110 protein-coding genes, 1 tRNA gene and 1 pseudogene (2 of these 112 cut by a window edge) are annotated in these 115,343 nt (G+C 34.8%); 46 read left to right on the top strand and 66 right to left on the bottom strand.

Annotated elements, in window-relative coordinates:
- From murC to yfbR, 7 genes are all read left to right on the top strand, one after another.
- Window positions 1-31, top strand: the end of a protein-coding gene (murC, locus tag ACKJXD_RS04995) for a UDP-N-acetylmuramate--L-alanine ligase (protein ID WP_430875701.1). Its footprint begins 1,418 nt before the window's first position; 31 of the gene's 1,449 nt are visible here — the last part of the coding sequence; its start codon lies off the left edge, out of view; the stop codon is at window positions 29-31.
- Window positions 31-939: a D-alanine--D-alanine ligase gene (locus ACKJXD_RS05000; protein ID WP_430875702.1), complete on the top strand. Its 909-nt coding sequence runs from the start codon at window positions 31-33 to the stop codon at window positions 937-939. The genes murC and ACKJXD_RS05000 overlap by 1 nt, the downstream gene beginning before the upstream one ends.
- A gap of 15 nt (window positions 940-954) precedes the next feature.
- The gene (locus tag ACKJXD_RS05005) at window positions 955-1,788 is read left to right on the top strand and encodes an FtsQ-type POTRA domain-containing protein (RefSeq protein WP_220216596.1); all 834 of its coding nucleotides are present in this window, start codon (window positions 955-957) and stop codon (window positions 1,786-1,788) included.
- Window positions 1,789-1,809: 21 nt separating this feature from the next.
- Window positions 1,810-3,063, top strand: coding sequence for a cell division protein FtsA (gene ftsA, locus ACKJXD_RS05010; RefSeq protein ID WP_065558886.1), 1,254 nt, complete (start codon window positions 1,810-1,812; stop codon window positions 3,061-3,063).
- Window positions 3,064-3,144: 81 nt separating this feature from the next.
- Window positions 3,145-4,284 carry a cell division protein FtsZ gene (gene ftsZ / locus ACKJXD_RS05015; RefSeq protein WP_220216597.1) on the top strand — a complete coding sequence of 380 codons (1,140 nt, stop codon included), beginning with the start codon at window positions 3,145-3,147 and terminating at the stop codon, window positions 4,282-4,284.
- Between the two features lie 65 nt (window positions 4,285-4,349).
- Window positions 4,350-5,264, top strand: a complete 915-nt coding sequence (gene lpxC, locus ACKJXD_RS05020; protein WP_220216598.1) for a UDP-3-O-acyl-N-acetylglucosamine deacetylase — start codon at window positions 4,350-4,352, stop codon at window positions 5,262-5,264.
- An 83-nt stretch (window positions 5,265-5,347) separates the two neighbouring features.
- Window positions 5,348-5,941 (top strand): 5'-deoxynucleotidase, encoded by a 594-nt coding sequence (gene yfbR, locus ACKJXD_RS05025; RefSeq protein WP_220216599.1) that lies wholly within the window; start codon window positions 5,348-5,350, stop codon window positions 5,939-5,941.
- A gap of 102 nt (window positions 5,942-6,043) precedes the next feature.
- Here yfbR and ACKJXD_RS05030 read toward each other — a convergent pair whose 3' ends face one another.
- The 19 genes from ACKJXD_RS05030 to ACKJXD_RS05120 form a co-directional block, all read right to left on the bottom strand.
- The gene (locus ACKJXD_RS05030; protein ID WP_430875703.1) at window positions 6,044-7,663 is read right to left on the bottom strand and encodes an ATP-binding protein; all 1,620 of its coding nucleotides are present in this window, start codon (window positions 7,661-7,663) and stop codon (window positions 6,044-6,046) included.
- A gap of 212 nt (window positions 7,664-7,875) precedes the next feature.
- On the bottom strand, window positions 7,876-8,007 hold the full coding sequence (locus tag ACKJXD_RS05035; RefSeq protein ID WP_430875704.1) for a hypothetical protein: 132 nt from the start codon (window positions 8,005-8,007) through the stop codon (window positions 7,876-7,878).
- A 245-nt stretch (window positions 8,008-8,252) separates the two neighbouring features.
- Window positions 8,253-10,697, bottom strand: coding sequence for an autotransporter outer membrane beta-barrel domain-containing protein (locus tag ACKJXD_RS05040; protein WP_430875705.1), 2,445 nt, complete (start codon window positions 10,695-10,697; stop codon window positions 8,253-8,255).
- Window positions 10,698-10,799: 102 nt separating this feature from the next.
- Window positions 10,800-11,684 carry a triphosphoribosyl-dephospho-CoA synthase CitG gene (gene citG / locus ACKJXD_RS05045; protein WP_430875706.1) on the bottom strand — a complete coding sequence of 295 codons (885 nt, stop codon included), beginning with the start codon at window positions 11,682-11,684 and terminating at the stop codon, window positions 10,800-10,802.
- A 125-nt stretch (window positions 11,685-11,809) separates the two neighbouring features.
- Entirely contained in the window at window positions 11,810-14,776 is a 2,967-nt protein-coding gene (locus ACKJXD_RS05050; RefSeq protein ID WP_430875707.1) for a DNA translocase FtsK 4TM domain-containing protein, read from the bottom strand.
- A 102-nt stretch (window positions 14,777-14,878) separates the two neighbouring features.
- A complete protein-coding gene (locus ACKJXD_RS05055; protein ID WP_430875708.1) occupies window positions 14,879-15,400 on the bottom strand; it encodes a gamma carbonic anhydrase family protein in 522 nt (173 codons plus the stop codon).
- On the bottom strand, window positions 15,397-16,644 hold the full coding sequence (locus tag ACKJXD_RS05060) for a Bcr/CflA family multidrug efflux MFS transporter (RefSeq protein WP_430875709.1): 1,248 nt from the start codon (window positions 16,642-16,644) through the stop codon (window positions 15,397-15,399). The genes ACKJXD_RS05055 and ACKJXD_RS05060 overlap by 4 nt, the downstream gene beginning before the upstream one ends.
- Window positions 16,645-16,770: 126 nt before the next feature.
- Window positions 16,771-17,460: a 16S rRNA pseudouridine(516) synthase RsuA gene (gene rsuA / locus ACKJXD_RS05065; protein WP_220216606.1), complete on the bottom strand. Its 690-nt coding sequence runs from the start codon at window positions 17,458-17,460 to the stop codon at window positions 16,771-16,773.
- A gap of 13 nt (window positions 17,461-17,473) precedes the next feature.
- On the bottom strand, window positions 17,474-18,211 hold the full coding sequence (locus tag ACKJXD_RS05070; protein WP_430875710.1) for a class I SAM-dependent methyltransferase: 738 nt from the start codon (window positions 18,209-18,211) through the stop codon (window positions 17,474-17,476).
- A complete protein-coding gene (prlC, locus tag ACKJXD_RS05075; RefSeq protein WP_430875711.1) occupies window positions 18,198-20,225 on the bottom strand; it encodes an oligopeptidase A in 2,028 nt (675 codons plus the stop codon). The genes ACKJXD_RS05070 and prlC overlap by 14 nt, the downstream gene beginning before the upstream one ends.
- Window positions 20,226-20,317: 92 nt before the next feature.
- The gene (locus ACKJXD_RS05080) at window positions 20,318-20,575 is read right to left on the bottom strand and encodes a BolA family protein (protein WP_220216609.1); all 258 of its coding nucleotides are present in this window, start codon (window positions 20,573-20,575) and stop codon (window positions 20,318-20,320) included.
- 85 nt (window positions 20,576-20,660) lie between these two features.
- Window positions 20,661-20,933, bottom strand: a complete 273-nt coding sequence (locus tag ACKJXD_RS05085) for a hypothetical protein (protein WP_220216610.1) — start codon at window positions 20,931-20,933, stop codon at window positions 20,661-20,663.
- Between the two features lie 6 nt (window positions 20,934-20,939).
- Entirely contained in the window at window positions 20,940-21,584 is a 645-nt protein-coding gene (mlaC, locus tag ACKJXD_RS05090) for a phospholipid-binding protein MlaC (RefSeq protein ID WP_220216611.1), read from the bottom strand.
- A gap of 9 nt (window positions 21,585-21,593) precedes the next feature.
- Window positions 21,594-22,178: an outer membrane lipid asymmetry maintenance protein MlaD gene (mlaD, locus tag ACKJXD_RS05095; protein ID WP_294825901.1), complete on the bottom strand. Its 585-nt coding sequence runs from the start codon at window positions 22,176-22,178 to the stop codon at window positions 21,594-21,596.
- Between the two features lie 11 nt (window positions 22,179-22,189).
- Window positions 22,190-22,969 (bottom strand): lipid asymmetry maintenance ABC transporter permease subunit MlaE, encoded by a 780-nt coding sequence (gene mlaE, locus ACKJXD_RS05100; protein ID WP_220216613.1) that lies wholly within the window; start codon window positions 22,967-22,969, stop codon window positions 22,190-22,192.
- Complete coding sequence (gene mlaF / locus ACKJXD_RS05105; RefSeq protein WP_220216614.1) at window positions 22,969-23,784, bottom strand: phospholipid ABC transporter ATP-binding protein MlaF; 816 nt, start codon at window positions 23,782-23,784, stop codon at window positions 22,969-22,971. The genes mlaE and mlaF overlap by 1 nt, the downstream gene beginning before the upstream one ends.
- Before the next feature lie 273 nt (window positions 23,785-24,057).
- Window positions 24,058-24,756, bottom strand: coding sequence for a methionine ABC transporter permease (locus ACKJXD_RS05110; protein WP_220216615.1), 699 nt, complete (start codon window positions 24,754-24,756; stop codon window positions 24,058-24,060).
- Window positions 24,757-25,800: a methionine ABC transporter ATP-binding protein gene (locus ACKJXD_RS05115; protein ID WP_430875712.1), complete on the bottom strand. Its 1,044-nt coding sequence runs from the start codon at window positions 25,798-25,800 to the stop codon at window positions 24,757-24,759.
- 10 nt (window positions 25,801-25,810) lie between these two features.
- Window positions 25,811-26,950, bottom strand: a complete 1,140-nt coding sequence (locus ACKJXD_RS05120; RefSeq protein ID WP_430875713.1) for an amidohydrolase — start codon at window positions 26,948-26,950, stop codon at window positions 25,811-25,813.
- Between the two features lie 182 nt (window positions 26,951-27,132).
- On the opposite strand from ACKJXD_RS05120, the gene ACKJXD_RS05125 reads away from it, so the two are divergent.
- The gene (locus ACKJXD_RS05125) at window positions 27,133-27,981 is read left to right on the top strand and encodes a MetQ/NlpA family ABC transporter substrate-binding protein (RefSeq protein WP_411589905.1); all 849 of its coding nucleotides are present in this window, start codon (window positions 27,133-27,135) and stop codon (window positions 27,979-27,981) included.
- Window positions 27,982-28,014: 33 nt separating this feature from the next.
- Here the strand turns inward: ACKJXD_RS05125 and ACKJXD_RS05130 are convergent, their stop codons facing one another.
- Together ACKJXD_RS05130 and pepN are read right to left on the bottom strand one after the other, a co-directional pair.
- Complete coding sequence (locus tag ACKJXD_RS05130; RefSeq protein WP_430875781.1) at window positions 28,015-28,344, bottom strand: rhodanese-like domain-containing protein; 330 nt, start codon at window positions 28,342-28,344, stop codon at window positions 28,015-28,017.
- Between the two features lie 137 nt (window positions 28,345-28,481).
- Entirely contained in the window at window positions 28,482-31,118 is a 2,637-nt protein-coding gene (gene pepN, locus ACKJXD_RS05135) for an aminopeptidase N (RefSeq protein ID WP_430875714.1), read from the bottom strand.
- Between the two features lie 251 nt (window positions 31,119-31,369).
- On the opposite strand from pepN, the gene pncB reads away from it, so the two are divergent.
- The 6 genes from pncB to mdtH all read left to right on the top strand — a co-directional run bounded on the left by pncB (window position 31,370) and on the right by mdtH (window position 38,843).
- The gene (pncB, locus tag ACKJXD_RS05140) at window positions 31,370-32,563 is read left to right on the top strand and encodes a nicotinate phosphoribosyltransferase (protein ID WP_430875715.1); all 1,194 of its coding nucleotides are present in this window, start codon (window positions 31,370-31,372) and stop codon (window positions 32,561-32,563) included.
- A gap of 163 nt (window positions 32,564-32,726) precedes the next feature.
- Window positions 32,727-34,130, top strand: coding sequence for an asparagine--tRNA ligase (asnS, locus tag ACKJXD_RS05145; RefSeq protein ID WP_430875716.1), 1,404 nt, complete (start codon window positions 32,727-32,729; stop codon window positions 34,128-34,130).
- Window positions 34,131-34,417: 287 nt separating this feature from the next.
- A complete protein-coding gene (locus tag ACKJXD_RS05150; protein WP_430875717.1) occupies window positions 34,418-35,596 on the top strand; it encodes a porin in 1,179 nt (392 codons plus the stop codon).
- A 299-nt stretch (window positions 35,597-35,895) separates the two neighbouring features.
- The gene (locus ACKJXD_RS05155; RefSeq protein ID WP_430875718.1) at window positions 35,896-37,038 is read left to right on the top strand and encodes a porin; all 1,143 of its coding nucleotides are present in this window, start codon (window positions 35,896-35,898) and stop codon (window positions 37,036-37,038) included.
- Between the two features lie 134 nt (window positions 37,039-37,172).
- Window positions 37,173-37,631 (top strand): methylglyoxal synthase, encoded by a 459-nt coding sequence (locus ACKJXD_RS05160; protein ID WP_220216624.1) that lies wholly within the window; start codon window positions 37,173-37,175, stop codon window positions 37,629-37,631.
- Window positions 37,632-38,843 carry a multidrug efflux MFS transporter MdtH gene (gene mdtH / locus ACKJXD_RS05165; protein WP_430875719.1) on the top strand — a complete coding sequence of 404 codons (1,212 nt, stop codon included), beginning with the start codon at window positions 37,632-37,634 and terminating at the stop codon, window positions 38,841-38,843.
- Here the strand turns inward: mdtH and ACKJXD_RS05170 are convergent.
- Together ACKJXD_RS05170 and lpcA are read right to left on the bottom strand one after the other, a co-directional pair.
- A complete protein-coding gene (locus tag ACKJXD_RS05170; RefSeq protein ID WP_430875720.1) occupies window positions 38,821-39,600 on the bottom strand; it encodes a class II glutamine amidotransferase in 780 nt (259 codons plus the stop codon). The two genes, mdtH and ACKJXD_RS05170, sit on opposite strands and share 23 nt — an antisense overlap.
- Window positions 39,601-40,179 (bottom strand): D-sedoheptulose 7-phosphate isomerase, encoded by a 579-nt coding sequence (gene lpcA / locus ACKJXD_RS05175; RefSeq protein WP_430875721.1) that lies wholly within the window; start codon window positions 40,177-40,179, stop codon window positions 39,601-39,603.
- 381 nt (window positions 40,180-40,560) lie between these two features.
- Here lpcA and ribH point away from each other — a divergent pair, with 381 nt between their 5' ends.
- The 12 genes and pseudogenes from ribH (at window position 40,561) to gorA (ending at window position 51,026) form a co-directional block, all read left to right on the top strand.
- The gene (ribH, locus tag ACKJXD_RS05180) at window positions 40,561-41,031 is read left to right on the top strand and encodes a 6,7-dimethyl-8-ribityllumazine synthase (RefSeq protein ID WP_294826468.1); all 471 of its coding nucleotides are present in this window, start codon (window positions 40,561-40,563) and stop codon (window positions 41,029-41,031) included.
- Window positions 41,032-41,035: 4 nt separating this feature from the next.
- The gene (nusB, locus tag ACKJXD_RS05185; RefSeq protein ID WP_065558858.1) at window positions 41,036-41,455 is read left to right on the top strand and encodes a transcription antitermination factor NusB; all 420 of its coding nucleotides are present in this window, start codon (window positions 41,036-41,038) and stop codon (window positions 41,453-41,455) included.
- A 21-nt stretch (window positions 41,456-41,476) separates the two neighbouring features.
- Complete coding sequence (locus ACKJXD_RS05190; protein WP_430875722.1) at window positions 41,477-42,538, top strand: TrmH family RNA methyltransferase; 1,062 nt, start codon at window positions 41,477-41,479, stop codon at window positions 42,536-42,538.
- A gap of 164 nt (window positions 42,539-42,702) precedes the next feature.
- Window positions 42,703-43,638: a multifunctional transcriptional regulator/nicotinamide-nucleotide adenylyltransferase/ribosylnicotinamide kinase NadR gene (nadR, locus tag ACKJXD_RS05195; RefSeq protein WP_220216629.1), complete on the top strand. Its 936-nt coding sequence runs from the start codon at window positions 42,703-42,705 to the stop codon at window positions 43,636-43,638.
- Between the two features lie 61 nt (window positions 43,639-43,699).
- Window positions 43,700-44,476 (top strand): bifunctional demethylmenaquinone methyltransferase/2-methoxy-6-polyprenyl-1,4-benzoquinol methylase UbiE, encoded by a 777-nt coding sequence (ubiE, locus tag ACKJXD_RS05200; protein WP_220216630.1) that lies wholly within the window; start codon window positions 43,700-43,702, stop codon window positions 44,474-44,476.
- A gap of 13 nt (window positions 44,477-44,489) precedes the next feature.
- Entirely contained in the window at window positions 44,490-46,031 is a 1,542-nt protein-coding gene (gene ubiB / locus ACKJXD_RS05205; RefSeq protein ID WP_430875723.1) for a ubiquinone biosynthesis regulatory protein kinase UbiB, read from the top strand.
- Window positions 46,032-46,103: 72 nt separating this feature from the next.
- Window positions 46,104-46,319 (top strand): twin-arginine translocase TatA/TatE family subunit, encoded by a 216-nt coding sequence (gene tatA / locus ACKJXD_RS05210; RefSeq protein WP_430875782.1) that lies wholly within the window; start codon window positions 46,104-46,106, stop codon window positions 46,317-46,319.
- A 3-nt stretch (window positions 46,320-46,322) separates the two neighbouring features.
- Window positions 46,323-46,610: pseudogene (gene tatB, locus ACKJXD_RS05215) on the top strand (Sec-independent protein translocase protein TatB); the annotation flags it as partial.
- Window positions 46,611-46,657: 47 nt separating this feature from the next.
- A complete protein-coding gene (gene tatC / locus ACKJXD_RS05220) occupies window positions 46,658-47,404 on the top strand; it encodes a twin-arginine translocase subunit TatC (protein ID WP_430875724.1) in 747 nt (248 codons plus the stop codon).
- A 54-nt stretch (window positions 47,405-47,458) separates the two neighbouring features.
- Window positions 47,459-48,883: a bifunctional D-glycero-beta-D-manno-heptose-7-phosphate kinase/D-glycero-beta-D-manno-heptose 1-phosphate adenylyltransferase HldE gene (hldE, locus tag ACKJXD_RS05225; protein WP_430875725.1), complete on the top strand. Its 1,425-nt coding sequence runs from the start codon at window positions 47,459-47,461 to the stop codon at window positions 48,881-48,883.
- A 51-nt stretch (window positions 48,884-48,934) separates the two neighbouring features.
- Window positions 48,935-49,387 carry a hypothetical protein gene (locus tag ACKJXD_RS05230; RefSeq protein WP_430875726.1) on the top strand — a complete coding sequence of 151 codons (453 nt, stop codon included), beginning with the start codon at window positions 48,935-48,937 and terminating at the stop codon, window positions 49,385-49,387.
- A 286-nt stretch (window positions 49,388-49,673) separates the two neighbouring features.
- Window positions 49,674-51,026: a glutathione-disulfide reductase gene (gene gorA, locus ACKJXD_RS05235; RefSeq protein WP_430875727.1), complete on the top strand. Its 1,353-nt coding sequence runs from the start codon at window positions 49,674-49,676 to the stop codon at window positions 51,024-51,026.
- A 68-nt stretch (window positions 51,027-51,094) separates the two neighbouring features.
- On the opposite strand, the gene ACKJXD_RS05240 is transcribed toward gorA, so the two are convergent.
- A complete protein-coding gene (locus ACKJXD_RS05240; protein WP_430875728.1) occupies window positions 51,095-52,447 on the bottom strand; it encodes an MFS transporter in 1,353 nt (450 codons plus the stop codon).
- A gap of 831 nt (window positions 52,448-53,278) precedes the next feature.
- Between ACKJXD_RS05240 and ACKJXD_RS05245 the strand changes: the two genes are divergently transcribed.
- A complete protein-coding gene (locus ACKJXD_RS05245) occupies window positions 53,279-53,503 on the top strand; it encodes a hypothetical protein (RefSeq protein ID WP_430875729.1) in 225 nt (74 codons plus the stop codon).
- Window positions 53,504-53,708: 205 nt separating this feature from the next.
- Complete coding sequence (locus ACKJXD_RS05250) at window positions 53,709-54,497, top strand: hypothetical protein (protein WP_294826450.1); 789 nt, start codon at window positions 53,709-53,711, stop codon at window positions 54,495-54,497.
- 464 nt (window positions 54,498-54,961) lie between these two features.
- Here the strand turns inward: ACKJXD_RS05250 and glmS are convergent, their stop codons facing one another.
- Both glmS and glmU read right to left on the bottom strand, forming a co-directional pair.
- Entirely contained in the window at window positions 54,962-56,794 is a 1,833-nt protein-coding gene (gene glmS / locus ACKJXD_RS05255) for a glutamine--fructose-6-phosphate transaminase (isomerizing) (protein WP_430875730.1), read from the bottom strand.
- 13 nt (window positions 56,795-56,807) lie between these two features.
- Entirely contained in the window at window positions 56,808-58,184 is a 1,377-nt protein-coding gene (glmU, locus tag ACKJXD_RS05260; RefSeq protein WP_430875731.1) for a bifunctional UDP-N-acetylglucosamine diphosphorylase/glucosamine-1-phosphate N-acetyltransferase GlmU, read from the bottom strand.
- Between the two features lie 149 nt (window positions 58,185-58,333).
- Here glmU and hemG point away from each other — a divergent pair, with 149 nt between their 5' ends.
- A complete protein-coding gene (hemG, locus tag ACKJXD_RS05265) occupies window positions 58,334-58,864 on the top strand; it encodes a menaquinone-dependent protoporphyrinogen IX dehydrogenase (protein WP_411604145.1) in 531 nt (176 codons plus the stop codon).
- A gap of 155 nt (window positions 58,865-59,019) precedes the next feature.
- Window positions 59,020-60,846 (top strand): translational GTPase TypA, encoded by a 1,827-nt coding sequence (gene typA, locus ACKJXD_RS05270; protein WP_065559098.1) that lies wholly within the window; start codon window positions 59,020-59,022, stop codon window positions 60,844-60,846.
- 62 nt (window positions 60,847-60,908) lie between these two features.
- On the opposite strand, the gene ACKJXD_RS05275 is transcribed toward typA, so the two are convergent.
- Both ACKJXD_RS05275 and ACKJXD_RS05280 read right to left on the bottom strand, forming a co-directional pair.
- Window positions 60,909-61,331 carry an RnfABCDGE type electron transport complex subunit B gene (locus tag ACKJXD_RS05275; protein ID WP_294826443.1) on the bottom strand — a complete coding sequence of 141 codons (423 nt, stop codon included), beginning with the start codon at window positions 61,329-61,331 and terminating at the stop codon, window positions 60,909-60,911.
- A complete protein-coding gene (locus ACKJXD_RS05280; RefSeq protein ID WP_430875732.1) occupies window positions 61,331-63,031 on the bottom strand; it encodes a formate--tetrahydrofolate ligase in 1,701 nt (566 codons plus the stop codon). Before ACKJXD_RS05280 ends, ACKJXD_RS05275 begins: the two co-directional genes overlap by 1 nt.
- Before the next feature lie 152 nt (window positions 63,032-63,183).
- Here ACKJXD_RS05280 and sohB point away from each other — a divergent pair, with 152 nt between their 5' ends.
- Complete coding sequence (gene sohB / locus ACKJXD_RS05285) at window positions 63,184-64,293, top strand: protease SohB (RefSeq protein ID WP_267359114.1); 1,110 nt, start codon at window positions 63,184-63,186, stop codon at window positions 64,291-64,293.
- Window positions 64,294-64,373: 80 nt separating this feature from the next.
- Here sohB and ACKJXD_RS05290 read toward each other — a convergent pair whose 3' ends face one another.
- From ACKJXD_RS05290 to ACKJXD_RS05365, 16 genes are read right to left on the bottom strand one after another with little or no spacing between them, the layout of a single operon-like run.
- On the bottom strand, window positions 64,374-65,600 hold the full coding sequence (locus ACKJXD_RS05290) for a beta-ketoacyl-ACP synthase (RefSeq protein WP_430875733.1): 1,227 nt from the start codon (window positions 65,598-65,600) through the stop codon (window positions 64,374-64,376).
- Window positions 65,597-66,328, bottom strand: coding sequence for a 3-ketoacyl-ACP reductase FabG2 (locus tag ACKJXD_RS05295; protein ID WP_294826436.1), 732 nt, complete (start codon window positions 66,326-66,328; stop codon window positions 65,597-65,599). The genes ACKJXD_RS05290 and ACKJXD_RS05295 overlap by 4 nt, the downstream gene beginning before the upstream one ends.
- 13 nt (window positions 66,329-66,341) lie before the next feature.
- A complete protein-coding gene (locus ACKJXD_RS05300) occupies window positions 66,342-66,812 on the bottom strand; it encodes a 3-hydroxy-fatty acyl-ACP dehydratase (RefSeq protein WP_294826434.1) in 471 nt (156 codons plus the stop codon).
- The gene (locus ACKJXD_RS05305; protein ID WP_294826432.1) at window positions 66,812-67,993 is read right to left on the bottom strand and encodes a beta-ketoacyl-[acyl-carrier-protein] synthase family protein; all 1,182 of its coding nucleotides are present in this window, start codon (window positions 67,991-67,993) and stop codon (window positions 66,812-66,814) included. Before ACKJXD_RS05305 ends, ACKJXD_RS05300 begins: the two co-directional genes overlap by 1 nt.
- Window positions 67,990-68,568, bottom strand: coding sequence for a DUF3261 domain-containing protein (locus tag ACKJXD_RS05310; RefSeq protein ID WP_430875734.1), 579 nt, complete (start codon window positions 68,566-68,568; stop codon window positions 67,990-67,992). Before ACKJXD_RS05310 ends, ACKJXD_RS05305 begins: the two co-directional genes overlap by 4 nt.
- 36 nt (window positions 68,569-68,604) lie before the next feature.
- Window positions 68,605-70,890, bottom strand: a complete 2,286-nt coding sequence (locus tag ACKJXD_RS05315; protein WP_430875735.1) for an MMPL family transporter — start codon at window positions 70,888-70,890, stop codon at window positions 68,605-68,607.
- Window positions 70,891-70,894: 4 nt separating this feature from the next.
- Window positions 70,895-71,500 carry an outer membrane lipoprotein carrier protein LolA gene (locus tag ACKJXD_RS05320; protein ID WP_430875736.1) on the bottom strand — a complete coding sequence of 202 codons (606 nt, stop codon included), beginning with the start codon at window positions 71,498-71,500 and terminating at the stop codon, window positions 70,895-70,897.
- 2 nt (window positions 71,501-71,502) lie between these two features.
- Window positions 71,503-71,919, bottom strand: coding sequence for an acyl-CoA thioesterase (locus ACKJXD_RS05325; protein WP_430875737.1), 417 nt, complete (start codon window positions 71,917-71,919; stop codon window positions 71,503-71,505).
- The gene (locus ACKJXD_RS05330; RefSeq protein ID WP_430875738.1) at window positions 71,909-73,660 is read right to left on the bottom strand and encodes a glycosyltransferase family 2 protein; all 1,752 of its coding nucleotides are present in this window, start codon (window positions 73,658-73,660) and stop codon (window positions 71,909-71,911) included. The genes ACKJXD_RS05325 and ACKJXD_RS05330 overlap by 11 nt, the downstream gene beginning before the upstream one ends.
- Window positions 73,651-74,028: a hydroxymyristoyl-ACP dehydratase gene (locus ACKJXD_RS05335; RefSeq protein WP_430875739.1), complete on the bottom strand. Its 378-nt coding sequence runs from the start codon at window positions 74,026-74,028 to the stop codon at window positions 73,651-73,653. Before ACKJXD_RS05335 ends, ACKJXD_RS05330 begins: the two co-directional genes overlap by 10 nt.
- Complete coding sequence (locus tag ACKJXD_RS05340; RefSeq protein WP_430875740.1) at window positions 74,021-75,406, bottom strand: hypothetical protein; 1,386 nt, start codon at window positions 75,404-75,406, stop codon at window positions 74,021-74,023. The genes ACKJXD_RS05335 and ACKJXD_RS05340 overlap by 8 nt, the downstream gene beginning before the upstream one ends.
- Window positions 75,376-75,939, bottom strand: a complete 564-nt coding sequence (locus ACKJXD_RS05345) for a hypothetical protein (RefSeq protein WP_294826416.1) — start codon at window positions 75,937-75,939, stop codon at window positions 75,376-75,378. Before ACKJXD_RS05345 ends, ACKJXD_RS05340 begins: the two co-directional genes overlap by 31 nt.
- A 12-nt stretch (window positions 75,940-75,951) precedes the next feature.
- Window positions 75,952-76,200, bottom strand: coding sequence for an acyl carrier protein (locus ACKJXD_RS05350; protein WP_430875741.1), 249 nt, complete (start codon window positions 76,198-76,200; stop codon window positions 75,952-75,954).
- A 4-nt stretch (window positions 76,201-76,204) separates the two neighbouring features.
- Window positions 76,205-76,468, bottom strand: a complete 264-nt coding sequence (locus ACKJXD_RS05355; RefSeq protein WP_294826412.1) for a phosphopantetheine-binding protein — start codon at window positions 76,466-76,468, stop codon at window positions 76,205-76,207.
- Between the two features lie 26 nt (window positions 76,469-76,494).
- Window positions 76,495-77,289 carry a lysophospholipid acyltransferase family protein gene (locus tag ACKJXD_RS05360; protein WP_294826410.1) on the bottom strand — a complete coding sequence of 265 codons (795 nt, stop codon included), beginning with the start codon at window positions 77,287-77,289 and terminating at the stop codon, window positions 76,495-76,497.
- Complete coding sequence (locus ACKJXD_RS05365; RefSeq protein ID WP_430875742.1) at window positions 77,271-77,990, bottom strand: beta-ketoacyl synthase chain length factor; 720 nt, start codon at window positions 77,988-77,990, stop codon at window positions 77,271-77,273. Before ACKJXD_RS05365 ends, ACKJXD_RS05360 begins: the two co-directional genes overlap by 19 nt.
- A 151-nt stretch (window positions 77,991-78,141) precedes the next feature.
- On the opposite strand from ACKJXD_RS05365, the gene ACKJXD_RS05370 reads away from it, so the two are divergent.
- From ACKJXD_RS05370 to ACKJXD_RS05385, 4 genes are all read left to right on the top strand, one after another.
- The gene (locus ACKJXD_RS05370; protein ID WP_363317364.1) at window positions 78,142-79,209 is read left to right on the top strand and encodes a methyltransferase; all 1,068 of its coding nucleotides are present in this window, start codon (window positions 78,142-78,144) and stop codon (window positions 79,207-79,209) included.
- A gap of 37 nt (window positions 79,210-79,246) precedes the next feature.
- Window positions 79,247-79,645, top strand: coding sequence for a hypothetical protein (locus ACKJXD_RS05375; protein ID WP_294826405.1), 399 nt, complete (start codon window positions 79,247-79,249; stop codon window positions 79,643-79,645).
- Window positions 79,646-79,956: 311 nt separating this feature from the next.
- The gene (gene aspT, locus ACKJXD_RS05380; RefSeq protein ID WP_294826404.1) at window positions 79,957-81,657 is read left to right on the top strand and encodes an aspartate-alanine antiporter; all 1,701 of its coding nucleotides are present in this window, start codon (window positions 79,957-79,959) and stop codon (window positions 81,655-81,657) included.
- Between the two features lie 29 nt (window positions 81,658-81,686).
- Window positions 81,687-83,282, top strand: a complete 1,596-nt coding sequence (locus ACKJXD_RS05385) for a bifunctional aspartate transaminase/aspartate 4-decarboxylase (protein WP_220216647.1) — start codon at window positions 81,687-81,689, stop codon at window positions 83,280-83,282.
- Between the two features lie 233 nt (window positions 83,283-83,515).
- Here the strand turns inward: ACKJXD_RS05385 and ACKJXD_RS05390 are convergent, their stop codons facing one another.
- Together ACKJXD_RS05390 and ACKJXD_RS05395 are read right to left on the bottom strand one after the other, a co-directional pair.
- Window positions 83,516-84,307: a serine/threonine protein kinase gene (locus tag ACKJXD_RS05390; RefSeq protein ID WP_430875743.1), complete on the bottom strand. Its 792-nt coding sequence runs from the start codon at window positions 84,305-84,307 to the stop codon at window positions 83,516-83,518.
- A 60-nt stretch (window positions 84,308-84,367) separates the two neighbouring features.
- Window positions 84,368-85,582 carry an MFS transporter gene (locus ACKJXD_RS05395; protein WP_430875744.1) on the bottom strand — a complete coding sequence of 405 codons (1,215 nt, stop codon included), beginning with the start codon at window positions 85,580-85,582 and terminating at the stop codon, window positions 84,368-84,370.
- A gap of 804 nt (window positions 85,583-86,386) precedes the next feature.
- Between ACKJXD_RS05395 and ACKJXD_RS05400 the strand changes: the two genes are divergently transcribed.
- Window positions 86,387-87,295 (top strand): LysR family transcriptional regulator, encoded by a 909-nt coding sequence (locus tag ACKJXD_RS05400; protein ID WP_430875745.1) that lies wholly within the window; start codon window positions 86,387-86,389, stop codon window positions 87,293-87,295.
- A gap of 357 nt (window positions 87,296-87,652) precedes the next feature.
- On the opposite strand, the gene ACKJXD_RS05405 is transcribed toward ACKJXD_RS05400, so the two are convergent.
- The 3 genes from ACKJXD_RS05405 to ACKJXD_RS05415 all read right to left on the bottom strand — a co-directional run bounded on the left by ACKJXD_RS05405 (window position 87,653) and on the right by ACKJXD_RS05415 (window position 91,267).
- Window positions 87,653-88,864 carry an MFS transporter gene (locus ACKJXD_RS05405; RefSeq protein WP_430875746.1) on the bottom strand — a complete coding sequence of 404 codons (1,212 nt, stop codon included), beginning with the start codon at window positions 88,862-88,864 and terminating at the stop codon, window positions 87,653-87,655.
- A gap of 196 nt (window positions 88,865-89,060) precedes the next feature.
- The gene (locus ACKJXD_RS05410; protein WP_430875747.1) at window positions 89,061-89,930 is read right to left on the bottom strand and encodes a methylated-DNA--[protein]-cysteine S-methyltransferase; all 870 of its coding nucleotides are present in this window, start codon (window positions 89,928-89,930) and stop codon (window positions 89,061-89,063) included.
- Window positions 89,931-90,727: 797 nt separating this feature from the next.
- Window positions 90,728-91,267, bottom strand: coding sequence for an HPP family protein (locus tag ACKJXD_RS05415; RefSeq protein WP_430875748.1), 540 nt, complete (start codon window positions 91,265-91,267; stop codon window positions 90,728-90,730).
- A 114-nt stretch (window positions 91,268-91,381) separates the two neighbouring features.
- Here ACKJXD_RS05415 and ACKJXD_RS05420 point away from each other — a divergent pair, with 114 nt between their 5' ends.
- The gene (locus tag ACKJXD_RS05420) at window positions 91,382-91,939 is read left to right on the top strand and encodes a TetR/AcrR family transcriptional regulator (protein ID WP_430875749.1); all 558 of its coding nucleotides are present in this window, start codon (window positions 91,382-91,384) and stop codon (window positions 91,937-91,939) included.
- A gap of 212 nt (window positions 91,940-92,151) precedes the next feature.
- Here ACKJXD_RS05420 and ACKJXD_RS05425 read toward each other — a convergent pair.
- Window positions 92,152-92,239: transfer RNA gene (locus ACKJXD_RS05425), tRNA-Ser, on the bottom strand.
- Window positions 92,240-92,430: 191 nt separating this feature from the next.
- On the opposite strand from ACKJXD_RS05425, the gene ACKJXD_RS05430 reads away from it, so the two are divergent.
- The 6 genes from ACKJXD_RS05430 to ACKJXD_RS05455 are packed head-to-tail and all read left to right on the top strand — an operon-like array spanning window position 92,431 to window position 95,943.
- Window positions 92,431-92,748, top strand: coding sequence for a TusE/DsrC/DsvC family sulfur relay protein (locus ACKJXD_RS05430; RefSeq protein WP_220216655.1), 318 nt, complete (start codon window positions 92,431-92,433; stop codon window positions 92,746-92,748).
- A 21-nt stretch (window positions 92,749-92,769) separates the two neighbouring features.
- On the top strand, window positions 92,770-93,063 hold the full coding sequence (ftsB, locus tag ACKJXD_RS05435) for a cell division protein FtsB (protein ID WP_220217273.1): 294 nt from the start codon (window positions 92,770-92,772) through the stop codon (window positions 93,061-93,063).
- An 11-nt stretch (window positions 93,064-93,074) separates the two neighbouring features.
- Window positions 93,075-93,791, top strand: coding sequence for a 2-C-methyl-D-erythritol 4-phosphate cytidylyltransferase (gene ispD, locus ACKJXD_RS05440; protein WP_255556820.1), 717 nt, complete (start codon window positions 93,075-93,077; stop codon window positions 93,789-93,791).
- On the top strand, window positions 93,782-94,258 hold the full coding sequence (gene ispF / locus ACKJXD_RS05445) for a 2-C-methyl-D-erythritol 2,4-cyclodiphosphate synthase (protein WP_220216656.1): 477 nt from the start codon (window positions 93,782-93,784) through the stop codon (window positions 94,256-94,258). Before ispD ends, ispF begins: the two co-directional genes overlap by 10 nt.
- A 30-nt stretch (window positions 94,259-94,288) precedes the next feature.
- A complete protein-coding gene (gene truD, locus ACKJXD_RS05450) occupies window positions 94,289-95,311 on the top strand; it encodes a tRNA pseudouridine(13) synthase TruD (protein WP_430875750.1) in 1,023 nt (340 codons plus the stop codon).
- Between the two features lie 5 nt (window positions 95,312-95,316).
- A complete protein-coding gene (locus tag ACKJXD_RS05455; RefSeq protein ID WP_220216658.1) occupies window positions 95,317-95,943 on the top strand; it encodes a protein-L-isoaspartate(D-aspartate) O-methyltransferase in 627 nt (208 codons plus the stop codon).
- Window positions 95,944-96,115: 172 nt separating this feature from the next.
- Here the strand turns inward: ACKJXD_RS05455 and pnuC are convergent, their stop codons facing one another.
- Together pnuC and nadR (ACKJXD_RS05465) are read right to left on the bottom strand one after the other, a co-directional pair.
- Window positions 96,116-96,811, bottom strand: coding sequence for a nicotinamide riboside transporter PnuC (gene pnuC / locus ACKJXD_RS05460; RefSeq protein WP_220216659.1), 696 nt, complete (start codon window positions 96,809-96,811; stop codon window positions 96,116-96,118).
- Between the two features lie 2 nt (window positions 96,812-96,813).
- Window positions 96,814-98,049, bottom strand: a complete 1,236-nt coding sequence (gene nadR / locus ACKJXD_RS05465) for a multifunctional transcriptional regulator/nicotinamide-nucleotide adenylyltransferase/ribosylnicotinamide kinase NadR (RefSeq protein WP_220216660.1) — start codon at window positions 98,047-98,049, stop codon at window positions 96,814-96,816.
- Between the two features lie 233 nt (window positions 98,050-98,282).
- Between nadR (ACKJXD_RS05465) and ACKJXD_RS05470 the strand changes: the two genes are divergently transcribed.
- Both ACKJXD_RS05470 and recD read left to right on the top strand, forming a co-directional pair.
- A complete protein-coding gene (locus ACKJXD_RS05470; protein WP_430875751.1) occupies window positions 98,283-99,860 on the top strand; it encodes a mucoidy inhibitor MuiA family protein in 1,578 nt (525 codons plus the stop codon).
- A 24-nt stretch (window positions 99,861-99,884) separates the two neighbouring features.
- Complete coding sequence (gene recD, locus ACKJXD_RS05475) at window positions 99,885-101,732, top strand: exodeoxyribonuclease V subunit alpha (protein WP_430875752.1); 1,848 nt, start codon at window positions 99,885-99,887, stop codon at window positions 101,730-101,732.
- Between the two features lie 60 nt (window positions 101,733-101,792).
- Here the strand turns inward: recD and ACKJXD_RS05480 are convergent, their stop codons facing one another.
- From ACKJXD_RS05480 to trxB, 12 genes are all read right to left on the bottom strand, one after another.
- Complete coding sequence (locus ACKJXD_RS05480; protein ID WP_065559141.1) at window positions 101,793-102,518, bottom strand: amino acid ABC transporter ATP-binding protein; 726 nt, start codon at window positions 102,516-102,518, stop codon at window positions 101,793-101,795.
- Window positions 102,515-103,216 carry an ABC transporter permease subunit gene (locus ACKJXD_RS05485; protein ID WP_430875753.1) on the bottom strand — a complete coding sequence of 234 codons (702 nt, stop codon included), beginning with the start codon at window positions 103,214-103,216 and terminating at the stop codon, window positions 102,515-102,517. Before ACKJXD_RS05485 ends, ACKJXD_RS05480 begins: the two co-directional genes overlap by 4 nt.
- 1 nt (window position 103,217) lies before the next feature.
- Window positions 103,218-103,937, bottom strand: a complete 720-nt coding sequence (locus tag ACKJXD_RS05490; protein WP_255556824.1) for an amino acid ABC transporter permease — start codon at window positions 103,935-103,937, stop codon at window positions 103,218-103,220.
- Window positions 103,938-104,103: 166 nt separating this feature from the next.
- Window positions 104,104-105,012 (bottom strand): glutamate/aspartate ABC transporter substrate-binding protein, encoded by a 909-nt coding sequence (locus ACKJXD_RS05495; RefSeq protein ID WP_220216665.1) that lies wholly within the window; start codon window positions 105,010-105,012, stop codon window positions 104,104-104,106.
- 226 nt (window positions 105,013-105,238) lie between these two features.
- Window positions 105,239-106,780, bottom strand: coding sequence for an apolipoprotein N-acyltransferase (lnt, locus tag ACKJXD_RS05500; protein WP_294827202.1), 1,542 nt, complete (start codon window positions 106,778-106,780; stop codon window positions 105,239-105,241).
- The gene (corC, locus tag ACKJXD_RS05505; RefSeq protein WP_220216667.1) at window positions 106,773-107,645 is read right to left on the bottom strand and encodes a CNNM family magnesium/cobalt transport protein CorC; all 873 of its coding nucleotides are present in this window, start codon (window positions 107,643-107,645) and stop codon (window positions 106,773-106,775) included. Before corC ends, lnt begins: the two co-directional genes overlap by 8 nt.
- A 103-nt stretch (window positions 107,646-107,748) precedes the next feature.
- A complete protein-coding gene (ybeY, locus tag ACKJXD_RS05510; RefSeq protein ID WP_430875754.1) occupies window positions 107,749-108,213 on the bottom strand; it encodes an rRNA maturation RNase YbeY in 465 nt (154 codons plus the stop codon).
- A gap of 14 nt (window positions 108,214-108,227) precedes the next feature.
- The gene (rlmH, locus tag ACKJXD_RS05515) at window positions 108,228-108,698 is read right to left on the bottom strand and encodes a 23S rRNA (pseudouridine(1915)-N(3))-methyltransferase RlmH (protein ID WP_430875755.1); all 471 of its coding nucleotides are present in this window, start codon (window positions 108,696-108,698) and stop codon (window positions 108,228-108,230) included.
- A gap of 4 nt (window positions 108,699-108,702) precedes the next feature.
- Entirely contained in the window at window positions 108,703-109,020 is a 318-nt protein-coding gene (gene rsfS, locus ACKJXD_RS05520; RefSeq protein ID WP_220217275.1) for a ribosome silencing factor, read from the bottom strand.
- 178 nt (window positions 109,021-109,198) lie between these two features.
- Window positions 109,199-110,830 (bottom strand): heme ABC transporter ATP-binding protein/permease CydC, encoded by a 1,632-nt coding sequence (gene cydC / locus ACKJXD_RS05525; RefSeq protein ID WP_430875756.1) that lies wholly within the window; start codon window positions 110,828-110,830, stop codon window positions 109,199-109,201.
- Window positions 110,824-112,539 (bottom strand): heme ABC transporter permease/ATP-binding protein CydD, encoded by a 1,716-nt coding sequence (gene cydD / locus ACKJXD_RS05530; RefSeq protein ID WP_430875757.1) that lies wholly within the window; start codon window positions 112,537-112,539, stop codon window positions 110,824-110,826. The genes cydC and cydD overlap by 7 nt, the downstream gene beginning before the upstream one ends.
- A 16-nt stretch (window positions 112,540-112,555) precedes the next feature.
- Entirely contained in the window at window positions 112,556-113,509 is a 954-nt protein-coding gene (gene trxB / locus ACKJXD_RS05535) for a thioredoxin-disulfide reductase (protein ID WP_430875758.1), read from the bottom strand.
- A 397-nt stretch (window positions 113,510-113,906) separates the two neighbouring features.
- Between trxB and ACKJXD_RS05540 the strand changes: the two genes are divergently transcribed.
- Window positions 113,907-114,092, top strand: coding sequence for a hypothetical protein (locus ACKJXD_RS05540; RefSeq protein ID WP_220216673.1), 186 nt, complete (start codon window positions 113,907-113,909; stop codon window positions 114,090-114,092).
- 59 nt (window positions 114,093-114,151) lie between these two features.
- On the opposite strand, the gene ACKJXD_RS05545 is transcribed toward ACKJXD_RS05540, so the two are convergent.
- Window positions 114,152-114,808 carry an NAD(P)H-dependent oxidoreductase gene (locus ACKJXD_RS05545; RefSeq protein WP_430875759.1) on the bottom strand — a complete coding sequence of 219 codons (657 nt, stop codon included), beginning with the start codon at window positions 114,806-114,808 and terminating at the stop codon, window positions 114,152-114,154.
- 8 nt (window positions 114,809-114,816) lie between these two features.
- Window positions 114,817-115,343: the 3' end of an AmpG family muropeptide MFS transporter gene (locus tag ACKJXD_RS05550; RefSeq protein WP_430875760.1), read on the bottom strand. The gene runs 736 nt beyond the window's last position; only the last 527 of its 1,263 coding nucleotides appear in the window; its start codon lies off the right edge, out of view; the stop codon is at window positions 114,817-114,819.

Raw genomic sequence — 115,343 nt, forward strand, 5'->3', positions numbered from 1 at the left:
TGCTCAATTTTTTTCAGGAGAAGGTCTATAATGATTGATAAAGTTGCGGTATTGTATGGTGGAACATCTGCAGAGCGAGAAGTTTCACTTAAATCAGGTCAAGCTGTACAAGCAGGATTATTGGCTAATGGTGTTGATGCCCACCTTATTGATACAAGAGACCATCCTATTACCAACTTAAAAGAAGCGGGATTTACTAAAGCATTCGTGATTCTTCATGGGCGTGGTGGTGAAGATGGTATAACACAAGCAATATTAACTTATCAACAAATTCCTTATACTGGTAGTGATGTTTTATCGTCAGCCCTCACTATGGACAAACTAAAAACTAAATTAGTTTGGAAAGCACTGGGTTTACCTGTAGCAGATTATGTTATGGTCGAAAAGGATCAATCAATCGATATTGATGCCATTGTACAACAGCTTGGACTCCCTTTATTTGTAAAACCAAGTCACGAAGGTTCAAGTGTAGGTATGACGCGCGTTAACCAAGCAAATGAACTTAAAACTGCTCTTGAACATGCTTTTAAGTATGATAATTATGTCATGGTTGAATCGTTTTTATCAGGGCCAGAATTTACTGTCGCCATTGTTGGTGATGAAGTATTACCATCAATTTATATTAAACCTGCAACCAAGTTTTATGATTATGATGCTAAATATCTATCTGATTCAACGCAATATTTTTGCCCGAGTGGTTTATCAGATGAAAAAGAGCAAGAGCTCCGTAAATTAGCACTTGATGCTTATAAGGCGGTTGGATGCCGAGGTTGGGGACGAGTTGATATAATGTTTGATGATAATCAAACCCCCTATTTGTTAGAAGTGAACACTGCGCCTGGAATGACAGATCATAGTTTAGTACCAATGGCAGCGAAACAATACGGTTGGTCATTTAACGATCTTGTTAGTCGAATTTTACATTTAGCAACAATATAACTGGCTATATTATTTATGAAGCAAGTAAGGCAAGCCGCTCACCGACGTGAAGGAAAAAAAAAGAGATACTTGCTTATTTTTCGTAGTACAGAGCAATTAGCTGGTTTTTTGTTCTTTATTATGATTGTTTTCGTTAGTGCATGGATTGTCCAAAGCGTAAAAAATTGGATGGAAGATCCAGAACAGATGGTATTGTCGCAATTAACTTTAAGCGGTGAATATACCTATACGACTGAGGATGATCTTAGAGAAGCAATTTTAGGTTTGGGGTTACCAAATACTTATATTGGTCAAGATGTAAATGATATACAACAAGAAATATTAAGATTTCCATGGGTTAAACAGGTTAGTGTACGTAAGCAGTGGCCTGATAAATTGATAGTATATATAGAAGAGTATAAACCTGAGTTTTATTGGAATGATTTGTTTTTACTCGATAAAGAAGGGAATGTATTTAGTGTTCCGCTAGATCGTATAACGGACTTGAAATTACCAAGGCTTTATGGTCCAGAAGGTAAAGCAAAGTCAGCGTTAGAGATTTATTATAAGTTAGATGAACTTTCAAAAAAATTAGCTAACAATCAATTAGCACTGCATATTAAGTCAGCAATAACTGATGAACGCAATGCATGGCAGTTGATGGTAAAACAGTGTATTGGTGATTTTTGTGAAGAAAATCAAGAAATAAAACTGATGTTGGGTAATGAAAATGTAGAGCAACGTTACCAACAATTTATCAAATTATTTCCTGAAATTCAGTCAAAAACACCGAAAGATGAAAGAATTACAGTCGCTGATTTACGTTATGAAAATGGCATTTCAGTACAAAGAGAAAAAATGACACAGTAGGGAATAAATTAAGGCTGAAATATGAAAGCAACAGAAAAAAAATTGGTGGTTGGACTAGAAGTAGGTACTTCTAAAGTACTCGCTCTTGTCGGTGAGGTTCTGCCCGATGGTATTGTTAATATCATCGGTGTAGGTCATTGCCCATCAAAAGGCGTTGATAAAGGTGGTGTGAACGATCTTGAGTCAGTAGTTAAATCAATCCAACGTGCAATTGACCAAGCTGAATTGATGGCTGATTGCCAGATTTCTTCTGTTTATTTGAGTCTTTCTGGTAAACATATTCGCTGTCAAAATGAAATAGGTATGGTGCCAATAGCTGACGAAGAGGTAACTGCTGAGGATGTCGAAAATGTTGTCCACACCGCGAAATCGGTAAGAATTCTTGATGAGCATCGAATATTACATGTTATTGCACAAGAATATTCGATTGATTTACAAGAAGGGATTAAAAACCCAATAGGATTATCAGGTGTACGAATGAAAGCAAAAGTTCATTTAGTGACCTGTCATAATGATATGGCGAGAAATATCGTAAAAGCTGTTGAGCGTTGTGGATTGAAAGTTGATCAGTTGATTTTTTCTGGTTTAGCTTCAAGTTATGCTGTTTTAACTGATGATGAAAAAGAGTTAGGGGTTTGCGTCATTGATATTGGCGGCGGAACCATGGATGTGACAGTTTATACTGGCGGGGCTTTACGGCATTCGGTTGTCATTCCTTATGCTGGAAATGTTGTGACGAGTGATATCGCTTATGCATTTGGTGCTCCTCCAATGGATGCTGAAAATATCAAAATTCGATATGGGTGTGCTGTTGGTTCACTAATCGGAAAAGATGAAGTTATTGATGTACCGAGTGTTGGTGGTCGACCTTCTCGTTCTTTACAACGGCAGACTCTGGCTGATGTGATTGAACCTCGTTATTCAGAACTATTATCATTGGTACAAAAAGAGTTATTATCATTACAAGATGAATTAAAAAAACAAAATGTAAAATATCAATTAGCTGCAGGTATAGTACTAACTGGTGGTGCAGCACAAATAAAGGGAATGGTGGAATGTGCTGAAAAAGTATTTCAAAATCAAGTCCGTGTTGGACAACCGTTAAATATTTCAGGATTAACTGATTATGTACAAAAGCCTTATTGTTCAACAACAGTAGGATTGTTACATTATGGCAAACAAAGTTTATTAAGTGATGATGGCAAAGATAACCATAAGTCATCATTAAAAGGGATAGCTAAACGATTGACCGGTTGGTTTAAAAAAGAATTTTAGCTAATATATTTCAAGAACTTCGTGGACATTGTTGACGGTTATATGTACAATGTCCCTAGATCGTATATTTGGAGATAAGTTATGTTTGAGCCTATGGTTGCAGATGATGAACCAGCAGCAGTCATTAAAGTTATTGGTGTCGGTGGTGGCGGCGGTAATGCTGTTGAACATATGATTGCTGAGCATATTGAAGGTGTTGAATTTTTTGCGGCAAATACTGATGCGCAAGCATTGAAAAGAATTAAGGTAGGTCAAACTATCCAGATCGGCACGAATGTCACTAAAGGACTTGGTGCAGGGGCTAATCCAGAAGTGGGTAGAAACTCTGCCGAGGAAGATCGTGAAGTCATTCGTAATGCAATTGAAGGAGCCGATATGGTGTTTATCGCTGCAGGAATGGGCGGAGGAACAGGCACCGGAGCTGCTCCAGTTGTTGCTGAAATAGCTAAAGAATTGGGTATTTTGACTGTAGCTGTTGTGACTAAACCTTTTGGATTCGAAGGTAAAAAGCGTATGGCTTTTGCTGAACAAGGTATTGCTGAGTTAGCAAAACATGTTGATTCGCTTATTACTATTCCAAATGATAAGCTATTAAAGGTTTTAGGTCGTGGTGTTAAACTATTAGATGCTTTTGCAGCAGCAAATGGTGTGCTGAAAGGTGCAGTCCAAGGTATTGCTGAGTTAATCACCAAACCAGGTCATATTAATGTGGACTTTGCAGACGTTAGAACAGTGATGTCTGAAATGGGATATGCTATGATGGGCTCTGGTCGTGCAAGTGGTGATAATCGAGCTGAGGAAGCGGCTGAAATGGCTATTTCAAGCCCATTACTTGAAGACATCGATTTATCTGGTGCACGTGGTGTGCTCGTTAATGTAACTGCTGGTTTAGATCTTGGCTTAGAAGAGTTTGAAACGGTTGGTAGTACTGTTAGGGCTTTTGCCTCGGACAATGCTACAGTTGTAGTTGGGACTACTTTTGATCCTGATATGTCAGATGAAATTCGTGTAACTGTTGTTGCAACAGGTATTGGCATGGATAAACGTCCTGAAGCAAAAATAACTAAACCGATTCAACAAAACTCATTATTTAGTCAAAATAATACTTTGGCACAACAAGAAGAAAAACTAGCTAAAGTGGTTAATGAGCAATCTATTTCTCCTCTCGAGGAAAATAAGATTTTAGATATTCCTGCTTTTATTCGTAAACAAGCGAATTAAAAGTGAACTTATTTGATTTTTTATTGTCACAATTCAATAGAAACAAATAAACATAGTAGGTGCTAATGAAACAAAGAACATTAAAAAAGACAATACAGACAACTGGTGTCGGTTTACATACTGGCAAAAAAGTTACTTTGACGTTGCGTCCTGCACCTGAAAATACAGGTGTTATTTATAGACGTACTGATTTGAATCCATATGTGGACTTTCCGGTGGATGCAAAATCAGTTCGTGATACGATGCTCTGTACTTGTTTAGTTAATGAAGATAATGTCCGTATTTCAACGGTAGAACATATTAACTCTGCATTAGCAGGGCTGGGGATCGATAATATTATTATCGAAGTCAATGCTCCGGAAATTCCAATTATGGATGGTAGTGCAAGTCCATTTATTTATTTGTTACTTGATGCCGGTATCATTGAACAAAATGCGCTTAAAAAGTTTTTACGTGTTAAAGAAACAATACGCGTTGAAAATGGTGATAAATGGGCTGAAGTAAGACCATTTAGTGGGTTTCGATTGGACTTCACGATTGATTTCCAACATCCTGCTATTGATAGTAGTTCGCAACGTTATCAGCTCGATTTTTCGTCTGAATCTTTTATTCGTCAAATCAGTCGTGCTAGAACGTTTGGTTTTATGCGTGATATCGAAGCATTACAGTCTAAAGGTTTATGCTTAGGTGGTAGTTTAGATTGTGCTATCGTAGTAGATGATTATAAAGTTCTTAATGAAGATGGATTACGTTTTGAAGATGAGTTTGTTCGTCACAAAATGTTAGATACCATAGGTGACTTATACATGAGCGGTCACAACATGATTGGTGAAGTGGTTTGTTATAAATCAGGACACGCTTTGAATAATCAGTTATTACAAGCTTTATTGGCGAAACAAAGTGCGTGGGAGTACGTCACATTTACTGACGAGCAAACCGTACCGCTTGCTTTAGGAACTCAACAACTTGTTTTAGCATAAAAACTGATTGTTGAATTATATAATCTTTAACGCTTCCATTAATATGGAAGCGTTTTTGTTTTTATAACTAATGAGATGATGATATGAATAAAAGCCATTTTTTTGCTCATCTTTCACGATTAAAATTAATTAATCGTTGGCCGTTAATGCGCAATGTCAGAACAGAAAATGTATCTGAGCATAGTCTTCAAGTCGCTTTTGTTGCACATGCGTTAGCAATCATCAAAAACAAATATTTTAACGGACAAGTTAATCCTGAAAGAATCGCTTTATTAGCTATGTATCATGATGCATCCGAAGTGATTACTGGAGACCTGCCTACACCGACTAAATACTATAATCCTCAAATTACAACAGAATACAAAAAGATTGAAAAAATTGCCCAAAACAAGCTAATTAATATGTTACCGCAAGAGTTACAAGATGATTTTAGACGTCTTATTGATGATGATTTTTATGATGAAACAGAAAAAAATATTGTCAAACAGGCCGATGCGTTATGTGCTTATCTTAAAACGATTGAAGAACTCAGTGCCGGCAATAATGAGTTTAGATTGGCTGAACAGCGTTTGAAAAAGACATTGTCTGAACGAGGAAGTCCTGAAATGGATTATTTTTTAGAAATATTTGTGCCAAGTTTTAGTTTATCGTTGGATGAAATCACGTTAGATAAATAACAAATGTTGAAACCTAATTGGAGTTAACTACAATTAGGTAACTTATGTGTTATTTAATTCTCTTTTCATGAGACATATTTAAAATTTATCAGGTCATTGCTATTATGATATTTCTCGATAGAGGACTGCTAATGGCAGTGATATTTTAAAGCATGTTCCTTTTTTCTTACCAAGATTGAATAACTGAATATTACCGCCAAGTTCATCAACACAAGATAAAACCAAATATAACCCCATACCACGATTATCTCCTTTAGTTGAATAGCCTTTTTGAAAGATATGCTGTACATCTTTTTCAGAAATACCTATCCCGTTATCAATGATTTCAATGTAAAAATAGCCGTTTTGGACAGTAAAATTTATCTCTATTTTTTTATCAGCTAAACTATGAACGGCATCTAAACTATTATCGATCAGATTTCCAAGAATAGTGATTAAATGATGAATGACTAAGTGATTAGAAATAGGGGCGATCATACCATTAATGTTAAAAGTTAAGGCTATGCCTAATTCTTTTATTCGACTCAATTTACTATTAAGAAAGCCAGTAATAATGGGTTCTTTAATGTATTGACTAATCTCGTCTAATTCTGGTTGTTTATTGCCAATAATTTCTTCAAGATAATTGACCAGTTCTTGTTTGTTATCTTGATATGCCAGTCCATAAATTACATGCAATTTATTATTAAATTCATGAGATTGCGAACGTAAAGCATCGGCATCACGATTAATACTTGTTAATTTCTTTGATAATTGGCGTATTTCTGTTATATCACGAAAAGAGGTAATGGCTCCGACTAATTTATTATTTACGTATAATGGAATACGGTTAGTCACAATAACCATACCATTAATATTTTGTTCGCAATCATATTCAGCAATCCCCTTGTTCATAACTTCATTTAAACGTGCATTGGGTATAAGAGTGTTAATGGGTTTGCCGATAATGTTTTCCTTACTCTTATCCATATGTAATATTCTAATGGCTTCATCATTAATTTGTGAAATTAATCCATTTTGGTTAATCACGACTATGCCTTCTTTGACAGTTCTAATAATGGCATTACATTCTTCAAAAAGTTGATCTATTTGGTTGGGTTTTAATCTACATATAAGCATCTTAATATAACGAGACAATAAACAGGCTAAAATCACTGTTAAAGTGAATGACACTAATAAAGATAACCAAACAAGTTGACTTGACTTTAAAGCTAAATAATTCATTTTATGGCGTGTTTGTCCAACCAAAACAATACCAATTTGTTGCTGATTATCGTTGTATATAGGGCTGGATGCTGTGATTGGATCGTCTAATGTTCCTTTAGCAGTGGAAAGATATGATGTTTCTTGTAATGCCTTTTGTTCATTGCCCTCTACAAGCTGCTGTCCTGTTTTGCTTTTGTCTAGGTGTGAATACTGTACACCTTGCATATTGAATATTACGACAAAATCAACTGAAGCAAGTTGGCGAACTTGTTCGGTATAATGTTGAATTGCATGTAAATTGTCTGACGTGGGATTACTGACTTGATTAATGAGATTATGATTAGTTGATACTAATTCGGCAATATCTTTAAATCGTTGAGAAGAAAGATGATAAAACTCTTTGTTTATCATATGGATAGTGTAAACATATTGAACAACCACTGAAAATATAAATGCAGCGCAAATCAAACTGATAAGCTTAGTTTTAAGCGTTAATTGATTAAACATATATTTCATATTTTATTCTTCAGCAATAAAATTGACGATTCAACAATACGAATGCAGGTGAAAAAATCATTCATTAAATACGCGATTAAAAGATTTCATATTCTTTCGATTTAATTAATGATTTTTGGGCTATTGGTTGTATTGTTGACTTATTTATCAACATGTTAGTAAACTTCGATTTAAATGCATTCGGTAAAATAGATTTAACAGCATGGTTATCTTTAGTATTGAATCTTAAATAAACTCTTATCCGTGGATAAAGTGGTATGTAGAAGCTGATTGTCTAAAGCATGACGAAATTTATACTGTCGTTTTGTACTTAATGCCAACGTTTTTTCTTCAAAGATTGTCATAACGCATTCCTTATGTTTGATAATAGTGTTAAGAGCTAAAATCAGAAGAGTAAATAAGTAAATAGCTAATTTTTATTAAAGACATCAGTGATAAATATACGTTTTTTGTCATTAGAAGGTCGTTTACAAATGACACTGAATATTGAGAACGATTAGAAAGATATTATTTAGTATAAAACTAAGGTGATACATTTTACCACCATAGTTTTATATTGCGAACGTTAATACAATTAAATTTGAATTTTTTAAAAATCTATCTTAGCAGCTGCTGTTATATAACGACTATTCTTTTTACTTTGACCAAAGTACTGATAATCAAGATTTAAATTTATCAACTGATATTGATAATTGATTCCAGCCCCTAAATTATATTGATTTTTAGTCCTGTTTGATGAATAGCTACGCATTTTAGATAAACCATTGATACCATTAAGAGTAATATCACTATCAAATTTGTTGCGACTAAAATTAAAAGTATAGCCGGTTTGACCCGTTAAAGTTAATTGACTATCCTTATTTTTGAAGAAAGAATATGTTGTGGTCAAATCAAGTGGCATCAATACTGCAGAATTTGTCGCTTGACCATATTTAACCAAGTTGATTTGATTATAGCTAACATTGTGAGCACTATTTTCGGTATGAATATAAGTTAAACCAATACTTGGAATCATTGCAAATTCTTCGGTATTTTGCCAATGATAGCCAACAGCACCACCAAAATTCCACGTTCTATTATTAAATTTTTCCTTAATAGTATTAAAACTATCGTGAGTTTTTAAATCATTTTTTCCAAAGGAATAACCTGCGAACGTTGATCCCAGTATATTATTAGGAAATTTATAACTGGTGTATAACTGAATTTGATATTGATGGATATCAGAATCATTTGATGAAGCCGCTTTATCCTTATATTTACCAGTGGAATAACCAATGGCACTACCCACTAAAAGATTATCGATAACTTCTTTATCGAACCCGAGCATAAACCCATTAGAAGTGTATTTATATCCAGAAATGCCCTGATTATTATCGGTATTTTCATAATGGTGAGTCAGGTTAACCCATAAATTATTTTCTTCACCTTGGTTTAGATGAAATTGGTGAACTCGTCTATCTAAAATGGCTTTGGTATCATTCAGTGAATTCATTGCGATTTCAGTTAAATGTAAACCATGATTATTATTATAAAGCCCAGCGATATTTTGATTAAAAAATAGTGTCGTTCCTTTTGATTCAATGGCTAAATTACCACGTGCCATATTGCTGAGTATTTGCCAATTTAATTCCCCAGCTTTGGTATTAGTTTTACTTATCATTTCATTATTGTTTGTGTTATACATTGATTCATAAGCGACTTTCACTAAATTATTAGTAAAGCGTTTAGCGACATTTTTTGATGAAGTACCTGATTGTTGATAATAACGTGAGATTTGGCGTTTAGCCGCATTTTTTGCATTTTTTGCATCATCGAAATTGGTGACATTACTCGCATTGACAAATACAAGTTCATTCCCCGATTGCTTAAAGTTCAAGTCCCCATAAATATTTTGAATAAGTGGTTTTAGTTGACCGTTTTGAATAGGGTGGATACTTAATTTATTCTCTGCGGCTAAAACTGTCGCATTTACATCGGTTGTCGTATATTTCAATCCATTTTTGATAAAGTCATCTGTTGCTGAAAATTTGGCATTAGATGAAAGATTGATGTTATCACCGCGTATCACATTGACCTGTTTGGTATCAGAAATACCAAAGCTAACGATACCATCAATATTGAGTTGAGATGTCTTATTGGTTTGATCACTAATTGATAGTGATCCTTTAGACGATTCTATTGTCGCATTTTTACCAACATTTAATTCACCATCTGATGCAAGTTTTATAAAACCATTACCACGGCTTGCACTCAATATGGCTTGATCTACGACATCAAAATTACCACCACGGCTGACATCAACCGTTCCTTCACGCATGACAATCATTTTGCCTGTTTTACCAATTAAAACAGAAGAGCGATTTGAATCCTTATTTGTCGTTTCTAAAACTGTTTTTGCACCAATAATTTCAATGTCTCCCCCTGTTAAATTAAAGGTACGGGTGGTTAGTCTGGCAGGGGCAGAGGCGGTGCCAGCTAGATGATTATCACCACTACGAATATTCGTATCACCGTCAACAATAACCGTTGTTTTTCCTGTAGAATTTGTACCGGTGCGCATAACGTTACCGGCTAAAATCATTAACCCACCTCGTTGTTTATCTGCCCCTAACTCAACATTAATATCACCTGAAACATGAACGTTAATATCGTGCTCTATAGGATCAAAAGGAAAATCCTTGTGTAATCCTAAATATTGGGTGAAGAATTTGGTATCAAATTTACCAATCCACGTGTCATTATAGATTTGAAAATTGCCTTTGATGAACATGTTAATGTCACCTTGTGCATTTGAGGCGGATTCGGTAGCTGTTTTGCCACTAAAACCCAAATGGAAAGATGCATCATCTTTAATCGTTAAACCATTTTCTGCAATAATATTCACAGGTGTAGTGCTGCTATTTGTTAAAAAATAACGTTCATCGATTTGGTTGAAAGGTAAAACGATGTCTGTAGTCACATCATGATTGTAAGCTTGTACATAATTGGCGCTAAAAGCACTGATTACTAATAAAGATATTGATTTCAATTTCATTGTTTTTTTAAATTAATTTAATACTTTGGGGATGAAATAATATATTATTAGTAATGATAATCAATATTATTTTTAATTTTTTTTGATCAATATCATTTTTTGCTAGTATTGAGACAAAAACCAGGTTATTGCAATAAGATCAGCAGAACCACCAGGACTTAAATTACGTTCAATCAACTTATTATCAAGTTGAGTGAATAGCTGAATGCCATCTGGGTGTGTAATGCCACCTTGTAAAATAATCTGCTTAGCTTGTTGTTTGACAAAGTTTAAACCATCAAGCCCACCTCTTGATACCAAATTGGTATCCTGATTATAGGCAAGCAAATACAATAGTGCTTGTAATAGTGAATCTTCTTCACTATAACCATTTTGTTGCATCTGGTTGTAAATAGGGAGCGAGATATTTCTTGCTGTTGCATAACCGGATTCCGCTTCTCCTCGGGCGCCAGATAGGTTGTGTAGTTTAAATAGCTTTTCACCGACTGATTTTATTTGAGGATTTTGTTTAAGCTCATGATCAACAATGCCTTGGCAAATTGTCGACACTTCATTGCTGATACTTTGAATATTGATTTGTCGTTGTTGTTTCGTTAATCTACCAATAGCGCCAAGTAGCAAACCAAAAGCAAAAATCCCACCTTTATGGGTGTTAATTTGATGTGTAGCATGGTACATCGCTTGTTCACACTGTATCCCAATAGGTCTTATATCAGTTAAAAAAAGATGAGGATCTTTATTTGCTGAATCTATTCCATACTGATAGAAGGGTTCAAACCAACATGATATTGCCTCAATACTGGCAATAAAAGTTTGAAAATTCATATCTCGGTGCGCACCGTTATTATTCATATCAACCAGCCCAGGTTTGGGCGATAAGCATATCTCTCTGATTAGAGCTTTAATGGCAAATTGTACTGGTAAAGATTGCTGATCTTTAATCAGTTTTGATTCTATGAATGCCACTTGCTTTGAATAATCGTTCATTATTGATTCATACCTATATGAAATGTCAAACTTGCTTATCTTTTTGAAATTGTTAGAAAAGGTAACTGAATGAATTAAACCGTCACATTACCAATCTATTTGAAAATAGATTGGTAATTAAAGAACTAGTAATCATTATGCGATGATGTAGCAAGTACTTCACGATTTCCATTGTGGCTAGGCGCACTGATTATGCCTTCAACTTCCATTTGCTCCACAATTCTTGCTGCTCGGTTGTAACCAATTCTAAATTTTCGTTGAACGCTTGAAATTGAAGCTCGGCGAGTTTCAACAACAAATTCCACAACCTGATCGAATAGGGGATCCAGCTCTTCGTCCAGACTATCTGAACTACCGCTTTCGCCGTCATCGGTGGCTACGGTGACATTTTCAATGTATTTTGGCGTACCACGTGCTTTCCAATCTTGAACGACCGCATGGACTTCTTCATCACGGACAAACGCACCATGAACACGAATCGGAATTGAACTATTCGGCGCAAGATATAGCATATCCCCCATACCAAGTAACGATTCAGCCCCCATTTGATCCAAAATAGTGCGTGAGTCTATTTTACTCGATACCGTAAAAGCGATACGCGTAGGGATGTTGGCTTTGATTAAACCTGTAATTACATCCACGGATGGACGTTGCGTGGCTAATACAAGGTGAATACCAGCAGCCCGTGCTTTTTGAGCAAGCCTTGCAATCAATTCTTCGACTTTTTTACCCACCGCCATGATAAGATCGGCAAACTCATCAACCATGACGACAATATAAGGTAATTTTTCCAATGTCGGCATATTGAGATCCATACTGTCGGTTGGTTTCCAAAGTGGATCGGGAATCGGTCTACCCATTTCTTCAGCTTGTTTAATTTTTTCATTATAACCAGCAATATTACGTACACCTAAAACTGACATAAGTCGGTAACGCTTTTCCATCTCATTAACACACCAATTAAGGGCGTTAGCGGCGTCTTTCATATCGGTGACGACTTGTGTTAATAGATGCGGGATCCCTTCATAAATTGACAGCTCAAGCATTTTAGGGTCAATCATAATAAAGCGAACATCTTCTGGCGATGATTTATATAAGATGCTTAAAATCATGGCATTGACACCAACGGATTTACCTGACCCTGTGGTACCAGCAACCAATAAATGTGGCATTTTTGCTAAATCGGCAACCACAGATTGCCCTGAGATATCTTTACCTAACACAACCGTAAGTGGCGATTGGGCATTTCTAAATTGTGGGCTGTCTAAAACTTCTCTAAAGTAGACTGTTTGTCGATTTTTATTCGGTAACTCTATGCCAACATAAGGTTTGCCTGGAATGACTTCTACCACACGTACAGATGGCATTGAAAGCGAGCGTGCCAAATCCCGATCTAGCGTAGAAATACGAGCAGCTTTGATACCCGGTGCAAGTTCAATTTCAAAACGAGTAATAACCGGCCCCGGCATATAATCGACAACTTTCGCTTTGACTCGATAGTCAGAAAGGCTTTTTTCGATCAATTCTGACATCGCATTTAAGGCTGCATGATCCACTTCAATGCGTGCTGTTGGTGGTGCAGTAAGTAAGTTTAATGACGGTAGCGGTGTAGTTGGTTTTGGTAGTGGTTTATCATCACGTCTTAATAATGGGTGAATCAAACTTTCTCCATCATCATTTTCTTCCTCTTCGCTGTCACTATCACGCAAAGTTAAAGTGTGTACTTGAGTCTCCTCTAGCCTTACCTCTTCTGGATAAATGTCATCTATAATTGGGTTTTCTTGTTTAAGAATGTCTATATCGACATCTTCAGGTGGTTGTGTTACTTGGTTTTCAACCTCAAAATTATGCTGAGTTTCAACTTTTGTGTTATAAGGTGTATTTATTTCTTTGAAATATGATATTTCTCTCGTTAGTTCATCTTGTGTTGCAACGATTGGACTATCAGGATTAGCTTCGTGCGCATTATGCGTTAAGGTAAATAACGGTTTGCTCGGCGCATCGGTGATCGTGTATTTATCTTCTTCGAAAGGTTCTGTTAATGCAGGCTCTTTAGTGAGTGTGTCTTCACCGACAGTTTGAATTATTTGGTCTTGATTTTGTTGTTCATTGATATTTTTCAAAATCAGTTCCATTCGAGCTAAGATATCACTTTGATTAAGTTCAGTACTACTCTTTTTACCAGATTTTAAGGCGGATGGTTGAGTTTGTTTCGAAGTTGTTTCCAGTGTTTGTAGTAGCTCAGCAGCTGTTTTTATGAGTTGTTCATTATCGTTAGCGGCTAAAGATGCTATCGAACTATCAGTTGTTTTATTAATGGTTGTGCCTGATGTTGGTTCAATATTTTCAATGTTAATATTTGTTTGAAAATCATCCATAGTATCTAATTGACTACTATTTGAATTGATTGACATTGTGATTTGGGGCTCTTGATCGTTAGGTAATTTTTGAGTTCTATGTTCAGTATCTGTTTGATTAAGGTGATTGACACCACGAGACAGTAATAACCATTTCATAGGTGTAAGCAAAAACATAATAAAAGCACCAAGTTTTTCAATTATGTAAAGCCAAGATAGACCCGTTAATAAAGTAACACATGCAAAACAAACAGCAAGAAGAATCAAAGAAAGGCCAAAGTTATTCATCATAGGTAAAAGATTTTCTATGACGATTGAACCAAGATAACCACCAGCTTCAAATTCGCTTGGATCACTAATATTTAATGCAAAAAAACCCGTACTACTAAAAACGAAGGCTAAAATGCCAATTATCCGAAAAGAGATACTGAAATAATTTATTGGTTCGTTAGCACTTCGATAAAAATAACCAACTAACTGTATGCAAATAAATGCAATGATGACAGGTAAACTAAATGCAATATAGCCTAGAAATTGGAACAAAATATCGGATAGATAAGCACCAATCAAACCGCCGAAATTACTGATCGGGTAATGCCAAGCCGTACGTGACCAACCAGGATCCGATGAGTTATAAGTAGATAGTGATAAAAACAAGCAAACAGATAATCCTATTATCGCAAGTAGGATAAGTTCAATTATTATCTGTTTTCCTGTGATTTTTTGCTTTTTCAAACATGTACCTTAAAAATATCGCAGTAAATGGTTGGCATTTTACCATAAATTGCAATATCTCACAGAGTGAATATGTTTAAATCACAATTTATTGGGCTACGATTAATCGATAATATAGAGTGTTTTATTGAATCTTTCGCCATTTTGTACATAATGTTGTGCATTTTCAATATTGGTTGCGATTTCGGCTTCAGTTAATTTACGTACAATTTTAGCTGGTGAGCCAAGAATTAAACAACCTTCTTCATAGGGCAGACTATGGGTAACAAGAGAATTAGCGCCAACTAAACAGTTTTTGGCAATTTTAGCACCATTCAATATGGTACTGCCCATGCCAATTAGAACATTATTTTCAATGATACAACTATGAAGAATAACGTTATGTCCAACGGTGACGTTTTCACCCACGATACACGGAATATTCTTTTCAATATGTATCGTTGAATTATCTTGTATATTGCTATTTTTGCCAATGTGAATAGGAGCGATATCACCTCGTAAAACGGCATTAAACCAAATTGAAACACCTTCTTCTAAAACTACATTGCCAATGATATCCGCCGAATTAGCTATAAAACAGCATTGATGAATTTGTGGTTTTAAATCACCCAATTGATAGATCATTGTTCATTCCTTCTAAAAGATTTTATGCTCAAAAATAAAATGACGGCAGTAAAATTACAAATTACCATTGAACCAACCATAAACCATTCACTCATATTATGATTGACGGTTGCTGTCGTATGATTAGAGACTAAACTAGAAAGGATTACACCAATAGCCCCCGCTACCGCAAATCGAAGTGTGCCAGCCAGCGAAGATGCCGTGCCTGCAATATGAGAATAGAAATCCAACACCACCGCCATACTGTTTCCACCAATCGTTGATATACAACCAATATAACCTGCTACACAGATAACTAAGTAGATAAAGCCTAAATCTGTTATTGTTACCACTGCAAGTGCGATAGCCATGATAAATTGAATTAAAAGCCCAAATTGCATCATTTTGATTGAACCGACACGGCGAACAAAACGGCTATTAATCGTATTCATTATAATCATTACGGTAATATTGAGGGCAAAATAATAACCAAAATGAATCGATTCGACACCATGCAAGTTCATATAGACAAATGGCCCTAAACTAAGAAATGAGAATAATCCAGCACCTGAAAATGCGCCGATCATCATATACGTCAATACTTGTCTATGCCGAAATAACGTTATGAAATTACTGAGAATACGCGTTAAACTAAATTTATCTCGTTTGGATTGACTTAATGTTTCAGGAATAGCCGTAAAAACGAATACCAAACACAACAATGCAATTAACCCAAGGGCAAAAAAATTGGCTTGCCAATTAAACCAATATAGTACAAATCCGCCAATAATCGGCGCAAGTAGCGGAGCGACATTTGAGATTAACATAACAAAAGACATCATTTTAGAAAACTCATCACGATCACGATAAATGTCTTTCATTAATGCATTCACAACGATAGCTGTTGTGGCAGCAGCTATACCATGAAAAAATCGAGCCGTAATCAATTGATGAATGTTGGCCGCAATTCCACAACTTATAGAAGCTAATATGAAAATAATTAACCCAAAAATTAAGACATAACGGCGCCCATAGCTATCAGTTAAAGGACCAAAAATGAGTTGACCAAATGAAAATCCCAATAAATAACAACTAATGGTGAGCTGCACAGTTGCATCAGAAACATGAAAATTTTCGGCGATGGTTGGCATACTTGGTAAGTACATATCTATGGATAGTGGCATTAACATAGATAATAATCCAAGAATAAAAATAAGTGCTTTTTTCGAGATGTTGATCTCTACTGGTTTGTCATAGGGCTGCACGTAGCGATTCCTTCATGGATTGTTTGCTTTCATAAGTTATTAACTTGTCACTCTTTGATAATAATGGCACGTTTAATTTTGCTTGATCATTAAATTCACCAGTTAATGACGGTTTTATATTGGCTATTAACAAAATGATTCAATCTCATCTTCCGTAAGCGGACGATATTCGCCTTCAGGAACATCGAGAATAATATTGCCAATTTGTTTGCGATGCAAGGCAGTAACATGATTGTTTACCGCCGCAAACATCCGTTTAACTTGATGATAACGTCCTTCGCTAATGGCTAACTCCGCATGATATTCATCGATGATTGTGAGTTTAGCGGGTTTTGTCAGTGTTTTTTCACTTTTTAACTGGATACCATTGTGAAATATTTCAATTAAATTATCGGTTAATGGGTGTTCAACCGTCACTTGATAAACTTTTTCGCAATGGTGTTTAGGAGACGTAATGCGATGTGACCACTGACCGTCATCAGTTAATAACACAAGTCCAGTCGTATCAAGATCCAATCGTCCCGCTGCATGAAGTTTTTCAGACATGGGTTCATCAATAAAATAGAGAATTGTTGGATGATCAGGATCATCCGTCGAGCAGACATAGCCTTGAGGTTTATTCAACATAAAGTAGCGGTTTTGTGTGATAGGGATGATTTCATAACCATCGTATTCGACAAGTTGTTCCGGACTAAGTTGATAAGCCCCTGATTTTATGATCTCACCATCGACGGTAACTTTTTTGGCTTTTAATTCCTTATTGACGATTGTACGGCTAATGCCTAAATGGTGAGCGAGAAATTTATCTAATCGCATAATATTAACATTCCTATAGTGCACTGACAGGGGTATATATATCAAATCGGTGATTTTTGGTTTTAATTTCTGCGGTTGGTTTTTCATTGGCTAGAAAAGGTGCAGAATCCGGTCTTTTTACGACAACCCGTTTTTTAGCTAAGCGCCTTGCCGGTTCAAGTAGACTATCAGCATCACTATCACTCCCCACCAATTGTTGAAAAATACGCATTTCTTTTTTGACTAGCGCACTTTTTTGACGATGTGGAAACATCGGGTCAAGGTAGACAACATCTGGTTTTTCTGGATAGGACTCAAGTCCAGTAATACTCGAATGATAGATAAGATGTAAATGCTGCTGTAGCCAACTACCAATATTGGGATCTTGATAGGCACGTTGTAGACCATCGTCTAACAAAGCCGCAACGACAGGATGTCTTTCAAACATGGTGACATGACAACCTACAGCCGCTAATACGAATGCATCACGTCCAAGCCCAGCCGTTGCATCCACGACGGTAGGTAAGTAATCACCTTTTACCCCAACAGCTTTTGCTATCGCTTCACCGCGTCCTCCGCCAAATTGACGGCGATGCGCCATGGCGCCAGAGGTAAAATCAACAGAGATGGCACCTAATTTAGGCTCATCTGTTTTTTGTAACGCTAGCTGATCATGTTGATTAAGTAGGACAAATGGAAGATCTGCATGTGTGGATAACCACTGCTCAGCTAATTGGCTTAGCTGAGCAGAATGAGTACTAGTGGATACCATAGTGACGAAGTAAAGCCTCTAGTTGGGGTTCACGACCTCGGAAGTTTTTGAACAGTGTCATAGGTTCATCGCTTCCACCTTGCGATAAAATATTATCAAGGAAAGCATTTCCCGTTTTCGTATTGAAAATGCCTTCTTCTTCAAAACGAGAAAAGGCGTCAGCAGATAATACTTCAGCCCAAAGGTAACTATAATAACCCGCAGCATAACCTCCAGCAAAGATATGGCTAAAGGCATGAGGGAATCGCCCCCATTCAACAGTTGGTACCACAGCGACTAATTCTCGAACTTGCTTTAATGTTTCTAAAATATCAGGATCTTTTTGACTATGAAGTTTAAAATCAAACAGTCCAAACTCTAACTGACGTAAAATAAATAGCGCTGCTTGATAATTTTTAGCATCTAACATTTTTTCAAGCATTTCAGCAGGTAAAGGTTCACCTGTTTCATAATGTCCAGAAATAAACGCTAATGCTTCGGGTTCCCAGCACCAGTTTTCTAGAAATTGGCTTGGTAATTCAACTGCATCCCATGGCACACCATTGATTCCTGCAACAGAAGAGACATCAATTTCAGTCAGCATATGATGAAGTCCATGTCCAAACTCATGAAATAGCGTTGTGACTTCATTATGTGTGAATAGTGCAGATTTATCGCCAATAGGGCGGTTAAAATTGCAGGTTAAATAAGCAACTGGTTTTTGCACGTGACCATCAGCAAAACGCATACGACCAATACAATCATCCATCCATGCGCCGCCTCGTTTATGTTCACGAGCATATAAGTCAAGGTAAAAGCTACCTTTTAATTCACCATCTGTATTATAAAGGTCATAAAATTTAACTTCAGGATCCCAAACTTCGACCCCTTGTCGTTGTTTTGCCGTAATGCCAAATACACGATGAACAACTTCAAATAGACCATTTATAACAGTTTGCTCTGGGAAATAAGGGCGCAACTCTTCATCATTGATGGTATAAAGATATTGTTTTTGTTTTTCACTGTAATAAGCTATGTCCCAAGGTTTAATATCACTAGCGCCAAAAAATTCGTAAGCATATCGTTTTAAATCGGCGAGTTCTTTTTCGCCTTGCGGTTTTGCCTTACTTGCTAAATCAGTTAAAAATTCGATGACTTGCTGTGTAGATTCAGCCATTTTAGTTGCCAAGGATTTATCAGCATAAGTCTCAAAGCCTAATAAATGTGCTAGCTCATCACGCAATGATAAAATTTGTTTTATTATTTCAGTATTATCCCATTTACCTGCGTTGGGTCCTTGGTCTGATGCTCTTGTATTATAAGCTTGATAAAGCTCAAAACGCAGATCACGATTATCACAGTAAGTCATAATAGGTAAATAACTTGGGATATCAAGGGTGAGTAACCAGCCTTCTTGACCTTTGGCTTTGGCTTGCTCTTTAGCTGCGGCTAATGCACTTTCTGGCATGCCTGAAAGATCATCTAAATTTGTGATTAATTTAGTCCACCCCATGGTCGCATCTAAAACATTATTACTATATTTGGAGGAGAGTTCTGAAAGTTTAGCAACGATTTCACCATAGCGCTTTTGTTTATCTTCAGGTAATCCGATTCCGGATAACTCAAAGTCACGTAATGCGTTATCGATCACCTTTTTTTGCGCTTTAGTTAGTTTGGTATACTCTTCACTTTCTTTAATCTGTTTGTAGGCTTGATAAAGCGGTTTATGTTGTCCAACCCATGTGCTGTATTCTGATAATAATGGCAAACAAGCTTCATAAGCCTCTCTCAGTTGAGGGCTGTTTTTTACAGAATTAAGGTGGCTAACGGGAGACCATGCTCGACTAAATTTTTCATCCATTTCATCGATAGGCTGGATGAGATTATCCCAGGTATATTGACTATTTTTAGTTAATACGGTTTCAATTGTATGACGACAATTTTTTAAAGCCTCTTGTATTGCAGGTAAAACATGTTCAGGCTTAATTTTTGAAAATAAAGGGAGTGGTGCATCTATTAGTAATGGGTTTGTCATTTTGTGATACCTTTGTACAATGATATTGTTGTTTTATTAAATATCAGGTTATGGAAATAGCCATAAATCCATCATTACAATGGATAGGATAACTATAATCCCATTAATTTCCGCTCACGTTGCCATTCTGTTGGAGTATAGGTTTTAATTGATAAAGCATGAATACGATTGTCATTAATAAATTCTGCTAAGGGGGCATAAATTGCTTGTTGCTTTTTTACTCTGCTTAGATCTGCAAATAATTCACCAATAGCAATGACCTGAAAATGACTACCATCATTAGTCATGACATGCACTTCTTCGAGATCGAGTGAACTTTTTAATTTATCTATTATCTGCTGTTTGTCCATTGTTGAAACTCATTTTTTGAATGATTTTGGGGTTGAATATATTAATATTATCTTAGTTTGTCTTTCTGATAAAGATAAGCGTCATTTATTCCTGTATAACTGGTTGTAAATCATAGAGTGCAATTAATGTTTGTAATTGCGGATTAACGCTATCTAGTGTGACGGAATATTTGTTACAGAAATAAACTAATGTGGCAAGTCCCGAAGAGTCAACACGAATAAGTTGTGCCACATCAATTTTTTTTACATCTTTTAATAATGTATTTTGTATTGACCATACATCATTTAAGGAGTGAGCATCAAGCTCACCCTTTAGGTATAATATATCTTGTTGCTTTTCGGTTGTTATTCGCGACATGATTAATTAGCCTTTTGGTTTTTCATTTGGATCAATATTACGTTTGGAAAGATCGTTCAATTGTTTAGTTAATGCATCGATACCATTTTGACGTAAAATTGTTGACCACTCATTTTGCTTAGTCGTGATCATACTTACCCCTTCGGCAATTAAATCGTAAGCTTTCCACTCTCCTGTTACAGAATTTTTTCGCCACTGAAAATCAATACGTAATGGTTGTTGACCTTTATCTGGTTGATTTAATAATACACGAATTGAAATTAATGTTTTTCCAGTAAGATCTTTAGCTTTTTCAACTTGATAAGTTTGACCATTATACATGGATAATGCTTGTGCGAAAGCTTGAACTAAATAGTTTTCAAAAGCATCAAAATAGGCAGTACGTTGAGCAATACTTGCTTCTTTGTAAACGTTACCTAAAATTAGTGCGCCAGCATATTTAACTTGTACATAAGGCAATAGATCTGATCTGACTATATCTTTCAACTTATTTGGATTTGTTTTTATTGTTGATTGTTGTGATTTTATGGTGCTAAAAATTTTATCAGCTGCTACTTTCATTTCGTCATAGGGATTATTTTCAGCAAAGGCTGAAACACTAAATACTAATGCGAATACTAAAAAAATAGTTTGCTTGAATTTGGTTAACATAATGACTCCTTATTTTTCATTTACATCTTGTGAGTTTTGATTCTTTTCCTTATTTGATGAATCACCCATACTATAAAGAAATTGACCTATTAGATCTTCTAATACCATTGCTGGTTTTGTATTACTAACGACAAACCCTTCTTGAAAATAAGGTGGTTTGTTATCTTTATGAGCTGTGGTTGTTGTGGTATCAGTTGCATCTAATGAATCAATATCGAACTCTGTTGATTGATCTAGCCCAAAATTGATATCAATAAATTGTTCCCCTAATAAACCCGAAGTTTTTATTGATAATGAACTAGAACTTGGAATTTTATTATATTGACTATCGATATCCATTGTTACATAAGGTTTATAAACATCGTTTCCTGACGCGTTTAGGCTAATATTGCTTATTCTTCCTATTACTACTCCACCAATTTTAATTGGTGATCTAACTTTTAATCCGCCGATATTATCAAATACGGCATATACTCGATATGAATTGTGGCTGGTAAAAGATGTAGGATCGGTAACGCGAAAACATAAAAAAAGTACCGAGCAAATGACTAGTACCATAAATAATCCAACTGTAATTTCGACTTTACGACTCATGTTTAATGACCTCAATGACTAAACATTAATGCGGTTAAAATAAAATCTAACCCCAAAATAACTAATGATGAATAAACAACTGTGTTAGTAGTTGCTCGACTAATTCCTTCTGATGTTGGTACGCAATCGTAACCATTAAAAAGAGCAATCCAAGTGCTGGCAATTGCAAAGGCAAAACTTTTGACAAAACAGTTGCCTAAATCATGCCACCAGTCAACATTACTTTGAATTGAAGACCAAAAAAATCCAGCATCAATGCCTTTCCAATCTACACCAACTAAAACACCGCCTAAAATACCGACAGCGACAAAAATAGCCGTTAAAAACGGCATAGAAAAAAATCCAGCCCAGAAACGGGGTGCAATAATGCGCCGTAATGGATCGACTGCCATCATTTCCATGCTTGATAGTTGTTCTGTTGCTTTCATCAGACCTATTTCAGCTGTTAAAGCAGAGCCGGCACGTCCAGCAAATAACAATCCGGCAACAACGGGACCAAGCTCACGTAATAAAGCGAGTGCAACCATCATACCTAAACTCGCTTCAGCACCAAAAGTGGTCAAGATAAAATAACCTTGTAAAGCGAGTACCATACCAATAAAAAGTCCGGATACGATAATAATCGTTAAAGATTGTACACCCACAAAGTAAAATTGTTTGACCAGTAACGGGAATTGCTTAGCAAATTGTGGACGACCAATTAGCGCTCCAAATAGCATCATTCCTGAACGACCAATCAGAGCAATAAGGTCAATTAACCATTTTCCCATTTTTTCAAGTAAATTAAACATTATTTTATACCTCGACTTAGGTCTAATTTATAATCATCTGCGGGATAATGAAAAGGTACCGGTCCATCAGCTAAGCCTTCAAGAAATTGTTTTACACGCAAGTCGTCATTTTCGCGTAATTGTTGTGATGTTCCGCCTGCAATAATGTGTTGTTCAGCAACAATATAAGCATAATCGGCAATACTGAGTACTTCATTAACATCATGGCTGACAACAATACAGGTTAATCCAAGCGACTGATTGATTTCTGAGATTAATTTGACAATGACACCCATTGAGATTGGGTCTTGCCCGGCAAAAGGTTCATCAAACATGATTAAATCAGGGTCAAGAGCTATTGCTCTGGCTAAAGCGGCTCGCCTTGCCATACCGCCAGATAATTCTGAAGGCATCATATGAGCTGCTCCACGAAGTCCTACTGATTGTAATTTCATTAATACTAAATTATGTAAAACAGGTTCAGGTAAATCGAGGTGTTCACGAATTGGATAAGCTACATTGTCAAAAACAGAAAGATCGGTAAATAATGCACCAGATTGGAATAGCATACTCATGCGTTTACGCACTTCATAAAGTCTGGAGCGAGACATGCTAGGAATATTTTCACCATCAAAAAAAATTCTACCTGATTGCGGTTTCAATTGACCACCAATCAAGCGTAGTAGTGTGGTTTTACCTATTCCCGACGGTCCCATAATCGCTGTCACTTTGCCTTTTGGAACATTCAAACTCATATTTTTATAAATTGGTCTTGTTCCTCGATAAAATGACATATCGTGAATTTCGACCAAATTTTCTTGTAATGTGTCAGTCACAATGATTCCTACACTACCTTAATTAAAATTAACGTTATTTTACTTGATAATGAAGAATAATGAAATCTATTTAATATATTGTTAATCTTTGAATTATGAGAATAATTAAAATAAAAAGCATTTTTTAATTAAAAATTACTGAATATTAATCGATTAAATTCATAAAAAAAGATGATTGTTTTTAAATAGCACAGCCATTATTTCAAGTTGTTATGATAAATTCAGTTAACATTATATTTTAATTGCATAAAATAAAACATCTAAAAATTGTTTTTATTCATGCCGAGCTTTGCGGGCTAGGAAATTTCCAGTACTTTGTACGCATTGAATGACAATAACCAAAATGATTACACAAATGTAAGTGACAGTGGTATCAAAACGTTGATAACCATATGAAATGGCTAAATCACCAATTCCACCTGCGCCAACCGCACCCGCCATTGCGGTTGCTCCAATTAAACCGATAGTTGCAGTAGTTAAGGTCAAGATCAATGAACTGAAAGCTTCAGGTAATATGAAATACCAAATGATCTGAATTGGTGTTGCTCCCATTGATTCTGCGGCTTCAATAATGCCACTGTTTACTTCCAGTAAAGAATTTTCAACTAGTCGAGCAATATAAGGCGCTACATAAAAAGTTAAAGGCACGATAGCTGCTGTTGTACCAATCGAACTACCAACGATAAATTTAGTAAAAGGGACAATTGCCACTAATAATATTATAAAAGGGAGTGAACGAACTAAGTTTATAATAGGATTGATGATCCGGTATATTCGGTTATTTTCAAGTAATCCTCCTGGGCGAGTTGTCACTAAACAAACACCGAGTGAAATACCAATTAAGGAACCCAATATTAAAGCGAAAAACACCATATAAAATGTTTCGTAGCATGCCTGTAGAAATTGATCTAATGTGACCGTTGTTGATAAATTAGTTTTGAAGTATTCAAGGATATTGGTGAAAAATTGCATTTAGTTTTCCTCCCAGTGGTTTATTTCAGTGACTTGCACGCCATGTTTTCGAAGGAATTGTACAGCTTCTTGGATATTGCTATCGTTACCTTTTAACTGAATAAACATACTGCCTAAAACTGTTTTTTCAATTTCTGACATATGGGCAAATAAAATGTTAACCACAACAATTTGTTTTAAAATAAGCGAATTGATAACGGGTTCTGAGGCTGAACGTCCTAAAAATTCAAGTTTAAATAGTTTAATATTGTCTTTTTTACCTTCTACTTCTAACAAATTTTCAACTACACCCTTTGGAATTTGATTGTTAATAACGGAGTTAACAAAATTTTGAGTTGTTTGATGTTGTGGGTGTCCAAACACATCCAGTACGTTACCATGTTCTATAATTTTGCCTTTTTCCATTACGGCAACCTTATGGCAAATTTGTTCAATAACATGCATTTCGTGAGTGATTAAAACTACCGTTATTTTATATTTTTCATTGATTTTTTTGATTAAATCTAAGATTGCTCGTGTAGTTTGAGGATCAAGTGCCGAAGTCGCCTCATCACAGAGTAAAATATCCGGATCGTTAGCTAATGCTCTTGCTATGCCGATTCGCTGTTTTTGTCCGCCAGACAGCTCTTTAGGATAACTATTTGCTTTATCACTTAATCCAACAAATTCTAATAATTCATTTACTTTTTGTTTAATTGTATGTTTATCTTTTTTGATTAGAATTAAAGGAATAGCAATATTTTCATAAACGGTTTTTGATTCAAGTAAATTAAAGTGCTGAAATATCATGCCGATCTTTCGCCTAACTTGGCGTAAATCAGAACTGGATAGTTGATTTAAAATTTGATTTTGTACGATCACTTGACCTTGTGTCGGTTTTTCAAGGTAATTAATTAAGCGAACTAAAGTGCTTTTGCCTGCACCACTATAACCAATGATGCCAAAAATATCCCCTTTATCAATGGTTAAGTTGATCTTGTCTAAGGCTTGAGTAGTGATGCCGTTTCGCTCATATTGCTTGGATACATTTTCAAATCTAATCATTCTTGCGTCCCTATTTACTTTGTTCTAATTGAATAAGTGCTTGCTTGGCAAGTTTAGCTAAATAGTTTGCAGCAGGTGTTATCATGTCAGGATTAATGTGAAATTTAGGGTGGTGAAGTGCATAAGGGCTTTGAGAACCAAGGTTAATAAATGCGCCCGGTACATGATGTAGATAATGGGCAAAATCTTCACCGCCTAATTGAGGCTGAAAATCAATGATTTCGTAACCTTCTTGTCTTGCAATATTTTTTGCAAGCTCGACCCAATTTTCTACATTTATGATTGAAGGAGGGCCTTCAAACCATTTTAATTCAGCTTTTGCGCCCATTGCAATAGCAATATTTTCAATAATCGAAGCTAGCTGCTGTTTGACTTTAGTTCTTATTTTTGGCGTGAGGGTTCTTACCGTGCCTTCCATTTCAACCTTTTCAGGTATCACGTTCCAAGTATTTCCACCTTCAAATTTAGTAATGCTGACAATTACAGCATCAAGACCACTTACAGAACGACTTGAAATAGTTTGTATGGCGTTTACAATTTGTGCACCAATAACAATAGGATCAATACCCGATTCAGGTCTTGCTGCATGTGCTCCAACACCGGTTATGGTAATTTCAATGCGATCAACATTAGCTGAAAAAGGGCCAGCTCGTGATGCCATTTGATTAATGGTTAAATTAGGGTTGTTGTGTAAACCGAGTATGGCATCTACCCCTTTTAATGCCCCAATTTTAATAAATTGTAGGGCTCCACTAAAGTTTTCTTCTGCAGGTTGGAATAGTAAACGAATGGTACCTGTTAAATCTTTTTCGTGTTCTTTTAAAAGATAAGCCGCTCCCATTAAAATTGATGCATGTACATCATGCCCACAAGCGTGCATAACATTTTTATTTTGGGAACGATAATCACAATTTGTTTGTTCATGGATAGGTAACGCATCAATATCAGCTCGTAAAGCCAGAATAGGTGAGCCTGTTCCAATTTCGGCAATGACCCCCGTTTTAGCACCTAATTCTATTATTTTAATGTTTGCTTTTTCTAAATACGTTTTCAATATTTTAGTCGTTTCGAATTCTTGATTTGAAAGCTCAGGATTTTGATGTAATGTAACAAAAAGCTGATGAATAGTTTGTGCAATGGGCTGATGCATAGTAAATCCAAAAAATGATTATGAGATGTTTTTAACGTTAGCACAGCTTAATTTTTCAACCTAATAATCGTTTTTTATATCTTATTCCAAAAAGTTATAAGATAGAATAACTTGGAATAAATAAACCATTATTTCTGTGCTAGAGTAAAACAAATGTCGATAGCCGATAAAGGGTAACTCAAATGAAAAATGGTTTTATCAAACATAAATTCTTACAACATATTGCTATTGTGGTTTTATTTAGTTCTGCATGTTTAATGAGCGCTTGCGATAATTCCTCAAAACAAGCTAATAATCAAACCAAAAAAGAGATTAGTATGGGGGTATCACCCGGTCCATATAATGATCTTTTTAGAGATGCGGTAAAACCTATTCTTGAATCAGAAGGATATAAAGTTAAATTGGTTAATTTTCCACATTTATTAGAATCAGATGTGGCATTGAGTGAAGGAAGCATTGATTTAACCGTTGCACAGCATACTGCTTATATGAATGTATTTAATGCCCAACGCAAAGCTAATTTAAAGCCAGTTGTGCATGTGCCATCGGTACCCGCGGCGATTTTCTCTAATAAGTATCAATCATTAGATAAGGTTTTTTCAGGGGCTAAAGTGGCGATTCCTCAAGATGCTTCAAATGCTGCACGTTCTTATAATTTACTTGAAAAAGCAGGATGGATTAAATTGAAAGAGAATACGAATCCTATTTTAGCGAGTAAAAATGATATCGCTGAAAATTTAGAGGGCATCGATATTATCGAAATGGATTCGGCGAATATTCCAAGAGTTCTTAATGAGCTTGATTTTGCTGTCATTCCGGGGAGTATAGTTTATTCGGCCAACATTGATTCAAGCAAAGCATTGCTTTTGGAAACCATTGTCCCCGATTTAGAAATTATGGTTGTGGTGAATGAAGGTAATGAAAACAGTCAATGGGCGCAGGATGTCAAACGTATTTATCAATCCCAACAATTTAAGGATTATATGCAAGCCCACAATCAAAATGGTTATTGGGTGATGCCACAAGAGTAAAATTCGAAATGTGCCCGTTGTGAAGGCGGGCATTTAATATCTTGTCATTTGCGTATCAACGGTTAATGCCCAAGCATCAACCCCACCACTAAGATTATAAAGATAATCAGTATCAAAACCATTTTCAGCTAAATAGTTGGCTACATTTAGGCTACGTACTCCGTGGTGACAGTAAAGTACAATGTCGATTTCATCGGGTATTTTATCTAAATAAAGTGGGATAAGATTCATTGGAATATGGATGGAATTTTCAAGGTGGCATATTGCTACTTCATTAGATTCTCGTACATCAAGTAAAAACAGAGGATGTTTCTGATTTAATTTTTCTGCAAGTTCTGTCGGTGTAATAGATTTTATGTTGATCATGATTTCTAATACTGTTAAGTAATGTTAAAAAGTTTGATGTTTTATTTGTGTCTGAATATAAAGCAAAAACATATCAAGTTTCAAATAATTTTAACATCATCCCGTTCGAGGGAAACAGGATGATGTGTTGAGTATTATGCAGCTAAAGCTTTGCTAATTTTTTCATATAAATCTTTTGATAAATGCTCCAGTTTTAATAAGGTTTCAAGTGCTTGACGCATTTGTTGCTGACGTTGTTGGTCATAACGTTTTAATCTTATTAATGGATCGATCAATCTTGCCGCAACCTGCGGATTTTTTTGATTTAATTCCATTAATATTTCGACTAAAAATCGATATCCACTCCCATCAGTTGCATGGAAAGCTACAGGATTATTATTAACAAAAGCACCGATTAAAGCGCGAATCCGATTGGGATTACTGAGCGAAAAGGATCGATGAGTTAAAAGTTTTTTCACCGTTGAAAGTGCATTTTTTTCTGGACTCGATGCATTCAAAGCTAACCACTTATCCATCACTAATCCGTCTTGATGCCATTTATTATCAAAATCGGCTAAAAGTTCTTGATGACAATCAAGCTGAGCTTTAACAGCAACCGTTAATGCAGCGATGGTATCTGTCATATTGTCTGCTTGATAATATTGTTGATGAACCAGATGATTTGCTTGTGATTTCTCATCGGCATGGGCTAAAAGCATCAAACAGGCATTTTTTAATGAGCGCTTAGCAATATCTTCATGTTTAATCAGATAATTTTCAATTTTATTGTGACGGTAAACTGCGGTTAATTCATCATAAAGTGCATTACCAAAACACGTTAATAAAAACAGGCGGACTTGATAGATGGCTATTGGGTCAACGACACTAAATAAATTGGCTAGTTCATTTTCCGAAGGTAAAGTGATGATTTGGGCAATAAGAGAGGGATCTGTTGATTCGGATAATAATATTGCTCTAAATGCATCGATAACTGAATCAGGAAGGCTTAGTTGTCGATTATCTTGATAATTTTTAACATTTGCCCGAATATATTTAATTAATAGCATTTGCGCAGCATCATAACGACTAAAAGCATTGGTTGCATGTTGCATCAAAAAAATCAAATCATTATCTTGATAATCATAGGTCATTTTTACCGGTGCAGAAAAATCACGTAATAATGAAATAATCGGTTTTTCATTCACGTTATCGAAAACAAATTGTTGTTTTGCTTGTGTTAAATTTAAAACGTGATGAATTGGCAGTTGGTTATGCTCAAGTTTAATGATTTCGCCGTTATGTTGATATAATTCAATATCAACAGGTATATGCAAAGCTTTCTTTTCAGCTTGATCTAAGGTTGCAGGCGTGTTTTGTTCGATAGTTAAATAATAGTGTTTGCTTTTTTCATCATAGCTATCTGTAATGGTTAATTCTGGTGTACCTGATTGGTTGTACCATAATTTGAATTGTGTTAAATCAATGCCTGAAGCATCTTGCATAGCAGCGACAAAGTCATCGCAAGTTGCTGCACTTCCGTCATGACGTTCAAAATAGCGTTTCATGCCAGCTTGAAACTTATCTTCGCCTAACAAGGTATGCATCATTCGTATCACTTCAGCCCCTTTTTCGTACACAGTCACCGTATAGAAATTATTCATTTCTATGACTTGATCAGGACGAATAGGATGAGACATCGGACTTGCATCTTCAGCAAATTGGACACTACGCAAGATTTTAACATCATCAATTCGCTTAACGGCTCTAGAGCCCATATCCGCGCTGAACTCTTGATCACGAAAAACCGTCAAACCTTCTTTTAAGCTAAGTTGAAACCAATCACGACAAGTAACACGATTGCCTGTCCAATTATGAAAGTATTCGTGACCAATAACACTTTCGATACCTAAATAATCATCATCAGTGGCCGTTTCTGGTTTGGCAAGAACATATTTTGAGTTGAAAATATTCAGACCTTTGTTTTCCATTGCGCCCATATTAAAAAAGTCAACGGCAACAATCATAAAAATATCTAAGTCATATTCTAATCCAAAACGAGTTTCATCCCAGCGCATAGCATTTTTTAAACTGGTCATTGCCCAATGTGAACGATCTAAATTGCCTTTATCAACATAAATCTCCAGATCAACTTTACGGTTTGAACGAGTTATAAACTGATCTTTAAGAATATCAAAATCTCCAGCAACCAATGCAAACAAGTAGGCGGGTTTAGGAAATGGATCTTGCCATTGTACCCAATGACGACCGTCTGAAAGTTCCCCTTGTGCAATGCGGTTACCATTAGAAAGCAGATATGGGTATTGTTGTTTATTGGCGGTAATACGAGTTGAAAAACGCGCTAAAACATCGGGTCTATCTAAATAGTATGTGATATGACGAAATCCTTCAGCTTCACATTGTGTACAAAGTGCTTCTCCGGAAACATACAATCCTTCTAGTGCAGTGTTATCAATTGGTTTTATTTCATTGACGATGGTTAGTGTAAATTCATCTGATGGAACATTATGAATAATAATGCCTGAGTCGGTAATGTGATAATCCTGCCAAGGCTGTTCATCGATATTGATAGCGATTAATGTTAAGTCTTCTCCATCTAAAACTAAGTCTGAGGCTTTAGCATTTTTTTGTATAATATGGCTTCGAGCCGTGACTGTTGTGATTTGTGCGGATAAGTTAAAATCAAGATCGATATCCGTAATGGTAAAATCGGGTGCTTTATAGTCCAGTCGATACTTTGCAGTTGGTTGTGTTTTGGTATTATTCGTTGTCATAGTTATTGTGCCTTTTATTTTTATAAATAATTAAAATTCGATAAATATTGCATGATTTTCACAACTGCACTTATCGTTATTGATGATGTTTAATTAATTCTTTTGAGTATAGTTAGGTTATATTATTTAATCTGGTTTGTTATTAATATTATAGCCTAATGAAGATAGGTTATTATATATTTAATCTATATCTTCAATATTATTCTGCTATAATCTCTAGAATTTTTTTAGAGTATTAACAATAAAAAGACATGTTACCAGCTATAATTACATCAATCTTAGATACTGATGCTTATAAGTTGCATATGCAGCAAGCCGTTTTTCATCATTACCCAGATATCACCGTCGTTGCGGAGTTTCGTTGTAGAAGTGATGATTTATTAGGTCAATATGCTGATGAAATAAAACATCAAGTCAAATTAATGGAATCATTAACGCTTTCCGATGATGAATTTCAATATCTATCTGGCATCTCCTTTTTTAAATCTGATTATTTAAACTGGCTCAAGAATTGGCGTTTTAATAGTCAATTATTGACGATAACTAATCGAGAAGGAAGACTTGATATAAGAATTGAAGGAAAGTGGCTGGACGTAATTTTATGGGAAGTCCCATTACTGGCAGTTATTAGCGAAATAGCACATAGAGATCGTTCTCCTAATATTGGCGTGTCAGAAGCTATAGCCCAACTCAAAAATAAATTGACAAGATTTAACGAGCAAACTGCAAATATGGATATGTCGGGCTTTAATTTAATGGATTTTGGAACCCGAAGGCGTTACTCATTTGCCGTACAATCTGCTGTTGTCGATTACCTAAAAAACCATTTTGACAATTTTCATAGTACCAGTAACTATTTACTGGCTTATCGACTAGGACTTACTCCTGTTGGTACTCAAGCACATGAATGGTTTCAAGCTCATCAGCGATTAACCCCAACTTTGCAAGATTGCCAAAAAACAGCGCTTAAGATTTGGTTAGAGGAATATCCTCAAGATTTGGGGGTAGCCCTAACAGACTGTATTACCATGGACGCATTTTTGCGTGATTTTGATACTTACTTTGCTAATCACTATCAAGGATTACGCCATGATTCGGGTGATTCGATTGAATGGGGTGAAAAGGCGATTGCTCATTACCAACAATTAGGGATTGATCCTAAAACAAAAATGTTAGTATTTTCCGATAGTTTAACTTTTGACAAAGCGATAAAGATTTATCAACATTTTCATCATCGAGTAAAATTGTCTTTTGGTATCGGGGGCTTTTTGGCGTGTGATATACCGTCTACTGAAGCAAATACCAAAGCCTTAAATATCGTATTGAAATTGACGCAATGCAATAATCAGTCTGTTGCAAAATTGTCAGACAGTCCAGGTAAAACAATATCGCAAGATTTAGCTTTTATTAATGAATTAAAAAGAACGTTTAACGTTAATCATTAAACTTATTTTTATAAAAAACGTGAATCAAATTATAAATGTTTTATTTAAAAATTTAATTTAATGCCAACTGAGACTAAAGTTAGGTAACTAAGTGGCATTTAGAATATACTTGTATTATTTTTAATACTATTTAACTTAATTAATATAGAGATGGATAATTAAAATGAATTCAGTTGCTCCTATTGTTGATGTGTTACAAGGCAAAATTGCTGTTGGTAGCACTATTTCTGTTCAAGGCTGGGTAAGAACGCGCCGTGATTCGAAAGCCGGTATTTCATTTCTAGCTGTTTATGATGGCTCATGCTTTGATCCTATTCAAGCTGTTATAGAAAAAGATCTGCCAAATTATGAACAAGATATTTTACGGTTAACGGCAGGCTGCTCAGTTAAAGTAACGGGTAAAGTTGTTGAATCTCCGGGACAAGGACAAAAATACGAGCTACAAGCAACACAAGTTGAGGTTTATGGCTTTGTTGATGATCCTGAAACGTACCCAATGGCTGCTAAACGTCATTCAATTGAATATTTGCGAGAAGTTGCTCATTTAAGAGCAAGAACCAATATTGTTGGCGCGATTACTCGTGTGCGTCATACATTAGCGCAAGCCATTCACCAGTTTTTTGATGAACGAGGCTTTTTTTGGCTTTCTACGCCAATTATTACCGCATCAGATACTGAAGGTGCAGGTGAAATGTTCCGAGTCTCCACTCTTGATATGTTAAATCTGCCTAAAACAGACAAGGGGAAAGTCGATTTTGATAAAGATTTTTTCGGAAAAGAAGCTTTTTTAACGGTATCAGGGCAATTAAATGCAGAAACCTACGCTTGTGCATTGTCTAAAGTTTATACTTTTGGGCCAACATTTAGAGCTGAAAATTCCAATACAACGCGTCATTTAGCTGAATTTTGGATGATGGAACCTGAAGTTGCGTTTGCTGATTTAAATGATAATGCAAAACTTGCAGAAGATATGTTGAAGTTTGTGTTTAAAACCGTACTTGAAAAACGTGCTGATGATATGCAATTTTTTGCTCAGCATATCGATAAAGAGGCAATTAATCGTTTAGAAAACTTTATTAATGCCGATTTTGCTCAAGTTGATTACACCGATGCCATTACTATTTTACAAAACTGTGATGCCAAATTTGAAAATCCAGTGAGTTGGGGAATCGATTTAGCATCAGAACATGAGCGTTATTTAGCTGAACAACATTTTAAAGCGCCAGTCGTTGTTAAAAATTATCCAAAAGATATCAAAGCATTTTATATGCGTATGAATGACGATGGTAAAACTGTGGCTGCAATGGATGTGTTAGCGCCAGGTATTGGCGAAATCATTGGCGGATCGCAACGTGAAGAGCGTTTAGATATGTTAGATAAGCGCATGGACGAAATGGGGCTTAAAAAAGAAGATTATTGGTGGTACCGTGATTTACGTCGATATGGTACTGTTCCTCATTCTGGATTCGGTCTTGGATTTGAGCGCTTAATTGTTTATGTCACAGGTGTACAAAACGTAAGGGATGTCATTCCATTCCCAAGAACACCACGAAATGCAAATTTTTAACCGAATAAAATTAGGTAACAATTTTTGGCAGTTATGATAAATCGCAAATTAAGTAAAAAGCAAAAAATGTATAAATAATAGGCAAACGAGCTAATTTTAGTTATTAGACATCATAATTAACGAAAAGTTCACTTGCTTTTAAAAAATTTTTATACATAATTTACGGTACTGTAAAAAGTAGATGAAAATAATAGAAATATTATTTTTGGATGAATAATCATTGTACAAAAATAGTCACTCATTTTTTTATGAAGTGTCTTTTAAAAAAACAACCATGAGGGTAAGAAATGAAACGTAATCTATTAGCAATCGCTATTCCAGCACTTTTAGCTGCTGCTGGCGCAAATGCATCTATCGAAGTTTGGAATAAAGATGGCAACAAAGTTGACTTTTACGGTCGAGTAAAAGCAGCAAATAACATCACTGATCGTGGTCAAGCTGGTGAAGGTGATGATACATCTGCTCGTTTAGGTATGTCTGGTCAAACTCAAATTACTGACTGGTTATCTGGCTATGGTCGTTGGGAATATGAAGCTAAAGCAGGTAAAGATTCTAGCAATGAAGTACGTTATGCATTTGCTGGATTAAATTTTGGTGATTTAGGTTCTTTCGATTACGGTCGTAACGACGGCGTATTAAAAGCTATCACTGCATATACTGACGTGTTACCACAATTTGGTGGTGATGCAGCTAACAATACTTGGAACGTGCTTTCTGCTCGTACTAAAGCTGTAGCGACTTACCGTAATAATAACTTATTTGGTTTATACGATGACATTAGCTTTGCATTACAATATGCTGATAATGGCGATAATTCACTTTCTTTAGACTCTATCAAAGCTATCCCGATTCTTGATGAGGATGATAACGTTGTAGGTTATGAAAAAGGTAATAATAGCCGTGAAGCATATGGTGCAAATTTAGAATGGCGTTTATTTGATACAGGCTTAACTGCTGGTGCTGGTTATGCACAATCAACTGTTAAAGATTCACGTCATAGTACTTGGGCAACAGGTGTCAAGTATGATAACTATAATTTATACTTAGGTGCTAACTATTTCCAAAGTAAACTGAAAAATGGATATATCAATCGCCATGGTGAAGATGCTGATATCAAAATTAAAGGTTTTGAATTAGTTGCTCAGTATGGTATCGAGTTAGAAGTTGGTCGTTTAACACCTTCTTTAGCTTATGTGAATCATAAAATTCGTAGTGGATATGTGTCTGAAGCGAGTCATAAACTTTATAACAGAGACAGCAGTTCACCAATGGCTAAATACGTGTCTGTAGGTGCTACTTATGATCTTAATAAAAATTTCAGCGCTATTGTAGAATATAAATTTAATCTACTTGACCATAAAGACATTGGTGCTGAAATGAATACAGTTAAAAATCGTAGTCATAAGAAAGTTAATAATCCAGGTACAAAAGATGTATTGGGTGTTGGTTTAATTTACCAATTCTAATTTCCTCTTTGTATCTTGAAAAAAGGCACTTAGGTGCCTTTTTTATCGCCATTTAAATACTTTTCCGTCTAAAAACACATTTTATGCTTAAAACTAATTTAGTGCAGAGACTAAAATAGCTTTAAACAAGTAAAGATTACTTTACTACCATAATTATATATACAATATAAGCATAAAAATTCTATATCTAACGTTAGATATCACAGAAATAATATAGTTGCTAAATATTAGCGATTATTTATTGGTCGAGAGCAAATTAATTTGCATCTTTAATAATAAATACCTACGAGGGTAACAAAATGAAACGTAATCTATTAGCAATCGCTATTCCTGCGCTTTTAATTGCAGGTACAGCAAGCGCTTCTATTGAAGTGTGGAATAAAGACGGTAATAAAGTTGACTTTTATGGTCGAGTTTATGCATTAAATTATATTACTGACCGTAATAACCAAACAGGCGAAGGTGATAAAACGACTGCACGTCTAGGTATGTCTGGTCAAACTCAAGTTACTGACTGGCTATCTGGTTATGGACGTTGGGAATATGAAGCGAAAACGGGTAAAGATGCGGATAATGAAACTCGTTATGCATTTGCTGGTTTAAACTTTGGTGATTTTGGTTCATTTGATTATGGTCGTAATGACGGTGTACTAAAAACCTTAACTTCTTATACCGACGTTTTACCAGAGTTTGGTGGTGATGCATCAAATAATGATATTTATGCATTAACTGCACGTACTAAAGCTGTAGCGACTTACCGTAACTCAGACTTCTTTGGTCTTGTAGATGGTTTACGTTTTGCTGTTCAATATGCAGATAATGGTGACAATAGCTCAACTCGTAAATTAAATACCGTTGACCATAACAATGGGCATGATAGCGCTGAAGCATGGGGTTCTGTTATTGATTGGGATGTACTTGATACCGGTTTATCTGTCGGTGCTGGTTATGCTCAAACAGGTGGTCACAAAGATGCTAAAGCATGGTCAGCAGGTATTAAATACGACAATAATAATGTGTATTTAGCTGCGCTTTATATTCAAGGTAAACAAAAATATGGTTGGGATAATGGATCGTCTACTAGCAATGCGGATGATTTAAAAACTAAAGGTTTTGAACTTGTTGCACAATATGGAATTGACTTCGATATTGGTCGTTTAACTCCATCAGTTGCATATATTCAACATAAAGTTAAAGATGCTTCAAGCTTATCAGGTGATGCAGGGCTTAAAGGTAATGACCTTGTTAAATATGTTGATGTTGGTTTAACTTATGCATTCAACAAAAACTTACAAGCTATTATTGATTACAAAATCAATTTATTAGATAAAGATGATATTGGTGCACGTCGTGCTCTATATGATAATAGCACATTTAGCAAATCAGAAATTAAAGCGACAACAAAAGATACCGTTGCACTTGGTTTAATTTATCAATTCTAATTAATTGCAATTTAATACTTTGGAAGGCACTTCGGTGCCTTTTTTTATTGTCTCTAATTCAATCAAATAAAACTTGTATTTTATTATATACTCTGCTAAAAACAGACAAGATAATAATAGATTAGGACAACATTATGCGTTATACCACTCGTCAACTGCCGGCAAAGAAAAATATAGCTTTAGTCGCACATGATCACTTAAAAGAATCATTATTAAATTGGTGTAAACGAAATCGAGACGAGCTTTCACATCATCATTTATGTGGTACCGGAACCACTGGGACATTAATTAAAAAAGAAACAGGTCTAAATATTAAACCTATGCTTAGCGGTCCTATGGGCGGCGATCAACAAATTGGGGCACTAATTGCCGAAGGAAAAATTGATATTCTTATCTTTTTTTGGGATCCTCTCAATGCTGTGCCACACGATCCTGATGTTAAAGCTTTACTTCGTTTATCAACAGTCTGGAATATTCCGGTTGCGACTAATCAAGCAACCGCTAACGCATTGATTCAATCCTCTATTTTCATGCAAGAAGTTGAAATTGAGATTCCTGACTATCAAGGTTACTTAGCTGAAAGGTTAAAATAAATGCCAATTCCATCCCAAATACGGAAAACAGGTAGGCAAATATTATTATTTGATAATTTGTTTATTGTATTGGGGTTTTATATTGTCTTTCCACTTGTTTCAACTCATTTTGTAAGTGAAATAGGTTGGAGTGCATTATTTGTGGGATTTGCATTGGGATTTCGGCAATTTGTTCAACAAGGGTTTGGTATTATTGGTGGTGCTATCGCTGATCGATTTGGTGCAAAACCCATGATCATAACTGGTATGTTTTTGCGGTCGATTGGCTTTATTTCAATGGCTTTAGCAACTGAACACTGGTTATTACTTGTATCTTGCTTATTGTCTGCATTGGGTGGACTGTTATTTGATCCACCTCGAATGGGATTAACCATAAAATTTACTAGACCTCACGAACGAGGTAAATTCATATCATTATTAATGATACAAGACAATGCTGGTGCCGTTATTGGCGCACTTATCGGTGGGATTTTAATTGATTATGATTTTCACTTAGTTTGTTGGTGTGGTGCCTTTATATTCTTTTTGTGTGGGATGTTTAATATCTTCTTTTTACCTACTTATCATATTTCAATTGGTAAAGCACCTATCATTAATGGTATTAAAATGGTATTAAAAGATAAAAAATTTACCCGTTATGTTCTTACTTTAACTGGTTATTATGTGTTATGGGTACAGATTATGCTAATGCTGCCTTTAACTATTACCAACATTTCAGGTAGTCCAAGTTATGTTAAATGGATGTATGCAATTCAAGCTGGTTTATCCCTTATATTGTTATATCCGCTTGCAAGATTTAGTGAACGATATTTTAGATTAGATCAGCGTCTCAAATTTGGTCTGTTATTAATGTCATTTGGATTTATAATCATTGGTTTTACAACAAAATTATCAATACTACTTTCATTAATTGCTTTATTCTATTTAGGTGCCATTATTGCTGAACCGGCAAGGGAAACTTTATCTACAGTGCTTAGCAATCCCAAAGCAAAAGGTAGCTATATGGGGTTTAGTCGGTTAGGGCTTGCTATAGGAGGATTTGTAGGTTATACCGGTGCCGGCTGGCTATATGATATTGCTATACGAATAGGGTTTCCACATTTACCATGGATAATATTAACGTTAATAGGATTGATAACCTTTGGTTATCTACAATTTCAATTTAAAGATGAGCCTCCAATGCCACGAGTTAAAATGAAGAAAATTGGTTAATCTCACCTTTGTTAAATAAAATCGCTTCTCCTGTATTTAATTTGAACCATGTTTCATTGGAAGTTAAGGGTAAAGTCGAAATGATTGTGACGATATCATTAGGCGTAGTATGTTTGTGAAAGTCAATTTCAACATCTTCATCAAGAAGTTTAGCTTTCCCGAAAGGTGCTTTGCGGGTTATCCAATGTAAATCAGTTGAGCAATAAGCAAAAACATATTGACCGTCAGAGAGTAACATATTAAATACCCCAAGTTGGCTTAGTTTATCTGCGCATTGCTTGATACAACTGAACACTTCGATATCATTATTGGGTTTTTGAGGATATTTCTGATGGAGTTGATTAATTAGGTAGCAAAAGGCATATTCACTATCAGTAAGACCTACAGGTTCAAATGTCCCCATATCGAGATCTTCATAACCGGTTAATTGTCCATTATGGGCAAAAGTCCAATTTTTTCCCCATAACTCACGCGTAAAGGGATGTGTATTTTCAAGTGCTACACCTCCTCGATTTGCTTGGCGAATATGGGCTATGACTGCTTTGGACTTTATTGGATACTGTTGAACAAGCCTGGCAATAGGCGAATAACTGCAAGGTTCAGGATCTTTGAATGTACGGCATCCCTTACCTTCATAGAAAGTAATACCCCACCCATCTTTATGGGGACCTTTGTCGCCCCCTCGTTTGACTAAACTGGTAAAACTAAAACAGATATCCGTAGGTACATTTGCACTCATGCCCAATAATTCGCACATTTATTTGCTCATCTCTTTTTCAATTAATAAAATTAAAATATGTATTACTTTAATATGAATTTCCTGAACCCGATCAGCATAACCAAAATGAGGGACACGAATGTCAACATCGGCAAGCCCATTCATTTTTCCGCCATCTTTTCCGGTTAATGTGATGATTTTCATGCCTTTTTGTTTTGCAACTTCAATTGCTTTTAATACATTAATAGAGTTCCCTGAAGTTGAAATACCTAACAGTACATCGCCTTTTTGTCCTACACCTTCAACATAACGAGAAAAAATTGAATCAAATCCAAAATCATTACCCACACACGAAATATGACTGACATCGGATATCGCGATAGCTGGATAAGCTGGGCGATTATCACGAAACCGTCCGGTTAACTCTTCAGCAAAATGCATTGCATCACAGTGAGAACCTCCGTTACCACATGATAGCACTTTACCGCCATGCTTAAATGATTCCGCAATTAAGATTGCGGCATCTTGAATATGTTCAAGATTTTTATTGTTGGAAATAAAATTAGTTAAAACATCAACAGCTTGATTTAACTCATGTTGAATATTATCAATATACATCGAAATTACCTCTAAATAAATTCTAATGATTATTGTAATTCGTTGAAAATTGCTTGCAAGAAATAAAAATTAATTTTAATTCATTGTGAGACATTCAATAACCTATTAAATCAATTTAATCTAGTAAAAGGACTGTCAATTTAAACAACAAATCTATTGAATTGTTTTTTTAATAACTAGTTGTTATCAAGCTAAATTTAGTTGTAACGTTTTACTTGATTAAAATCATTTTTGATCAAAGATAATTTGAAGTAAAGATCTTGTATGTAACGTTATTTGCTAATAGGAGAAGTCTGCAGTTTGTGATACAATTTGATAGTTATTTTTTCACGAATAAAGATAGTGAAATTGCATTTGAAAATCAATTGATAAGGAATTAGTATGCAAACTATTGAAGCTAAAGTTATCGCACCAAAAGCAAAAGTTGCCATTATTGTGGCTCGTTTTAATCATTTTATTAATGAGAGTCTTGTTAATGGCGCTACCGATGCACTAAAACGTATTGGACAAGTCGATGATAAAAACATTACCGTCATATGGGTTCCTGGTGCTTATGAAATCCCACTAGCGGCAAAAGTTGCAGCGCAATCCAAAAAATATGATGCAATAGTTGCATTAGGAACAGTGATTCGTGGTAGTACAGCGCATTTTGACTTTGTTGCTGGCGAGTCAAGTTCAGGTTTATTAAGTGCAAGCCTAGATTATTCGATCCCAGTTGGATTTGGTATTTTAACAACCGAATCTATTGAACAAGCTATCGAACGTGCAGGCACAAAAGCGGGTAATAAAGGTGCTGAAGCAGCATTAACTGCGCTTGAAATGCTAAACGTAATTAAAGCAATTAAGGAGTAAGTTAGTGGCATCAGTCAATCCTCGTCGTCGAGCAAGAGAGTGTGCGGTTCAAGCGATATACTCTTGGCAAGTTTCCCGAAATGATCTTGCCGATGTTGAGACAAGTTTTATTGCAGAACAAGATATGAAAGGCGTTGACTCTAAGTATTTTCGAGAACTCTTAAATGGTGTAGGTAAAAATACAGCAGAGTTAGATGATAAGATGGCGCCGTATCTCACTGAACGTACAGTTGAAGAACTTGGTCTAATCGAATTAGCAATATTGCGAATTGCGCTTTATGAATTAACCAAACGCCAAGATGTTCCGTACAAAGTCGTGATTAATGAAGCAATCGATTTAACAAAAACATTTGGTGCAGCTGATAGTCACAAATTTGTTAACGGTGTTTTAGATAAGATAGCCCCAACCATTCGTACGCGGTAACAGACTAAAAGTGAGATTGAAATGAACAATAATACTGAAAAAAATAAGCCAACCATTTTTTATGCAAAAAATAGTGAACCCCAAAAACGTTCTCATTCCACTCAGCAAAGAATGATTGGTCGTAAAGATAATTTTAAAAAAGATTCATTTCAGTCTAAAAACAAAATTAGACAATCTGTGAATGACCGTATTGAAGTATTTAAACCTAAAACGAATAAAACAGTGACAGAAAAACTGAATCGTGAATTAGAATCAAATAAATTTAAGTATGGTCAATTTGTCGAGCATGATTCGCCATGGCAGAAAAAAGTTCGTGATAATGAGCAAACGCCGACTTATGGTTATGATGAATACCGACAACGTAAAGAAGAAACTCTGGTTTATAGTGAAAACAGTTGTAAAGCTGTTTTCAAACATCGACGTTCAGCTATCGTCAAATTATTTATTACTCAAGATATGACCTATCAGTTTAAAGATTTAATCAGCTGGTTAGTCAATCAACGTTTAGGATATGACGTAGTATCGACCGAACAAATTACTAAAATAACCCAAACAGAACATCATGGTGGAATCTGTTTGATCGTTAAAAAACGAATACCAGTCACATTATTTGATTATATCGAAAAAAATAACGGAAAAAATAATGATTGTGTATTAGCAATTGATGATGTGAATAATCCCCATAACTTAGGTGGGATTATTCGAAGTGCGGCATTCTATGGGGTAAATGGTGTCATATTGCGTCAGACTAATTTACTTAATAGTGGTGCAGCAATGCGTATTGCGGAAGGCGGGATTGAAGCGATTGAGTCGATTAAAAGTGATGATTTTGTTGCTTCGCTTGAGTTACTTAAACGACATGATTACCAAATTGTAGCGTTACTACCATGTCCGATTAAGTCAATTAAATCAATTGAGTTACACCAAATTAATTTTAATAAAAAAGTCGCTATCGTTATTTTTCAACAAATTAATCGAAAACTGATAGAATGTGCTGATGTGGTTGTTCATTTACACGGTAATGATAATATGGCTGCATTAAATATTTCTGTTGCAACGGGCATTTTATTATCTATATTATAACTAAAATTTATCTTTACGTTATTTTTGCTGAAATCATCAATAACGTAAGCGGTTAATAATGATATTTGCTTAAATATTGTATATGTTAATTAGCATCAATTGGTTAGAAAATGAATTTTTTTTCTGTACATTGTTAACAAGTTTTAAATGCATTGGTAAGTGGTATGGAGTCTAAACATAAAGTTGGTTTAATTTTTGGTAAGTTTTATCCTCTACATAGTGGACATATATATTTAATTGAAAAAGCGATGAGTCAGGTCAATGAATTACATATTTTTCTTGGCTGTGAAGAATTACGTGATCAACAACTGTTTGACAAAAGCCATTTATCAAAACAACCCAAAGTCAGTGATCGATTCACATGGTTGAAAGAAACCTTCAAAGACCGTCATAATATTCATATTCATGTTTTAGATGAAGCTGGAATCCAATCTTATCCAAATGGCTGGAAAGATTGGAGTGATCGTGTCAAACTTATTTTGAATGAATATAAAATTAAACCAACGGTTATATTTACCAGTGAACCTCAAGATGTAAAAAATCATGAGCTTTATTTCGGTTGCCCAGCAATAATTATCGATGCTGATCGCAACTTTATGAAAATTAGTGCTACTCAAATACGCGAAAATCCTTATCAAAATTGGTCTTTTATTGCACAAGCTGCCAAGCCTTTTTTTGTCAAAAAAGTGGCGATTATTGGTCAAGGAATATTTAAAGAACTTCCAATACAACTCGCTAATATTTATAACACTCAATATGTATCAAACGGCTACATTAATTATATTGAGCGAGAATTAACTAACTCACATAATAAGCGTTATTTAAGTGAGGCTGATTACCTTAAAATTGCAATGTTACATGTTGAACGCATATCGAGTGCTGAAGTACAGGCTAATAAATTACTGTTTGCTTCAATCGATTTTGATTCGTTAGCAGATTATTATCAACAAGTCTTTGATAAAGAGCATCAAGTGCTAAATGCCTTGAAAGAAAGTTATCATTTTGATTTGGTCATTCATGAAAAAGATTTTGACCCAAAACTTTCATCATTAGAATATTTTGAAACAGTATCTAATATGGTTGAAAGGTTATTGATTTAGTTCATCACATTTATTCTGGCTTATGTTAAAATAACCTAAATCTTTGTGATGGGTAAATTTTATGTCTCAATCTTCTGACAAACAAAATAACGATAATCAAGAAAAAATAGATTTTGGTTTTACGCAAGTTTTAAAACAAGATAAAGTTAAACGTGTTGCAGATGTTTTTCATTCTGTTGCTGACAAATATGATGTGATGAATGATCTGATGTCATTTGGAATTCATCGTATATGGAAAAAAATCACCATTGAATATAGCAGTGTACGCAAAGGTCAAAAGGTTTTAGATCTTGCCGGTGGTACTGGAGATTTAACCGCTAAATTTTCCCAATTAGTTGGCGATGATGGCTTGGTAGTGCTTGCTGATATCAATGAATCCATGTTAAAAGTTGGGCGAGAAAAGCTTCGAGACAAAGGATTATTTAAAAATATTGAATATGTGCAAGCTAACGCTGAAGAGTTACCTTTCGCGGACAATTTTTTTGACTGTATTACCATTTCTTTTGGTCTACGCAATGTGACTGACAAAAATAAAGCGTTACAATCCATGTGGCGAGTATTAAAACCTGGTGGTCGTTTATTAATTCTTGAATTTTCCAAACCGCAATACCCAATTTTAAATAAAGCTTATGATCTTTATTCATTTACCATGTTACCGTTAATGGGCAAAGTTATTGCGAATGATGCTGACAGCTACCGTTATTTAGCGGAATCGATTCGAATGCATCCTGATCAAAAAACATTGAAAAAAATGATGGAAGATGCAGGATTTGTAGATGTCAAATATCACAATATGACAGGTGGTATTGTGGCGTTACATACTGGTTTTAAATTTTAAGCGATGAAATATAATGACATTTTTCAGACTCTATAAAATATTAACCGTTTTTCGTGCATATCAATTAAATGAATTATTGCCAACAAACCGATTTTCAAAGTGGTTACCAATTTTGATATCATGCTTATTTTGGATAAGACCAAAAGCAAAACATGAAGAAATTGGTGAGCGATTACGTCAAGCATTACAAGAGCTTGGACCCGTCTGGATAAAGTTTGGTCAAATGATTTCAACCCGTCGAGATGTGCTTTCAAAAGATATTGCAGACAGTTTAGCCAAATTACAAGACCAAGTAGATCCTTTTGACGGTAAAGTGGCAAAACAATTAATTGAAAAAGCCCTCGGTCAGCCAATCGATCATTATTTTTCAAATTTTGATGAGCAGCCATTGGCATCGGCATCGATTGCACAAGTTCATACAGCCATATTAAAACGTAGCCAAGCTGAAATTGTCATTAAAGTATTGCGTCCTAACATTATACCAGTCATAAAAGCGGACATTGCTTTAATGTATTGGCTTGCCAAACAGTTTACTAAACGCATTAAGTTCGGCGCAAAGTTACGAGCAATTGAAATCGTACGTGACTATGAACTTACCTTAATGAAAGAGTTAGATTTACAACAAGAAGCTTATAATACCATTCGGTTACGTGACAATTTTATTAATAGCAACATATTATATATACCTTACATTTATCAAGAGCTTTGTCGAGAAAATGTCTTAGTTGAAGAGCGCATTAAAGGTGTGCCAATTGGGGATATTCAGACACTCAAAAAACATAACGTTGACATGAAGCTACTTGCTGAACGAGGGGTTCAAGCTTTCTTTACACAGGTTTTTAAAGATAATTTTTTCCATGCCGATATGCATCCAGGTAATATCTTTGTTGACATTACCGAGCCGAAAAATCCCCGTTATATCGGAATTGATTGCGCTATTATTGGTATGTTAACGGAAGATGACCAGCACTATCTTGCTGAGAATTTTCTAGCCTTTTTTAATCAAGATTATCGCAAAATTGCCGAAACCTACATTGCATCGGGTTGGGTTCCTGAATCTACCGATCCGATTGCTTTTGAAATGGCTATGCGCAACGTATGCGAACCTGCTTTTGCAAAACCGTTGGCTGAAATCTCATTCTCACAAATTTTACTAAAATTATTTGATGTTGCCAGAAGATTTGAAATGGAGATTCAACCACAATTAATCTTGCTGCAAAAAACGTTATTTTATATTGAAGGTTTAGGACGTCAACTTTATCCGGAACTCGATTTATGGCAAACCGCTAAACCATTTTTAGAAAAATGGTATGAAGATAAATATAGTGCTAAAAAAATTATCCAACAAGCATGGACTTCATTACCGCAATGGCGAACGCTTTTGCCCGAGCTGCCTGCAAAACTTAATGATTATGCACGTATAACAAAGCAGATGAATCATCAAATTAAACAGATTAATCACGAACTAACGTGTCGAAAAAAACGCGAACGAATTTTATACAGCTTAATAGGGATACTTAGTGCATTATTTACGTATATGCTGATTTTTCATTAGATCAGGTATTTGGGAATCTTATCATTTAAGTGTATAATCAAATCACAAATGACGTCGGAGATAATTATCATGATGCCAAGCTTGCCTCAATTACTCATACTAATCGCAGTTGTTGTATTACTGTTTGGGACAAAAAAGTTACGCTCATTGGGTTCGGATCTTGGTGCCTCAATCAAAGGCTTTAAAAAAGCGATGAATGATGATGATAACAAAACATCCTCAGAACAACCCGATAAAGTTAAAAATTTCGATTCATATAACGATGAACAAACGACTAAAAAAGAGTAGGTTGTGTTTGATATCAGCTTTGGTCAATTATTATTAGTATTAATTATTGGACTGGTGGTATTAGGGCCAGAGCGTTTGCCTATCGCAATTAAAACAGTAGCAGGTTGGATTAAAGTATTACGACGAATGTCGGCAACCGTTCAACTTGAACTAAATAAAGAGCTTAAACTACAAGAGTTACAAGATAGTTTAAAAAAAGCAGAACAAAGTGGTTTAAAAAATTTAACACCTGAAATTCAAGAATCGATTGATGACTTAAAACGTGTAACGGAATCGTTGCAAAAAGAGATCGATTCTGCAACCCTAACTGATATTGAATACCCAAATAAAGACAAATCATGACTGACGACGCATCTCAACCTTTAATTGGACATCTTGTTGAACTCAGAACACGACTTTTACGTTGTATTATTTGCATTTTATTAGTTTTTACCTGTCTTCTCTATTTTTCAAATGATATCTATCACATCGTTGCTAATCCTTTAATTAGTCAATTACCTACGGGTAGTAGCATGATTGCAACTGATATTGCTGCTCCTTTTTTCACACCCATTAAATTAACGGCAGTAGTGGCGATTTTTATCTCAATTCCTTATGTGCTTTATCAAGTATGGGGATTTGTTGCACCAGCGTTATATCAACATGAAAAACGTTTAGTTATGCCCCTTATTATATCGAGCACATTACTATTTTATATTGGTATTGCATTTGCTTATTTTGTAGTATTCCCACTCGCATTTTATTTTTTCATCCACACCGCACCGGTTGATGTGGCAATCAATACCGATATCACAAAATATCTAGATTTTGTCATGACTTTGTTTGTGGTATTTGGATTCGCTTTTGAAGTCCCTGTCGCCATCATATTACTCTGTTGGACAGGCATCACCACACCCAAAAGTTTACAAAAGAAACGTCCCTATATAATTGTAGCAGTGTTCGCTGTTGCTATGTTTGTCACACCGCCTGATGTGTTTTCACAAATATTATTAGCTATACCAATTTGTTTGCTATTTGAAATTGGAACTTTTTTTGCTCGTTTTTATCAACCTCGTAAAAAAGAGGAAGATGATAATGAGGTTTAGCAGCACTAGTTACAAACAATAATTTTAATGACAAGTAAAGGATAACTCTTCATAATGAAAATATCATTACCTGATTTCAATCAAGCCCATGTTTTAGTCATTGGTGATATTATGTTAGATCGCTATTGGTATGGTGGTACCAATCGGATATCACCTGAAGCTCCTGTACCAATAGTAAAAATTGATTCTCTTGAAGAACGACCTGGTGGGGCAGCTAATGTTGCTATGAATATTACTTCACTTTGTGGCAATGCAAGATTGATTGGTCTGACTGGTATTGATGAACCCGCTAAGATTCTTGATGAACAATTAACCAAACACCACGTACATTGCGATTTTGTTACGGTTTCAACCCATCCAACTATTACAAAATTAAGAGTTCTATCTCGTAATCAGCAATTGATTCGAATTGATTTTGAAGAAGCATTTACTGATGTGGATAGTGCTTCTATGCTAGACCGTATAAAAACTGCTCTGCCAAATTATAAAGTCATGGTGCTTTCTGATTACGCTAAAGGTGCATTATCTTCTGTTCAATCAATGATTAAGCTTGCTAATCAAGCAAATGTACCTATTTTAGTTGATCCCAAAGGTACTGATTTTGAACGCTATCGTGGGGCTACGTTATTAACGCCGAATATGTCAGAATTTGAAGCAGTTGTTGGTGTTTGTCAATCAGAAGAAGAAATTGTAGAAAAAGGTTATCAACTTATTAAGCAATTTGATCTAAAAGCATTATTAGTGACTAGAAGTGAAAAAGGTATGACCTTATTACAATTAGATAAACCTATTTATCATTTACCGACTCTAGCTAAAGAAGTATTTGATGTCACTGGTGCTGGTGATACAGTGATTGCCACTCTTGCCGCATCTCTTGCTGCTGGAAAATCTTTAGAAGAAAGTTGCTACTTAGCTAATACAGCAGCTGGCATTGTTGTTGGTAAACTAGGTACTTCAACTGTTTCACAAGTTGAGCTAAGTAATGCTATACATGCGCGAGTAGATGATGGATTTGGTGTGATGACTGAAGCAGAATTAGAAGAAGAAGTTAGAAAAGCTCGCACACGTGGAGAGAAAATTGTTATGACCAATGGTTGCTTCGATATTTTGCATGCAGGGCATGTTTCTTATCTTGCTAATGCTAGAAAATTAGGTGACCGTTTAATCGTTGCAGTAAATAGTGATGCTTCGGTAAAAAAATTAAAAGGTGATTCAAGACCAATAAATCCTCTCCTGCAAAGAATGATTGTTTTAGGCGCATTAAATTCTGTTGATTGGGTTGTACCATTTGAGGAAGACACCCCTAAACGTCTGATTGCCAAAATTTTACCGGATGTTCTAGTAAAAGGCGGGGATTATAAGCCCGAAGATATAGCTGGCGCTAAAGAGGTTTTAGATGCTGGTGGGATAGTTGAAGTGCTCAATTTTGAAGATGGTTGTTCAACTACCAATATTATTAACACGATAAAAAATAAATAGTAAGAGAGTATTTAGAAAAGGCTACTATATCAAGTAGCCTTTTTAATTTTAATGCTTTTAGTGGGATGTAGTACTTCTAAATCTGAATACATTTATACAGCTAAAAATAATGATCCTCATTTAGAATTTTCATCTGATTTTGGCAATAAAACTAAACCACCGGTTCACTTTAGTTTAAATATTATCGATCCAGATTCTAATAAATGTGAAGATTTCAAAGAAATTGGTTATTATTATCCTGAATCTAGTATTTTTATTTTTGCTGAAGCCAATCCAGAACTAAGCGCTAAAGTACCAGCAAATAAATATGTTTCGATTGAAAGTCATTATAATATTGGAAATGCTGAATATTGTTATGCAGAAACCTTACAGTTTTTAGCTGAAGAAGCAAAAAATTATAACGTGATTTTTAAAATAAAGAATGATATATGTAATTTAGAAATAATCGATAATGAAAATCTAAACCCTGTTCGTGTTAAACCAAAAAGACAGTGCATTAGATAATATTAAATTAAAATATTGATAAAATCAGTCATATTTTTTGAATAATTATGTGCTGATTTTTGTCCTATCAAATAAAAGTGTTATACAGCACATTTTCTTTATCTTATTTTTTAATTGATCAATTTGGTGGTTACACAACCATTATTTTGAGTAAATTAAAATGTTTCGTATAATCAATTTTAATAGTTAATAACTATTATTAAATTTTAAAATAAATACTTTTTTTATTATTCACTTTATGCAAAGCTAGTAATTAAATTAAGGCAATTAGTATAAAGGATATTGAATGATTAAACATTATGATTATATCGCTATCGGTGGGGGTAGTGGTGGTATTGCATCGGTAAACCGAGCGGCTTCATATGGGAAAAAATGCGCACTCATCGAAGCAAAATCTTTAGGTGGTACTTGCGTTAACGTGGGGTGTGTGCCAAAAAAAATCATGTGGTACGGTGCTCAAATTGCTGAAGCAATCAATCATTATGGTCCTGATTATGGATTTGATACGACTATTAATCAATTTAATTGGGATAAACTACTGGCTAGCCGCAACGCTTATATCGACCGAATACATCAGTCTTATGACCGTGTATTAACTAATAATAAAGTTGATGTCATTCATGGTTATGCCAAATTTGTTGATCCTCATACTATTGAAGTTAATGGTGAACAATTTACAGCAGATCATATTTTAATTGCTGTCGGTGGAAAACCAAGCATTCCTAATATTCCCGGTGCTGAACATGGTATTACATCTGATGGTTTTTTTGCTCTACAAGCATTACCTAAACGTGTTGCTGTTGTGGGAGCTGGTTACATTGCTTGTGAGATAGCCAGCGTATTACATTCATTAGGTGCTCAGACTCATCAATTTATTCGCCAAGCGACGCCGTTACGCAGTTTTGATCCACTTATCATTGAAACATTAATGGAAGTTATTGCCAGCGAAGGTCAACAACTACACACTTTTGCGATACCGAAATCAGTGACTAAAAATAGTGATAATTCGTTAACATTAACTCTTGAAAATGGTGAAAGTTATACTGTTGATTGTGTAATTTGGGCAATTGGTCGTGAACCTGCTACACAAAATATGAACTTACAAGCGGCTGGTATCAAGGTTAACGATAACGGATTTGTTGTTGTAGACAAGTACCAAAATACAAATGTTGCCGGTATTTATTCTGTTGGGGATGATACAGGCGCAACAGCCTTAACCCCTGTTGCTGTAGCAGCAGGTCGTCGCTTGTCTGAACGGTTGTTTAATAATAAACCTGATGAATATTTAGATTATCACAATATTCCAACTGTTGTGTTTACGCATCCAGCAATTGGTACCGTAGGATTAACAGAACCCGAAGCGATTTTACAATATGGACAAGAAAACGTTAAAGTTTATAAATCAACTTTTACCGCTATGTATACTGCTGTGACTCAACATCGTCAACCTTGTCGAATGAAATTAGTCTGTGTTGGGGAGGAAGAAAAGATTATCGGCATTCATGGTATTGGATATGGTATGGATGAAATATTACAAGGTTTTGCGGTAGCACTCAAAATGGGCGCAACCAAAAAAGACTTTGATAATACCATAGCCATTCATCCAACCGCCGCTGAGGAATTTGTCACAATGCGTTAATTGCCGGTCTGTTTGGATTTAAAATAGAATAAAAAAGCAGGTTACACCCTGCTTTTTTATTGATATTTTTATTTAATATTGGATTTATTGGACCAACCATTTTTTGCTAACGGATAGAAACCTACCGCAACAGCAATTAACGCGACAAACGAGATATAAATACCTGCACCAAGATAACTATATTGACCTAGTAAATGGTCGGGGCTTAAAAGATAAATAGTTAAAGTCGGTGTAATTGCACTAAATAACGCGTAGGCTAAATTATAAGAAAACGACAATCCTGAATAACGAATCGCAGGTGGAAAAGTTCTTGTACCAATAATTGGTGTCATGGCGATAGCGCCAATAAATAAACCAAATATTGCCCAAGTTACATATAATTGAGTAAGCGAAATAGTTGATGATAAATTACTATAAAAATAAATACTTGTTATTGCCAAACCACCCCAAGTTATAATCACTGTTTTTGTTGTACCCAGTTTGTCTTCTAACCAACCAGAAATAACACAACCGATAGTTAAGGTTAATGCTGCAATACAACCACCAATTCGCCAATCCAGATTAGCAAAATGATACATCCCACCAACAATACGACCAGGTGTTATTAAAATACCCACCATAATTGCAGTTGATAATGACCAGGTTAACAGAGCTACTACCAAACAAGCTGTTTTATGTTTTTTTAGAACAGTAATGACAGGAATATTTTTTTCAATCGCTTTACGGGCAGCGAGTTCTTTAAAAATAGGCGTTTCAGATAAAAATCGACGCAAATAAACTGAAATAACACCAAAAATACCACCAACGATAAAAGGAATTCGCCAAGCATAATCTAGAATATTTTGTTGGCTAAAACAGAGGTCAATAATAATGGTCACAATGAAACCAAGTAAAATACCCCCAGTAATGCCCGAAGTTAAGGTACCAACACCAAAGCCATAACGTTGTTTTGGAACGTGTTCAGCAATAAAAACCCAAGCGCCTGGCATTTCACCGCCAATGGCTGCTCCTTGTAACATACGCATCACTAATAATAACAGCGGTGCAAAAATCCCAATGGTTTCGTAGGTTGGTAAAATACCGATAATAAACGTCGGTAAAGCCATCATTGCCACGCTGAGTGTGAACATTTTTTTTCGTCCAACTTTATCCCCAAAGTGAGCCATGATGATACCGCCAACAGGGCGAACCAAGTAACCAGCAGCAAAAATTCCCCATGCAAAAAGGTCTAAAGTTAAAGGTGATAATGTATGGGGTAAAAAAAGAGGTTTAACAATAGTGTCAATATACAGGGCATAAATAACAAAATCATAAAATTCTAATGTTCCACCCAAAGAAGACAAAACTAATGTTTTTAAATCTTTATTATTTAATGGTCTGGCAGTAGGTTGCCATTCTGCGTTAATTTCAGATTGACTCATGAAAAAACCTTATTTTTATGGTTAATATAAAATAGAAAACAAAGAAAATGACTCTTTTTTAACTAAATCTTGTTATAAAAATCACATTCTGCCATAAAAAATTGTGTTTTTTTTCATCATAAAAAAATTTAATCAATTCTTTAAAACTTAATATTTGATTTATAATGCTGTCGATAATTTTGCTCGTTTATAACATTATTTTTAGTAAAAATATGACCATTAGAACGTAAGATAGATGAAAGAAACTATAATTATGACAATCTTGATATGTTAACCCAAAATGGTACAACTTGTAATATATTAGGTACAACACATATAACTGAATTTTACTATACAAATGAGAATTTAGTTGAGTCGATTTTCGAAATAAAAACTCATAAAACTGGTTTAAATCGTAGGAAGATAAGGATTATTTATGATAATAACATTAGACTGAAATCAATGATACTATACCTAACGAAAAAGCAATATCGATGAAAAGACTTCTTATTAGTAATATTGTTTTATTAGTAGTTATACATATGCTAGTACCAATGATAGCAGTAAAAATATTGGTATTAGTAATAATTATTTTATTCTTATTTTGCCAGAAAGTTCTCCGCATTCTGTTCCAATTAAAAAGCAAGAATTACCTAATGAAAATATCCAACCAACATCTTTTACTAGTAAGATAAAAAATATATTCACATGATAGTGGTTTTATTGTAGAAGAGTTTGTTCGTCATGAAACAAGTCTGACTATGTATTATCAGAAACAGGTATTAACGCGAAATGAAAAAGGAATTTTAGTTAATTATTCGGTACAATTAGATGATAAAAAAACATTTATAAATGTCAAAAATTCTGTTAAAAAATATTAAAGATTATAAATATGATGAACGGCGAAAATTGATTTCTTCTGATGAAAAGGTATATGAGAAAAATTATATAGGTACTTATTCCAATGATACAAACAACAATCTTATTCAATATAAAGAAGGAGAAATTGAAGACAACACGCCAAAAAAATACTTACTTTTCCGTCAACAAATTTATATTATTATGAAAATAGATTAATTTCTTCTTGTCTTGAGCAGGGAGAGCCACTATTAAATGAAGAAATTGAATTGTTAGCCAAAGATATCCATGAGTCTAAATATCGAACTTCTACATGCCATTTTAGTGAATGTAATGATTATGGTGATTGGACTGTTAGTCAATGTTTTAATGGCGATGATGAATTAGACAAATCTGTAACACGAAAGTTAGAGTATAGGGATAAATGATGAAAAAATTAATATTGATATGCTTTATTGTTATATTTTTTATTGCTGGATGCGATAAAGAAAAAGATACACATACACTCATTACAAATAATTATAACTCAATTCTTTATCCACCCCTCATACCCAATAAGAACCCTACTGTGAGACAGAAGATTAGAAAAAATTTATTAGCTGACAATAAAATAATGAATACGATGATAGAATCAAACTCAGATGGTTTTATTGAAAAAGTATTATTTGATGATGATACACAGAATATGAATATTGATTATAATAACAAAACGATGCATTTTGATAGAATAGATGTAACACTGCAATTAAATAGCAATAATGATATTTTGGGTTATTTATATATAAATAACGAGCAATTAGCATCACTTTCATATAATGAATTAGGGCAATTGATAAAACTTGAAGATAAGCACCCCCAAACAAGAGAAAAACGGCAACAATTCTTTGTATATTATGATGGTAAAACGATTGAATATATTGTGTTTCGAGAAAAATATTTAAATGTAAACAAATTTTTTTATAACCAAAAAGGTGAGTTAGTAGAAAGTATTACAGAAAATTATATTATTACTAATGACAAATCCAAAACTGATAATTCTCCAAAACTGGATATAAATGTCAAACAATCTGATAGAAAACCAGAAAACTTAAAACCGAATAGTGTTAAATGCATTTATCTAAATCATAATGAATATGGTGATTGGACAAATGCTTATTGCATGAAAGGAAATGGTGTAATACTAGTAGTATATACTCGCGAATTAGAATATTAGTTATATTAATAATATGACCTATAAATATAGTTGGTTAGTATTAGATCAAAGTCGACAACTTCCTGAATAACGAAGTAGGTTATGCGATTACTTATCTACATTATTTTATAAATGTCGTATGAGGTGTTTGTTTATAAGTAACAAAAACAACTATTTTTGTTACATACAAATGCGAAAATAAATTTCAATAAAATCAAATATATTTTTTATTGGAAAACTGGGGATTTTTGTTATACCTATAAAATAGATTCGGACTTATGTTGAGACAATATTCGGTGTATAACCATACTCAATAAATTCAGATGATGTGCTATTTTACTTAGTGACCATCCATTATTAACTAGATCTGAAATCTCTTTTAACAACAGGAAAAGGTCATTTTGTTTTATTCTAAATGATTTAATATGAGCACGATGATGATATCAAAACCATACACAAAGTCCTCACATTTAATACAATGAAACTTATTCCACTGTCACCGATTTTGCCAAATTACGAGGTTGATCAACATCTGTACCTTTTATTAAAGCCACATGATACGCTAATAATTGTGTCGGTACGGTGTAGTAGATTGGTGCCGTTAACTCTTCAATATAAGGCAGGTTAAGGATATGCATTGTATCATCGCTTATAAATCCTGCATCTTGTTCGGCAAAAACATAAAGTTGACCGCCCCGAGCCCGAACTTCTTCAATATTTGATTTTAGCTTTTCTAGCATGTCGTTTGAGGGTGCCATCACTATGACGGGCATATCGGCATCAATAAGGGCTAAAGGCCCATGTTTTAGTTCACCTGCTGCATAGGCTTCTGCATGAATATAAGAGATCTCTTTTAATTTTAATGATGCTTCCATGGCAATTGGGTATTGCTCGCCACGCCCTAAAAAGAGTGCGTGATGTTTATTAACAAATTGTTCGGCTAGTTTTTTGATTTTCGGTTCCGCCATGAGTACTTGTTCAATACGATTGGGCAAGGTTTGGAGAGCATGGACAATTGCTTGTTCCGTACTTTGAGCCATTTGATTTAATCGGCCTAATTTTGCAACAAGTAGTAGTAATACAGTCAATTGAGTGGTAAATGCTTTCGTTGAAGCTACACCAATTTCAACCCCTGCTTTAGTTAATAATACCAGTTCGGCTTCACGTACTAACGTTGAAGCAGCGACATTACATATGGCTAAGGTGCTTAAATAGTGATTTTCTTTTGCTAACCTTAATGCGGCAAGTGTATCAGCGGTTTCACCCGATTGAGATAGTGAAATAAATAAACTATTTTTACGCTTAGCAGGTTTACGATAGCGAAATTCTGAGGCTATTTCAACATCACAAGGAATCCCTGCTAATGCTTCAAACCAATAGCGAGCAACCATACCAGCATTATACGCGGTACCGCAAGCAACAATTTGGATATGCTCAACTTGCTTTAGTATCGTGTTAGATTGTTCGCCTAATTCGGATAAATTGACTTTGCCATGCTGTATACGACCTTCTAATGTATTTTTGATTGCATTAGGTTGTTCGTATATCTCTTTTTGCATGTAATGGTTATAGCCTGTTTTACTTCCTGCATCATATTTAACATCAGAGGTGACAAATGGGCGCTTAACTTGCTTGTTATTTTTATCAAATATAGAAACGGTTTTGTGTGTAATCAGTGCAATATCACCTTCTTCTAAATAGATAAACTGATTGGTCACGGGTAATAAAGCAAGTTGATCTGAGGCAATAAAATGTTCAGCGATACCACAACCAATCACTAATGGGCTACCAGAACGAGCTGCCACAAGTTGGTCAGGGTTTCGTATGTCCATAATTACGGTACCATAAGCTCCTCGTAGTAATGGTATGGCTTTTTTTACCGCATCAAATAATGAACAATTGTCAGTTGAAACGATATCGTGAATTAAGTGGGCAATAACTTCCGTATCTGTTTCAGAGCGAAATTGATAGCCTTTAGCAATCAACTTTTCACGAAGTGGTTCATAGTTTTCAATAATACCATTATGAACAACAGCAATATAATCGGAAATATGGGGATGCGCATTGTGTTCTGTCGGTTCACCATGTGTAGCCCAACGTGTATGCGCAATGCCTATCGAGCCTTTTAACGGTTTGCTATCAAGTGCTTCTTTCAGTTTATTGACTTTTCCAACTCGCCTTACTCTTTGTAATTCACCTTGTGGCGATATAATGGCAAGACCAGCCGAATCATAGCCCCGATACTCTAATCGTTTTAAGCCTTCTAACAGAATTTCTGCTACATCACGATTAGCAATGGCACCGACAATTCCACACACAGTTTACTCCTCGCTATTTTGATTTTGTAGGTCGCTTCCAGCCATTAATTTGCCTTTGTTTAACGCGACTTACCACAAGTTCATTGTCCCCTACGTTGTTAGTAACCGTTGTTCCTGCTGCAATGGTTGCGCCTTTCCCAATTTTCACAGGGGCAATTAACTGTGTATCAGAGCCAACAAAGACATCGTCTTCAATAATGGTTTCAAATTTGTTTGCACCATCATAATTACAAGTGATAGTGCCTGCACCGATATTAACGTTACTCCCTATTTCACTATCTCCAAGGTAACTTAAATGCCCCGCTTTACTGGCTTTGCCTAAATGGGCTTTTTTAAGTTCAACAAAGTTGCCGACATGTGCCTTTTCATCGAGTTTTGAGCCTGGTCGTAATCGAGCAAAAGGCCCTATCGTACATTGTTCAGCAATGATTGAATCTTCAATTATGCTATAAGGACTAATTTCACTATTATCGCCAATGATGCAGTCTTTTAAGATACATCCAGCACCGATAAAGACGTTATTCCCTAATTTGACATTACCTTTGATGATGACGTTACAATCAATGGTGACATCCATACCATGTGAAAGTGTACCTCGTAAGTCAAATCGCTCGGGATCAAGTAGAGTCACGCCAGCGTTAAGTAAACATTTTGCTTGTTGCTGTTGATAGTGGCGCTCTAGCGTGGCCAATTGTAGACGATTATTAACTCCCTCAACTTCAAATCGTTCAATAGGGTGAGCAGTAATAATGTCATATCCATCTTGATAAGCAAAATTGATAATATCAGTCAGATAGTACTCTTTTTGTGCATTATGATTGGTTAAACGAGATAACCAGTTTTTCAATAGTTTTCCTGTTACGATCATAATACCCGTATTAATTTCATTAATTTTTTGCTGTTCTGGCGTGGCATCTTTTTGTTCAACAATGGCGGTCACTTTGCCATCTTTACGCTCAATACGTCCATAGCCAGTTGGATCATCCAGTTTAACGGTTAACAGTGCAATACCTTGTTTGGGTTTATTGTCAATTAAAGTTTGCAATGTTTGAACCGATATAAGTGGCGTATCACCATATAAAATCAAAATATCTTCTTCATCTTGAATATAAGGTATGGCTTGCTGGACTGCGTGTCCTGTTCCGAGTTGCTCAGCTTGAAAAACAAGATTTACGGATTGATTTTCCAGTGCCTTTTCAAGCTGATCTTTGCCATGTCCATAGATAATATTGATATAATGGGGATTAAGTTGTTGAACAGTATCAATAACATGTTGTAACATCGGTTTATCGCCGATTTTGTGTAAAACTTTAGGAAGGTTGGAATACATCCGTGTGCCTTTTCCTGCCGCCAAAATAATTGCACTCAGTTTTGGAGGTGAAATCGTCATATTCAGTTCCGGTCTGGTTAAATTAGCTTAATACTATAATCAAAGTTTTGCATGAAATCATCCCGAATTTGTTAATTTTTATCATAAAAAAAGTAATATTGATAATTAGTCGATATTTAAAATAAAGAGGCAATGTTATGACCACTGCTATTAAAGTCTTGTTACTTTATACTACGCACGAAAAACAAACACTCAAAATTATGGAGCGAATAAAAAATCGTTTGGGTCACAAGTGTGATTGTGACGTGATTGAGTTATTACCGGATACCAAAATCGATTTAACACCCTATCAAGCAGTGCTACTTGGAAGTTCAATTCGTTATGGTTTTTACAGTAAAATAATGAAAAAATTTATTGATGCTCATTATCAGCAATTAAATCAAATAAAGTCTGGATTTTTTGGGGTGAATATGGTGGCAAGAAAGCTCAATAAAAATACCCCTGAAACCAATTTATATACCAGAAAGTTTTTAGCTAAAATATTATGGAAACCGACCATCAAAGCTGTGTTTGCTGGGGCACTTTATTATCCACAATATAATTGGTTTGACCGTAATATGATCCGTTTTATTATGTGGCTTGGAAAAGGCGATACCGATGTAAGTAAACCCATGATTGAATATACAGATTGGTCAAAAGTAGAAGAGTTTGCTGATCAGTTTTATGCCGAAGTGTGTTAATAATCTAATTTTTTGTAATATAATTTAAAAATTCTAAATGGTTATCAATTTATTGCACTCTTTTAAAGAAACTTTATGATATAGATCAACATTTGGATCAAAAAGGTGTACAATATTGCGCCTAAAGAATCTGTCTCCTAATTGGGATTTTAATTGTGATTGAAAATTTAAGAAACATAGCCATTATTGCTCACGTTGACCATGGTAAAACAACTTTGGTTGATAAATTGTTGAAACAGTCAGGTACGCTTGATAATTTGCGTGGTGACGATAACGAGCGAATAATGGATTCAAATGCGCTTGAAAAAGAGCGTGGTATTACCATTTTAGCTAAAAACACAGCGATTGACTGGAATGGTTACCGAATAAATATTGTTGACACCCCAGGACATGCTGATTTTGGTGGTGAAGTTGAACGTGTTATGTCTATGGTGGATTCTGTGCTATTGCTGGTTGATGCAATGGACGGCCCAATGCCACAAACACGTTTTGTGACACAAAAAGCGTTTGCTCATGGTTTAAAACCAATCGTTGTTATTAATAAAGTTGACCGTCCGGGTGCACGTCCTGATTGGGTTGTCGATCAAGTATTTGACTTGTTTGTCAATTTAGGTGCGACTGATGAACAATTAGATTTTCCGATTGTTTATGCTTCAGCTTTAATGGGAATCGCAGGGCTTGACCATGAAAATATGGCTGAAGATATGACGCCATTATTCGAAGCGATTGTAAAATATGTTGAGCCACCGAAAGTTGATTTAGACGGCCCATTCCAAATGCAAATTTCACAACTTGATTATAATAATTATGTTGGTGTTATAGGCATTGGTCGCATTAAACGAGGTCGTGTAAAACCAAATCAACAAGTCACTATTATTGATAGTGAAGGGAATAAACGAACGGGTAAAGTAGGGCAAGTTTTAGGTCATTTAGGCTTGCAACGTTATGAAGCAGAAGTTGCTGAAGCTGGTGATATTATTGCTTTAACCGGATTAGGTGAGTTAGGTATTTCTGATACGATTTGTGATAATAGTTGTGTTGAAGCTTTACCTGCTTTAAGTGTTGATGAACCAACTGTAACGATGTTCTTTAATGTCAACAGTTCTCCTTTTGCCGGTAAAGAAGGTAAATATGTCACTTCACGTCAAATTTTAGAACGTTTAAGAAAAGAACTCGTGCATAACGTTGCGCTTCGTGTAGAAGAAACGCCAGATCCGGATGCATTTAGAGTATCTGGTCGAGGTGAATTGCATTTATCAGTATTAATCGAAAATATGCGTCGTGAAGGTTATGAATTAGGGGTATCACGCCCTAAAGTTATTTATCGTGATATTGACGGTAAAAAACAAGAACCATTTGAACAAGTGACGCTTGATATTGAAGAGCAGCATCAAGGTTCAGTGATGGAAGCACTTGGTTTACGTAAAGGTGATTTAACCAATATGTTACCTGATGGTAAAGGACGTGTACGTTTAGATTATGTGATTCCAAGCCGTGGTCTTATCGGTTTTAGAACTGAATTTATGACAATGACCTCGGGTACTGGTTTACTTTATTCTACATTCAGTCATTATGATGATGTGCGTCCGGGTGAAATTGGACAACGTAATAACGGGGTAATGATTTCGAACGGTACGGGTAAAGCATTAGCGTATGCGCTTTATAGTTTGCAAGATCGTGGTAAATTATTCTTAGGTCATGGTGCTGAAGTTTATGAAGGTCAAATTATTGGTATTCATACTCGATCAAATGATTTAACGGTTAACTGTTTAACAGGTAAAAAATTAACCAATATGCGTGCGTCAGGTACCGATGAAGCGACAACGCTTTCACCACCTGTTAAGATGTCATTAGAACAAGCATTAGAGTTTATTGATGATGATGAATTAGTCGAAGTTACACCATTATCGATTCGTATTCGTAAACGTCATTTAACTGAAAATGATCGTAAACGAGCATTCAGAAGTGGCAATAAAGACTAATACATGTTTGATGTTAACCGAATGAATAATTGGTTGGCATTGAGTCTTAAATAAAAACCTCGCTACTTAGCGAGGTTTTTTTTAGCTTTTACTCTGGCAATCGCATCAGCAATTGACTGTTTACGATCGGTTTGATTGACCGATTTTTGAGTATTACTTGCTGGCACAGTGCGAGGAAATAATATTGTCGGTGGAACTAACTGATTGTGATTGAGCCGTTGCTGCTTTTTCTGCGTTAACTGTAACTCTTCTGCGTCACTTAGTCTCACGCCTAATGTGCTTAAAGTAATACAGTCCGTTGGGCAGGTATTAATACAATTACTACATGCGGTACATAATTGTGGCAAAATGGTATGTAAAACTTGTTTACTGCCAACAATTGCATCGGTTGGACAAACGCGAATACATTTGCCACAGCCAATACAGTTTTGTTCATCTATAAATGCTTTATATTGTTGTTTGGTTTGCATAATCACTTCTTGCATTAGCTTAAACCTATAATATTACCATCTTTGTCAATATCAATTTGCCTATATGCTGGATTGGTACCAAGTCCTGGCATGGTCATGACGTTTCCTGCATAAACTCGAATAAAACCAGCACCAGCGGATATGGCTAGATGACTGATATCGACATCAAAGTTCGTAGGGACATTTTTTAAGTTAGCATCAGCACTAATTGACATAGGTGTTTTAGCAATACAAAGTGGCAGATGATCCAGTTTCAATGCTTCGATCTCTTTAATGTTTTCCAATGCTTTAGCGGATAAATTTGCTTTATTAGCACCATATTTTTTTACCATAGTTTGAATCTTATCAATCAATGGCATGTTATCTGGGTAGGGCAATTGAATTTTACTCGGCATAGCGCAAGCTTTGATAACATGCTCAGCCAGTTTTTCAGCACCTTTACCACCTTGTGTAAAGACTTCACTAATTTCACACGCCAATGCGCCATGTTCAACCGCGTATTTTTGTAAGAAAGCAAGTTCTTCTTCGCTATCATGTGGAAAGCGATTTATAGCTACAATGACTTGTAAACCGTAACTTTTGGCATTATTGATATGCCATGCCAAGTTAGCTGCGCCAATTTCAAGTAATTCAACATTAGATTCCGATATCTCTTTTGGAATGGGTTGACCCGGCTTAATGTTATATTTACCACTGTTAGATTTTAAACTTCGTACAGTTGCTACCAATACAACACAATCAGCTTTGATTCCTGCTTGGCGATATTTGATATTGAAGAATTTTTCCATCCCCATATCCGATCCAAATCCTGCTTCAGTCACCACATAGTCAGCAAGTTTTAATGCAATGCGATCCGCAATAACAGAAGAGTTACCATGCGCAATATTGGCAAAAGGGCCGGCATGAATTAAAACCGGTGTATTTTCGACAGTTTGCATCAGATTTGGGTTAATGGCATTTTTAAGTAGGACTGTCATTGCACCTGCAACTTCAAGTTGTTCAGCCGTTATTGGTTCACCATTAGTATTATAAGCTAAAATAATACGTCCAATGCGTTCACGCATATCTTGTAAATCCGAAGCTAAAGCTAAAATTGCCATAAGCTCCGAAGCAGCGGTAATTTCGAATCCATCTTGTCGTTCAACGCCATTTACACTACCACCGACGCCAACAGTGATTTTACGTAATGCTCGATCGTTATGATCAATGACGCGTTTCCAAACAATGCGATTAATATCAATATTTAAACGAGGTAATCCCGTTTCGTTTGTGAATTCATCACCAAGACGATCTTCGTGATAAAGTCGTGAATCTAATGCTGCCGATGCTAAATCATGCGCTGCTGTTATCGCATGGATATCACCCGTTAAATGTAAATTTAATGTCTCCATCGGTAATACTTCGGCTTGCCCACCACCAGCTGCGCCACCTTTTACACCAAATACCGGTCCAAGACTGGGTTGACGAATGCAAGCAATCGCTTTTTTGCCTAAGTAATTCAATCCTTCACTTAGCCCAATGGTATTGACCGTTTTACCTTCTCCAAGGGGAGTTGGCGTAATAGCAGTAACAAGTACCAATTTGCCTGTTGTTTTGTTTTGATTTTCTTTGATAATGGATAAATCGATCTTGGCTACATGTTTACCATAAGGAAGGACAAATTCTTCAGGTATATTACATTGATTGGCAATTTCGGTAATTGGGCGTAAAGACATATTCGTTCTCATATAACAATAAATTGGGCTAACAGTATAAATAATTTGAATTGCCGAATAAAGCGACAATTTTTATCTTTGTTGATTTTCGGCACAATCCTCAATTATATTGTTATAATAAATAAAATATTCAATCAAAGGATAATTATTAAATGAATTGGTTTTCAGTATATTCTCTTTTCTTAGCTGAAACAGCTACTGTTGTTGTTGCAATTTTAGCCGTGCTGATCTTCATATTAAGTCAGCGTCGCAAATCGGCAACGATTGCTGGTCGCTTATCGGTAAAAGATGTCAGTCAAGAGTATGAACAAGTTAAAGATGAAATGTTAATGTCGAGCATGGACGAGCTCGAAGCTAAGCAGTTTATGAAAGATCTCAAAAAACAGAAAAAGCTTGAGAAGAAACAGGCAAAATTAGCCGCTAAGCAAAAAAAGAAACAGGAAAAAGCGGGCGAACAGCCTAAAGCAGGAATCTCCGAAGATTCGCCTGATTCACAGACCATTAACCAAACGGACGAAAAGACCAAACCCAAACTATTTGTGTTATCTTTTAATGGTAGTATGGATGCGCACGAAGTTGAAGAATTACGTCAAGAAATTACGGCGGTATTAGCGATTATTAAACCTGAAGATGAAGTTGTGATTAAACTTGAAAGTCCTGGTGGTGTTGTACATGGTTATGGATTAGCTGCGTCACAGTTATTACGTTTCAGAACTCGTAATATTCCTTTTACTGCTGTCGTTGATAAAGTGGCCGCGAGTGGTGGATATATGATGGCATGTACCGCTAATAAAATTGTTGCAGCACCTTTTGCTATCGTTGGTTCGATTGGCGTGGTTGCTCAGATTCCTAACTTTAATCGCTTACTTAAAAAGCATGATGTGGATATTGAGTTACAAACAGCAGGGGAGTATAAACGGACGTTAACTATGTTTGGTGAAAACACTGATGAAGGTCGCCAAAAATTCAAACAAGAACTTGAAGAAACTCATCTGTTATTTAAAGATTTTGTTAAAGAGTATCGTCCCAATATCGATATCGATCAAGTGGCAACGGGTGAACACTGGTTTGCAACACAAGCGAAAGATAAAGGCTTGGTGGATGAAATCAGTACCAGTGATGATTTTATTTTATCTCACTTGGATTCGCATAAGATCATTTCAGTCAGTTATCAACGTAGACAAAAACTTTCTGAGAAAATCTCAAAAAATGTGGTAAAAAGCGTTGAAAGATTGTTTTTCAGGCAAGGAAATGGGCTGTAATGCCCTTTTTTTTGTTAAAACTGCATACCTAAAAATAACAACTGCATTTAACTTATACAGTTGTTATTTTTTATTTAAAACTAGATACGTTTAATAATAATTGAAGTGTTGATGCCACCAAAAGCAAAGTTGTTAGTTTGTATAAACTCGATATCCAGATGACGGCCTGTACCGACAATATAATCCAAATCACCACAAGCAGGATCGACATTTTCAAGGTTGATGGTTGGGTTAAACCAACCACTATGCATCATTTCGACAGATAGCCAAGCTTCAATTGCACCACAAGCACCAAGTGTGTGTCCAAAATAGCTTTTTAATGACGATATTGGGGTTTGATTACCATAGATATTGGCAACAGCATTGCTTTCGGCTACATCACCTCTGGCGGTAGCTGTACCGTGAGCACTAATGAAGCCAATTTGTTTAGGATCTAATCTTGCTTGTTTTAAAGCTTGCTCCATACAGATTTGAATAGTTTCTTGGCGTGGTTGAGTGATATGACTGGCATCACAATTGGTTTTAAAACTAATAATTTCGCCATATATTTTAGCACCTCGGGCTTTGGCATGTTCATACTCTTCCAGTATAAGTGCACCGGCGCCTTCACCAATAACTAGTCCGTCTCTATCCCGATCATAAGGCCGTGGTGATCTTTTGGGTTGATCGTTTAATTGGCTTGTTGCGAATAATGTATCAAATACAGCAGCTTCCGAAGGACATAACTCTTCAGCGCCTCCTGCAACCATAATAGTTTGCATCCCGTATTTAATGGCTTCATAAGCATATCCAATAGCTTGACTTCCGGAAGTGCAAGCACTCGAGGTTGTTATCAATCTACCTTTTAATCCAAAAAATAAGCCAGTGTTTACCGCTGTTGTATGTGGCATCATTTGTATATAGGTGGTCGCCGTTATGTTGTTAGTATGTTTTTCGTTTAACATAGTTGCAAATTCAGCAACCGGCTGAGTGCTTCCCGTTGAAGAACCAAAAGCGATACCTGTTTCACCATTCGTTAAGATTGGATCATCTAATAATCCTGCTTTTTCTAACGCTAGTTCTGTTGCTTTAGTAGACAGTAATGACACTCTACCCATAGAGCGAGTTTTTTTACGGGTATAATGTTCAGGCAAGGTAAAATTGTCGATAGGGGCACCCAATTTTGTGTGTAGTCCGTCATAAATTTCCCATTCAGGCATATATCTGACGGCATTATTTAATTGCTTTAAATTTGTTTGTACACTTAACCAGTCATTGCCAAATGCCGTGACTCCACCCATACCTGTTATAACGACTCTTTTGGTCATATCATTCCTCCGTTGATTGAAATGACTTGGCGTGTGATATATCCCGCTAAATCTGACATCAAATAACTGGCAAGCCCTGCAACTTCTTCGACTTGTCCCATTCGTTTTAATGGAATCATTTTCATTGCTTCTTGTAGCGCAATGGGCTCCATATCTAGTATGCCTGTATCAATTAATCCTGGAGCAATACAATTAACAGTAATTTTTCGTTTAGCAAGTTCAAGTGCCAATGCTTTACTTGCGCCGATTATTCCCGCTTTTGCTGCACTATAATTAACTTGCCCTCGATTGCCTGCTATGCCAGAGACAGATGAGATAACAATAATACGCCCACCACTGCGTAACCCTATCATAGGCATAATACAAGGGTGTAAAACGTTATAAAAACTATCGAGATCGGTATGTATGACATCTTTCCAATCATTTTCTGTTAATGCAGGAAAGGCGCCATCTCGTATGATTCCTGCATTGTTAACAACACCATAATAGGCACCATTGAGAGCAATGTCTTGCTCAATCGTTTGTTGACATTGCGAATGATTACTAACATCAAATTGTATTAAACGTGCTTTACCACCCAATTTTTTAATGGTAGCTTGGGTATCAAGCGCCCCTTGCTTATCACTGTGGTAATGAACGGCGATAGTGAAACCATCTTGTGAAAGTTTGTAAGCAATCGATTGCCCAATTCCTTTACTTGCGCCAGTGACAAGTACTGTTCTTTCCATTATTGTTCTTCTCCTATCCAAATCGCTGTTGACCAAATAAATTGTCTAATTCGCATTCATCTGGTTCATAAACATTTAATTTTCCGGTTGTAACGATTTGTTGATTTATCGTAATTTTGCATTCGAAATTAGCTAATTTGGTATCATTAAGTACCAGATCTGCATGAATCATTAAATGACTATTGCATGGAAAGGCCTTTAACGTACTTTTTATTGCTCGTCCGCCTAATAACATACCAATTGTGGGTTTCTTATCACTAGTCAAACCATGATATCCATTCCATACACCTATGGTTTGTGCCATTAGCTCAATGGCATAAAAATTTGGTAAAGTATCATCTTCATTTAAGAAAGGTGATAGTATCCCTTGTTTATTCACCTCTACACTGCAAATACATTGCTGTGAATCAATCAAATGAACCTTTTCAATCATTATCATTGGTTTTTCATGCGTTAAATAATAACTTGCTAAATGGTATTGCATTAAATTTTTCCAATTATAAGCGATGTATTGTTGCCTCCAAATGCAAAAGAATTTGACATTATGATAGGTTTTTTTAACATCATTTCTTGAGTAACTATGTTAATTTTATCAAGATTTTTATCATATTGCGATGTCGAAAAATCTTGTATAGGTAGATAAATATTTTGTTCAAGTAGTAAATAACTGATTGCTAATTCGGTGGCAGCAGCACTACCCAAAGTATGTCCAGTTAGATGTTTCGTTGAGCTACAGGGTGGTAATGTTTGATTAAATAACCGATAGACTGCTTTGCTTTCGGCAATATCATTCAATATAGTTGCGGTACCATGTAAATTAATATAGCCAATATCTCTTGGTTGCAAATTTGCATCATCTAAAGCTAATTGCATTGCTTTTTCTGCGCCTATACCTTCAGGATGAGGTGAAGATATATGATAAGCATCGGAAGATTCACCGGTACCTAAAAGAGCAATGTCACTTGTTTCTGTTTTCGTTAATAAAAATATTGCGCCTGCTTCACCAATATTTATTCCATTACGATTTTGGGCAAAAGGCGTGCAAGGACTTTCTGATAGGGCTTCTAGGGCATTAAAGCCATTAATTGGCATTCTGCCAAGGCTGTCGGCACCGCCAACTATGGCTGCATCAACAATACCAGCTTCAATTAGTCGCTTACCACTGATAATTGCTCTGCCACTCGACGTACAAGCAGTTGATATGGTATAGCTTGGGCCTTGTAATTTTAGTAAAGCTTTAAGGAAAGATGACGGATCCCCCAACTCTTGTTGATTGTAAGTAAAACAGTTTCGTTGGCTATTATTAGTTAAACAATGTTTGATATAAATATCACCTTCATGAATTCCTGATGTGCTCGTTCCCATTATGATAGCAATACGTTCATTACCGTATTTTTTAATAGTTTGATGAATTTCATTTTGAATTTGTAAATAAGACGCATACAATAATTGATTATTGTGCGTTCTATATTGGGATAAATGTTCCGGAATATCAGGTAAGTTATCTTCCACTTTGCCTAACCAAGTTTTTTCCCCATTTAATAACCAGTGATTTTCTTCAACTAAACAGTGTCTGGAGCCAGATTTTTCTGCTAATTTTTGTTTTATCTCTGCAAGGTTATTACCTAAAGCATTGATTGCACCAAGTGCCGCTATATAGATCATTTAGTTGTATCCATACTTTGTATAATAATTTGGTATCCAAATATTTGGTGTTCAATTCGGATCGGTTTTCGGATCTGAGCAGATAGTTTTTCTTGATAAGTTATACTAAATATAGGCTCATTTTTATCATTTAATAAAATTCGATTAAATTCATTATCAACCAGAATCCAACCTTTCGGTAATGCAGATTGGCACTCTTTGGTTGGTAAAATGCTAAACAATATATCTGATAGAACTTGCTCAGGAGGAGGCAGTTCTTTAACAAAAATATTTTGCTTAGTTTTAATATTTTTTCCGTTATATTCGAGTTCGAATAGTCGTACTCCTAACGCAGATAGTGCCACAACTTTCAATTGGTTTTGATTAGCATCTACTAAAGTAATAATTGAATTTTCGTGATTGTTGTATTTAAATTTAAGAAGTTGTTGGTCGTGATAAGGTTGATTAAATTTAGGCGATGGCAATTTAATGTTAATTTGTTTAGTTAGCCAAGCTTTTGGTTGCTCTGATTGATGTGCACACGCTGAAATTAGTGTTGCTAATACTAAAACCATTGAAACTAAATATTTATTCATCCTAAAATTCCTGATTTTCTATTTATTTGTATTTCATTATTTTTTTCTTACTACAAGCGGAGCAAATAAAAAAGCGCCGAATATGCCACTTGTTAAAACTAAACCAAATCCCTTAATTGCACTAGTATGGCTAATAATGAGTAGACCAAATGATAATAATGTTGTTAAGGCAGCCAAAGTAACCGCCAGTAGTGCACTTTGAGTTTGGCTTTTATCATTTCTTAAAAATAGACTATAGTCTATGCCGATACCAATGACAAGAATCAGCGCTAACATGGAGAATAAATTTATTGTTTGTCCAATTATACCATGTAATGAAAGAGCTATACCGATTGATAACAATGTAGGTAATGTGCTTTTTAATGCAAATTTTACTCCTTGTTTACGATTATAAAAAATAAAGCACAAACAAATAATTAATACGGCTCCAGCCATTAATTGTGATAAATAGATTCGATAATGGGTAAACATGGTATTAAATTCTGAACGGCGATCTAACCAATAAATACCTTGCTCTGGTTTGGATAACGCCTTAAGTTCACTTAATTGCTCAATACCACTAATGGGAATTAATGTTGCACTTTTCCCATCTTTTAATGATAACCAGAGTAACTTTCTACCTTGACTAATTGCACTTTGTTGCCATTGTTCGGGGGTGATAACATCAATAGGTTTCACAATGTTTGGTGTATTTGCATTAATACCTAATTGTTGCAATGAAGTTAGGATTTTAGGGGCATTTTGCTGAATTAGCGCAACATTTTTTTGCTGTTTTTTAATAGAAGGCAAATTAATCGTTTGATATTGTGTAAATACGCCTTGTTGTTTTGCATGTTCTAATTGTGGGATAAAATTTTCAAGCCGCTGTAATGTTTGCTGAGCATTATCGCCAAAAACAATAAACCACTTTTGTTCGTTTGATTGGTGTGTAATACTCACTATCTGTTTTTCCTGTTGTTGTAGTTCGGCTGGCAAAGTTTGTAATTTACTAATATCATCATCAACTTTTAAATGGATTAATCCATAAGCAATAAAGATTAACGCAAAAATAATCATGCCCCATTGCATCACGCTCGATTGCCAAAGTTGAAGCCAAAATGTTAATAAATGTTGACCAACTTGTTCACGAACAGGTAATTTTTTAACTAAAAAAGGATACCAACATACGACTGTTAAAAATGCACCGGTTAACCCAAATACAGCAAAAACAGAAAGTTGTTTTAAACCAGGAAATGGGGCAATTAATAAAATAAGATAGGCAATAAAGCTGGTGCATAATGCAATGGACAATGTAGAAATTAATTTTTTTAAACTGCATATTGCTGATTCACGGTTGCCATGAAGCAAACGCTCGGTTAGATAATGCAAAGAATAGTCAATTGTGATGCCGATGATACTGGTACTCATGACAAGTGTCATAATATGAATTTCACCAAATATTGAGAGAACCGCAACTAATCCACAAATCATACCAATAAAAATTGATAACAATGAAAGAAAAACAGGTCTGACAGAGCGGAATACCGTAATCATTAATATAATAATGCCAATAATGGATAAACTGCCAATCGTGGTAATATCTGCTTTTGCCTCAGTACTTGCGTGATCACTATAGAACAGTACGCCCCGTTTTAAAATTTGAGTATCAGGCCACTTTGTTTTTAACTGTTCAGCTAACAAATTCAGTTGTGTCACCATTTGATGTGAAGCGTTCATATTAAACGATGAACCGTTTAATTCGGCATAAATCATATACCAAATGTCACCTTGTGCATCATGGGCTGCTAGCCAATTATTTTTTATTGTTAAATGATGCGTGTCACTTAGTTGATTTAGTTGAGATGAACGGGTAAGTAATAAGGGATCGTGGTTAAGTTCGGCTGCACTAACACCACTAAATGGCGAATAAAGTTGGCTTTGAATCCAACTAAATTGAGTACCAGTTTTAAGTCGTTCAATGGTTTTTACATCCAATAATTGATAACGATATTGATAAGTAAAAGTCCCCCAATTTTGCTGAAAATTTTCATCAATTAGCCCATTAACTTGAGCGATGAAAGACTGTTGTTTTAGATTTTGGTACCACCATGTTATGGGGGCTAAATTATGGGGATCTGTCGGTTTGATTAACCAAACCAGTTGTTTATCAAGCCTGTCTTGAAATCCATTAATAAGTTCTGTCGGCACATCGTGAGTTTGTTCTTTCGGTAACAGTGATAGGACACTACTGTTAAGTTTGCTATTCAAAATAAGATAACCGAGCGCAAGCATCAAACCCATAACGACTAACAGCCACCAAAAAGCTCGTTTTTTTGATTTCATTGAATTATTTGAATAATGATAGTTCATGTTCTGTCAAATTAGCCGTTTGATGTTTTGAAAAAGTGATCACTGTTTTATCATGTTGCATATCATTGAGTGTTATCGTATTTAAATGTTTATGACCAGTCAGAATTATCTCTTTAAATATTTTGTTCAATGGCGCAAGTTTGGGGGTAAGGATAAGTGTCCATTGATGCTCTTGTTCTGACAAATTTATCATGAAGTTATTTTCTAACTTTTGTTTATCAGCAGTGAAAATAGCTGTTAGCAAATGGTTAAATTCGAATAATTGAGGTTGATTTTCCGCGGTAATAATTTGAGGCGTTTGATCATCGATGCGTTGCTCCATTCTTTGATTATTCATTTTCAAAGTCATCGTAAAAGGCGTTTGTTGTTGCCACCATAATCCCCATTTTTGGGATAAAATCATCTTTCCGGTTGAATGAAGCGGATTGGATAATCCATTTATATAACGATTTTGCGTAAAATCAGCTCGAATCACCTCATTTTTACTGAAATGTTTTTGCAGTTCATCAAGTGTAATAGCGTGAGCTAGGCTTGAAAAAAATATTGCTAAAGTAGTAAGTAGTAACGCAATAAATTTATTCATTTTTATAATCCAAATTGATTCAAAAAAATTTGAGGGGTGATAAAACTCATCTCTTGTGTTGAAGTTGAAACGGCAACTTGTATGGTATATCCTGATGTCATTTTTTTCCCCGTTTTAGCATCTAAAATAAGATAGCTAATTTTTATTCGATGTTCGTATTCTTCTAAAGTAGCAACAATTTTTAATGTTTGTTCTGCTATAGTTGGCGAAATGTATTTTACTCGCGTATCAACAATAGGCCATAAGTAGCCTGAGTTGATCATTTCTTTATAACCGTAATTAAATTTTTGGAATAAGGCTTCCCTTGCTTTTTCAAAAAATTTTAGATAATTACCATGCCATACAACCCCCATCGCATCAGTATCATGGAATGAAGTGGTATATTCAATTGTTGTACTGTATTTTAAATCATTTTTCATTGCTTTTATTACTTGTCTCTAATTTATTGGGATCGGGTTGACTAAGTTGCCAAAAATCAAAGAAATTAAACCAGTCTAAAGGAGATATAAGGCAGTAATATTCTAATCTTTTGGCGTAAGTTTGAATGATCTTTTCAAGTTCAGCTTGGCGATTTTTTCTTGATGTAATCAGTTTATCGGCAAAATGTTCTAAATAGACCTGAAAACGCCCATTGGGTTTTAACCCCCAAACTAAATAGACAGGATGACCTAGTGCTGATGCTAAAACAAAACTGCCTTTAGGAAAAGGCGCAGGTTTACCCAAGAAATCAGCCCAAATTACGTTGTTTTTTGGCGTTCTTTGGTAAGGATTGCTTGTTGTTCTATCCCCCATAATGGCGACCCATTCACCTGCTTCAAGCTTTTGTTTAAGTAAGATTGCTGTATCAGGCCCTAAGCTGTCAACTTCTATTAAATTAAAGGTTGAGGCTTGATTAACTTCTTTTAATACTTGATTAAATCGAGCGGCATTTTTTTTGAAGACTATCGCATTAATTTTGATATTGTGTGAAAATTCAGCAATGGCACGGCACATTTCTATATCACCAAGATGTGAGCAGATTAACACTATGCCTTGTTTGTTATTTATCAGTTCGAAGAATATTTGTTTGCTGGATGAATAAATATCTTGAATGTTGATATCACCTTGCCAGCTGGCTAATTTATCCAAGAGTGAATCGCCAAAACGTTGAAAATGCCGAAAAGAAGTCAGTTGTTTTTTATCGACTAATGGAACATTCTGATAAAATTGTTTAATTTGTTTTAAATAGGTATTTGACGCCAAACGTTGTTTTTTCCCGGTCAACCAAAAATAACTTATAACTGGAAACATAATCGTTTTTGCCACTTTTAAACCAAAAATTTGGTAAAGTTTTAGGATTATTTTAATTCCCCATAGTCCTTTTTTTTCTTCAATTTCAGACCAATGTGATGTTGAAGTATCTTTGATTAAGTTTCGATTAATCAATGTTGGGATTCTTGGCAGCATCCCAAAAAATAATCGGGTATGCATCCATGTAATTAATAAATTATCTTTTAATGCTCTAAAGTGTGAAATCCCATTTTCAGGATAAGTGACTTTAGTGGGAACAAAAATTGATGGCATACCTTTCCAATACAACCTCACCATAATATCTGTATCAAAATCCATTCGTTTGCCAATTTGATAATTTGCAATTAAGTTACATGTTTGTTGTAGCGGATAGATACGTAATCCACACATGCTATCTTTTATTGAAAATGATAAGGTTTCAATCCAGACCCAAAAGTGAGTGATATATCGTGCTATGAGTCGATGTTTGGGAACAGAGCTATCATAAACAGGACAACCTGAGATAAGAGCATGTGGATTTAATAGTGACTGATGGATCATTTCGGTAATAATTTTGGTATCATGTTGTCCGTCTGCATCGATTTGTATTGCATAAGTATAACCTTGATTTAAGGCATAATTGAGTCCTGCCATAACCGCCGCCCCTTTACCTTGATTATTGGATAAATGAATTAAGGTTACCCAAGTGAAGTGGCTTGTAATTTGTTTAAGTTTTTCCGTTTCATCAGGGGAGCTACCATCATCGATTAAAATACAAGTTAATTTGTAAGATTCAATGCATTTAAGTACGTTTGATAGCGATTGGCTATGGTTATAACAAGGAATAACAAAACAATAATCTGTTGCTACAGGTAATGATACTACTGGCATAAGGTTAGCCTTCCTGAACTAGCAATTTTATTATTATCATTGAAGTTAATAGTATATTTAAATTCAAGTTTATTGCATTGTTTATGCCAAACTAAATTTAAAATAATATTATCGTTAGGCAAAACAGGACATTGGAATTTAACAATATCCATTGATAATATATTGAATTTGCTATCAAAAATTTGATTAGCATAATAAATTGCCCAGTTTAGTTGTACAACGCCTGGCAATAATGGTTGAGATGGAAAGTGTCCTTTAAACCAGAAAAGATCATCAGGAATCGTAAATTCAATGCTTCCTTCTGTTCGAGTCAAATTATCCATTTCGCTAACATTAATAATTATTTCATTTACATATTTTTTATTCATTATACTTCTTTATTCCATTAAACAATGCTTTTAATTCAATGTAAGTGGATTTTCCTTGAGAATTTTTAGGAAGAGATTCAACAAATCGCCATTTTTTAGGCATTTCAATTAATAATAATGTATCTTTTAATAAAAGTCGAAAATATTGTGTTAATTTTAAATGATTGTAAGTTTGTAAATGTGTTTTATAATTTGGTGTTAATTCAATCACAGCAGCGAGTATTGTTCGATTACTTTGTTCTAATGGAATTATTATTGCCTGTTCAACTTCGTTAAGTTGATTGATTTTATCTTCAATATGTGTGAGTGATACTCGATTTTCCGAGATCTTGATAATTTTGTCCCTCCGACCCAATAAATGAAAGTGCTTATCGCTGATTATCTCAATTTTATCATTCAGAAGTTCAGGTTCATCTAATAATGGCGAGTACAAAATGGCTTGTTGTGAACTTTGATCATATTCAATTCGCATTGAAGAAAAGTTCTGCCATGGTGTATTTGGCTGGGTTTGTTGTCGAGTTGCAATAATACCAGTTTCACTTGAACCATATATTTCATTTGGTAGAACGCCCAGTTTCTCTAGGCAAAATTGTGATTCTTCATATCTTAATTTACCTCCCGATGAAATCACCTTGTCACAATAAATTACGGGCAAGTTACGATCTAACGTTTTAATAATCGATGGTGAAGTGATGTAAATAATATGTTTATTCTTAAACGATGCTAGATGTTCCTGATAAAGCACTGGTTCACAAACAAAAGGTATTTTATTATGCAACGATAACATGATTTTAAAAGTTAATCCGTACATGTGTTCATGTGATATGGATGCAATGATAAGATCGTAGGGTGATTTTCCCCAATCCTTATTGAGTATTTCAATTTCACGTTGCAACTGATGAACCGATTTTTCAATAGGTTTTGGCTGACCCGTTGAGCCAGAGGTAAAGAGCGTTAATGTCTGTTGTTTAAAATTGTGAGTTAATTGTCTATTTTTATATCGAAAATTGTGTGAAGGTAAATGATTAATGTTAATGATCTTCTTATCAGTAAATTGACTATTATTTATCTCGTTATCAGTTAAAAGAGCTGTGTAGTATTGTCTCATCTCTTGATGATATGGATTGAGTAGTCGCGGCTGTTTTCCAGAATAAAGCAATGCCAATAATCCGGCTATAAAATTAAAACTATCATGCATAGATAAAGCCCAAAGTTGGTTATTATCATGTTTTAATCCGTTAGAAATTTTGAACACTTTAGTTTTAAGATCCGCAACTAATAAAGGTAGATTGTGTCTAAAAGCGATAATTTCTTGTTCTGATCGCAGTAATTGCTGTGATAAAAAATTTAACGTTGAAATTTTTGACGGATTAGCCATTCCACCCCCAAACAAATTCCGATTAAAAGGTAGCTAATTAATCCATTATAAATTGTCCACCAATATATGTTTTCAAGTAAACACGTTGCCAAGGCGATAGTGCCATTAAAAATAAAAAATATACACCAGAAAATAGTAACATTACGTATATACTGTACCGCTTGATCGGGTAATTGCCGATCTTTCATTTCGGCAAATTTTTCAATTATTGTTTGTGGTTGAGTTAGTGAATAACTAAATACAATAAAAAATATCAAATTAATGGCTACCGGATAAAACAGTAGGAGTTGATATTTCGAAAATAGCCAGCTAATTATGGTTAACAATAACCCAAAACATGTTACAACTTTGCTTAGCCATTTAATATTTGAAAATAGTTTTGGTAGAGTGATTAACCTTAAAACAAATAAAAATATCAAATAAAAAATAGCTAATTCAACATGTTGGTAGTGTAGTGATAAGTAAATAATAAATGGATAAAAGACAAATAAGATATTCGTTATCTTGCTTATTATTGACTTAACTGTATTCATATAATTATCTTATTATTTATTATTAACTAGTTTATTTACTGCTTCAACAACATCTTGGACTGTTCTTACCGATTTAAATGTTTCAGGATCTACTTTTTTTCCTATCTTTTTTTGAAGATGAACGACTAAATCAACAGCATCAATACTATCGAGCTCTAACTCCTCAAAAAGTTTTGATTCGGGTTTAATATCGTCTGGCGATAATTCGAAAAGTTGTACAAGTGCAGATTGAACTTGATTAAAAATTTGTTGCTTGTCCATATAATTAGGCTCCTTGTTGTTGAGACACGATAAAATCAGCTAATGTTTTAATAGAATAAAACATTTTTTTTGTATCATCACTTTCTGCAGATAGAACAATACCAAATTGGTTTTTGATTGCTAGACCAAGTTCTAACGCATCAATAGAGTCTAGGCCTAAACCTTCACCAAATAAGGGAGCTTCTGTATCAATATCCTCAGGAGTGATATCTTCTAAATTTAATACATTAATTATTAACGATTTAATTTCATTGTGTAGTTGTTCCATTAAATTACCTTTATCTTTGCTCTAATTTAATTTTTCTCAGCCTGGATCAGGACGGAGGTTAAATATCGTGTTAATTTTCTTGCTGCAACTGTTGTATTTGGCTCGATAAAATCATCAATTGAAATTTTTTCACCAATCATAATGTTGAATGATGTTTTTTTGATAGGAATGTCATACCATTTTTGTTCCTTTATCAAAAAAGGAGGATCGCATTGGATATGAATAATCCGTATATCGGCATGGCAACGTAATGCAATATTTGCTGCACCTCGTTGTAATTTAATTGGTTGATTGGGAACGGTTCGAGTTCCTTCTGGGAATATGAGTAGTCGCCCGTTGTTGGATAAAATTTGTTGGCATTGTAATAATATCTTTTCCGATTCAGCATTTAGAATATATCCGGCTGTTTTGATAATACCGCTAATAAAAATGTTATTTAATAGTGCGCCTTTGACTAAGCAATCGCAACGAGGCAAAACAGAAACTAACAATACCACGTCAAGCAAAGAAGGGTGGTTAGCCACAATCAGACAATTTTTATCCTGTTTCAGTTTTTCAAGTCCTTCAAATTGATATTGAATAATTCCTAATAATTTTATGATGCTGATAAAAATTTTAAAGCTAATGCTTATACTATACTGAGCAATCGTTATTCGAACGTTTTTATTCCGAATTACTAGTCTTAATAAACTAAACCATAAAATTGATAAGACAACTAAACCAAAAACTCCAAACAATAGGAAACCAAATGCTATAGCGAACAATCGCCAACATTGATTTAAAGTATAAACTTTTTTGGGGATTACTGATTTATTGTCCATTGCCAATCTTGAGAGTTTCCTTGAATAATAAAATGTTTTTGTTTACATAAATAAGCATGTAAAAAAGCGATTGATTGCGGATAATTAGGTTGATAGACCTGTGGTGATTTTTGGATGCTTTTACAATTAAACTGATCACCTGTCGTTAATATATAGCCAACGGCATAAGCAGGAACATAATAATTAATCTGTTTTTGATAGGTTTCAGGAACCATACCCTCAAAATCGATAAGCAAGACTTTTTTGTTACCATGATGTAATATTGAAAATGCTTCAATTAATCCCTGTTGAAAGCTATCATCATGTGCGGAAATTGAGCTAATGGGTATGCTTCTATTACTAATGATAGAGACCAATCCTGATGCTGTATTATGTACGGAAAGGGCAAAATCTGTCGGTGAAATATCATGATTTTGATTCATCGAAGTTAGGATTTTATGGGTCCTTTCTAATTCACCATGCTGACTAGTAAAGATGGCTAAATCAAAATGATGATTGTCTATTAGTTCAAGACCAATTTCCACAGCTAATCGAGAGCCCACACTCATTCTACGGGCTTGCATCATTGGTATTTTTTTTGTTTTTGGTAAAGGCATATCCCAATTATGATTAGAAGATGTTGACCATAATTCCCAGTCAGATTTAGTTGAAAGACCAGAAGATAAAGCAAACCAATTTTCAATACTAAAAGAAAAATTCATTTTTATTTCGATTTCATAAAATTTTAATTATTTAATTCTTTACTTAACACTATTTTGTAATATTATTAAAAAAAAATATTTTTTACGAATAATTTACTTATACAATACATCAAATCAATAAAAAGGCAATAGATTGACTGGACAAGAAAACATTAGATATGGATATAACAAAGATAAATATTCTGCATTAGAGGCGATAACGGAAGCTCAAAAAATTGCGTTTTCTCCTATTTTATTTCAAGCAGTCCTCTGTATGAGAGATAAAGGATTATTAGCAAGTATAGACCGAGCAAGAACTGACGGAATAACGATTGATGAGCTCATTAAAAAGGTGGATTTATCCGAATATGCAATTCAATTATTATTAGATATTGGATTAAGTATGCATGTCATTTATCAACAAGATTCCCGTTTTCTTTTGGGAAAAATTGGTCATTATTTATTACATGACAAAATGACGAAAGTTAATCTTAATTTTACTCAAGATATTTGTTATGAAAGCATGCGTTATCTAAAATCCGCTCTCGAATCGGGAAAACCAGAAGGTCTAAAAGTTTTCGGTGATTGGTCAACCATATATCCTGCTTTACAAGTGTTACCTGAGCAAGCTAAAAAAAGCTGGTTTGAATTTGACCATTTCTATTCAGATCATTCTTTTCCTGCTGCTTTTTCACATATTGAACAATTAAATCCAAAGCATATTTATGATGTGGGGGGCAATACAGGCAAATGGGCACTTTTTTGTGCTAAACAAAACCCGCATATTAAAATAACGCTTTTGGATTTACCGCAGCAAATTAATGTTGCCAAACAGAACATTCAACAGGCTGGTTTGTCTGAACGGATTGATAGCGTTGAAGTCGATTTGTTGAAAGATGATTCATTACCCAATCAAGCTGATGTTTGGTGGATGAGCCAGTTTCTTGATTGTTTTAGTCGTGAACAAATTACTAATATCTTAAAATTAATTCATCGTACTATGAAAGATGAGGCTACTGTCTGTATTATGGATTTGTTTTGGGATAGACAAACTTTTGAGGCTGGTGCATTAAGTTTAAATGCCTCGTCTCTATATTTTACCTGTTTAGCAAATGGCAATAGTCGTTTTTACCATTCTAAAATATTTTATCAATCTTTAAATGAAGCAGGTTTTCATGTTGAAAAAGATATTGATGGATTAGGTTATGGACATACGTTGTTAATTTGTAAAAAACGTTAAATTAAAAATTAATCAATTTTATTCAAGGAGTAAACTAATGAAGTTTTTTAAGTTGATAATAGCCACTTTCTTTGTCTGTCTATTATTTGGTTGTGCTGGTAAATATCAAGAACCGAGGAGTTTCAATACTTCAGTCAATGGCTTGACTAAAGAAAAAATAAAAAAAGCAATTTTAGATTCATCAACAAAAGGACGTTCAACTTTTGGTACCTGGAAGCTTGAACCGATTGGTAATGACACTATTCGAGGACATTTATTTAATCGTTCTTTCGAAGTTATGGTTAATATTAAATATACTGAGCAAGGATATTCTATTGACTATTATTCCGCTAGCGAAAATTTAAAAAGTAGCAGTGGAAAAGTTCACCGCAACTATAATCGTTGGGTTAACAACTTAGATGCTAAAATTAAAGAAAACATTTTTAAAGAAAAATAAATTCAAAGCTTATGGTTTTATAGTTAAACCTTCATTAATATTGTTTAATAAGCTCAATAATTTTTTTGAGCTTGTTAATCAAATAATATAAATTTAAATTCTTACTTAATGTTATTGAAATCAAAAAATAGGTTTATTTTTTATGAAATGCATTATCGATGATATCAATTGTTAAAATTAACTTTCTATTCTTTAAATAGCAGTTTAATATATTAATGTATTCATAAAAATTAGTGAATATTCTTTAAATTCCTTTTTATACCTTTTCATATATTCTTAATTCATCATTTTAGCACTTGAGGACAATAATTATGTTTCAATGGCTTTCAAATTGGATTTTAGATGGACTCAAACACTCACCAGAAATATTATTATTTCTCTCATTGAGTTTAGGTTATTTAATTGGTGGGATTCGTATCGGTAAATTTCAGCTTGGTGGCGTAGCCGGTTCACTGCTTGTCGCTGTAGCACTGAGTGTATTTGGTGTAACTGTTGATGCTGGCGTTAAAGCGGTACTTTTCGCACTATTTATTTATGCTGTTGGGTTTGAAAGTGGCCCTCAGTTTTTCCGCTCTTTAGGTATTAAAACATTACGAGAAATCTTTTTAGCACTTTTCATTGCGGTTGCAGGTTTTGTGACTGTCGTTGTTTTAGCAAAAATATTCCATTTAGATAAAGGGTTGGCAGCCGGTCTTGCTGCAGGAGGATTGACACAATCCGCTATTATGGGTACTGCTTCTGATGCGTTAACTCAACTTGGTTTAAGCACAGAAGAGTTAAGTCGCTTACAAGGTAATGTCACCATTGGCTATGCTGTAACTTATATCTTTGGTTCCCTTGGTGCCATTATTGTTTGTGTTAATATTTTACCTAAAATTATGGGTAGAGATATCAGCGATGATGCAATTAAGGCGCAGGCTGAACAACTTCATGGTTCGATGTTATTAGGTGCTAATCAAAATTTTGCTTTATCTGATATTAGTGGCCGTTTGTATCGGGTGACAAATAAGATCAATCAAAGTGTTTCTGATATTGAAAAAACGGTAAATGGCATTAGCATTGAACGAATAAAACGAGGCAATAAAATTCTTGAAGCGACACCTGAAACATTGATTAAAGCTAAAGATATTATTTTAGTTGTTGGTCACCGTGATGCCATGATTCAAGCGAATGATCTTTTGGGTACAGAAATTAATTCTGCATCAGGAATGGATGTGGTGATGAATACTCAAGATGTTGAAATGCGTAATTCTCGTTATGTTGGTGAGAATTTAACACAAGTCCTTTCATCTGACGAAGTAATCAGTTTAAAACATGGTATCTATTTAGTTGCGATTCATCGCGATGGTCAAAGCCTTCCATTAAACAATGATATTGTTTTAAAACTAGGTGATGTGATAACCATTTATGGGGCGGATAGTGATCTTCGACGTGTTATAGATCGAATTGGTGCACCGATTACCAAAAGCGAAAAAACAGATTGGATATTTCATGGTTTAGGTCTTGTCGTTGGGTTGATTATTGGATTAATTGTAATTCGTGTTAGCGATATTCCAATTACCCTAGGCGCAGGTGGTGGTGCATTACTTTCTGGTCTCTTATTTGGTTGGTATCGATCTTTCCATCAAACCGTTGGTAATATTCCAACTGGTGCTTTGCAGCTTTTAAAAGATTTTGGTTTAGCAGGCTTTGTAGCAGTCGTGGGTTTAAGTTCTGGTCTTCAAGCAATCGATACCATTAAAGAACAAGGGTTATCTCTGTTTTTAATCGGGGTTGTGGTTACTCTGTTACCGATGTTACTGGCGATTTATTTTGGTAAATATGTGCTTGGTTATAAAAACTCCGCTGTATTTGCCGGAGCTTTAGCGGGTTCACGAAGTGCTAACCCAGCCTTTGGTGAAGTGCTAAATAAAGCAGGCAATTCAACACCGACTAATTCTTTTGCTATTACCTACGCACTGGCGAATGTATTCCTAACTTTATTAGGTCCATTGGTTGTGGCTTTTGTTTAAGCAAAAACTCAAATTAAAGGTAAAAGATTATGAAGAACAAATCAGATTACGCAAAATATGCTAATTTAAGTCCTTTTGAATTAAAAGATAACTTAATTAAACTTGCTCAAAGCCATCCTGATCATGCTATGTTAAATGCAGGACGTGGTAATCCTAATTTTTTAGCAACTTGGCCGCGTCAAGCTTTTTTCCAGCTTGGTGTTTTTGCGATTCAAGAATCAGAAATGTCTTATTCTTATCTCAATGAAGGAGTAGGTGGTTTTCCAATTAAAGATGGATTAACAGGGCGTTTTGAACATTTTATTCGTCAAAACTACAACACACCAGGTGTTCCATTCTTAGGTAAAGCATTTTCGTATATTCGTGATCAACTTGGTCTTGATGAAAATGCATTTTTACAAGAAATGGTAGAAGGAATTTTAGGTTGTAACTATCCTGTTCCTGATCGAATGCTACGGTTCAGTGAAAAAGTCGTTAAATCTTATGTGTTAAGACAAATGGGGGCAAGCTATCTAAATATCGATGATATCGACCTTTTTGCAACCGAAGGTGGTACAGCCGCCATGGCTTATGTTTTCAATTCGATGAAAGAAAATGGTTTGATTCATAATGGCGATAAAATTGCAATTGGCGCACCAATTTTTACCCCTTATCTTGAAATTCCAGCCTTAAATGATTATCAATTAGTTGAAGTATTAATTAATTCGGATCCTAATTTAAATTGGCAGTATCCTGAATCAGAATTACGCAAATTAGAAGATCCTGCTATTAAAGCTTTCTTCCTTGTTAACCCTTCCAATCCACCATCCGTAAAAATTGATGATAAAAGCTTAAAAATTATAGCTGATATTGTTAAAAAACGTCCTGATCTCATTATTTTAACGGATGATGTGTACGGTACATTTGCCGATGATTTCCAATCTTTGTTTGCTATTTGCCCTAAAAATACCATTCTAGTTTACTCATTCTCTAAATATTTTGGGGCAACGGGTTGGCGTTTAGGGGTAATTGCAACAGCACAAGATAATGTCATTGATAAAACAATTCGATCATTGCCAAGTAAAGCAAAACAAGTTTTAAATAAACGTTATAGCTCAATTGTTACCGATCCTGAAAATCTCAAATTTATTGATCGTTTAGTTGCTGATAGTCGTGCAGTTGCATTAAACCATACAGCAGGACTTTCAACACCTCAACAAGTGCAAATGGTATTATTTGCACTCTGTGAAATGATGGACACGGATGAGAGCTATAAAACAACGTTGAAAACATTAATACGTCGTCGTGCGGCTTCGCTATATCAGCATGTGGGTCTGAAACATAAAACAGATGGAAACAGTGTTGATTATTATACGCTAATCGACCTTGAACACATTTGTCGTGAACTTTATGATGATAAATTTGCCAAATGGATTCTTAAAAATAAAAATCCGTCTGAATTACTATTCAGAATTGCTGATGAAGCGGGTGTGGTGCTATTACCAGGTAAAGGATTTGCTGTGCAACATCCTTCAGCTCGTGCCTCATTAGCTAACTTAAATGAGTATCAATATGCGGCAATTGGCTTATCAATGCGTAAATTGGCTCAAGAGTATTATGATGAATACAAAGGTAAGAAAAAATAGTTGAAGATTTTAATCGTAATCATGCTTTAACTGAAAAGCCCTAATTATTTAGGGCTTTTTTTATTTAATATCGAAGTTTTAATAATGAACGAAATCAGAAATAGCATTAATAGTTAGAACATATGGGGGATTTCATAAAATCAATCAGTTATCAAAGCATTAGAAGATTTGCTTAATACTTTTACCCAAAATCTTGGATTGTTTGTTAAACCTATTGTCGCTAATTCAAATTATTAATTCTTATTAAACTTATGAACACTACCATCTCCCCATGTGCCAATGTAATAATGATTATTATGCAAAGCAAGAGCAACTGCACCGGATAACGAAGAAACTAAGGTATTGACCTTTTTAGTCTTTACATCAATCTCACGAACCATATTTGCACCATTATCAATTACGGCTACCACACTAGGCGAAATAGTGACAATACCAACACCAGGACGAGTAAAACTACTACCCAACTCAGTTTTATTGCCATTAGGATCGATAAGAGTCAAACGACCACTATATTGAGAAACCACTAAACTATTATCAGGAAGTTCTGTAACTCCGACTGGAGTGGATAATCCTTTGACAATAATTTCTTTTTTACCATTATTTAAATCGAGTGAAACAATTTCACCTGTTGAACGATTGGTAATAAGTAATTTTCCCGATTTAGAAAATGCAATACCTGTTGGGGTATGGTATCCATCAGAAATTTTTTTAGTTTCGCCGTTAGCCGAAATTTTCAAGATATAATCATCCCCATAAGAAGCGACATAGATATTATCTTGAGCATCAATGACAATTCCTGCAGGTGATGAGATATTCGAATAAACAGTTTCTTTTTTCCCATTAGCGTTAATTTTAACGATCGAATCGCTAGACCAATTGGTAACATACATAGCGCCTGCGTTGTCAAAAGCAATACCGGTAGGCGCATTAAACGAATTAGCAATGGTTTTTAATTCGGCCATACTCATTCCTCCAAATAACGTAGAAAATAAAAAAATGATGCTAGACAATAAAAGTTTTTTCATGGTAAATGTTTCTCCTTATTACAAAATAAATATCCCATTAATGCTCAACTATTAATAATCTTAATTCTGTTTTTTTTGTTGTTTCTTTAACAATTTGATACCCAATAGTGTTATAGCTATATTGATTATTGTTAGAATAATGCAGGTAAAAATTACGCCATCCCAGTCAAAGTTTTCATAAAAAATACCTAACAGATACGTACCAATACTTCCTCCAGCTAGGCAAGACAGAAGATATAAAGAAGATATCGCTCCTCTTGAATTAACCGGAACAATTTGATTAAGAAGAGAAATGACTATCGGTTGAAGACCAAACACAAAAAGAAATAAACCAAAAATACCTAATGCGATACAGAGTAAATTTGTACTGTATCCTATTGTAACTACTGAAACACTTACCAATACGAGGCAGATAATTAATAAATTACCTTTAGTTATAAATTGAGATAATTTGCTTGTAATTATGCTACCAATTACAGCACTTATTCCTGCAAAATTGAGCCACCCTAATATCGTAGATGAAAGATAAAAAGGAGAGCCTTTTAAATAAATAGTTAATAATGAAAATAATCCGAGATATACAAAAAAAAGCAAAAAACCGATAATCAGAAATATAAGCACAGTCTGATTAAATAATAATTTTGCAGCGCTAAGATAGGTGCTGGTTATACTAGTGTGAAAAGAATTATTGCTGGTTTTTTTGATACCGATAGGAATAAAAAGACAGGCACAAATAATGAGAGATGCATAAATTAGGAACGCTATCTGCCAAGACCAATAATCGGTCATCATTGCGACTATACTACGGCTAAAAATAATACCTACAGTGGAGGCAGAAATCATTATCCCCATTGCTTGTGGCAACTTTTCGTTAGGTGTATTTTTTGCGGTATAGGCAAATAATGCTGCGGGAACGGATGCAGCAAAAAAACCTATCAATGACATAATAACTAAATAAATGTTAAAAGACTGGACAAAACTTGCTATACCTAGGCAAACAATAGTCCCAAAACTACCAAAAGCAACCAGTAATCGGGTGGAAACCTTATCTGATAACGGCCCATAAATAAAAAATGAAATCGCATAACAAAAACAAGATAGGCTAAAAATACTTCGAGCATTCAAAATATCTATATTGAAACTTGTCGAAATTTCCTGAAAAATGAGTTGGCTAATATAAACTGAACCAACTAAAAGCACAATGAGTACAGCAGAAACAAGAATACTTGTGGTTGATTGTTCTTGTTTTTTTTCCACTATGATAGTTGATTTCATAATTCAAATCCTTTTAAAGTTTGAAAAATCATGAGCCGATATTTTTACTTCATAGCGATTCGAAAAAATAGCATCTACGAAGATGATGGTTTAGTAATTTATGTTTGAGCGAAACGAATTTAAGGCATTAGCTGAAGCACATAAATTGATTTAATTATTTTTATTCGCTATGACGATTGAAAGACTAAATAAAAAAATCTATTTATAAAAATATTTATTTTGTAATATGAAATTTAAATCATCAAAGGTTGGAATACTTGTTATTATCTAAAGAATCGCAAAAGAGGAGTAATCCATTATAAAAAATTAAAATTCATTCAATTTGGTATATGATGAACATCAAGGTAAAAGATATTCCAGAATTTAATAATTAAATATCTTTCATTTTTTTATTCTAACCACATGATAAATCGAGGATAACATATTTGAAATCAGCTAAGTTTTACCCTAAAATCCATGGCAAGTAATACTAACAGTTGAATCTGAATTGGCATTTCTACAGAATGATTTACTCACGTTAAATTATTTTATCGCTAGATAACACCGCCATTATAAAAGCATATCGACTATTGATAGAAAAACTAAATTCATCGCTAGTTTAGAAAAAAGGAATGAAGATTTGCTTTGTATTATTTCAAGTTGTAGAAAAATGAGTTGAGTCAAAATTTATTTGAAATAATTGTCAGTAATAGATTAATTTATTTAATCTTTGAGAATTAAATTTATCTGCATCATCAAGTAAGAATATTTCAAATAACCTTTTGGAAATTAGAGTGATTTAAATATAGGGAGGTTTAAGGCGTTTTGGATATATACAGTAAAAGATTACCCACTATTAAACAGTTGCAGTATTTTATCGCAGTATGTGAGGAACGAAGTTTCAGAGGAGCTGCTGAAAAGTTAAATATAAGCCAACCACCTTTATCAATTCAAATAAAAGATCTTGAAGAAAAGCTAAAAGTAACCCTTTTTTTGAGAAATCCGCATAGTGTTGTTTTAACTAAAGAGGGAGAAGAATTTAAATCAAAAGCGACATATATACTAAATGAACTTTGTTTAATTACGCGGTTAATCAAAGCTCAAGATGTAGAAAAGATCAGACTAGGCATGACTAAAACACTCAGTTTTGATTTTATTCCCTATTTCAAATTATTCTTATCAGATTTTAGCGAAGAAACTGAAATTTATAAACATAACTATACTTCTAAAGAACTGTTACAAGAACTACAAAAAGGGAATATCGATTTTGCATTTGTTTCCGACTATCAACTGAGAGATATAAATGAAAACTCTCTATTAGTTTATAAAGAACCTATGATTTTAGTATTACCAGCAAGCCATCGTTGTAGTAAGCTTGAACGTGTTGATTTAAATGACGTAACAGACTTGCCTCTTTTTTGGTTTAAACAATATCAAAACCCAGTTTTTTATGAACAATGTGAACGTGTTTTTAAAACGTTAACTTCTCCTATTGTTCGCCGTGCTGAATTAGCAGATAACTTATCTATGTTACTCGATGTATCATTAGGGAAAGGGATGATGCTCTTACCACAATCAATGACTCAAGCGAAAGTTGATGGTGTTATATATAAAAAGTTAATTAAAAATCAAGATTCGAAATTAAGAATCGATATTTTTCTTATTTGGCGTAAAAATTTAACAAGAAATCTAACAGCTGACGCAATCATTAACTATTTCAAAAAACCAAAATGAAAGTAAATAATAATTCAGATATAAAATGAAAAAATATTGACTATTTTATTGGTTAATTATTCTTGCTTTTCCTTTGATGGAATTAGTTTACTTGTCTGAGGATAATCTACTTAATTGATGGTTTATCATATCGCTAAAAATGTCTCCATGAAAAATATGTTATTACGGTTTAATAATACGGATTATTTTAGATGGTTATTTCATGTGATAATGAAATTCACGAATAGATTGGCAGGTACATCACGGTGATATTGTTGAAACGAGTAATAACTGTTACCGATTTAAATATCGTTCTTAGATGATGTGACTTTTAATCATATTTCACATAACAATACATTTTGATGCTTTTTTATAGCATTACTTCTCTACATCAGATAAATTTTTTAGTTTGGCTGCTTTTGAGAAAAGAATAATAGCTAACTGAATAAAAAAACCGATAAAGACAACAAAAATACAACTATACACATCAAAATTTACGCTTATATATACACCTAGAGCAGCACCTAAAGGTCGTGCTCCAAAAGTAACCGTCATAATCACCGATGATATTTTCGCTATCATGTTATTAGGCGTAACTAGCTGTCTAAGCGATACGGTTGATATAGTCCATATGATAGGTCCAAACCCAAAAAAGAAAAAAGAAATAAAAACCAATTCTTTTATAGGATAAATAATAGTTGAAAGCATCAATATTGATGCGACAAAAGCAGATATAGGGCCTAAAGTCAGTTGGAATCCAAAATTTATCTTTGTAGATATAAACTTGTATAAAACGGATCCGAATAACATTCCTAAACCGATTAGGCTTAAGGACATCCCAACTTCAAAGGAAGTAAAAGCGAGATTATTGATAGTATAGTAAGCAAAAATCGATAATAGCAAATTAAATGATAAATTAAAGACAAAAGCCGTTATTGTGATTGGTCTTAAATATTGATTTCTGACTAGAAAAATAAAACCATCACCTAGTTCTTGAATTATGTTTCTGTCTGATTTTTTTTGTACTGATTCTTTAGGTAAACATATTAAAAAAAATGCGCTAATTATCGAGAGTAAAAAAGCGAATATAAATGCTAACCCCCCAGAAAAATAGCCGGCAAGAATACCTCCTAAAGCAGGGCCAGCGATAAAAGCCATGCTTTTAGCAATTTCTATTGATCTATTGGCATTAATCAACTGTTCTTTTATGACAAAAGAAGCGACTAAAGCTGGACTAGCAACACTGTAAATAACAGTACCAATGGCTATAAAAAAACCGAATAATGCAATTTTATTTATTGAAAGACTCCCTGAAAATGTCAAATAAAATAATATAAATATAGCCACTGCACGAGCTATTTCTACTACTATCATCATTTTCTTTCTAGATACTCTATCTGCAAGAATTCCCATTGGAATAGATAGTAATAGAAACGGTAATGTATTTATCATTTGTATCAATGCCGTTTCAGATGCTGAAGCATGTATAGATAGCACTGCTATAATCGGAAGCACCGCTATTATTATTTGTTCAGAGAATTGCGCACATAAATTGGAATAAGAAATCTTATGAATGAGTAATTTGTCCATGTTGTTACGTTCCTAATACTTACACTTTATGTGTATATTTGCATTTTCTCAAACTTACTAACAATCCGAATCTTGCTAAAATATCAAATTATTGTTGTCGATAAAGTCTTGATCCAATAACACTTGTTATATAACCACCAAATTTTATATAACCTGTTTTGAATCTTTTCGCTATCGCTTAGAGTACTCACGTTGATTACTCCTCCCGTTCATGTATTTTAATGCCTTCCCAACCGATCATGGCTGCTTTACGGTCACTACCCCAATGATATTGCCCTAATAATCCTGTTGATTTTATCACTCTATGACAAGGAATTAAGAAGGCCACCGGGTTATCACCAATTGCAGAGCCAACCGCACGACTTGATTTAGGATTATTTATCTTATTTGCTATGTTGCTATAAGTTGATAGTTTTCCCATAGGAATTGATAACAATGCCTGCCACACTTTTAATTGAAAATCAGTACCTTTAATATGCAACTTTATTTTATTGAGTTTTGACCAGTCTTGTGTAAATACGAAGATTACATTTTGTTGAATCTGATCAGTGTATTGTCGATATTGTGCATTAGGATATAGCGCTTTCAATGATTGAAGTGATGACTTTTCATCCTCAACAAAAGCGAGATAACAAATTCCTTTGGTTGTTGATGCAACGATGGTTTCACCAAAAGGGCTTTCAATAAAACTATAGTTAATTGATAAGTTTTCACCGTCATTTTTATATTCTCCTGGCGTCATACCTTCAATATCAATAAACAAGTCATGTAATCGGCTCGTACTCGACAAACCTAACTCATAGGTGGTATCCAATAATGAGGCGTTTTCTTCTCTTAGAAGATTTTTAGCGTGAGTGAGACTGATATATCTTAGAAATTGCTTAGGACTAACGCCAGCCCAATTAGAAAACATACGTTGGAAATGATAAGGACTTAAATGTACATATTCTGCTGCCTGTTCCAGTGTCGGTTGAGATTTGTAATTTTCACTCAAATATCCGATGGCTTTTTTTATTCGATCAAAATCTATCTGTTTCTGTTTCTGTTTCTGTTTCTGTTTATGCATTATAAATACTCCTTTTCAGCACGTTAATACGCTAATAAAGCAATGAAAGACATTTCTAATGTTAGCGGCTTCTTTTTTGTGCTATTCCACAGGCTAACCAGTAAGTATTCCATCTCCACCAATTAATCCATGACTGTGAATCATGATGACTAATCTGTTATATCCATTGGTATTAGTAACAACTCCAATTGCTAAAGTTTTACCAATCTTACAGAAATACCCCATAGGAAGTATCGGTGATACTCAATAGTATTATCACTAAAGTGTGCCATATCTTTTCTTAAAGCAAGTCCCAATAAACGCTGTAGAAAAATCAAACTTTATTTATTACATAAAAGTATTTTTCTATTTGTGCATTCTATAATGAAAAATAAATGTTACGTCTACCTCTATGATAAGTCTTGATAATATACAAGATACCAACGATATAAAAACCGAATCTTGCTATTAAGATCTTTCATTTTATAAAATAAGGTAGCAATTGTAGGGCTTATCTTTAATCGTATCTGTTTTAAGGAACTGCCTACTAATTTTGTATTTATTTTGCTAGCTTTTATTGGCTAGCACATACCCTTTTGATGTGGTTGCATAACAGTATGCACATTCAACAGAGCAGGTACTATCTATTCCAATATTAATAGGTTGTAAACTTTGACAGGTTGGTCATTGGTTATTATCTTGCTTAACCGATTATAAGCGCCCGTAATCTTTTCTAAGCCTCCTTTATCGATACAAGCACGATGATTTATATTGCAAGTCGATAAGTGAATTCCTTAGCATAATTAAAGGGATATTAGTCACTTGTTCTTTTTATCACTAAAAAATGCTAACCAATAGATTGGCCACTTGTTTTTTGATAGTAGATTGTTAACCACATAGGCTATGATTACCAGAGAGATGGAGCCCGAAAGCACGGGAAACAATAAAAAGCTGAAATCGTAATTAACCTGACTTGCTGTTAACAATATAACCAACGGATTCGCACCTGCTGGGGGATGTACACATCTTAAGAATTGCATTGCTACAATAGCACAACCCACCGCTAAAGCAGTAATAAAAATTGAATCACCAAATAATTTCAAAAATATAAGACCAATAAATGCTGATATCAGATGCCCAAAAATTACATTCCTTGGTTGTGCAAGAGGAGACTGAGAAACGGCAAATAAAATGACACATGATGCCCCAAACGGCGCCATAATAAAATAGTTACCAGAATAGAGAGTCAGATACTCCAGCGTTAAAATTGCCAAAGTTCCGCCTAACAGTCCTTGAAATAAATCAAGTAATTTGGGTCTACCAGGTAGTTTTTCACTACCGCCAAAAAAGAATTTCATTAATTGTTTTCCTTATAAGTTATAATGTATGGATAGATAATATGAACAGATCTGTACACTAACTTGATAATAGTACAGATCTGTTCACTCTGCAATTTATTTGGGTGATTTATTTTGAAAAAAACAGATGAATTAATTATTAAGACTGCTGAAAAACTGTTTTATCGGACTGGTTTTTCAAGTGTAGGCGTTGATGATATAAGGGATATGTCAGGTTGTTCTAAAACCACTTTATATAATCACTTTGGAAGTAAAGATAAACTTATAGTAGAAGTATTAAAACATCGAGACTCAATATTTCGTTCAAAGCTTCAGGATTCTATTACAGAACTTAATGGGAAAAATGCTATTTTGGGAATATTTAAATGGCATAAAAAATGGTTTTCCGAAGTGGATTATAATGGCTGTTTATTCATGCGAGCAGTGGAGGAAATGCATGAAACCTTGCCTTGCGTATCAGATATCCTTATGGAGCATAAAGAATTTGTTAGAAGCCTAATTTATTCAAAACTTGAAGATTATTCCGATAAAGCGTCTTTGACAAATAAACTGATGGTGATTCTTGAAGGGCTTATTAATGTAGGTGTAGAGTATAAAAATGATAAGAGTCTTCGTGATCAGATTGAACAAGACGCCATTAACTTAGTATCAGACTTGTTGAATAGGCATTAAGTATACAAGTAGGTATTCGGTAGAGTTTATTGTAATCACTTTAAGGTTATTCGTTTTTATTTATAAAAATCTAATATTTTGGAAAAATAATAATTTAAAGGTTACGATATATTTTAACTGTATATTCTAAGTTAATTCTATGTGATATTACTTAAGAAGGATAATTTATTAATTTTTTGAATTGAAACTAATTGATTAATATTTAGGAAAGATGGCGGAAGCGCAGAGATTCGAACTCTGGGAGGGTCGCCCCTCGCCGGTTTTCAAGACCGGTGCTTTCAACCGCTCAGCCACACTTCCGCAATGGCTGTGAATATTAAAGGAGTCGGGCTTATTTGTAAATAGCTATTTTTGAAAAAAAGCGTGTTTGCTTTAATTTTCGTCAATTTTAAGCATTATTCGCTTCATACTGTGACTTTAACCATCAAAATTAGTGTTGGATTGCATATAATTGAGTATAATATCCAGAAAATAAAACAGCGTGCTGAAAAATGTTAGAACAGATAAAAACAGATGATAACGGTTATTTAAAAAATTGGCAGGATTGGTCTGTTGAGCTAGTGCCAGAACTAGCGCTAAAAGAATCCATTGAATTAACTCAGGCTCACTGGGATGTTATCTTATTTGTTCGTGATTTCTATTTGGAATATAAAACGTCACCTGCGATTCGAGCACTAGTCAAGGCATTAGAAAAAAAGTTTGGACCAGAAAAAAGTAATAGCCGTTATCTATATAAGTTATTTCCAGAAGGTCCAGCTAAACAAGCAACTAAATTAGCCGGTTTACCTAAACCAGTAAAATGCATTTAAATAAAAGGAAATGTTAAATTGATTAGGAACTGGAAATTAACGTTAATATTATTAGGGGTACTTGGCTATTTGCAGTACTCTTTGTGGTTTGGAAAAAATAATGTCTATGATTATCAGGAAAATGTGCATATGCTTGCCAGCTTGCATGAAAAGAATAATAAACTTAAAGCACGCAATGAACAGATGTTTGCTGAGATTAACGATTTGCAACGTGGTTCTGAAGCAATAGAAGAGCGAGCGCGTAGCCATTTAGGTATGGTAAAACCAAATGAATATTTTTACCGAATAATTATCGATTCTAATTCTCATCAATAATAAGGCATTATGTGAATAACTCGAGTAATATTATTGCAATCGTTCCGGCAGCAGGGATTGGTAGCCGAATGAAAAGCCAAACGCCTAAACAGTATCTCAAAATTGGTTCAATGACCATTTTAGAACATACGTTACATAAGTTACTATCTCATCCAAGAATAAGTCAGATTATCGTTGCTATCCATGCTCAAGATAACTTTTTTGCTACTTTGCCTATTGCGACTCATCCTGCAATTAATGTTGTGCATGGCGGTTTAACGCGCGCTGATTCAGTTTTGGCCGGGTTAAATATTCTAAACGATGAACAATGGGCTTTAGTGCATGACGCAGCCAGACCTTGTGTTGATCATAATGATATTAGTCGTTTAATTAATACTGTGTTTGAAACACAACAAGGCGCTATTTTAGCAACGCGTATTAGTGATACTGTCAAACGAGCTTACCAGACCAATGACAACGTTATCGAATCTTCAGAAGATCGTACGTATTTGTGGGGAGCTGCTACACCACAGTTATTTAAAGTCGGCGAACTAAAGTCTTGCTTAAAACAAGCTTTAAATAATCATATATCAATTACAGATGAGGCGTCAGCAATTGAATATGCTGGTGGACATCCACGCTTGGTTGAGTGCCGCCGTGATAATATAAAAATTACACATCCTGAAGATTTAGCACTGGCCACATTTTATCTAACTAACCAAATGCAAAAAGGTGATATATGCGAATAGGGCACGGATTTGATGTTCATAAATTTGGGGGGGAAGGGCCCATTACTTTAGCAGGTGTAAAAATACCCTATCAATATGGATTGGTTGCACACTCTGATGGCGATGTTGTGTTACATGCGATTACTGATGCGCTAATTGGTGCATTAGCATTAGGCGATATTGGAAAACTTTTTCCTGATACTGATCCTAAATATAAAGGTATTGATAGTCGCATATTACTCAAAGAGGTCTATAGCATTGTTCAAGCAAAAGGTTACCAGTTGGTCAATTTAGATACCACTATTATTGCACAAGAACCGAAAATGCGTCCTCATGTTGATCAAATGCGAGTTAATATTGCCGAAGATCTCAATGTTCATTTTGATCAAATCAGTGTTAAAGCCACCACAACTGAACAACTAGGCTTTACTGGGCGCAAAGAAGGTATCGCATGTGAAGCCGTAGTATTACTCTCTCAAAAACGTTAAATTGATTCATTTATATAATAGGCATTATTCGTGTTAGCAGAACTTAATTATTTATATGGAAAGCCGAAGACAACGGGACAATACAAGCAACAATATGAAGATTTTGTGGTGACAGAAGATCTTGGTTTTGAATTAACCGGCGAAGGTGAACATGTCTTTGTTTATCTTGAAAAAAGGGATTGTAATACTATTTTTGTTGCTGAACAGTTAGCAAAATATGTCGGTATTTCGTCTAAATTGGTGAGTTATGCCGGTCTTAAAGATCGCCATGCAGTGACTCAGCAATGGTTCAGTTTACATATGCCAGGAAAAGAATCACCTAATTTTGATGATTTTGATTTGTCAGGTTGTCAGATTCTTAAGGTTACAAGGCATAATAAAAAATTAAAAATAGGTGCGTTAAAAGGTAATTACTTCCAAATTAGATTAACTAATTTGAGTGATAACAGTGAACTTGAATCAAAATTAGCTTCAATTAAGCAACATGGCGTTCCTAATTATTTTGGCGAGCAGCGCTTTGGTCGAGATGATAATAATATAACTCAAGCCTTAAAATGGGCTAATGGTGAAATTACCGTTAAAGACCGTAAAAAAAGAAGTTTTTATCTCTCAGCAGCACGTAGTGCCATTTTTAATGATGTTGTCAGTAAACGTATCGAACAAGGTTTGCATCAAACCGTTTTAGATGGTGATATTTTACAATTAGCCCAACGAGGAAGTTGGTTTGTTGCGCAATCGAATGACCTGTCATTACTACAGTCACGCCTATTAAATGGTGAAATTAATATTACTGCGCCTATGATTGGGGATTCTCAACTTGGTACTCAATCTTGTTCACTCGAATTTGAACAAAAATGTTTAGCCAACTGGTCACAATTTACTGAATTATTTAAGAAAGAGCGTGTTGAAACCGCAAGACGTTCAATATTATTGCGCCCACAGCACCTTAATTGGCAATGGATAAATGATGATAGCATTGAAATTAACTTCTATTTATCATCAGGTTGCTATGCAACAAGTGTAATACGTGAATTGATTACAGAAAATGAGTAACTAGCATGCAAAGTTTAAAAATGCAGTCTTTAATTAAATTACTGCGTCAGCAAGGAATCAAAGATGAGCGAGTATTAGCCGCTATTGCTTCCATACCTCGTGAGTATTTTATTGATGAAGCTCTTTCTCATCAAGCTTATGATGATCGTTCTTTACCTATTGGTAGTGGACAAACTATCTCTCAACCTTACATCGTTGCACGCATGACTGAATTGTTAAAACTCAAACCTGATTCAAAAGTTCTTGAAATAGGGACGGGTTCAGGTTATCAAACAGCAATTTTGGCAAAATTAGTTGATCATGTCTGTTCGGTGGAAAGAATAAAGAGCTTACAGTGGAATACTAAACGTCGTTTAAAACAACTCGACATTCACAATATTGCCACTCGGCATAGTAATGGTTGGTTAGGGTGGTCTGAGCGTGGTCCCTTTGATGGTATTATTGTTACCGCAGCCGCTTCTGAAGTACCAATTAATCTTGTTAACCAATTAGCAGATAAAGGTCGATTAGTGATACCCGTAGGAGTAAACCATCAGGTTTTACAATTAATTGAGCGTAATGGCGATAGTTATATAACGAAAAATATGGGCGAAGTAAAATTTGTACCTTTGGTGAAAGGTGAAATTGAATAACGCTGTTTATCTATATTAATGCCAATATCTCAACAGGTTAACTTAAAAATTGAAGTATCAATTTAGGTTTGTCTCACTGCTAGTCAAAAAATAGAAAATAAGTTTATTATTTTCTATTTTTTGATTATGAAATTATCCATTTAACGACAATCTGCTAATGAGACACAACATGTTAGGTCGTTTGTTTTGATTCAGATTGTTTCCATTCACAAATACCGTAAATGGCATTGAAAAGGTAGATTAAATATTGCGTTGCGATTACGATATTATTTGTATATATATTTAACCCAATCACTAACACATTTAATATCACCCATAAATACCAATTGAATGAATAACGCATCATTAATAGTAGTTGAGCTACAACGCCTAATCCGAAGATAAAACAGTTTGTAATTAATTGATAAACGGTATTTTCAACACCCATTGCGTTGGTTAAGTAGACGTTGAAAAATACTGCTGCGATTAGAAAAATCAGGGTATATAAAAAAGCATTTTCACTCAACGAACGCACTTTTACATTTTTATGTGTATCTTGATTTTTTTCCCAAGTGATTAACCCAACAATATGCGATCCAAAATAGTAGAAAGTTGGCAAGCCTGCGCCAATATTGTTACCCAAGTAATTGGCATAGCACTCTGCAACCACTGCCAGCATACCGATAAGGTTTCCCATATTTTTGCGTTTAGCCAATAAAATAACACATAGTAGCCCACAAAAAGCACCAATATACGAAACAAAATAACGTAAATTTAAATGGGTAAAAGGATCAGTATATAAAAAGGCTAACGTAACACAAAGTACACAAAATAGAGGGTAAAATTTATTACGTCCAATAAATATTGCAAGATGACTTAAATTATTCATAATTAATACTCTTTATCATTAATAAGTTGATTAACCAATTCAATACAACGTAAATAGCGCTCTTCGTAATCAGGTGAATCAATTGGAATATATTTGATATTATTTTTTTCAAGAATTGAGATAAGTAATTGTTGAAAATCTTTCCGTTGTTTTGGACTGCCTAGTGAACGTAGTCCGTCAGCAACCCATGGAGTGTTATTACCTAACAATATCACTAAATCAAAACGATAGTTGTTGATCATCGCCTGTAGAAAAGGGTGTTCTTTACCTTCATATTTTTTACAAAAAGCTTGAGTAGTAACAAAATCAGTGTCAATAAAAGAGACCTTATTGGCGTGTTTAATTGCGAAATCAATATATTGTGCATGACCTAATGCGATTTTATCGTAATCAGCATATTGTAAGGCACGTTCATCCCCCCCAAGCTGTGAAAATACATAATCACGACCATATTCCCATGCACTAGTCGTATTGAATACATTGGCGAGTTTATTAACCAGTGTTGATTTTCCACTGGATTCTCCGCCTAAAATAGCAACAGTTCTAACAAAAAATGGTCTTACTTCAGTCGGAATATATTGCCAATTTTGCAGCGGAGCTTGACGGATTTGAGTCCCACTGACTTGCATAAATTTTCGTTCTGGGTCGATAAGTACTGTTTCTAAATCGAATAAATCTTTATACATAGCGACATCTTGCGGTTCACTCGAGTAGACGCAATTGGGTTTTATGCCTTTTTCTCTAAATAGTTTTTTGACACGATCACTCCACTCAAGCCAACCGTTTGGATACGCAGGAATTCCATCTTCTTTTAATAATTCAATATGGATATTTTTTTGATATTTAAACGTTTGCAGTAACCAACGAATACGATCATTAATTGTTGGTTGGCGAGACATTGCACTTTGTTCAAACAGTGCCATATCACGGATAGTATCTGAACAGAGCACAACATAAAGTTCATCGACTTGACTAATGGCTCGTTGAATTAAATGAATATGCCCAGTATGTAATGGGTAAAACTTACCAAATATAACACCAACTTTTTTATTTATCGTCGATTCTTCAATTTGTAAATAGTGATGAAGTGATTTTAGTTTTTGTGCGCTAGGATTTTTAACCTTATCATTGATAAGTTGACTTAAATAACCTTTGGTCATTTTACAAGCATCGGCAACAGTTTGTAGGGATAAATTTTTTCGCTTAATTGCCTGTTTTAGATAGCTAAAATTACTCATAGCAACACCTCTCTTTTTTTGTGTTTTATATCTGTAACATAATTTATACTAATTTTATTAAATGTTCAATATATTAAACAATTAAAATAATTTTATCTTATTAATTTAAATCTAATAGTAATTAAATATAAAATAGGGGATACTTTTATAATCCTAAAAAATAGGCAATCTTCATTTTAAGTAAAATTAGTAAATTAATACATAAAATCAGAAAGATATAAGGAAATAATTCAATGAAAAAAATTGCATTAGCAATTGCATTAATTTCGGGAAGTGCTTTGGCTGATAATAACGTTAAATTAAATAAAGTGACATTATTTATTCAGGGCGCAGAATTACAAGGTCAGTCAACTGTTTCATTAACCAAAGGTGAAAGTGAAATAGTATTAACAGGTATTGCTAATGAGGTTAAACCAAATACAATCAATGTAGGTTTTGGTAATAATAGTGATGTCCGAGTATTATCTACATCATTTAATGATAAATATCTGGCTAATATTCGTAACGCCGAAGATATTCAATCAATTATTGAAAAACAGAAACAATTACAAGAAAAGCGTGATACAGTAGAAATCCAACTCAAAGCTGTTAAGGAACAAATTTTGCTTTTACAAGGTAACCGTTTAGATACTTTAGCTAAAAAAGGGCCTGATGACTTAACAGCAATGAAAAATGTATTAGATTTTGTGAAAACTAATATGACCACATCGTTAAATGAACAAAATCGATTACAAAAAGAAGTCGATCAGTTAGACGAGCAGATAAGCGAATATCAAAAACAACTAGATGAAAAGCAAACTAACAATGGAAAACTACACAATGCCGTTATAGTCAAAGTCGCTTCTGACAAAGATATAACGCTACCTATCACGCTTTCATATATCACAACTAAAGCAGGTTGGGAACCAGCTTATGATGTGCGAGTAGCGGATATCAATTCGCCACTCCAATTAACATATAAAGCAGAAATCCACCAAAACACTGGTTTAGATTGGCAAAATGTTGATTTTAGTTTATCGACATCTAATCCGAGCAAAGATATTACTCCACCAGTTTTTAATCCATGGTATATTGACGTTTATAATGAAAAAAGCGGTTTATTTTTTTCCAGCTCTGAAAAACAAGAGTACTATGAACGTGACGCCAAATCGAAATTGGTTAATCCTAGTCAAATTGGCAATGTTAATACATTAGGTATCAATACCCAATTTGATATTAAATTACCTTATACAATCAAAAACGATAGTAAAAATAACATAATCACATTACAAACCAAAGATGTTAAAGCAAATTACCAATATGTTTCAATGCCTAAATTTAATAATAACGCATACTTACTAGCGCAAATAAATGATTGGGATAAGCTGAATTTATTATCAGGAAAAGCCAATATCTTTTTCAGTGGTAATTTTATGGGGGAAACGATGATTTCAACCAAAAATACTAAAGGCTCATTGGATTTTTCATTAGGGCGTGATAAAAATATCTTAGTTTCCAGAAATCGTAATATAAAAGAGACCTCGACGCCTACACTATTTGGTGATGATGTTTCAGAAAAATATGCTTATACTATTGAGGTCAAAAATACCAAAGCGTTGCCAATAAATATTATTGTGAAGGATCAACTACCTGTTATCTTAAATAAAGCGGTAACACTTAATGATACCAAATATGATGGCGCAAAATATGACAAACAAACCGGATTATTAACGTGGCAATTCACCTTAAACCCAAGTGAAAGTAAAAACCTTAATCTAAGTTTTAAAATCACTTATCCAGATGGTAAAGAACGAGATATATATGGTTTATAAACCGAATAAAACAAAGTATAAAGTATGTTAATTACATGGTTAGAACAATTTAAGCAAAATAGTCAGATCAGTTTATTAGATCTTCATTTGGCTCAATTTTTGGTTAATAAAATTGATTGTGAAGATGAAGTCATTGCTAAACGTTTTGCTTTTTTAGTTTTATCCTTAAGTATGGAAGTAAGAGCAGGGCACGTGTGCCTTGATCTTACTCGATTAGAAAATATTGAGCCACAAATCTGGTCAGAACTTAATTCACCGACGAATAACGATTGGATTAATGTACTTAAGTTAGCGTCTAATAAACATGTTGTCAGTTTTGGAGATCAACTAGCACCTTTAGTTTTTATTGAAAACAAACTCTATTTTCAACGCATGTGGTTAGATGAACGTTTTGTTGCACGCTATTTCAATCAAACTCAATTGGATATTACGCCAAACATCAATTTAAAAAAAATACTCGACCAACTATTTTCTCACAATAGCGCAAGTATTGACTGGCAAAAGATTGCTGTTGCTGTTGCATTAACACGAAAAGTTGCCATCATCTCTGGTGGGCCGGGTACAGGTAAAACAACTACCGTAGCTAAAATCCTAGCAGGAATAGTATTAAACAACCCGGCAACGCGAATCGTAGCAGCTGCGCCAACCGGCAAAGCAGCATCTCGATTAACAGAATCCTTAGGGCGAGCAATTGAACAGCTATCTTTTGAATCATTAAATATTAAAACCGAAGCAGTAACACTTCATCGACTATTGGGCGCAAAAACTGATAATCGCTCGTTTAGTTATAACAAGAATAACCAATTACATATCGACGTTCTTGTAATTGATGAAGCCTCAATGGTTGATCTCAATATGATGGCGAGAATTATTGAAGCCCTACCTGCTTCTGCTCGACTAATTTTATTAGGTGACAAAGACCAACTTTCATCAGTTGAGGCCGGAGCGGTCTTTGGAGACTTATGTCACTTTATTTCAAATGGGTACAGCCAATCAAGAGCCGATGAGCTAAGCAAGTTAACCGGCTATACCATCCCAATTACCAACCAACCAGTAACAACAATCGCTGATAGCATCTGTTTACTGAAAAAAAGTTATCGATTTAACGAGTCATCCGGTATTGGATTGTTAGCAAATGCAGTAAAAGAAGGGCAGTATCATAATGTTAAAAAGCTACTTGCTGATAATACTTTGCAAGATGTTAGTTATTATGAACTTTCATCACGTCAAACCTACCAAGCGCTTTTAGAAGACTGTGTTGAACATTATAAAGATTACTTAAATGCCATTAGGCATCACTCAAATAATGATATAGCTGCTGTTTTGGCTAAATTTGCTCAATGCCGTTTATTATGTGCTGTACGTGAAGGAAAATTTGGCGTAGAAGGATTAAATAAACAAATTGAACTGCTACTAGCTAAACATAAATTGATTAATTTAAAGCAACGTGAACAATGGTATATCGGTCGACCAGTTATGATTTTACGTAACAGCACATCGTTAGGTTTATACAATGGTGATATAGGGATTACACTAAATGCAAAACATGATAGTTCTAAATTGCGAGTCTATTTTCCTTTTTCGGATGGCATAATTAAAGGCTTTTCACCTTATCGACTACCTGAACATGAAACAGCCTATGCAATGACAATACACAAATCACAAGGGTCGGAATTTGATCATGTAAATATAATACTACCTACTGAATTCTCACCGTTATTAAATCGCTCTTTACTTTATACTGCAATCACTAGGGCGAAAGAGTCAGTATCCATTTACGCTGATACAAAAATTTTAGAGCGGGTAATTAAAAGTCAAATACATCGGGAAAGTGGATTAGTTAAACAAATAACAAATTATTCGCAAAAGTAAAAGAATTAAAAAGTAGATTAAGCAAGCACCAACTAATAATAGCTGGTGCTTTTTTATATATTAATGAATAATCTTCGCTAAAAAGTCTTTAGCACGATCTGATTCTGGGTTACTAAAGAATTGCTCTTTAGATGTATCTTCAATAATCTCACCAGCATCCATAAAGATAACACGATGTGCCACTTTTCGAGCAAAGCCCATTTCATGGGTTACAACCATCATGGTCATACCTTCATAAGCTAGTTCGACCATGACGTCTAATACTTCATTAACCATTTCAGGGTCAAGTGCTGAAGTTGGTTCGTCAAATAACATGACAATAGGATCCATACAAAGTGCTCGTGCAATAGCAACACGCTGTTGTTGACCACCAGAAAGTTGAGCTGGATACTTATTTGCATGGGCAAGTAAACCAACACGATCTAACAATGACAATGCTTTTTCACGCGCTTCTTTTTCTGATCGTTTTAACACCTTGATTTGGGCTAGTGTTAAATTCTTTAAAATCGTTAAATGTGGGAACAGTTCAAAATGCTGAAACACCATACCGACTTTCGAACGTAATTTTGCTAAATTAGTTGATTTGCTAGTCACTTCAGTGCCATCAATAATAATTTTACCCTTTTGTACGGGTTCTAAACCATTAACCGTTTTAATCAGCGTTGACTTACCTGATCCAGAAGGACCACAAACTACGACAACTTCACCTTTACCAACTCGTGTTGTACAGTTTTTTAATACCTGAAATTGTCCATACCATTTTGATACATTTTCTAAGGAGATCATCGACTTATCCCTTTTTTGAAATAATTAACTAAACATGAAGCAGTAAAACAAATTATAAAATAAATTGCTGCTGCAAAAATAATCATAGAATATTTGACTGTGCCGCCTTGCACACTACCAATTTGAGTAACACTTGCACCAAATAGGTCAATTAAACTCATTACATAAACCAGCGAGGTGTCTTGGAATAAAATAATCCCTTGAGTTAACAGTAATGGAATCATCGATCTAAATGCTTGAGGTAATATAACTAAACGCATTGATTGGCTTTTAGTCATTCCTAAAGCATAAGCAGCATGATATTGACCTTTAGCAACAGCGCTAATCCCTGCTCGAATAATTTCAGAATAATAAGCGGCTTCAAAAAGTGCAAAAGCAATCATAGCCGAAGCAATACGCACATCTGCATAAGGAGGAAGATTAAACAAATGTTTAATAACCTGTGGTAGTGCTAAATAGAACCATAACAACACTAATAAAAGTGGAATGGAACGGAATAAATTGACATAGCACTTAGCAAAAACATTGAATATTTTAATGTTTGATAGACGCATTAACGCCAGTACAGTACCCCAAACTATGCCAAACACGACAGCAATAAACGTTATTTTAGTTGTTAACCATAACCCACTTAATAATAATGGATAATTTTCAATGACCAATGAAGGAATATCCGCAATCCAATTAATTAACTGCATATTATCCTCCTTGACTCATATTTGGTAAACGAGTGTACTTTTCAACATTTCGCATAATAAAAAGGACAGCATAATTTATTATTACGAAAGCCAGAGTAACACCACACAATACTTCAATAATACAGTTTGTTGCATCATTGATACGTTCAATTTGCCCAATTAAATCAATTAGACCAATCGTAGAAGCTACAGAGGAGTTTTTAATAATATTGGTCATCTCTGATGTTAAAGGTGGAATAATCCTACGATAAGCATTTGGTAATAAAATATAGCGATAAGCCTGTTTGTTAGTCAAACCAAGCGCTATGGCTGCATATCGTTGTCCTTTAGGCAATGTTTGGATGCCGGTTCTTACCTGCTCAGCAATACGAGCAGAGGTAAACAATCCCAATGCAATGGCGGCAGTAATGAAGGCACTAACATTTGGAGACAATTCAGACATAAACCAAGTTTTAAAACTTCCGCTTAATAACTCTGGGAAAAGCATGTACCACAAAAACATTTGTACCAATAAAGGAATATTACGGAATATTTGTACATAGCATCCAGCAAACTTGTTTAACAGCTTGTTGTCTAATGTACGGCAAATACCAACTAATGATCCCAATATAAAGGCAATGATCCATGCGGTGATTGCTAACGAAATTGTGACAAAAACACCATCGAGTAGCCAGTTTAAGTAAATACCGTCTCCATAAGGGGTCGGCTCAAAAAATAGCATCCAATTAAAGCCTGATATGAAATCACAAATATGTTTCCAAAAAGCTGTAAAAGGTTCCAAAGCTAGTATTCGATTAAAACTCATAATATATTTAATTCACATAAATTAGATTATGTACTAAATGTTTTGACATTTAGTACAAAGGATTAGAAATAGAAGAAAAGTGTTAATCTAATGCTTTATCATTAGGATTTGCAAATAATTCAACCATTTTTGGTGAAATTTCAAGTTCCATATTTGCACCTTTTGGCGGCACAGGTTGAGTAAACCATTTATTATATGATTCTAATGCTTTTCCAGATGTTTGTGCATCAGCAATTGCCTTATCCATTAATTGCTTAAATTGAACGTCACCTTTTCTTAACATACAACCATAAGATTCATAAGAAAGCGGTTCGCCAATAATTTTCCATTCACTTGGATTAATTGCACGAGAACGCTCACCGGCTAATAATGCATCATCCATTAAAAATGCTGCTGCTCGACCTGTTTCAAGTGCATTAAATGCATCACCATGATCTTTAGGTGTAATAATACGGATATTTAATTTTTCTTTATTATTGATTTGATTCAAACGGATTTCTGATGTTGTTCCTGCTGTAGTTACAACATTCTTGCCTTTAAGATCTTCAATACTATTGATATTGCTATCCGCTTTAACTAAAAAACGTGTGCCAACAATAAAGATGGTATTTGAAAAACCAACCGTTTTTTGGCGTTCAAGATTGTTTGTCGTTGAACCACATTCAAAATCATATGTGTAGTTATTCAGTAATTGTATACGTGTCTTAGAAGTAACTGGTAAATATTTTACTTTAAGATCAGGCATATTTAACTCTTTTTTGACCGCATCAACAATTAAGTTAGAATAATCTTGAGAATAGCCAATCACTTCTTGGTTTTTACCGTAGTAGGAAAATGGAATAGAAGATTCACGATGACCAACAACAATCACACCACTATCTTTAATTTTGGCTAATGTGCCAGTAAGTTCTTCAGCTACCGCCGAACCACTTATTAGACCTAACATTGCAAATGATAACACTAATTTGGTTAATTTTGTTTTTATGTTCATACTCATCTCCTACTGTTTAATTTGTATCATATTAAATAAATTTAATATTTTACAAAGGACGTATATTATAACTTATTTTTAAGCATAAAAGTACTTTTTACTGTTTATTTATATATTAACGGAGCTAATAACCAACAATATTTGTCAATAAATGGCAATAAATTGGTAATTTAATTTTATTTTGAACTCATTATTTTTAAGCAAAAATTGTGCCAGTATTGAGGTTTTATGAGCGTTTTTTTATTATCAGTAGAATAAACATAAATAACATTATGATTATATGTAGTTTATTACCCCACATGGCGTAAGGTGTTAAACCAGTTGTTGGTGATAAAGATTGTGTTAATACCGCTCTTTCAAATTGTGGTAATTGTTTGATAATTTTACCGTGATGATCAATTATTGCCGTAATGCCTGTATTGGTACTACGTATAAGTGGGCGACCAAACTCTAATGCTCTAGCTTGTGCCATTTGGAGATGTTGTTTAGGGCCAATACTGTTTCCAAACCAAGCGTCGTTTGAAACAGTCAGTAAAAAGTCAGTATCAGCTGTAAAATTTTTCCATATTAAATCAGATAAAATGACTTCATAACAAATCGCAGTGGTAAATTTGAACCCTTTTATTTTCAATGGGGGCTGATTACTATTACCGGGCTGCATTGTAGACATCGGAATATCTAATATGTTAGCTATTGGTTTTAGTAGTGAAGATAAAGGGGTAAACTCACCAAATGGCACTAAATGATGTTTCTGATAACGATTAGTGGTCGGGTACTGATAAGGTGATTTTTCACCTAATACTAAAAGGGTATTAAAAACATCAGCATCTTCTTGATATTTACTTTCTTTAAATCGATAGTCGATGATACCAACAGCAATTTCTGAATCATGACGTCTTGCTAGTTTATCTAAATAATATAAAAAGGGTTGTTGATTGATTTCATAATCGGTAATACTTGCTTCAGACCAGATTATGATTTTATTTTGACCTAAATTGGCTTGGGTCAGTTCTGCATAGGTATCTAACGTGTTGTTAAGCTGTTGCCTATTCCAACGTATAGATTGAGAAATATTTGCTTGAATTAATGAAAAATCAGCCACTCGATGACTATCAATTGTCGTCCAATTAATGTTGTTGAACGAAAATGGTGCAACAAAGACTGCAAAAAGTGCAATAAACGCACCAATTAGGTGCTTATTTATTCTTCGTTTTGTTAATTGATGCAAACTATAAGCAAGCAGTCCACATAAAATAGTGGTGAGTAATGTCACACCATCTATTCCAATAATGGGAAAATAAGATCGTAAAGGGCTGTCAAGTTGACTATAACCCAACTGTAGCCAAGAAAAGCCTGTTAAAATATTACTGCGTAAAAACTCTGTGAATTGCCAAAGAATAGGTGCGGCAAACACGAATTGCTTTAATGAAAATTGTATTGCAAAGCGTTTTAGAGAACTAAGCAGAAATGCAAATAACATAGGATAGAGTGATAGGTAAAGGATTAAAAGTCCTAAAATAATTAATGCAACAGGTGAGGGTAACTCACCGTACTGCTTAATGCTGATATAAACCCAATGTACACCCGCTGAAAAATAACCAACTCCCCAACTTAGTCCTATCAGCATTGCTTGTTTTTTGGATTTGTCTGCTATAAGCCATAAAAAACCAGTAAAGGAAATAAAAGCTAAAGGCCAAATATGAAAGGGAGCATAACTAAAAACAGCAATACTCCCAAACAATAATGCTAACAGTAAATGTTTAAGCATTTTCAGATAACTCAAGATTAGGAACCGTTGCACCTTCAGGGATGGTGACATGAAGCTGAATGATTCGTCGACGATCGGCAATGGTCACTTTAAACTGATAACCATCAATAGTTATAGTTTCACCTCTTAATGGCAGACGTCCAAAATGTTGCATGACTAAACCACCTATTGTATCCATTTCGTCATCACTAAATTCGGTTTTAAAAACATCGTTGAAATCTTCAACAGGCGTCAGCGCTCGAACTGTATAAACTGAAGGGGATAAACGACGAATATCACGATCTTCAATCTCGTCAAATTCATCTTCGATATCACCAACAATTAACTCTAAAATATCTTCAATGGTAACTAAACCGGAAACACCGCCAAATTCATCGATAGCCATTGCCATATGATAACGTTCCATTCGAAACTCTTTTAACATATGATCAACTCGTTTACTTTCTGGTACGACAACAGTCGGGCGTAAAATTTTTTTCAAATCAAAATCATCTACACCTTGACGAATAAACATGAGGAGATCTTTGGCTAACAAAATGCCTTCGATATGATCTCTATCTTCACTGATGACAGGATAACGAGAATGCCCATGTTCAGAGATAATACTTAGACACTCATCAAGCGTATAATTATCTTTAATTGTAACAATTTGAGAACGAGGAATCATAATATCGCGAACTCGCTGTTCCGCAATATCCATTACCCCTTCAATCATATCGAGAGTATCAGGATCAATTAGTTCGTTTTCTTCGGCTTCCCGAATTACTTCAATCAGCTCTTCTTTATCTTTAGGTTCTGAATTGAATAACTGACTCAACCATAATGTAAACCCTTTTTTAGGGCTCCGATGATTGTCATCGCTCATTTGCTCGATTCCTTAGTTATTTTGCATGTGTAAATTATTTTTATACTCAAGCTAGGTTAATATGAATAAAATCAAATTAGAATAGTGTAATCAATACACTCAATTAGTCAATGGGTTGATACGGATCATCAAATCCTAATTGTTTCATAATATCGATTTCGATATTTTCCATTTCTTCTGCTTCTTCGTCAACAATATGATCATAACCAAGTAAATGCAAACAGCCATGCACTATCATATGAGCCCAATGCGAAATTAATGATTTATGTTGTTCAATCGCTTCTTTTTCTACAACTTGTTTACAGATAATCAAATCACCTAAAAGTGGCACTTCAATATCAATTGGCGACTCAAAAGGAAAAGATAATACATTGGTCGGTTTATTTTTTTGTCGATAGGTATGATTTAATTGTTGGCTTTCTGCTTCATCAACAATACGAATCGTAATTTCTGCTTGATCCATAAATTGAGGCAAAATAACGTTTAACCACTGCATGATTTGTTGTTCAGTGGGCAAGTGATCAGGCTGCGTTGTCGCAATTTGCAGATCTAAGATAATTTCACTCATGATAAACTCTGTCATTATTCTCGATGATAAGGATGATTAGTCGTTAAACTCCATGCTCGATAAAGGCTTTCAGCCACAATTACCCGAACGAGAGGATGAGGTAAAGTAAGGGGTGATAATGACCAACTTTGTTCTGCTGCTGCTTTACAAGCCGGCGAAAGACCTTCAGGCCCACCAATTAATAAACTGACATCACGTCCGTCTATCTTCCAACGTTCCAATTGTTCAGCTAAATTGTGAGTGGTATGAGGTTTACCTGGAATATCAAGTGTCACAATACGGTTACCTTTACCACAAGCACTAAGCATTGATTCACCTTCTTTATCTAAAATGCGAACGATATCAGCATTTTTAGTGCGTTTTCCTGCCGGTATTTCAATCAGTTCTAAAGGCATATCTTTCGGAAAACGAGAACGATAATCATCAAAAGCTGTTGTGACCCAATTAGGCATTTTAGTGCCAACAGCGATGAGCTGTATTTTCACCTAATTAACCCCAAAGTTTTTCAAGTTCGTAAAGTTGACGACTTTCTTCTTGCATGATGTGCACAATCACAGAATCCATATCAACAACAACCCAGTCAGCATCATTTTGTCCTTCACTGCCTAAAACCAGATATCCATGTTTTTTGGCTTCATCAATTAAATGCCCAGCAATTGAAGACACGTGGCGATTTGATGTTCCTGTACAAATGACCATGTAATCAGTAATACTTGATTTACCTTTCACATCAAGAATAACAATATCCTTGCCTTTTAAATCATCAATTTTATCTGTAATGAAATCCTGTAATGACTGTTGCAAAATAAACTCTCTATCAATCAAAATAAAGCACTAGTATAACATATTTTTAAAAATTGCAGTGTAGATAAGCTATCGGCAAAAGTCATCTTACAAAATATTTAAATATCTTAATTGGTTTATCGCTTATTGAGGTTTGACTGTTTAACACTTTAAACAGTCAAAATATAAGATATTCGCTAGACTAGAGCGAAATTACTCGATCAAATAACGGATTATCAATTAAACGATGCGTTACCATGAGTAAAGTTTTATTTTTACAGGTTTGTTGGATAAGTTTAATGATTTGCTGTTCCGTTTGTTGATCCAAGCTTTCGGTCGGTTCATCCATTAAAATCAAGGGTGAATGATGCAGTAATGCTCGAGCAATCCCAATACGGCGAATTTCACCGCCCGATAACGCACGCCCACCTTGCCCAATGAGTAAATCGAGACCTTTTTCAGTGATAAGTAATTTATCCAGTTCAACTTGATGTAAAACATCTATCAATTGCTGATCGGTAGCCTGCTCATTACCAATCAGCAAATTTTGCCGTAACGTATCGCTAAAAATGGTAATAACTTGTGGAACGACGGCTATAGCTTGGCGTAAAGTTTTTTCATCCAATTGATTAATTGGGATGTTATTCAAACAAATTGAACCGGAGTTTGGCTCCCAAATACGATTAATCAGATTGAGTAGTGTTGATTTACCACACCCGGTTTTACCAATCAATCCAATATGCTCACCAGATTCAACTGTTAACGAAAAATCCTTTAATATGATAAAAGGTTGATTTGGATAACTAAAATTAACTTTATCAAAGTGTAATTTAGCCATTGTTAAATCAAGTTTTTTACCTTCTTTCACAAAGGTAATTTCAGGTGTTTGACTAAAAATAGCCGTTATACGGGATGCCGATGCGATGACTTGCCCTAAAAATATAAAGGCATTAGGAATGGGCATTAAAATTTCTGCACTGGCAAGACAAACAAATACAAATAAGGCAACTAATGGCGAAAGTGTATATTGAGTAATGAGCCATAACACAAGCAGTGTTAAAAAACCCGAAATCAATAAAACTAATGCACTCGATAGTGCCATTAACGTTGATTGACGTTGTTGGTTACTAAGCCACTGTGATTCAAGTTCATCAAGTTTATCGCGATACTTTGCTTGGGCATTAAATAAAGTAAGTTCAGCTTGCCCTTGTAAATAGCTAATCAGTTGCGAACGATAATCGCTTTGTTGTTTTGCCAATGTCTCGCCTAATTGTTTACCAGCATAATAAAAAATCACAGGTACAGTAAGCAAAGTCAGCGTTAGAATAATGGTGATGATGAGCGCAATAGGTAGATTAATGTAACTTAATCCGATAAATAAAATCGCGATCATTATCAATGCGGTTACAATGGGCGAAAAAAGTTTTAAATAAAGATGATCAAGCGCATCAATATCGACAATAAATCGATTAAGCAAATCCGCTTTTTGATATTGTGCTAATTGATTGGCACTTAATGGTAATAGTTTGCGAAAAGCTAATGTCCTTAAATAGGCAAGAATTTTAAAGGTTGTATTATGATCAACTAAACGCTCCATATAGCGTGCTGCCGTTCGGGTTATCGCTGCTGCTCGAACGCCAGCAGCAGGCAGCATATAATTGAAACTATACAAACCAGCCACACCTACAAAAGCGGTTGATGCTAAAAACCAACCAGATAAAGAGAGCAAAAACACACTTGCAAACAGGGTGAGAATCGATAAAGATAAACCAATTAAGATTTGCCAAAAATAGTGCTTATACAGAGCAATGTATGGACGCAAAATCGCTAGCATGTGATCTCCTTAACGTTACAATTTAATTGACCATGAGCCAGTTGCCAAACTTGATCTGCATACTGCATATCGTCCGACTGATGGGTAATTGTAATCGTATTAGGGGCAATATTATGTCGTTCTAAATGATTAATTGTTTCCTGATCTAAGCTTGCTGTAGGTTCATCTAAAATCAATAATTGGCAAGACTTCAGCATCGCTCTGGCTAAAGCCACGCGCTGTGCTTGTCCAATCGATAACCGGATAGCATCTTCGCCAATAAGGGTATCTAACCCCTCGGGCAATTTAGCCACAACGTCAATAAGCTGTGCTTTACAAATGACGGCTTGAAGTTCTTCATTACTGGCATGCGGATTACCAAGTAAAATATTATCTCGTACAGAACTATTTAAAAGATAGGGATGTTGACCAATCCAACTGACTTGTTTTTGCCAATCAGTGATATTTAATTGATTAAACTCAATCCCATTGATTTTTAATGAGCCTTGATAAGGTAAAAAACCAAGTAAAACTTGCATTAACGAACTTTTCCCCTCGCCACTGGTTCCTATTAATGCTAATTTAAAAGGCGCCTTTAGCGAAAATGATAAAGGGCCAACAATAGGGTGTCGCTCATTGGATAACACGATTAAGTTATCTGCTTCAATAGATTTTAATGGCTCATTAAAGGGAATCGATTTTACTGGATGTTCAGCATTTATTGATGAATTTTCTTCACTTAAAAAGGATTCAATATTATCAGCGGCAGCAATAGCTTCGGCTTTCGCATGATAATAAGTGCCTAAATCACGTAAAGGTTGAAAAAATTCTGGCGCCAAAATTAACGCAAAAAATCCAGCGAAAAGCGTGACTGTGCCATTATAAGAACCAAAATCAAACTCACCTAAATAAGAAAATCCAAAATATACCGCCACAATGGCAATTGAAATCGAGGTGAAAAACTCTAAAACGGCAGAAGACAAAAAAGCGACTTTTAAAACTTGCATCGTTTTAACGCGAAAATCTTCGGATGCACGGTTGATCTCTTGAGCTTGTTTTTCACCTTGATAAAACAATCGAATGGTATTGAGACCTTTTAATCGATCTAAAAAATGACCGCTTAGATAACTCAATGCTTTAAAGTGGCGACGATTAATATCCGCAGCACCCATGCCCACTAAAATCATAAAAATCGGAATTAATGGCGCTGTAGCGAGTAAAATCAGTGCAGCAGCCCAATTAAATGGAAAGATTGCGATGCAGATTAAAATAGGTACCATACTCACTAAACGCATTTGCGGTAAATAGCGTGCAAAAAAATCTTGAAGATTATCGACTTGTTCGATGATCAAAGTACTCCATGCACCGGTGGTACTTCGATTTAAATAGGCAGGGCCCAATTTTTCAAGTTGATTGATTAATTGATGACGAATCTGTTTTCTAACTTTTTTGCCTAAAATAAAATTAATTTTCTCTCGTAAATAAAGTAAACCAGCGCGGACTAGAAACACAATAACCAAACAACCAAAATAAGGCAAAATGTCAAAAAAGCTGTGTTGCTCAATAATTAACTTTTGTAAGATTGTTGCCAACAAAGCCGCTTGAAAGATCACAAAAATGGTTAACAAAAAGCCGGTTAAAGTTGAAGCACGCAAGTCAGATTGATATCCTTTTGCATGCTGTTTTAGCCAATTTAATAAATAAGTCTGACGTTGTTTATCTAATGACATGAATATCAATATTTTTCTATTTTAAATTATCTAAATAGTGTTCTGCATCCAATGCTGCCATACAGCCCGTACCTGCCGAAGTGATAGCTTGCCGATAAATGTGATCCATCACATCGCCTGCTGCAAAAATTCCTTCAACACTGGTTTGTGTTGCTCGACCTTCTGTACCGGATTTGACTTTAATATATCCATCTTTTAACTCAAGCTGTCCTTCGAAAATAGTGGTATTCGGTTTATGACCTATGGCGATAAAAACGCCCATGACAGCGACTTCTTCACTGATATTCGGATCTTGGGTACTGAGTAGTCTTACACTCGTTACGCCCATATTGTCGCCCAAAATTTCATCAACAATTCGATGAGTATGTAAAATCACTTTTCCTTGTTGTACCTTTTCGTGCAATCTATCCATTAATATTTTTTCTGCTCTAAAAGTATCACGGCGATGAATTAAATGAACTTCACTTGCGATGTTTGCTAAATAAAGTGCTTCTTCGACAGCCGTATTACCGCCACCGACGACAGCCACTTTCTGATTACGATAGAAAAACCCATCACAAGTCGCACAAGCCGACACCCCTTTACTTTTAAAAGCTTCTTCAGAAGGTAAACCAAGATATTGGGCGGAAGCACCTGTCGCTATAATAAGGGCATCACAACTATATTCTGTTTCACTGCCATAAAGTTTATAAGGCTTAGTGCTAAAATCGACGCGATCAATATGATCGAAAATAATTTCGGTATTAAAGCGTTCGGCATGTTCTCGCATTTTAACCATCAATTCAGGCCCTGTTAAATCAGGCGTAGCTGCAGGCCAATTTTCGATTTCTGTGGTGGTGGTAAGCTGTCCGCCTTGTTGTAATCCGGTAATTAAGGTAGGGGACAGATTAGCACGTGCGGCATACACCGCTGCAGTATATCCAGCAGGGCCAGAACCCAATATTAATAAACGTACATGTTTTGTCTTCATTTTAAAATCCTTACTTATTTTGCTCTGGCATCTTATTATTAATTTTCGTGCGAAAAATTTTTTTTATTACTGACAGCCAACAAACAGTCTACCAATTGATATTAACGATATTTCTGGGGCACAAGTCTATCATTATCAATCTCATTCTGGCAAAAAAATTGATTATTGTAGCGATAGGTAAACACAATATATTTATTTAAATGGTGATAACCTGATTATCTTTTTGTTTTCAGTTTTTTTAATTGAATTTAAACTTTTTAAAACAATATTTGTTTTAGTTTTGAGTTTTTTACGTTTAAAATGTGCTTTTTTCTTATTCAAAACCTGTTACTTAATTTGATAACTATTATTCATTATTTTTAAAAATGAAATCCTAGCAAGATGGAGGGAAATAAAAGTGAATAATCCTTCAAAAGAAAGCGTAGAAGCCGTACTACGAAAAATAAATTGGGCGCAAGAAATTTTAACGTCATTGCAACAAAATGTTACTAATCCACAAATTGGTAATATTTTATCTGGTGTGGTGTTTATTATGGAGTCGGCATCAGTAGATGCCGAAACATTATATCAGTCGGTTAAATGAGTTTTAGTGTTGTTTTTTTCATTTTATTCCTTCCGTCGCCATTGGGCACGGAAGTTTTTTTAATTTGATAGATAAGTTGTGATATCTTCAAGTGGCCAGCGAATTTTTGTTGTAGGCTCATTTAATCGGTAACCGAAAGCTAAACACAGCCCTATTCCATAAGATTCATCACTGAATTGAGGCATATATTTTTCAAGTAGTTTAACCACTTTATCGTATTCAAATCCCCCAATAGCACACGAATCAATACTTCGATAAGCTGCTGCTGTCATCATATTGGCACAAGCAAGATAATCTTGCATTTCTGACCAATGATTAATGGTTAGTCCACTCGCTAAACCATGCTCACAAAAATTGATAAAATATTGACTGGCAACATCAATAGCGGTTTGATCATTTTCATCAGGCAAACTACGGGCAACTGTTCGACGCAAATACTCACTCTGTAATGTAAAATTATTGGCTTTACGATAAAGCACAATGACAAAATGTGAACAACTTGTTACCTGTTCTTGATTGTAACAAGCTGCACGTAATTCCGTTTTGATTTTATCATTATCCACAACGACAAAATGCCAAGGCTCAATACCAAAAGAAGAAGGTGATAACCGACCCGCTTCTAAAATGTACTCCATATCAGCCTGATCTATTTTTTTCGTTTCATCAAATCTTTTGCATGCATGCCGAAAATTTAATGCTTGAGTAAATTGATCCATATTCTCTCCTAAGTTTTTTTATTCCATGGTGCAACCACAAAAAGTAATAACATTCCTGGTATAGCAAGAATCGTACATAAACCATAAAAGGATGTCCATCCTAAATCTTCAACTAGGATACCTGTGGTAGCATTAATTAACGTTCTAGGAATGGAAGCAATACTGGTAAATAATGCAAATTGCGTTGCGGTATAAAGTGGGTTAGTGGTTTTAGCAATAAAAGCAACAAAAGCAGATGATCCAAGTCCAACCCCAAGGGCTTCAAATCCAATTACAAGTGCTAATAAAACTTTCTGGAAAAAGCCGATTTCAGTAAAAGGGCCTTCAATTGAAAGCCAAGCAAAACCTAATATTGAGACAACTTGTACAAAACCAAAACACCAAAGTGCTCGATTGATACCAATTTTTATCATTAAAATTCCACCGACTAAAGCACCAAATACACTTGGCCATAACGATGCATTTTTAGCAATTAAACCGATATCTAACCGATCGTATCCCATTTGTAGATAGAAAGGCGTTGCTAACGAGGTTG

The organism is Gilliamella sp. G0441 (assembly GCF_050589305.1).
Taxonomy (GTDB): Bacteria; Pseudomonadota; Gammaproteobacteria; order Enterobacterales; family Orbaceae; genus Gilliamella.

Bases quoted from the DNA above. Each gene is read 5' to 3' on its own strand.
- ACKJXD_RS05410 (WP_430875747.1), bottom strand. From the start codon at position 89,930: ATGCATAAACAGAAACAGAAACAGAAACAGAAACAGATAGATTTTGAT.
- ACKJXD_RS05365 (WP_430875742.1), bottom strand. From the start codon at position 77,990: ATGAATTTTTCTTTTAGTATTGAAAATTGGTTTGCTTTATCTTCTGGT.
- ubiB (WP_430875723.1), top strand. From the start codon at position 44,490: ATGACATTTTTCAGACTCTATAAAATATTAACCGTTTTTCGTGCATAT.
- ACKJXD_RS05385 (WP_220216647.1), top strand. From the start codon at position 81,687: ATGAAGAACAAATCAGATTACGCAAAATATGCTAATTTAAGTCCTTTT.
- corC (WP_220216667.1), bottom strand. From the start codon at position 107,645: ATGAGCGATGACAATCATCGGAGCCCTAAAAAAGGGTTTACATTATGG.
- trxB (WP_430875758.1), bottom strand. From the start codon at position 113,509: ATGAAGACAAAACATGTACGTTTATTAATATTGGGTTCTGGCCCTGCT.
- ribH (WP_294826468.1), top strand. From the start codon at position 40,561: ATGCAAACTATTGAAGCTAAAGTTATCGCACCAAAAGCAAAAGTTGCC.
- ACKJXD_RS05335 (WP_430875739.1), bottom strand. From the start codon at position 74,028: ATGAATAAAAAATATGTAAATGAAATAATTATTAATGTTAGCGAAATG.
- ACKJXD_RS05070 (WP_430875710.1), bottom strand. From the start codon at position 18,211: ATGGTATCCACTAGTACTCATTCTGCTCAGCTAAGCCAATTAGCTGAG.
- ACKJXD_RS05275 (WP_294826443.1), bottom strand. From the start codon at position 61,331: ATGCAAGAAGTGATTATGCAAACCAAACAACAATATAAAGCATTTATA.
- ACKJXD_RS05155 (WP_430875718.1), top strand. From the start codon at position 35,896: ATGAAACGTAATCTATTAGCAATCGCTATTCCTGCGCTTTTAATTGCA.
- ACKJXD_RS05110 (WP_220216615.1), bottom strand. From the start codon at position 24,756: ATGCAATTTTTCACCAATATCCTTGAATACTTCAAAACTAATTTATCA.
- ACKJXD_RS05295 (WP_294826436.1), bottom strand. From the start codon at position 66,328: ATGGAAAGAACAGTACTTGTCACTGGCGCAAGTAAAGGAATTGGGCAA.
- ybeY (WP_430875754.1), bottom strand. From the start codon at position 108,213: ATGAGTGAAATTATCTTAGATCTGCAAATTGCGACAACGCAGCCTGAT.
- ACKJXD_RS05055 (WP_430875708.1), bottom strand. From the start codon at position 15,400: ATGATCTATCAATTGGGTGATTTAAAACCACAAATTCATCAATGCTGT.
- ACKJXD_RS05190 (WP_430875722.1), top strand. From the start codon at position 41,477: ATGAACAATAATACTGAAAAAAATAAGCCAACCATTTTTTATGCAAAA.
- ACKJXD_RS05035 (WP_430875704.1), bottom strand. From the start codon at position 8,007: ATGACAATCTTTGAAGAAAAAACGTTGGCATTAAGTACAAAACGACAG.
- pepN (WP_430875714.1), bottom strand. From the start codon at position 31,118: ATGACAACGAATAATACCAAAACACAACCAACTGCAAAGTATCGACTG.
- mlaD (WP_294825901.1), bottom strand. From the start codon at position 22,178: ATGAGTCGTAAAGTCGAAATTACAGTTGGATTATTTATGGTACTAGTC.
- ispF (WP_220216656.1), top strand. From the start codon at position 93,782: ATGCGAATAGGGCACGGATTTGATGTTCATAAATTTGGGGGGGAAGGG.
- ACKJXD_RS05305 (WP_294826432.1), bottom strand. From the start codon at position 67,993: ATGATCTATATAGCGGCACTTGGTGCAATCAATGCTTTAGGTAATAAC.
- prlC (WP_430875711.1), bottom strand. From the start codon at position 20,225: ATGACAAACCCATTACTAATAGATGCACCACTCCCTTTATTTTCAAAA.
- ACKJXD_RS05170 (WP_430875720.1), bottom strand. From the start codon at position 39,600: ATGTGCGAATTATTGGGCATGAGTGCAAATGTACCTACGGATATCTGT.
- pnuC (WP_220216659.1), bottom strand. From the start codon at position 96,811: ATGAATAATTTAAGTCATCTTGCAATATTTATTGGACGTAATAAATTT.
- ACKJXD_RS05415 (WP_430875748.1), bottom strand. From the start codon at position 91,267: ATGAAATTCTTTTTTGGCGGTAGTGAAAAACTACCTGGTAGACCCAAA.
- ACKJXD_RS05430 (WP_220216655.1), top strand. From the start codon at position 92,431: ATGTTAGAACAGATAAAAACAGATGATAACGGTTATTTAAAAAATTGG.
- asnS (WP_430875716.1), top strand. From the start codon at position 32,727: ATGAATTCAGTTGCTCCTATTGTTGATGTGTTACAAGGCAAAATTGCT.
- pncB (WP_430875715.1), top strand. From the start codon at position 31,370: ATGTTACCAGCTATAATTACATCAATCTTAGATACTGATGCTTATAAG.
- yfbR (WP_220216599.1), top strand. From the start codon at position 5,348: ATGAATAAAAGCCATTTTTTTGCTCATCTTTCACGATTAAAATTAATT.
- citG (WP_430875706.1), bottom strand. From the start codon at position 11,684: ATGAACGATTATTCAAAGCAAGTGGCATTCATAGAATCAAAACTGATT.
- ACKJXD_RS05340 (WP_430875740.1), bottom strand. From the start codon at position 75,406: ATGGCTAATCCGTCAAAAATTTCAACGTTAAATTTTTTATCACAGCAA.
- ACKJXD_RS05250 (WP_294826450.1), top strand. From the start codon at position 53,709: ATGATGAAAAAATTAATATTGATATGCTTTATTGTTATATTTTTTATT.
- ACKJXD_RS05120 (WP_430875713.1), bottom strand. From the start codon at position 26,950: ATGCATCAGCCCATTGCACAAACTATTCATCAGCTTTTTGTTACATTA.
- ACKJXD_RS05405 (WP_430875746.1), bottom strand. From the start codon at position 88,864: ATGGACAAATTACTCATTCATAAGATTTCTTATTCCAATTTATGTGCG.
- ACKJXD_RS05230 (WP_430875726.1), top strand. From the start codon at position 48,935: ATGCTTTTAGTGGGATGTAGTACTTCTAAATCTGAATACATTTATACA.
- nadR (WP_220216660.1), bottom strand. From the start codon at position 98,049: ATGAGTAATTTTAGCTATCTAAAACAGGCAATTAAGCGAAAAAATTTA.
- ACKJXD_RS05455 (WP_220216658.1), top strand. From the start codon at position 95,317: ATGCAAAGTTTAAAAATGCAGTCTTTAATTAAATTACTGCGTCAGCAA.
- ACKJXD_RS05360 (WP_294826410.1), bottom strand. From the start codon at position 77,289: ATGGACAATAAATCAGTAATCCCCAAAAAAGTTTATACTTTAAATCAA.
- mlaE (WP_220216613.1), bottom strand. From the start codon at position 22,969: ATGTTTAATTTACTTGAAAAAATGGGAAAATGGTTAATTGACCTTATT.
- ACKJXD_RS05485 (WP_430875753.1), bottom strand. From the start codon at position 103,216: ATGCAGTTAATTAATTGGATTGCGGATATTCCTTCATTGGTCATTGAA.
- ACKJXD_RS05490 (WP_255556824.1), bottom strand. From the start codon at position 103,937: ATGCTATTTTTTGAGCCGACCCCTTATGGAGACGGTATTTACTTAAAC.
- ACKJXD_RS05480 (WP_065559141.1), bottom strand. From the start codon at position 102,518: ATGATCTCCTTAGAAAATGTATCAAAATGGTATGGACAATTTCAGGTA.
- ACKJXD_RS05320 (WP_430875736.1), bottom strand. From the start codon at position 71,500: ATGAATAAATTTATTGCGTTACTACTTACTACTTTAGCAATATTTTTT.
- ACKJXD_RS05150 (WP_430875717.1), top strand. From the start codon at position 34,418: ATGAAACGTAATCTATTAGCAATCGCTATTCCAGCACTTTTAGCTGCT.
- ACKJXD_RS05300 (WP_294826434.1), bottom strand. From the start codon at position 66,812: ATGCAATACCATTTAGCAAGTTATTATTTAACGCATGAAAAACCAATG.
- rsuA (WP_220216606.1), bottom strand. From the start codon at position 17,460: ATGCGATTAGATAAATTTCTCGCTCACCATTTAGGCATTAGCCGTACA.
- ACKJXD_RS05080 (WP_220216609.1), bottom strand. From the start codon at position 20,575: ATGGACAAACAGCAGATAATAGATAAATTAAAAAGTTCACTCGATCTC.
- ACKJXD_RS05125 (WP_411589905.1), top strand. From the start codon at position 27,133: ATGAAAAATGGTTTTATCAAACATAAATTCTTACAACATATTGCTATT.
- ACKJXD_RS05240 (WP_430875728.1), bottom strand. From the start codon at position 52,447: ATGAGTCAATCTGAAATTAACGCAGAATGGCAACCTACTGCCAGACCA.
- mlaC (WP_220216611.1), bottom strand. From the start codon at position 21,584: ATGTTAACCAAATTCAAGCAAACTATTTTTTTAGTATTCGCATTAGTA.
- ACKJXD_RS05355 (WP_294826412.1), bottom strand. From the start codon at position 76,468: ATGGAACAACTACACAATGAAATTAAATCGTTAATAATTAATGTATTA.
- ACKJXD_RS05470 (WP_430875751.1), top strand. From the start codon at position 98,283: ATGAAAAAAATTGCATTAGCAATTGCATTAATTTCGGGAAGTGCTTTG.
- ACKJXD_RS05290 (WP_430875733.1), bottom strand. From the start codon at position 65,600: ATGACCAAAAGAGTCGTTATAACAGGTATGGGTGGAGTCACGGCATTT.
- mdtH (WP_430875719.1), top strand. From the start codon at position 37,632: ATGCCAATTCCATCCCAAATACGGAAAACAGGTAGGCAAATATTATTA.
- glmU (WP_430875731.1), bottom strand. From the start codon at position 58,184: ATGACGATTTCACCTCCAAAACTGAGTGCAATTATTTTGGCGGCAGGA.
- gorA (WP_430875727.1), top strand. From the start codon at position 49,674: ATGATTAAACATTATGATTATATCGCTATCGGTGGGGGTAGTGGTGGT.
- ACKJXD_RS05330 (WP_430875738.1), bottom strand. From the start codon at position 73,660: ATGCCAGTAGTATCATTACCTGTAGCAACAGATTATTGTTTTGTTATT.
- ACKJXD_RS05345 (WP_294826416.1), bottom strand. From the start codon at position 75,939: ATGAATACAGTTAAGTCAATAATAAGCAAGATAACGAATATCTTATTT.
- sohB (WP_267359114.1), top strand. From the start codon at position 63,184: ATGAATTGGTTTTCAGTATATTCTCTTTTCTTAGCTGAAACAGCTACT.
- ACKJXD_RS05030 (WP_430875703.1), bottom strand. From the start codon at position 7,663: ATGAAATATATGTTTAATCAATTAACGCTTAAAACTAAGCTTATCAGT.
- recD (WP_430875752.1), top strand. From the start codon at position 99,885: ATGTTAATTACATGGTTAGAACAATTTAAGCAAAATAGTCAGATCAGT.
- cydD (WP_430875757.1), bottom strand. From the start codon at position 112,539: ATGTCATTAGATAAACAACGTCAGACTTATTTATTAAATTGGCTAAAA.
- lpxC (WP_220216598.1), top strand. From the start codon at position 4,350: ATGAAACAAAGAACATTAAAAAAGACAATACAGACAACTGGTGTCGGT.
- ACKJXD_RS05325 (WP_430875737.1), bottom strand. From the start codon at position 71,919: ATGAAAAATGATTTAAAATACAGTACAACAATTGAATATACCACTTCA.
- lpcA (WP_430875721.1), bottom strand. From the start codon at position 40,179: ATGTATATTGATAATATTCAACATGAGTTAAATCAAGCTGTTGATGTT.
- tatA (WP_430875782.1), top strand. From the start codon at position 46,104: ATGCCAAGCTTGCCTCAATTACTCATACTAATCGCAGTTGTTGTATTA.
- ACKJXD_RS05545 (WP_430875759.1), bottom strand. From the start codon at position 114,808: ATGGATCAATTTACTCAAGCATTAAATTTTCGGCATGCATGCAAAAGA.
- ubiE (WP_220216630.1), top strand. From the start codon at position 43,700: ATGTCTCAATCTTCTGACAAACAAAATAACGATAATCAAGAAAAAATA.
- lnt (WP_294827202.1), bottom strand. From the start codon at position 106,780: ATGCTTAAACATTTACTGTTAGCATTATTGTTTGGGAGTATTGCTGTT.
- tatC (WP_430875724.1), top strand. From the start codon at position 46,658: ATGACTGACGACGCATCTCAACCTTTAATTGGACATCTTGTTGAACTC.
- aspT (WP_294826404.1), top strand. From the start codon at position 79,957: ATGTTTCAATGGCTTTCAAATTGGATTTTAGATGGACTCAAACACTCA.
- ACKJXD_RS05395 (WP_430875744.1), bottom strand. From the start codon at position 85,582: ATGAAATCAACTATCATAGTGGAAAAAAAACAAGAACAATCAACCACA.
- ACKJXD_RS05310 (WP_430875734.1), bottom strand. From the start codon at position 68,568: ATGAATAAATATTTAGTTTCAATGGTTTTAGTATTAGCAACACTAATT.
- nadR (WP_220216629.1), top strand. From the start codon at position 42,703: ATGGAGTCTAAACATAAAGTTGGTTTAATTTTTGGTAAGTTTTATCCT.
- cydC (WP_430875756.1), bottom strand. From the start codon at position 110,830: ATGCTAGCGATTTTGCGTCCATACATTGCTCTGTATAAGCACTATTTT.
- ACKJXD_RS05280 (WP_430875732.1), bottom strand. From the start codon at position 63,031: ATGTCTTTACGCCCAATTACCGAAATTGCCAATCAATGTAATATACCT.
- ftsZ (WP_220216597.1), top strand. From the start codon at position 3,145: ATGTTTGAGCCTATGGTTGCAGATGATGAACCAGCAGCAGTCATTAAA.
- ACKJXD_RS05390 (WP_430875743.1), bottom strand. From the start codon at position 84,307: ATGAAAAAACTTTTATTGTCTAGCATCATTTTTTTATTTTCTACGTTA.
- ACKJXD_RS05245 (WP_430875729.1), top strand. From the start codon at position 53,279: ATGTCAAAAATTCTGTTAAAAAATATTAAAGATTATAAATATGATGAA.
- ACKJXD_RS05350 (WP_430875741.1), bottom strand. From the start codon at position 76,200: ATGGACAAGCAACAAATTTTTAATCAAGTTCAATCTGCACTTGTACAA.
- ACKJXD_RS05005 (WP_220216596.1), top strand. From the start codon at position 955: ATGAAGCAAGTAAGGCAAGCCGCTCACCGACGTGAAGGAAAAAAAAAG.
- ACKJXD_RS05040 (WP_430875705.1), bottom strand. From the start codon at position 10,697: ATGAAATTGAAATCAATATCTTTATTAGTAATCAGTGCTTTTAGCGCC.
- ACKJXD_RS05495 (WP_220216665.1), bottom strand. From the start codon at position 105,012: ATGAACATAAAAACAAAATTAACCAAATTAGTGTTATCATTTGCAATG.
- ACKJXD_RS05000 (WP_430875702.1), top strand. From the start codon at position 31: ATGATTGATAAAGTTGCGGTATTGTATGGTGGAACATCTGCAGAGCGA.
- ACKJXD_RS05315 (WP_430875735.1), bottom strand. From the start codon at position 70,890: ATGAAATCAAAAAAACGAGCTTTTTGGTGGCTGTTAGTCGTTATGGGT.
- ACKJXD_RS05160 (WP_220216624.1), top strand. From the start codon at position 37,173: ATGCGTTATACCACTCGTCAACTGCCGGCAAAGAAAAATATAGCTTTA.
- ACKJXD_RS05375 (WP_294826405.1), top strand. From the start codon at position 79,247: ATGAAGTTTTTTAAGTTGATAATAGCCACTTTCTTTGTCTGTCTATTA.
- hldE (WP_430875725.1), top strand. From the start codon at position 47,459: ATGAAAATATCATTACCTGATTTCAATCAAGCCCATGTTTTAGTCATT.
- ACKJXD_RS05115 (WP_430875712.1), bottom strand. From the start codon at position 25,800: ATGATTAGATTTGAAAATGTATCCAAGCAATATGAGCGAAACGGCATC.
- ACKJXD_RS05085 (WP_220216610.1), bottom strand. From the start codon at position 20,933: ATGTCGCGAATAACAACCGAAAAGCAACAAGATATATTATACCTAAAG.
- ftsA (WP_065558886.1), top strand. From the start codon at position 1,810: ATGAAAGCAACAGAAAAAAAATTGGTGGTTGGACTAGAAGTAGGTACT.